We start from the raw sequence: 105,628 nt of genomic DNA on the forward strand, positions 1-105,628 counted from the left end.
CGCAGGTAATGCTCACGCAGCGCTTCTGGATACACCGTTTGGGTGTCTTTAGGCGCTGGGGAAGCGGCGGCTGTGCGTGCGGGCGTGGCGGCGGGCGGCGCGTTTTTGAGCAGGCCCGCGAAACTGCTGATGTGCCGCAGCGGCGTGTCAAGTGCTTGCATGGTGGACTGCACGAACAGTTCCAGCTCTTCGTTGAGTTCTTGGACTTGCACGGTGCGGGTCATGATCCGCGCTTCTAGAGTGTCATTGAGCGCCAAGATGGTGCTCTGCGCGGCTTTGAGGGCCGTGATGTCGGTGACGGCCAGCCGGATATCGCCGCCGCTGCTCAGCACAGCGTCGAGTTGGCCTTCGAGCGGCACCGTGTTTAATGCCCCAGTACCTGCTCCCCTAGCGCCCTGCGGCAGCAGCCTGAGTTCCAGCCGCCCGCTGGCCGCGCCGCTGCCCAGCCGCTTGAGGAGGGTGGCCAGCGAGGTGCGCGAGGATTCGTCCACAAACAGCAAGAAGCGCCGGCCCAGCAGGTGCTGGCGGCTGAGGCCGAGCTGGGCGCTGCCCGCCGCGTTGACTTCCACGATATGCCCGCCCTTGTCGAGCGAAAAATAGCCGACGGGGGCCATGTCGTAGAGTTCTTGGTACTTGTCGCGGGCAAGCTCTAAGGCCTGGTTGCTGCGCTGCAATTCTTCGTTTTGCAGCAGCAACTCCACCTGATGCACCTGAAGCTCGTGCTGCTGCGCTTCAAAGTCGTGCCGGAGGTGCTGAAAATTCGCTTCACTGTGCTGCGAGGGTTGAGCTTGCAACTGCTCTTCGGCTTGCCGCCGCAGGTCGTCAGAAGACCAAACTGGAGCGGGCGTACTTTGCTGATCGCTCATGGCTGTCTTCTCCCTCACCGACCACCTCAACTGCTTAAGTGCTCTTAAGATAGCGGCTGTGAAGTTTAGATACCCCGCCACGGCGAACACTGTAAATTTTGTTCTACCTTTCTCACGCCCATCAATACTGAAAAGGGGTTTGCACACCTCGCGCTTGTTCCCATTGGTGCGCGGGCGTGAAGCGGAAATGCAGCAGGGAAGTGCGGCAACTTTTGAAGCGCTGGCCCCGTAGACTGTAGGTATGAAACCGTGGACGCCCGCTCCCCACCTCGCCCTAATGCTCTCGGCACAAGCCGAAGCGCTCGGCGCGGATTACCTCAAGCTCATTTACGCCGACGGGGTGTTTCAGGGCGTCAGGCCCATCTCGGCTGAGCAGCTGATGCGCGGTGAGCGCGGGTACGCCCTGACGCCCAGCGCTTACGGCGGCGAGTGGAGCCTGACGCTGGGAGCCAGCGCTCAGCAAAAAGAACTCGCCGACAAAGTGCATCTGACTTTTGTCGGCAACACGGTGGCCCTCACGGAGAGCGGAGCCACCATCGGCAAGTTGATGGCCCGCCTCAGTTCAGCGGCGGCCAGCAGCTGCTTTCGTGTCGGCTCCGAGCGCCTACCCGCCCTCAAAAGTTGGGTGGAAAACAGCGTGAGGAGCGGAGCGCGGGCTGACCTCAACACCGAGCGCTCGTTCGGGCCGCTGCGGGTGCAGCTGCTGACCCATCGCGGGGGCGGGGGCGCTGAGGCTGCGCAGGACTTGGCCGAAGTGGACGTGCTGATGTCGCGCACCGGTCAGCCAGCAATGGGGGCCTGACTCGGCCCCACCGGAGGGTTCATTTCTGAAAAGCGGTCGGAGAGGGGAGGAGTTGGTCGGCTACGGCCTGCTCAACTCGCTTCCAGAGTTCGGCGCGGCCGCTCAGATTCTAGGATCGGAATCGAAAGGCCCCGAGTGAGGTTGGATTGGGCCGCATACCAGTATCCAGCCCATCACCACCCCGCCGCCCACATATGAGCCTCTGCTGACCCAAGTACAACCGGCAGGTGTATAACTGGGCAGCGTCGGCAGAGCCTGCGGCCCAGTCGGCACGCTTGCCGTTCCCGAGGAAGTACCCGGCTGCTCATCCACGACTAGAGCGCTGGAAATGACCGCACCGGACGCACTCATCATTTCTCTACAGGCCAACTGCCAGCCGTTCCTGTAGATCCAGCTACAACCGTCAGGCGGCGTCTGGTTTGGATACGTTGGCAGCGCCTGAATCGGCGGCGTGACGGGCCTGACGGGAGCGCCCGTGACCGGGACATTCCTGATGCTCTGCATCTGCTGAAGCGGCTGGGCCAAGGTTGCGGCGCGGGGCTGGGCGGAGGCGCTGCCGAGCGAGCTGGCGGCGAGGGCAGCGAGCAGCATCACCTGAACACCCCGGAACGCGCGGACAGTGAGCGGCTGAAGAATTTGGAGTTGGGTGACTTGGGGCTGAGCGGTCTGAGTCTGGACGGTCATCAACTTGGTCATGGCGTTTTCTCCTTGTCATGAAAAGGGGCGGCTCGGCGGGCGGTGGGTGGAAGCGGGGGGAGACTTTCGTTTGCTCTCCTCCTGCTCTGTGCCTACTGTGAACTTGCCCCCCTGAACGGGCCGTGAACAGCCATGAACGGTAACCCTTCAGGGACTTTTCCCCACTGCTCCGGTGATAAACTGCCCTCATGAAGCGCCTGACTCCAGAAGACGCCGCCCTGCTCGCCAAGGCTGAGCGCGGAGAGCGGCTTGACCACTCCGAAATCACCGCCCTCTACTCGCTGCCCCTCCCCGATGTGGCGGCGGTGGCCCACAGTCTGCGGCTCCAGCGCACCGACGCCGATACCGTGACCTTTTTGATTGACCGCAACATTAACTACACCAACATCTGCAACGTGGGCTGCAACTTCTGCGCCTTCTACCGCACCAAGCGTCAGAAAGACAGTTACACGCTCGATTTCCAGCAGATTTCAGACAAGATCGTAGAACTTGAAGCGGTGGGCGGCTCGCGCATCCTGATGCAGGGCGGAGTCAATCCCGAATTGCCGCTGGAGTATTACACCGATCTGCTGCGCCACATCAAAAAGCACCACCCCAGCATCCGCATCGAAGCGTTCAGCCCCGAAGAAGTGCTGTTTATGGAAAAGACGTTCGGCCTCGACCTCGATACCCTGCTCGATACCCTCATCGAAGCGGGTCTGGACGGCCTGCCGGGAGCGGGCGGCGAAATCTTGGAAGACGACATCCGCGCCAAAGCCGCGCCCGCCCGCATTCGCAGCAACGATTGGTTCCGCATCCTCGACGCCGCTCAGCGCAAGGGACTGTACACCATCTCGACGATGGTCATCGGCTTCGGCGAGAGCTACGCCCAGCGGGCCAACCATCTGCTTAAAATCCGCGATCAGCAGGACAAAGCGCTGCACGACTACGGCATCGGCTTTGCGGGGTTCGCCATGTGGAGCCTTCAGACTGAGCACACCCGCCTGCACGGCAAAGCGCCCGGCGCGTCGGCGCACGAATATTTGCAGCAACTGGCCATTGCCCGCATCGCCCTCGACAACCAGCCCAACATTCAGGCGTCGTGGCCCGCGCAGGGCTTCAAGGTCGCTCAGGCGGCGCTGTATTACGGCGCGTCGGATTTGGGCAGCACCATGCTGGAAGAAAACGTGGTGTCGGCGGCGGGCGGCGGCGGGCGGCACAAAGCCACCGTGCGCGAACTCGTCCGGATTGCCCACGACGCCGGATTTAAACCCGCCATTCGCAACAGCTACTTTCAGATTCTGCGCTACCCCGACGTGCGAGCGGCGCTGGACATCAATCAGGGAGCTGAGGCCGAAGAGGAGCGGGCGGTGGGGGCCGGAGCCTGAGCGTGCTGAGCAGCCGCGTGCCGCCTTACCGCGCAGGCTGGATTCACTACACCAACGTCGCCCCGATTCTGGACGATTTGATCTTGCCCGCTGGAGTCAGCGCTGTGACGGGTGTGCCCACCCAGATGAACGCGGCGCTGCTTTCGGGTGGAGTGGACATCGCCAATATCAGCGCGGTGGAGTTTATTCGCAACGCGGATCAGCTGGCCGCCCTGCCGGATTTCAGCGTGGCGGTGCTGGGTCCCGTCTACAGCGTCAATCTGTTTCACAGCGTTCCCTGGGAGAGCCTTAAGCGAGTAGCGCTGACCGCCCAGAGTGCCACCAGCGTAGCTTTACTTGAAGTGCTACTGCGGGAAAGTGGCCTCTCGCCCAGCTTGGAACGCGCCGAGGGCACGGCTCAGGAATTGCTGGCGGCAGGCTACGACGGCGTGCTCAGAATCGGTGACAGCGCCCTGCGCGAATGGTACGGCGTGGTCGGCCCGCTGACCGAGACCACCAGCATGACCGCCCTGCCGCACCACAAGGGCGGCGTGACCGTCACCGATCTGGCCCAGAAGTGGTTTGAGCTGACCGGCCATCCCTTCGTATTCGCGGTGTGGGCTTACCGCCAGAGTGCGCCGCCGCCCGCCGAGTTGCTTCAGGCCATGCGGGTGGCACGGCGTCACGGCATCGGACATCTGGCAGAAGTCGCCCAGCGCCACGCCCAGCTTCTGGGTTTGCCGGAGCGGGTGGTGCAGCACTACCTCTGGAATTTCCGCTACCACCTCGAAGCGCCAGACCGACTCGGCCTGAACGAATTTGCCGCCAAAGTCGCGCCGAATCACCCGCCGCTGGTGTTCGGGCCTGCGCTGCCGGGAAGCTGAGGCGGGAGCTGACCTCCAATTTGCAAAATGGGCGGCGGCGGCGCGGTGATCTCCAGCACCTCGCCGCTTACCGGATGCACGAAGCGCAGGCGGTGGGCGTGCAGCCAGTAGCCGCCGTCTCCGGGCAGCCCCGGCAAGTGGGGGAGAGGCAAGCCGCCGACGCCGTACAGCGGATCGCCCAGAAGCGGCAGCCCGATGCTGGCCAGATGAATCCGAATCTGGTGCGGGCGTCCGGTCAGGATGTCCACTTCAAAGAGAGTCTGGAGTTCAGCCGTTCCGCGTCTTTCCAAAACCCTTGCCAAGCTGCGGGAAGCTTTGCCCGCTGGACTGGCCGCGTAGACTTCGTCCAACAGGGGGTGCGGCACCGGCCCAATCGGGGTGCGGATGTCGTAGGCGTCTTGCCCGGCGTGGCCCGCTGAGAGAGCCAGATAGCGTTTGCCGATCTGCTGCTCCCGCCACGCGCGGCTCAAACTTGCGGCGGCAGCGGTGGTGCGGGCAAACAGCACCAAGCCCGACGTGCCGCGCCCCAGGCGGTGCAGCGGACTGGCCTGCGGAAACTCGGCGCGGACCAGATGAAGCAGGGTGTGTTCCAAAAATCCGCCACCCGGCAAGGTGGGCAGGCCGCTGGGCTTGGTGACGGCCAGCACGGCGGCGTCTTGATAAAGCACCTCGAAGTGCAGCGGCGCAGCGTCTTCCTGCCAGGGCGGGCGCTGCCAGATTAAGATTTGTCCAATCTGAAGTGTTTCTTCTCCGCTGGCGATCTGCCCGTCCAGTTGCACTTCGCCGCGCTCCAAGCGCTCTTGCCACTCTGCGGGTGTGGAATGCGGGTAGCGCCCTGCCAAATAACTCAGCAGGTTCTGGCCCTGCGCCCGCCCGCCGATCTGCTCGCGGTAAGCGTAACCGCTGTTGAGTGCCATCTGCCGAGTGTAGCGTTGACTGACCGCCGCTTCATTACCGCTCCGTCATCTGATCCAAGCTGACGTAAGCCTAAAGAGCACGCTCATGTGTTCCCGCTAGGATACGTTTCATGTTGAAGGCTTTTCGCCCCTCGGCCCTGTTGGCCGCCTCTTTGGTGCTGTCGCTTCCCCTCACTTCGCTGGCCGCCGCGCAGACTGCTGCGCCTGCCCCCGCCCCCGTTCCCGCGCCTGCTGCTCCCGCGACGCCCGCACCTGTGACTGCGCCTGCAACAACAGGCCCGGTGCGCCTGAGCGTGCCGAGCAACGCGGCCTCGGCGCTGGGCATTGAAGTCAGCGCCGTGGTGTCGGGCCGCTTGTTGGGCTGCCCCAAAGCCCTCAAACTCAGTGCCGGAGCGCTGTGCTTGTACGCCGCCAGCCCCGCCGCCACACTGCGCCCCAGCATCAAAGCCAAGCTCGGCAGCCGGGCAGGCGAGTGGAAACTGTCGGGCAAGGCCAGCAGTTTGGCCGTCAACACCGGCAAAACCTTAGCGCTGGTGCTGCTGGCCGAGATCTCAGCCAAGGAAACGCTGGTGGTGGTGGATACTCCCGCCGCCACCGCTGCAACCGCTCCCAGCACGGGCCGTCCCGCCATGCCCGCCGGAGCCGTCAAGGGCGAGCCGTACTTGCTCGGCAGCGATTTGAAGGGCTTGGTGAATATCACCTCGCTGGGCGCAGGTCAATTCAAATTGGAGCGCAGCGGCCAGAGCGCCCTGGTGGTTACGGCAGGTAAAGCGGCGGCCACCCTCGGCGGCGGCGCAGTGACGTTGCCGCTCGCGCCCGCCTCTGACGGCAAGAATCTGATTTTGCCCTTCTCGGCGCTGGGCGCTCTGGGCTGCACCTCCGCGCCCAACGGCAAAGTGCTGACCGTCTCGTGCGGTGCAAACAGCGTGGGCATCAAGCCGATTGTTTTTTGAGTTGAGGGCGCAGGGGAGCGTGAAGTCGGTTGAGGCTTTGCGCTCTTTATCTGTTGTGGGCGGCGGGGCTTGACGTGAAGTGGACTTCATGTGTGATGCTGGCTCCGGAGGTTCTATGACCGATATCCCGCTGCTCACCCTTGACACCATTGCCAAATACCTCAAAGAACGTGAGGTCAATTTTGATCTGAAAGAGCAGAATGATCAGCGCTTCTTGCGAACGGGCTGGCGCTTTGAAATGGGTGACGCCACCGTGTTGCTGAGTGTGAATGACAGCTCAAATCACACCTCGCGCTTGGAGATCACCTGCGTCACTCAAACCACTTACGCCGCCCACCAAGCAGAAGTTTTGGCCTTTCTCAACGCCCGCAACCGTGAGCTGGCCTTTAGCCGCAGTGTAGACGGCGACGGCAATGTTTGGCTGGAATATGTTGGGCTGTATCCAACCCTTACCGAGTGGCCCCAAGAGACCTTTGATACCCTCTTCGGCGGCGTGCTGTCGCATTTTCAGGAAGACTACGGTTTGCTCGAGCAGCGTTTCGGTGTGCTCCAAACTTAGGGCCGGGCGGTGAGGGGCCACGCTTTGCCGCGCAGCGCTGAGGCATTTGGACGGATGGTGACGACTTACCGCCGCCGCCTTACCCAAGACGCTCAATTTGCCGCTGTGCTGGAGGTGCTGTGCGGTTCGCCGCAGGCGGTACAGGCCTTTGCTCAGGCGTCCGGCGTTGGAATCTCGGCTTTTGCGGCGCTGGTCGAATTGCCCCCGTCGACGGTACGGCACTATCAGCGCTTGGGGCTGATTACGCCTTACGAGGTCAGCGGCAAGTTCCGTTTTTGGTTTCATAACATCGCGCAGGTGGAATCGGTGCGGCAGTGGCGCGATCTCGGCCTCAGCTTGGAAGAAATTCAGGCGCAGCGCACCTTCCAGCGGCTCGGCGGTCAAACGGCAACCTTCAATAAACCATCTGCCACCGGCCTGAGCGTATGGGTCACCAAGCAGGCTGTGACGGTCAGGGAGCTGTTGCCCGAGCAAAGCGGCGCTGCCCGTTCGCCGCTTAATCGCCTGAATTCCTATACCGTTTGGGTGCCAGTGGAAGAAGACCGTCAGCATGCACTGGCCAAAGAACTCTTTCAAGACGCCGACCCCAGCGGTATGCAGCGGCTGCTGAGTGAGGTGAGCGCCGCACGGCAACGGATTGAAGACCAACTCAGCGTCCTTCAAAGGCGGGTGCAGCGGGCACAACTGCTCGAAGCCGCGCTGCAACACCATACCAAAGAAAACTGAGAGACAAGCCCACTCCGCTCCTCAACTCATCTGATCCCGAATCACGTCCAGCGTTTCCAAAAATGAATCCAAAAACTCGTCTTCCAAGTCGAGGTCGCGGATCAGTTCGTCTTGGGCCGTTACCGACTGTGCCCGTGTCCAGCGCACGCGGGCGTTGCGGGCTTCATAGACGTTGCCCATTCCGGCGATGTGTCGGGCCGCGTGCCGCACCGCTTCGGCCGGATCGTCGGTGGGAGCGATGGTGCTGAGGTTACGCAGGCCGCCTTGATCGTTGACCAAGCTGGCAATCACTTCTACGCGCTGCCCCTTGCGGCTGAGAAACACCTGATCGACCCGCCACATGCTGGTGGCGCGAATCGGGTGTGGGCGCTCTTTGCCGAGTTTGCCCGGCTTGCGCGACGAGCGGGCCATCAGGCGGAGTCGGCTGCGCTGGCCGCGCCGGGAGGTGTCCAGTCTTGGGCGGTTTCTAGGCCCAGCAGCACCCGGCCCATTCCCTCGGCCAACGCTTCGAGTTCCAAGTCGCCGGGCAGCACCGTCAGCGGCGCGATCCATCCGATCTGGCGCTCGATGCGGTCCACCACGCTTTCCCAGCGGGCAATTCCGCCGGTAATCGCCACCGCGTGAGGGCGGGCGCTGAGAGCGGCGCTGTAGGCTCCGATATTCTTGGCGACCTGATAAGCGAAAGCGTCGGCGGCCAGCTTAACGCGGCTCTCGGTTTTCTCGCGGCGCTCGAGTTCGCGCAGATCCGCCGTTCCAGTGAGGCCCAAAAAGCCCGCTCCGCTGAGCAGCAGCTTTTCGGCGTCGCTGCGCGGGCGGCTGTAAGCGACGTCGAGCAGGGCGCGGATCGGCAGCGTTCCGGCGCGGCTGGGGGTAAACGGGCCTTCGTCGAGCCGCGCACCTGTCGTGTCGACGATCTTCGCGCCTTCAAAAGCGCTGACGCTGATGCTGCCGCCGAGGTGGGCCACCACCACGCGGGCGTCTTGGAAGCGCACCCCCTGTTCGTGGGCGGCGCGGCGGGCCACCAAGCGGGCGTTGAGGGTGTGCAGGCGGCTGAGGCGCTCCACCCCCGCCAGCCCCGACACGCGGGCCTCGGGGCGCAACTCGTCAACATCTGGCGGATCGACGACGTAGGCGGGCACGCCGCGCGACTCGGCCAAATGCAGCGCCAATGCCGCGCCGACATTGCTGGTGTATTCGCCGTGCGGGTGGGTCAGCAGCCACTCGGCCAGCTCGGGCGTCACCCGGTAAGCTCCGGCCTGCAAGTTCCCGATGAGTCCGCAGGCGGCCACCACCGCGTCGGGCTTGGGCCAATCGGCAGCGGCAGTCATTAGATCGGCCTGCAAATCGCTGAGTTCCAGCGGCCCAGACAGCAGCGCCGAGTGCATCACCTCGGTTTTGTCGAGCTTGAGGCGCAGCAGCGAAGGCAAAGCGGGATTATCGCCGCGCTCGATTTCGGCCAGGGCCAATTTGGTGCTGGTGGAGCCGGGGTTGATGACGTAGGCCAGCATTAGCCGTTAAGGTAGCAGATGGACATCTGTGAAGCTATACGGCCTGAGCATTTTATTAGGGACAGCCGCCTTTTTTGTAAAAAACCACACACCTTAGAGTGCTTTGACCCTCAGGCTCTCCGAAGGGAGGGAGGGCGGGCCAGCTTAGCGGTTTCCTCATGCGTTACGCGCCGCATTTTCACGGGGTCTGGTTCTAATAAGGGCATTATGGCCAACCGCACCAACACTGTCCTGATTACCGCCGCCGTGGCCGCTGCCCTTGGGATTGGTATCGGAGCCACCGTCGGGCGCGGCGTATTGCCGAGCGCCCAAGCGGTTCTCAATTCCGGCTCCCAAACGAACACCGCCCAGAACACGGTGGCGACCTCCACCACACCCTCTACCAGCGCCAGCACTGCGTCTCTGCCAAGTTCTGCCACCACTTCTACTGGCGACGCCACCCAGCCGCTGCGGGCCGAGGGCACCAAGCTGGTAAGCGAGGCCAACACTATCTCGATTATCAAGCAGTACGAGCCGGGGCTGGTGTATATCACCACCGAGTCTCCGGCCAATCCGGATGCGTTTGGGCAGATGGGCGGCGGGCAGTCCGGCGTCGGCTCCGGCTTTTTTGTGGACGACAGCGGCGATATTCTGACCAACTACCACGTTGTCACCGAGGGCGGGCAGGTGCAGGGAGCCACCATCAAAGTGCGGGTGCAAAACCAAAAAGTCCCGGTGGAAGCCGAGATCATCGGCCTCGCGCCGCAGTACGATCTGGCGCTGATTCGCCCCAAGAACATGCCCAAAGCCCTGATCAAGCCGATTCCTTTGGGCGATAGCAGCGCCCTCGAAGTCGGCCAAAAAACGGTGGCGATGGGCGCTCCCTTCGGCTTTGATTTCAGCGTCTCGGAGGGAATTGTCAGCAGCGTCGACCGCCAGATTCCGATTGGTTTCAATTCGGGCGGTGAGGGCATTACCCAAAACGCCATTCAAACCGACGCGGCCATCAACCCCGGCAACAGCGGAGGGCCGCTCCTCGACAGTACCGGGCGGGTCATCGGGATCAACACCCAGATCATCAGCCCTGCCGGGGCGCAAAGTGGCGTGGGCCAAAGCGCGGGCATCGGCTTTGCCATTCCCATCAACACCGCCAAAAACCTGCTGGAGCGCCTCAAAGCGGCGGGTGGCGGCTTGGTGCTGGCTCCCGCTATCGGCGTGAGGCCGGGTCTGCTGGCGTTTCAAACGACCGCTAACGGCAGGGTGGGCATTCCGGTTGATCTCAGCGCGGTGCCCAGCCAACTGCGCCAGCAATACAACTTGCCGCCGAGCGGATTTTTGATCGGGGAGGTGAGCGCCGGCACACCTGCGGCCAAAGCGGGCCTGCGCGGTGGGCAACTTCGCTCGGTGAGCGGCGGCCAAATCGCGGTGGGCGGCGACGTGATCGTGAGCGCCGACGGCAATCCAGTCAGCAGTATCGGGGATTTGCAAGCGGCATATATCGGCAAAAAAGCGGGCGACAGCGTGAAGTTGGAAGTGGAAAGCGGCGGCAAGACCCGCAGCGTCGAGGTTACGCTGGATCAAAGCTCGTTCACGACCTTACCGCCCAACTGAACACCGCCGAGTTGCTTCCCTCTGGGAAGTTGTGAAACCTTAAAGCCGTGTCAGATCACCTCCGCCCGCTTTTGCCCAAAACCCCGCCGCCCAGCTTGACGCCGGAGACTTTAGATGGGGCGGCGATGCTGCTGCGGGCTTGGCATTTGGAAGCGCTGGCGGTGCTGGACGGCGAACAGGTTTTGGGTGTGGTGACGCCCCGTGAACCAAACCGGATTCAGGCCACGCCCATATTGGACAGTTCGGCCCGCTTGGACGAAGCCCGCGCCGCGTTGCAGTCCTTTCCCGCGCTTGTCGTTACTCACGCCAGAAGGTTCGCCGCTGTGCTGCTGCCTGCCGACCTCGCTCCGCCCGCTGCGCCGGAATTGGCCGAGCGGGTTTGGTCGGCTCTCAGCGCCGCTGACCGGGAGCTGCTTACGGCGCTGAGCATTCAAGTTTCCAGCGGGCAAGTTTCGGGTGGCAGGCTGGCTCTCGTCGGCGGGGCGGTCAGGGACGCTCTGCTGGGCCTTGCGCCAATTGACCTCGATATCGTGCTGGTAGGCGGCGATGTGGAAAGCTTGGCCCGTCAATCCGGCTTGCCGTTTTTGTTTCATCCGGCGTATCAAAATGCCACCCTGACGTTGCCGGATGGCCGCGCCGCCGATCTGGTCAGCGCCCGCATCGAGTGCTATGGGCAGGCGGGCGCTTCGCCGCTGCCGCATTCCGGCACCCTCAGCCAAGATGTTCTGCGCCGCGACTTTTCGCTGAATGCTTTGGCGCTGGTGATAGGCGAGGCGGCGGGAGGGCAAACCAAGCCCGAACTGCACGATCCGGCGGGCGGCCTGGCAGATCTGCTTAACCGGGAACTGCGCCCGCTGTACCCCGACTCGCTGACCGACGACGCCTCACGGCTGATTCGCGGCGCACGCCTCTCGGCACGGCTCAAGCTCAGCGCCTCGCCGCAGTTGCTCGCCCAAGTGTCTTCAGCCCTCGCGGTGGCTGCCCAGACGCCCCGCTTAGACGCCGAGCTGCGCTTGATGCTCTCGGAGCCGCGCCCGAGTCAGGTGATAAAGCGGCTGGAAAGCTGGGGCGCGGCTGCCCTGCTGCCCGCTGGAGCGCCCGCAGTTCTCGCCGCGCTGGACGCCCTGCCACAGCGCCCCGGTGACGCGGTCTACGCAGCTGGCTTTTTGTCCAGCATGGCCGATCAACACGTGGCCGATCAACACGTGGTTGGGCAACACACTTGGCAAGACCGTTTGGCCCTGGGGCCACGTCCGGCAGCGCTGCTAAGGCGGGCACTGGATCACGAATATGTTTCTCCAGACAGCGCCGAGGCGACTTTGCGCGGCGTGCTGCGGCCTGACGCGTATATTCCGCTGACCGGCAAAGACGTGCTGGGCCTCGGCGTTCCTGCCGGGCCACAGGTGGGAAAGGCGCTGGCCCACCTCAGCGGCTTGCGCCGAGCGGGGCGGGTAAGCAGCCGAGAAGCAGAGGAAGCCGAGCTGCTCCACTACCTTGCCACCTTGCCGAAATGACGGGCCTCGTCACACCCGCAGCTTACGATGCGGTCAGTGACCTAAGCGCTTTGGCCTCCGCTTTGCTCGCCTGCTTTTCCTGCTTTTCTCTGGGTGGTTTTTGCGCTGTACCTGTTCCCGCTTTGCCAGCGCTGAGGGCCAAGCCCAGCTTGCGGGTCAGGCTGGACAGTTGGGCCAACTCGTCTCTACTCAGGGAGTCAAACACGCCCACAACGCCTCTCACGTGCGGCGGCAGCACCTGCACGATCAGTTCGCGCCCGGCTGGGGTAAGAGACACGATCATTACCCGCCGATCTTGCTGGCTGCGTTCACGGCGCACCAATTGGGTTTTTTCGAGGTTGTCGATCACCATGGTCAGGTTGCCACTGGAGCGCAAAATCTTCTTGGCCAGCGCTTGCTGGCTCAGCGGGCCGAGATGATAAACCGCTTCCAGCACCCCAAATTGGCTGGTAGTCAAATCAAAGCGGGCGAGGTGGCGGTTGGCCTGCATCTCCACCAAATGCGCCGCTCGCCAGAGTTTGATGTAGGCGTCGAGGGCAGCCCGTTCTTGGTCGCCTCCGGCGTATTTTGTGGGCATAAGCTCCATGCTGGGTCAGCGGGCGGCAAAGTGCAAGCGGCAGCACTCAACACTGAACTGAGCCAAAATTTGGGCCGAGTCGAAATCGGGCCAGAGGATTACTTGATGTGCAGTCCCAAATCCAGCCACAGCAACGCGGCGTCACCCAGAAACGGCGGCTTGAAGCTCACCGCAGCCGCTTGCTGAGCAAATTCCGGCAGCGGCCCCCGGTTGGGCGGGGTGGCCGTCCAGACGGGAGCGCCGTAACTCAGACCGGCCAATTCCGCCGCCCGCTGAAAGCCGGTGGCGAGGTCGCCGAGTTCGTCGACGAGGCCCGCGCCGAGGGCGTCTGCGCCGCTCCAGACCCGCCCGCGCCCCAGCTTGTCCACCTGCTCCACGCTGATCTTGCGCCCCTGGGCCACGCGGCCAATGAAGCGTTGGTACACCTCGCCGATGCTGCGCTCAAGTTCGGTGCGCTCAGTGTCAGAAAAAGGTTGGGCAGACGAATAGATCAGGGCGTTGTCTTGGCGCTCCACCCGCTCGGGCGTAAAACCTTGCCGCTGGTTAAACTCGCGCAGCACCGGCTTGCCCGTGACCACGCCGATGCTGCCGGTGATGGTGTAGGGAGAGGCGATCACATGTTTGGCGGCGGCCAGCACGTAATAGCCGCCCGACGCCGCCACCGCGCCCATCACCGCCACCACCGGCTTTTCGCTGGTCGCCACTTCGCGCCAAATCAAATCGGAGGCCAGCGCCGAGCCGCCGCCGGAATCCACATACAACACGATGGCTTTGGTGTGTTTGTCTTCTTTGGCCCGCTTGAGAGCGGCCACCACCGAATCTGAACCGGCCATCGCGCCGCCGAGGAGTGGTAGCGGCAGCGGGTTGTTGCGCGACTTGCCGGTGACGATGTTGCCCACCACCGGCACCAAAGCGATGCGGCCTTCACCGCGCTTGCTGCGCTCCGGCATCAGCAAATCGAGCACCGCCGAAAGGGGCCGCGCCGCCGGGCCGATCAGTTCATCTTCGTAGGCCACGCTGCTGAGAATGCCGAGTTCATGGGCCCGCGCCGCGCTCGAAACACCTTCGCTGAGCCACTGGCGCACCGCACCTTCGCTGACTCCCCGCGCCTCGGCCAGGTCGGCGGCCCAGGCGTCTTCCATGCCCCGCAGCAACTCGGCCGTTTGGTGGCGCTGGGCGTCGTCCATGTAATCTTGCGAAAAACGGGTCAGGGCGCTTTTGAATTCGCCGATCCGCAAATTTTCAAAGTCGATGCCGTGCTTTTTCAGGAATGCGCCGAGGTAGGTAATCTCGGCTCCGAACCCCTGCAGCATGAATTCCGCCGATTCGGGGGCCACTACTTCGCCTGCGCCCGAAGCGGCCAGCAAACTGGCTTTGGTGACGGTGGGCAAGTAGCTGACGGTGCGTTTGTGATCCGACAAGCGCCGCAGCATGGCCCGCAAGGCGTGGGCGCCGGCAAGGTCGGCTTCAAAAGAGCCGAAGCGCAGGAGGACGCCGTGGAGCCACTCGGCTTTGCTGAGTTTTTCAAACTTGGCAGCCAAAGATTCCAGCGTTTCGCTGCGGTTGAGCAGCGCGGCAATCGGGTTGCTCGGCTGGCGGGCAGGCAGCGGCCCGCTGATGTCCACCACCACCCAGGTGGGTTTGGTCACGCCGTCCGGCAAGGCTGCGCCGCTCTGTTTGGGGCTAAAAGGAATGTTCATAGTCTCTAAGGTACGCGGCCTGAGTGAAAAGCGTCCCTGCCCAGGCTAAAGGCAGGCCCAAGCCTGGCTCGCCCAACAAAGAGGCCCGCACGTTCACGGGAAACGTGCGGGACCTTAAGACTGAGTTTAGACGACGCAGCGAGCGTTGTCGCTCACTCCACTTACGATTTTCATACGGCCCAGTTCAATACGGCTCTTTTTTCTGTGCTGAGCTTTTCTCTGCTGTGTAGCTCACTTTGAACGCTCAGACCGGAAAAAGGCCACTGGGCGCGTGCTTACTGCGAAGGTACCTTGATCGCGCCGCTGATGATTTTGGCTTTGATGGCTTCTACTTTGGCGACCTGGGCGCTGGAAATCAGCGCTCTGTTGAATTCGTCGACCGAGTAGCCCACGCCGCCGTCCTTGAGGCCAAAGACGCGCGAGCCGCCTTTGAACTTGTCGGTCTTGACGTCCATGATCAGGGCGTACACGGCGTTGTCTACCCGCTTGGTCATGCTGGTCAGGCCGTGGTTGAGCGTTTTGGGGTTGCCGTCAAAATCGCCGAGGTAGTTTTGATTGCTGTCCACGCCGATAAAGAACATCGGACGGGTGTTGCCCGCGCAGGCCGAGGTGTAAGAGGCAGCTTTGGGCACCGCTTTGAAGTTATCGGACTGGAAGGTGACGCCCTTGGGCAACTGAGCGGCCTTGAGGCACTGCTGCTGCTTGATGTAGTCTTGCAGGCCCTTGCCTGAAGCTCCGGCAGCGGCGAAGATAATATCTGCGCCCTTGGCCCGCATGCTGGCCGCGATTTCTTTGGCCTTGCCGGGGTTGTTCCAAGCGTCGGGGGTGGTGCCGACGTACTGGCTGACGATTTTAATTTTAGGGTTGGCGGCTTTGGCTCCGGCGATGTAGCCGGCTTCAAATTTGTGAATCAGCGGCACGTCTTGACCACCGATAAAGCCCAGCACGCTGGTCGAGCTGTTGAGGCCGGCGAGGTAGCCCACCAAGAAGCTGCCTTCCTGCTCTTTGAAGGTCATGCTCTGAACGTTTTTGGCGTCCGATACGTCGTCCACCAAGCCGAAAGCGAGGTCGGGGTTTTCTTTGGCGACCTGGGTGATGCTGGCGTTGTTGGCAAAGCCCACCGCGATGGTCAGGTCAAAGCCGTCTTTGGCAAAGCCGCGAATGCCCTGCACGGTCTGGCTGGGATCGGAAGGCTCGAAATCCTTGACCGAGACGCCGCCCGCTTTCACGGCACGCTGCGAGCCTTCGTAGGCCGACTGGTTAAAGCTCTTGTCGAATTTGCCGCCCGCGTCGTAAGCCAGACCGACACGGATACCGCTTTGGGCGGCGGCCATGCTGCCAATCGAGAGGCTGCTGAGGGCGAGCAGGGAAAGGGTCAAGGCCGTTCTGGATAAATTCATCGGTAGTCCTCCTGATGGGTACGCTTGTCCGGTTTTGAGTGGCCGTCAAGCGGAGCGTGTTCTTGAACAGAAAGTATACGCGAAAGTCGGCAGAGCTAAAGGAAGCCTTAATCACGCAGTGGGGGGAGCACCGGGAAGCGGAGCGTGAAGCAGGGCAAAGCGCGGAATGCTAAGGTTGGGCCATGAGCGCTGAAAGGCAAACACCCCCGCAAGATTTGTCACAGGACAGAAAATCGCCGCACAAGAACTTGGAGGATGACCCGACCTTACCGTCTGAACGTTACCTGTGGCTGATGGAGGAACTGGCCCGCCACAACCGCCTTTATCACGAGCAGGACGCGCCCGAAATTGCCGACCATGACTATGACGCCCTGACCCGTGAGGCCCGCGCCCTGGAAGCCGAGCATCCCGATTGGTTGACTGAAGCGCCCTCGCCTGCCCAAGCCGTCGGCGGACTGCCCAGCAGCGCCTTTCAACCCGTTAACCACCCGACCCCGATGACCAGTCTGGACAATGTCTTCGACGACGCGGAGTTGCGCGGCTTTCAAGACAAGCTCTCCCGCTCGCTCAATATCACGCCGGAAGCCGCCGACTTCGCGTATACCTGCGAACTCAAAATTGATGGCCTGAGCGTCAATTTGTACTACCTTGACGGCGAACTTCAGTGGGCCGCCACGCGTGGCAACGGTGTGACCGGCGAAATCGTCACTGCGCAGGTCTTGACCATCGCGGGTTTGCCGCAGAAATTAGAAGGCCTGACCGGCGAACTGGAAGTGCGCGGCGAAGTGTACCTCAGCCGCGAGGAGTTCGCCGCATTCAACGAGCGGGCCGAGGAATTGGGCACGCAGCCGCTCAAAAATCCCCGCAACGGAGCCGCCGGAGCGCTGCGCCAAAAAGACCCGAGCGTAACCCGTTCGCGCAATCTCAGCGCTATTTTGTACGCGCTGGGCAAGCGTGACGGCGTGCCAGCCAAGACCCAGTGGGAGGTGCTGGAATGGCTCAGGGCGCGTGGCTTTCCGGTCAGCGAGTATTCAAAGCAGGTTCGGGGCATCGAAGAAGCGGTGCAGTACCACGCCGATTTGCTGGCGGTGCGCGGCGACTTGCCGTTCGATGTGGACGGCACCGTCATCAAGCTCGATGACCTGCATTTGCAGTCTGAATCCGGCTTCACCAGTCGGGCACCCAAATGGGCCATCGCTTATAAGTTTCCAGTAGAAGAAGCCCAGACCATTTTGGAAAGTGTCAGCATCAATGTGGGACGCACTGGCAAACTGGCTCCGCTGGCCCACCTTTCGCCGCGCCTCTTGGAAGGCAGCACCGTCAGCAAAGCCACGCTGCACAACGAAGATTTTATCCGTGACCTCGATTTGCACATTGGCGACACGGTGCTGGTTCGCAAAGCGGGCGGCGTCATTCCCGAGATCGTGCGGGTGCTGCCAGAGCTGCGCCCGGAGGGAGCTGTGCCGTTCGTGTTTCCGGATGAGTGCCCCATCTGCACCTTTCCCGCCGTGCGTGAGGAAGGCGACGCCAACCGCTACTGCACCAACCCCGAGTGCCCGGCCAAGCTGTATGAGGGGCTGCGCTACTTCGTCTCGCGCGGTGCGCTGGACATTCGCGGCATCGGCGAAAAGCTGACCCGCCAGCTCCTAGACACTGGACTGGTCAAAGACGCCGCCGACTTTTATGCGCTCACCGCCGAGCAACTTTCCGGCCTGGAGCGCGGCGGCGACAAAAAAGCCGCCAACGTACTGGCGCAGCTCGCGGAAAGCAAAGCCAAACCCCTGTGGCGCTTAATCAACGCGCTGGGCATGGCGGGCGTCGGAGACCGCAACGCCAAAGCGCTGGCCCGCGCCTTCGGTTCGCTGGCCGCGCTGGAAGCCGCCGCGCCCGAGCACATCGAAGCGGTGCCCGGACTCGGCGGCGTGCTGGCCCAGCGGGTCAGCGCCGAACTGGCTTCCGAGCGGTTGCAACGCTTGATCGCCAAACTCCGCGCCGCCGGACTGGGCCAGCAAGTCAGTGAAACCGAAAGCCGCACGGCGGAACTCACCGGCTTGAACTTCGTGCTGACTGGCAGTCTCAGTCGCCCGCGCGACGTGCTGAAAGCCGCCCTCGAAGCGCGGGGCGCTCGCGTGACCGGCAGCGTGACCGGCAAAACCAGTTACTTGGTGGCGGGGGAGGATGCCGGAAGCAAACTCAGCCGCGCTCAGGAACTTGAGATTCCGGTGCTGGACGAAGCGGGCCTCGCGGCGCTGCTGGAGGAAAAGGGAGCGGCAGGGCTGGAGTGAGCCGTTTGCTCAAAAGCCTTGAATCAGCCGCAGACCGTCTTCGACGCGCCGCAGCAACTCTGCGGGCAGTTGCCCAATCCGCGAATCCAGAAAGCTCCGGTCTACCGGAATCACTTGGGTGATATTGATCACGCTGTCTTGGGACAGCCCCGCCGCGAGCGCGGGGACGGCCACGTTGCTCGGCAGGTCGGCCAGCGCCAGATTGGTCGTGACCGACACGGCCAGCAGCGTTGCCAGCCGTGAGCGGTTCCTCAGCGTGCTGAAGTCTCTGTCAGGTTTATTTCCTTGAGCTAAACTAATCAGCAACTTGGAAGCCGTGAGCGCTTCCGCGCCGCATAACAATTCGCCGCCCCGCGCACGACTGGGAGAAGTATGGAACTTGAAATCAGCAAAAACGTCCTGACCGACATCGCCACCTCGACCCTGGAGCGCATCGAGGGCCTGAGCATCGCCGTCGCCACGCCGCGCCCCGGCAAATTGGGCGAGGCGTTGAGCGAGTCGCTCAGTGGTTCGCTGGGCAGCCTCGGCGCAGGGGAAATGCCGTCTTCGCGCCGTCCCAGAGCGCTTAAAATCACCCGCGACGGCCAGAGCGTGAGCCTAGAGGTCGGCGTCAATATCGAGTACGGCAAGAACCTGCACAAACTGGCGCAGCAAGCCCAAAATGCCCTGCAAGAAAACATCGAACTGATGACGGGCCTCAAAGTCAAAGCGGTCAATGTCACGGTGCAAAATCTGAGTTTGCCGGTGCCGAGCGCGGCTGCTCCCTCAGCGGGTAACGCGTGACCCGCCGCGAACGCGCCGCTGCTCAGCCGGTGGGCACCCGCCGCGCCGCCCGCGAATTTGCCTTCCGGGTGCTGTTCGAAGCTGGACAGGGCGGCTTAGACCTCCAGCAAGTTTTCACCCGCAGCGAGGGCGCGATGCTCTCGGGCGACGACACCTACGTGCATCTCAACCCCGAAGCGCTTTCCTTTGCCCACGAGTTGACCTTCGGCTACCAAGCCAGCGCCGCCGAGATCAACGACTTGCTCCAGCGCACCATTCGCGGTTGGAGCTTCGAGCAGATGGCCCAGACCGACCTCAACGTGCTGCGGCTGGCGGTGTTCGAAATGCAGCACACGGCCGAAGCCCACCCGCCGATCATCGAGAGCGCCGTGCGGATTGCCCGCAAGTTCGGCGGCGACGATTCGGGCCGCTTTGTCAACGGCGTTCTGGGCGGCATGTCGCGCAGCATGGAAGCCCAGCCCAGCGGCGAACCACAACATTGAGCGCCATGATTTTGGCTGGCCCGCCCGCTGCCCAAGCGCTGCTAGACGAAGCCCGGACGCGGGCCGCAGCTTTGCCGCGCCGCCCCGAACTGCACGTCATCCGGCTGGGCGAAGACCCCGCCAGCGTGAGTTATGTCAGTCTCAAGGAAAAAAAGGCGCTGGAAGTCGGACTGGGCAGCACCGTTCACGCCCTGCCGAGCGCCACCAGCCAAGCCGAGCTCCTCTCTCTGATCGAGCGGCTGAATGCCGATCCCGCCGTCAGCGGCTTACTCGTTCAGCTGCCGCTGCCCGCTTCGATTGACAGTGAGCGTGTCCTGAATGCCATCAGCCCCGAAAAAGACGTGGACGGCTTTCACCCGGTCAATGTGGGGCGGCTCTGGACAGGCGCAGCCGCCTTGCCGCCCTGCACCCCCGCTGGGGTGGTGCGCTTGCTCGATTACTACGGCCTGCCGGTAGCTGGGCAGCGGGTGGTGATCGTGGGGCGCAGCAACATCGTGGGCAAACCGCTGGCGGCCCTGCTGCTGGCCCGCGACGCCACCGTGACCATCGCCCACTCGCGCACCCCTGATCTGGCGGCCCTGACCCGCGAAGCCGACATGGTGGTGGCGGCCGCCGGCAGCCCGCACCTGATCACCGCCGAGATGATCCGCCCCGGCGCAGTCGTTATCGATGTGGGGGTCAACCGGGTGGGGCAGACCAAGAGCGGCAAAGCCAAGCTCGCCGGAGACGTTCACCCCGAGGTCGCCGAGGTCGCCGCCGCGCTGACGCCCGTACCCGGCGGCGTCGGCCCGATGACGGTGGCCCACCTGATCATGAACACCGTTTTGGCCGCCGAGCGCCTGCAAGCTGGGGAGCAGCCGAGCGAGCCAGTTGAGGTGGAGCTTTTAGCATGAAGCTCGGAGCAAGTAGGCGAGTAGGCTTTCTCAGTTTTCGCCGCTAAACTCAGTGCCAACTGTGACGCCTTCTTGTAGAGCTGCCCCATGAATTCGCTTGCTGAGCTGCTGAGCAACCGCTGGCTGTGGACTGCCGTGTTTTCGAGTACCGGAGCGCAAATCGTCAAGGTGCTGCTGATTTTGCTCTTCGAGCGGCGTTGGCGTCCCGAAAAAGCCTTGGAGACCGGCGGAATGCCCAGCAGCCACAGCGCCATGGTGTCGGCCTTGACCACCGGCGTGGCTCTTACCGAAGGGCTGGGCAGCCCGCTCTTCGCGGTGGTGACCACCTTTGCCCTGATCGTGATGTACGACGCCACTGGCGTGCGCCACAGCAGCGGCCAGCAAGCCCGCCTGATCAACGAACTGGTGGCCGAGCTGCGGGCAGTGGTGCGCGAAGGCTTTGCGCCCAAGCCGCTGAAGGTGCTGCTGGGCCACACTTACCTGGAAGTGCTGGTGGGCGGCATCATCGGCGTGGTGGCAGCGTTTCTGGCTTTCCGCTGGCTGTGAGCCGCAGGGTCAAGGTGTGAGCCTGCTTGGTGTATTGGCCGCGCAACTAAGCGGAGCCCCAGCTCAGCTCCACCGTCAACGTTCGCTCTAACCCTTGACGAGATCGGCCGTGAGCGTTGATGGGGACACGATTCCGCCCATGGCTGTATCTGCCACTCCCTCCGCAAATTCACGCGCACGCAGCGGCCCTCCCGCTTTGTACCAGCGGTAAGTCCAGTTGACGGCCCCCAGCAAAATATTGGCAGTCATCTGCGCCGAGACCGGCGAGGTCAGCACGCCTTCGTCCAGCCCGCGCTGCACCACGCTGAGCAGAGTCTGCTCGTAGTGCTCTCTCTCCTGACGCATCGGGCCGCTGACGGCGGGCGGCAATTCCAGTTCTTCTTCATAAAAGACCCGCAGCAGACGTTGACGGGTAATGGTGTAGAGCACGCGCTGCACCAAGACTTCGCGCAGTGTTTCGGCGGCGCTGAGGCCGAGGTCGATCACTGCCTGCATGATGGCGGTGTTTTCGGCGATGACCTCGGTATAAAGCAGCGTCAGGAGTTCTTCTTTGCTCTGGACATAGTGATACAAACTGGCCTTGCTCATGCCCAGCGCGGCGGCGAGTTCGCGCATCGACGCGGCGCGGTAGCCTTGCGTACTGAACAGTTCGGCGGCGGCGGCGTAGATCTCCCGCCGGCGGGCCTGCACTTTTTGCTGCACTTTCAGACTCTCTGATCGCCTTTGCCGCACACTCATCACCTGACCCTAGCGCCCGCGCACCGCGCCGTGTTAAGCTCGGACTATTAAAAATCCAACCGAGCGGTTGAACTTTACAGGATTCAAAGGTTGGCCGCGTGTTCGAGGAGCATTCATGAGTTCGCCCACTGTCCGTTCACAGCGTTACCGAAGCGCTCTGTTTGCTCCCGCCAATCAACTCGAAGTCCTCAAAAAACTGCCGCGCTCACGGCCTGACTTGGCCATTTTGGACTTGGAAGACGCCGTGCCGGACAGCGCGGAGGCCAAGCAGCAGGCCAGACAGGTGGCGAAGGAAGCCCAAGTCTGGTTGGCTGCCCACCATCCCGAGCAGGCAGTTTATCTGCGCCTGAATGCCGTTCAGTCGCCTTATTTCGCCGACGACTTGGACGCTTTGACGCCTACGCTGGCGGGTGTGGTGCTGCCCAAACTCGAACGCGCCTCAGACTTGGAAGAAGCGGTCGAGCAGTTCGGGGCGCGTGGCCTGGCCCACCTCCAGATCATGGCCGGACTGGAAACGGTGGCCGGAGTGGAAAACGCAGGCGAGCTGCTGCAAGGCTCAGATAAAGGCGCAGTCAGAGCGGCAGTCACCTCGGCTTATTTCGGCGCTGAAGATTACGTGGCCGATCTGGGCGGCGTGCGAACCGCAGCGGGCTTGGAAGTGCTGTACCCACGCTCACGGGTAGCGATGCTGGCGCGGCTCTTTGGCGTGGCGGCCTTCGACATCGTGGTGACCAAACTGCGCGACGACGCCGCTTTTCTGGAAGATGCCAGGGTGGGCCGCTCGCTCGGCTACGGCGGCAAGCTGTGCATCCATCCGGCGCAGGTGGCGCTGGCGCATGAAGTGTTTAGCCCTTCACCGGAAGAAATCAAGCGGGCTTGGGCGCTGCTGGCCGCTTACGAGCAGGGTCAGCAGCAGGGGCGCGGCGTGATTGCCTTCGAGGGTCAGATGGTTGACGCGCCGATGCTGGTGCGGGCGCGGGCAGTTCTGGCGAGCGCGGAGGTGGAAGCGTGAGCCAGCCATCCGGCACCTCCCGTCCACCCGGTAAATACTTTGAAGAACTGCCGGTCGGCACGGTGATTCGGCACTACGTGACCCGCACCCTCACCGAGGCCGACAACGTGCTGTTTACGACCATGACCATGAATCCCCAGCCGCTGCACCTCGACGCCGAGTACGCTGCCCAGACCGAGTTTGGGGAGCGATTGGTCAATTCCATGCTGACGCTGAGTTTGCTCGTCGGCCTGAGCGTCTACGAACTGACCTTGGGCACGCTGGTCGCCAATCTGGGCTTTTCGGAGATCAGCTTTCCCAAGCCGGTCAAGCACGGCGACACCCTGCGTGCCGAGAGTGAAGTGGTGGCCCGCCGGGAATCTGGCTCACGCCCGGAAGCCGGAATCGTCACCTTCGAGCACCGCGCCTTTAATCAGCGCGGCGAACTGGTGGCGCAGTGTAAGCGCAGCGCCCTGATGCAAAAACAACCAGCGCAAAAACAACCCGTACAGAAGGAATCCTCATGACCCAGACCACCACCAGCTTATGGGCTGACGCCCTGACCCGCCTCGACACCGACGCCGCCCAAGTCCGACTTGGCGGCGGCCCCAAGGCCCAGCAGCGCCAGCACGATAAAAACCGGCTGACCGCCCGCGAACGCATCAGCCGCCTGGTGGACGAGGGGACGCCGTTTGACGAGCTGATGACCTTCGCCGGTTGGGAAATGTACACCGATGTGGGCGGCTGCCCCAGCGGCGGTACGGTGACGGGCATCGGCATGGTTCACGGGCGGCCCTGGATGATGATCGCCAATGACGCCACCGTCAAGGCGGGCGCATTCTTTCCGATCACTGCCAAGAAAGTCATTCGGGCGCAGACCATCGCCTTTGAAAACCACTTGCCGGTGATGTACCTCGTCGACTCGGCGGGCGTGTACTTGCCGATGCAAGATGAGATTTTCCCCGATCAGGACGACTTCGGGCGGGTCTTTTACCTGAATGCCCGCATGAGCGCCGCCGGCATTCCGCAGCTCGCGGCCATCATGGGCAACTGCGTGGCGGGCGGAGCTTACTTACCGGTGATGTGCGACACGCTGATCATGACTGAGGGGAGCGGGTTGTATCTGGCTGGCCCGGCGCTGGTCAAAGCCGCGATTGGGCAAACCGTGGACTCCGAAGACCTCGGCGGCGCGGCCATGCATGCCCAGATTGCTGGAACGGTGGACTACCGTGAGCCCGACGACGACGCGGCCATCAAGCGCCTGCGTTCGCTGGCCGACCTCTACGCTGAGGGCGACGTGGCGGGCTGGGCCAAGCGCAGAAGGGAAGTCTTGCCGCCGTCCAACTCGGATCTGACCGATTTGGTGGCTTTCGATTCGGCCAAGCCCTACGACGTGCGCGACCTCATCGCCGCCATCAGCGACATGACGCCGGAAGGGGAGAGCAGCTTTCAGGAGTTCAAGGCCGAGTACGGCGAGACGCTGGTGTGCGGCTTTGCGCGGCTGGGCGGCTATCCGGTGGCGTACGTGGCCAACCAGCGCACCGTCATCAAGAAAAAGCTCAAGGCGGGCGGCGAGCCGGGCCTGCGAACCCGCATCGAGGTCGGCGGCGTCATCTACGGCGACAGCGCCGACAAAGCCGCCCGCTTCATTCTGGATGCCAACCAAGCCGGAACGCCCCTCATCTTCGTGTCGGACGTGACCGGCTTTATGGTGGGCCGCGACTCGGAGCAAGAAGGCATCATCCGGCGCGGGGCCAAGCTGGTCAACGCCGTGAGCAACTCGGTGGTGCCCAAGCTCACGCTGATCACGGGCGGCAGCTTTGGGGCGGGCAATTACGCCATGAACGGCAAAGCCTTCGGCCCACGTTTCCTGTTCGCTTGGCCCAGCGCCAAATACGCGGTGATGAGCGGCAACGCGGCGGCCAAAACCCTGCTGGATATTCAACTGGCCGCTCTCAAACGCGCCGGACACCAGCCGGACGATGAAGAACTTTTGCGCCTCTACAACGAGGTCAAGGGCAAGTACGACACCGAACTCGACCCCCGTTACGCCGCCTCGCGGTTGTGGGTCGACGAGATCATCAAACCCGGCGACACCCGCGAGCGCCTGATCCGCGCCTTGGAAGTCTGCGCGGGGCAGGCTAAGTTGGAGGAATTCAAGGTGGGAGTGTTCCAGGTGTGAGCATGGCGGACTTGTTTTTCCCACGGGCCACCCAGCACAAATGCGGTTTTCAAGGAGCCTTATGAGCACCCAGCCCCCCCTGCTCGACCAGCCTCTGATCCCTCCCAGCGACGCTCTGCGGCGTCAGGCTCCGGTGACGCCGCAGGAAGCCGAGCGTCTGAAAGCCTTGCCGCCCACCGAATACTGGGCTGAAATGGCGAGCGAACTGGAATGGGACGAGCGCTGGACGAAAATCCTAGACGGTGAGCTGGGCGACTTCCGCTACTTCGTGGGCGCGAAGGGCAATGTCAGCGTCAACTGCTTGGACCGCCACGCCGAGAAAACGCCCGACAAAGTGGCTCTGCACTACGAGCGCGAGGACGGACTGACCGAAACGTGGACATATCAGCAACTCACCACCGAAACCGCCCGCTTTGCCGCCGTGCTGGAAGACATGGGTGTGCAAAAGGGCGATAGGGTGTCGCTGCTGCTCTCCAATATCCCCGAAGCCTTCATCGCCATTCACGCCTGCTACCGCATCGGCGCGGTCTACTCGGTGATTTTTGCGGGCTTCTCGGCGGCGGCGGTGCGTGACCGCTTAGAGGACGCCCGTCCCAAAGTGGTCATCGTGGCAGACGGCACGTTGCGGCGCGGCAAAGTGGTGGCGCTCAAGTCGGTGCTGACTGAGGCGCGGCGTGGCATCGACAGCATCGAGCACGTGATCGTCATCAACCGCCTGAACTCGGACGTGACTCAACAGCCGGACGAACAAGGCTGCAACGAACATGATTGGGCCGATCTGATGGCCCGCACCCGCCGCCTCGCCGCGCCTGTAATGCTGGAGGCCAACGAACCCGGCTTCATCATCTACACCTCCGGCACCACCAGCAAACCCAAGGGGCTGGTGCATTCGGGCCTCGGCTTTCTGGTCGGCACTTACGCCAACGTCAAATGGTCGCTCAACCTGCGCCCAGAAGACAACTACTGGTGTACGGCGGATGTCGGCTGGCTGACCTCGCCGATCTTCGCGCTGGTCGGCGGGATGGCCCACGGCGTCACGCAGGTGCTCTACGAGGGCAGCATCGACACGCCCAGCCCCAGCCGCCCATATGAGCTGGTGGAGAAGTACGGCGTCAACAAGATTTTTACCGCCCCCACCGCTCTGCGGATGCTGCGCCGCGCCGGACAAAGTGCTTTGGCAGGCCGCGACCTGAGCAAAGTGGAACTCATCTCGCTGGTGGGCGAGCCGCTCGACCCCGAAACGTGGCACTGGACAGCGGACACTTTTGGGGCTTTTGTCAACAACACCTACGGCCAAACCGAAACCGGCACCGCCTGGGCCTCGGCCATCGTCGGCGCGACCGATACCAAGGCCGGTTCGTGCGGCGAAGCGCTGCCCGGCTACCGCGCCGAGGTCGTGGGCGAAGACGGCCAGCCGGTGGCCGCCGGTCAACTCGGTGTCCTGACGCTGACCGAGCCGTTTCCCTGCCTCGCCCGCACGGTCTGGGGCAGCTCGGAGCGCTACCATGAGACCTATTTCAGCGAGTTTCCGGGCCGCTACGCCAGCGCCGACGCCGCCATGCTCGACGAAGATGGCCAGCTCTGGGTGACGGGCCGGATAGACGACGTGATGAACGTGTCGGGCCACCGCATCGGCACCATGGAGCTGGAAGCCGCCCTGATCACCCACCCGGCGGTCAGCGAGGCGGCGGTGGTGGCGCAGTCCGACGAGCTGCGCGGCGCGGTGCCGGTGGCCTTCGTGGTGCCGCGTGCGGGAGCGTGGGAGGGCAGGCAACTCAGCGAAGAACTGGCCGAAGCCATCGTGGCTGGCGTGGGCAAATACGCCCGCCCCGCCGCCGTCTACGTGGTGCCGACACTGCCACGTACCCGCAGCGGCAAGATCATGCGCCGCTTGCTGCGCGACCTCTTGGAACACGGCGAAGTGCGCGGCGATATGAGCAGCTTAGAAAACCCCGACGCGCTGGAGGTGGTGCTTGGGCATATCCGAATGTGAACAGTTTGCTGGCCCTCACCACCCGCCCGCCCCATACTTCACGATCCCATATCCACAAGGAGAACCAAAATGACGACCCTTCCCCACGATTTGACCGACGACCAGCGCACCATTCTCAGCGCCCTCACCGCCTTCCTCAAAAAAGAAGTGGCTCCCGGCTCGGCAGAGCGCGACCAGACCGGCGAATTTCCGATGCAGATCGTCAAAAGTCTGGGCGAAATGGGCATCATGGGTGCTCAGACGCCCGCAGAGTACGGCGGCTCGGAGTTGGACACCCCCACATTCGCGATGATTATCGAAGAAATCGCGGTTTACGACGGCTCGCTGTGCTTGACCGTCGCCTCGCACAACTCGCTGTGCCAGGGCCATATCTTGATCGGCGGCACCGAAGCGCAAAAGCAGAAGTTCTTGCCCGATCTCGCCGCCGCCATCAAGCTGGGCGCGTGGGGCCTGACCGAACCCGGCAGCGGCTCAGACAGCGGCGGCCTCGCCACCCGCGCCGTGGAGCAGCCGGACGGAAGCTGGATTCTCAACGGCTCCAAGAACTTCATCACGCAGGGCAGCGTGGCCGGAACCTACGTCGTCTTGGCCCGCACCGACGCGCCGAGAGCCGGCAAAGGCAAAAACGACGGCATCAGCGCGTTTGTCTTTAACCGGGATGAAGTGGAGGGCTTTAGCGTGGGCCGCAAGGAAGACAAGCTGGGCCTGCGCAGCAGCGACACCGCCCAACTGGTTTTCGAGAATATTCACCTGTCCGCCGACGCCCTGCTGGGCGCACGCGGTCAAGCGTTCAAAGACGTGATGAAGGTGCTGGACGGCGGACGCATCGGCATCGGCTCGATGGGGCTGGGACTGGGCCGCGCCGCGCTTGAGTTTGCCACCAAGTACGGCATGGAACGCGAGCAGTTCGGCAAGCCGATTGCGCTCAATCAGGCGCTGAGCTTCCGCCTGGCCGACATGGACACCGAGCTGGAAGCGGCAAGACTCCTGATCCGCAAGGCCGCCGATCTCAAAGACGCCGGACGCGATTTCACGGTCGCGGCGTCGCGGGCCAAGTTGTTTGCCACCGAAAAGGGACTGGCCGCCTGTGACAGTGCCATTCAGATGCTGGGCGGCTACGGCTACATCAAGGAGTACCCCGTCGAGCGCTTCTGGCGCGACAACCGCCTGACCACCATCGGCGAGGGCACCAGCGAGGTGCAACGCATGATTATCAGCCGGGCAGTGACGGCCAAGTTCGCGGCGGAGATGGTCACAGCTTAAGCGGGTTGGGTGTGAGGCAAGGGTTTTTTGTCTTGGCAGACGGCCCACCCACACCCCCCAACCCCCTAGCCCCTTGGAGGGGCCAGGGGGAGCTGTTGGAGGCGGCTTTGTCCGTTTTTCTCTGCCACGCCATTACAGGTTCTCAGCGGTTCAGTGTTCATCCAATTAGTCATACAAGCAAGTAAGGCCCGCTTTCCTTTCGGACGGCGGGCCTTACCTGTGGGTTGTGGTGGTGTTGCGGAGATGGAGGTGGGCGGTGAGGAGGGGAAGGGCAATCGCTTCACTTACTCACCCCCTCCCAACCTCCCCCCTCAAGCGGGAGGGGCTAAAGCGAAGTCAACCTTCGCCTTCCCACTTCACTGACTGGCCCAGTCTTAAACGCGGCGGCCAGAACGCTACCGAAGGCCCAGCCGTGGAGAACGCCGGAGGAAGGAGGCAATAGAAACGCCGCGAAGACACAGTGCCGAGCGCAGCGACTAGCTCCCTCGCCCCATCGGGGAGGGGCGGGGGGAGGGGGAGCCGACGCATTAGCCTAAAAGCTCAAGCCCAAAACGCCTTCCAACTCAAGCGTTATAGGTGCTGCTGGATGTACTTCCGCCCCGTCCCGTCCAGTTGGTATGGAAGAACTCGCCGCGCGGCTTGTCCACCCGCTCGTAGGTGTGCGCCCCGAAGTAATCCCGCTGGGCCTGCAAAATATTGGCGCTGAGGCGCTCACTGCGGTAGCCGTCGTAATAAGCCAGAGCGCTGGAAAAAGCCGGGGCCCACACCCCGCGCAGGGCGGCGGCCGCCACCACTTGCCGCCAGGCTCCCTGAGCACTTCCCACCGCGTCCGTGAAATAGCTGTCCAGCAGCAAGTTGGGCAGTTCGCCGTTCTGGTCGAAGGCGGCTTTGATCTTGTCCAAAAAGGCGGCGCGGATGATGCAGCCGCCGCGCCACATCTGAGCGACGCTGCCGAAGTTCAGTTTCCAGCCGTACTCGGCGGCCGCCAACTCCATCATTTGAAAGCCCTGTGCATACGAGCAGATTTTGGAGGCGTAGAGGGCTTGCCGGACTTGCTCCACGAAGATGTCTTTGTCGGGGGACTCCACCGCGTCGGGGCCGCGCAGCACTTTGCTGGCGGCCACCCGCTGGTCTTTAAGTGCACTCAGGATGCGGGCGAACACTGCCTCGGCAATGGTGTTGGCCGGTGCGCCCACGTCGAGCGCGGTGACCGAAGTCCATTTCCCGGTGCCTTTTTGTCCGGCGGTGTCCAGAATCACGTCCACCATCGGCTTGCCGGTTTCGTCATCTACTTTCCGCAAAATTTCGGCGGTAATTTCAATCAAGTAACTGTCGAGTTCGCCTTTATTCCACTCGTCAAAAATTTGGCCGATCTCAGGGGCTGATAAGCCCAGTGCGCTGCTGAGCAGGCTGTACGCCTCAGAAATCATCTGCATGTCGGCGTACTCGATGCCGTTGTGCACCATCTTGACAAAGTGCCCCGCGCCGCCTTCGCCCACCCAGTCGCAGCAGGGCTGGCCGCCGACCTGCGCGGCAATTTTTTGGAAGATCGGCCCCACCTCCGGCCAAGCCTTGGCGTTACCGCCCGGCATGATGCTGGGGCCGGTCAGCGCCCCTTCCTCACCGCCGGAAACGCCCGCGCCGACAAACAAAATGTTTTTTTCGGCCAGCGCTTTCTCGCGCCGCACCGTGTCGGGAAAGTGGGTGTTGCCGCCATCGATGATGATGTCGCCTTCGTCCAGCAGGGGCGCGATCATGTCAATAAAAGCGTCCACGGCGGGGCCAGCTTTGACCATCAGCATCACTTTGCGCGGCTTTTTGAGCAAGCTGATGAAGGTCGGGAGGTCGTCCGCGCCCAAAATGCTCAGGCCTTTGGCGCGGCCCACCACGAAGTCGTCCACCTTGCTGGTGGTGCGGTTAAAAGCCGCCACCATAAAACCTTTGGAAGCCATGTTGAGAATCAGATTCTCGCCCATAACTGCCAGCCCAATCACGCCGATGTCGGCGCTGGCCTCCGCGACGGGCGCGTAAATGAGTTGGTTGCCGCTCACCGCCTCGGAATGAACGGCGTGGGCGTTGGCTACAGGCGTAGGATTCTTGTCATCCGGTTTGGTCATGGGTGCAGCTCCTTTGGGGGTGGAAGGAAGGTGAACGGCGGGTAAGATTTGCTGTTTTTAATATAGGCTCAGCGCAGATGAGGCGCTCAAGCGGGAAGCCGGTTACCACAAAGGAGGCGCAGCCCAGCGGCCCGCCTCCTTTGCTCAAGCGTGAGAGTGAAGTCGTTTAGCCTTCCATCGAGGCCAGTCCGCCGCGCTGTTCTCCGCCCGGTCCCTCGCCTTTGCGGGGCAGCCTCAGGTTGGGCATCGGCAGGGTGGTCAGGAACGCCAGCAGCGCCACGAAAATCGCGATCAGGTAGATGCGGCTGACGGTGTTGGCAAAGCCCACCTTGAAAGCCCGGCTGGACAGGTTGTAGGTCGTCTTGGCGTCGGCCAGGGTGCTGGCCTGAACGGTGTCGAGCTGCGCCTTGATTCGCGCCAGCACTTGCGCTTTGCCCTGCGGAGTCTGAAGAGCCGCCGGGGGAATCTGGCCCAAGCCGTTTCTGAGACCCTCGGGCAGCAGTTGATTCTGGGTGACAGCGCTCAGGTTGCCGCTCTCCACGGCGGTCTGCACGCTGCCGAAGGTCTTGGCAAAGCCGTCGTTGATCTTGGCGTTGATAGAGTCCAGCGTCGGGGCGCTGCCGCCTCCCTGAGAAGCGCTGGCTTTAGAGGCGCTCGCGGCGGCTGTTTCGAGCTGCGCGGCAATAGCCGGCTTCTGGTTCGTCGCGGCGACGCGGAGCTGAGCCGGGAGCTGGGTCGCCAGGGTGCTGGTCAGCACTGCGCCGAAAACGGCGGTGCCGATGGTGCTGCCCATCTGCTGAAAGAACTGGCCGCTGGAGGTTGCCACGCCGATTTCCCAGCGCTGCACCGAACTCTGAATCGCCAAGTTGTAAAGCGGCAAAGCCGGCCCGATCCCCAGTCCCAGCACCACCATGAACACGATAACGGTCCAGTAAGGTGTATCGGCGGTGAGGGTGGAGAGCAGGTAAAAGCCGCCGACCATCAGGGCCAGGCCCCCCAGGATCAGCGGCTTGTAGATGCCGAGCCGGGAAGCGATCTGGCCGCTGACGATGGAGCCGAAGATCAGGCCCATGGTCAGCGGAATGGTGGCGGTACCCGCCTTGGTCGCGCTCACGCCCTGCACGTTGACGAGGTAGAGGCTCAAAAACAAGATCGCGCCGAGGAAAGCCGCGCCCAGAAAGAAGCGGGCGGTGACGCCCCAAGCAAACGTCGGGTTCTTGAACAGCGAGAGTGGCAGAATCGGGCTTTCGTGGCGCGACTCGACGAACAAAAACAAGATCAGTGAAACGACCGAAGCAGCGAACAGCGCCAGCACGGTGGAATTGGTCCAGCCGTAGTTGGCTTCCGCGCCGAAGGTCAGCGCCAGCAGCAGCGGCACCGAGAAGGTCAGCACCAAGAGTGCGCCCACATAATCGATCTTGGGTTTAAGGCCGCTGGCCAGAATCGGCATTTTGCTGGTAATAAAGGCAATGGCAATCAGGCCGACGGGCAAATTGACGTAAAAGACCCAGCGCCAGGAGATGTTGTCGGTCAGGAAGCCGCCGAGGAGGGGGCCAATCACGCTGGAGATGCCGAAGACGGCTCCGAACAGGCCCTGATACTTGGCACGCTCGGCGGGCGCGAAAATGTCGGCGATAATGGAAAAGGCCACCGAGGTCAGCGCCGCCGCCCCGAAGCCTTGCAGCCCCCGGAAGACGATCAGCTGCATCATGCCGCTGCCAAATAAATTGCCGAACCAGGGCTCACCAGCCATGCCGCACAGCGCCGAGCCGATCAAAAAGACCACGATGCCGAACAGCAGAATTGGCTTGCGTCCGTAGATGTCCGAGAGTTTGCCGTAGATCGGCACCATCGCGGTGCTGGCCAGCAGGTAGGCCGTCGTGACCCACGCGTAGAGGTTGAGGCCGTTGAGATCGGCGATGATGCGCGGCAGTGAGGTCGAGACGATGGTCTGGTCGAGCGCTGCCAAGAACAGTCCCAGCAAAGTGCCGATCAAAATCAGGACTTTGGTGCTCTGCGGCAGCACTTCGGCGTAATTGATGCGGTCTTCTAAGCGGGTCGTTTGGGTGGGTGGAGCGGGCTGGGTCATCGGTTCTCCTGAAGGGCGGGGCGCGAGAGGGCTTGGAGGGTTTGGGCTTCTTGAATGAGGGCGGTGATGGCCTGCTCGGCGCGAATTAAGATGACCGGATCGACTTGTCCGAAAACTTCGCTGTAAGTGCCCATTAAGCTGCGTTCTTTCATGCTCAGAAATTGCTGGCCTTTGCTGCTCAGCGCCAGTAACTTTTCACGCCGGTTGTCGGGGTTCTCGCTGCGTTCCATCAAGCCGCGCCGCACCAATTCCTGAATCAGTTGGCTGGTGGCGGGCAAGCTCACATGAAGGTGTTCGGCCAGTGCGGTGACGCTCAGCGGCATAAACGCCCGAACTTTGTAAAGGGCCGTCATCTGGGTGAGGCTGACATCTTCTTCTTGAAGCTCGCCTTGCAAATGCCCCATCAAGCGGTCGGCGACGAGGCGGTGGAGCCTCTGCATGCAGCGCAGCAGCCGCTCGGTGGGGTCGTCCGAGTCGGCGTCAGCGGCGCAGCGCGGCGGGTCGAGATTGGTGGTCATGGTGTAGCCGTCACACTAAAAACATTCACGCTTAAGATCATGAAACTATTAGGCAGGAAAAAAAGTCATCTATCCTACATGATGCGACTAGCCGAAAGGTATAAGCCTATAAGCATTTTGGCTTATGTGTTCCAACGCTATCTGAACCAAAGCCGGCCCTTAAATTGAGTGGGCTAAGCCGTCAGCGGTTTGCGGCGGCGCTGATTTATTCAAGGCTTACCGGGTCAATGCTCACCCAGCGGGCCGCTAGAATGCCGCTATGGGCCTTCTTTCGCTGCTGACCACCAATCCTACTGCTTTTGTCATTATCGCTTTGGCGCTGACGTTATCGCTCACGGCTCACGAATTTGCCCACGCCTACACGGCTGACCGCTTGGGCGACCCGACACCCCGGCGGATGGGCCGCGTCACGCTCAATCCGCTGGCGCACCTCGATCCGTTCGGCGTCATTTTGCTGCTGGTGGCAGGCTTCGGTTTTGCCCGTCCAGTGCCGGTCAACTTCAACAATCTGGGACGCTGGGGCATGGTGGCGGTGGCAGCGGCGGGGCCGATCAGCAACATCTTGATCGCCCTGTTGTGCGTGCTGCTGCTCAAGGTCTTGCCTGGAAGCAATCTGGGCGACACCATTTTGGGCATCGTGGCCAGCGTCAATGTCGTGCTGGCGGTGTTCAACCTGATTCCTATTCCGCTGCTCGACGGCTCGCGCATTTTGGCAGGCATTTTCCCCAATACGCTGGGCCGCAGCTTGATGGAGTTCGAGAGGCTGCCCTACGCTTTCCTGATCGTGATGGGCTTTATTTTGCTGGCGCGTGGGCCGCTGAGCAACATCATCGGCACGGTGCAGGGCTGGCTGTTTGGGCTGGCAGGGGTCTAGCGTTTCAAGTTGAAGGAAAGAGACCCGTTATGCGGTCTGCCCTCTTCTCATTGTCTAGCGCAGCGTAAACATCATCGCCACGTGTGCTCCGGTGCCGCCCAGCACGAACAGGTGCCAGATTTCATGAAAGCCGAAGACGCCGGGGCGCGGGTTCCAGCGTTTGGTGCCGTAGATGACCGCGCCGACGCTGTAGAGCACCCCGCCAGCCGCCAGCCAAAACAGGGCCGCGCCGCTGAGGCTGCGGGCGAGCTGCGGCAAAAAAGCTAAGGCTGTCCAACCCATGACAATGTAAAGCAGGGTGCTGATCCACCTCGGCAGGCGCATGGTCAGCAGTTTGAGCAAAATGCCTGCCAGCGCTATGCCCCAGATGATCCACAGCACCAAGCTCTGCCAAATGCCGCTCAGGCCAAAGTAAGCCACCGGGGTATAACTTCCGGCGATCAGCAAAAAAATGGCGCTGTGGTCGAGTTTTCTGAGGCGCAGCAGGGCGCGTTCACCGACCCGGAACGAATGGTAAGACGCCGAGGCCGTATACAAAAACACCATGCTCAGGCCGTACACCACGAACGGCCAGAGGCTGAGCTGATGCGCGGCGGCGTACCCCAGCATTCCCGCCAGCGCCACGAGGGCCAAGGCCGCGCCTGCCCAGTGCGTCAAGCTGTTCCACGGTTCGCGCAGCGAGGAATAGAAGGCGGCAAAAGCTGTTTTCATACCGTGAGTCTACTCTTTTTCGATGCTAATTGACAAATTGTCAGTAGTGAATTCAGTGGGCCCGAATCAAGTGACAAAGTTCTCAAATACCGTCCCTGAGCGGCTCGGGCGCTTTGCGTCCTCATCCGAAGAGCGGATTAAGCTTTTATGATGACATAGCGATGAAACTCACTCTTCTGTCAACCACCCTTCTGGCCGTGTGCTTGGCGGGAGATTTTGCTTCGGCGCTCAGTTCTTCAGCGGCCAGTTATACCGTTCAGCCGGGCGACACCCTCTATCAACTTTCCCGCCGTGCAGGCATCGACGCAGCGACTTTGCTCAAACTCAACGGTCTGAGCAGCTCCACGCTCAAAGTCGGTCAGCAGTTGCGGCTCCCTACTGGCGGCGCGGCGCAGAAAAAAGCGCAGCCGCTCCAAGGAGCCATCAAGCCCAGCGCTATTCCGGCCCGGCCTGCTCTGCCGCCGGGTCTGCCCAAAGTGCAGGTCTCCGGCCCTGTCGGCGGCCCCCTCATCTGGAAAAATGAACCGGCGGCCACCGTTGCCAGTTTCGTCGGCTGGTCGCCGGTCATCAACGTCGCTTCGTTCGGGGACGCCTTGCCGCTCAGAACTTACCTGAGAGGGCTGGCCTTTGACTTCCAGACCTACAACAACTGCGGCCCCAGCGCTCTCTCGGCAGTGCTGGGCTTTTATAAAGTGCGGCTGAGCCAAGCCGTCGTTCAGCAGACCACTCGGCAGGGCGGCGAATATATGCAGGTCAGCGCGATTGCCCCGGAACTCGCCAAGTTTGGCCTGAGAACCCGCACCATTCGCGGCGGCAGCCTCCGGCAAGTCAAAAAACTGCTGGCGCTGGGCATTCCGGTGATCGTGTTGCAGTGGTATGACCGCCCCGGCCATATCAACCACTTCCGGGTGGTGCGCGGCTACGACGATCAGGCTGGAGTGATGTGGGTCAGTGACAGCATGGTGGGGCCGGTGTCGTATCTCAGCTACCGCGACTTCGACGCCCTCTGGAACACCCAGGGCCGCCAGATGTTTCCGGTGTATCCGGCGGGCTACGAAGCGCAGGTCAAGACCTTTTTGTGAGTCTGAAAGAGGGCGGGGCCGAGTATCAATCACGCTCGGCCCCGCCCTCTTTCATATGTAATTACTGGCTGTAATTCGGGGCTTCTTGCGTAATCGTCACGCCGTGCGGGTGGCTCTCGATCAAGCTGGCAGAGCTGATTCGCACGAACTGAGCGTCCCGGCGCAGGCTCTCCAAGTCGGGTGCGCCGCAGTAGCCCATGCTGCTTCTGAGGCCGCCAACAAATTGGTACACCACTTCGCCCGCCGTGCCCCGGTAGGCCACAATTCCCTCGATGCCCTCGGGAACGAACTTCTTGCTACCCTTCTCTTGACTGTTTTTATCCTGAAAATAGCGGTCCGCGCTGCCCTGATCCATTGCGCCCAAGCTGCCCATGCCCCGGTAGCTTTTGTAGCGCCTGCCGTCGCGCAAGACCACTTCGCCCGGCGCTTCGTCGGTGCCGGCGAGCATACTGCCCATCATCACGGCGCTCGCTCCGGCGGCAATGGCTTTGGCCGCGTCGCCAGTTTGCTTGATGCCGCCGTCGGCGATTACCGGGATGCCTGCTTCGCGGGCGGCCTCGGCGGCCTCAAAAATAGCGGTGATCTGCGGCACGCCCACGCCGGTGACGATGCGGGTGGTACAGATTGACCCCGGCCCAATCCCGGCCTTGACTGCGTCCGCTCCGGCGTCGATCAAGGCCTTGGTGCCTTCCTTGGTGGCAATATTGCCCGCGATCACGTCCACGTCAAAGCGGGTTTTGATTTGCTCTAAGGCGCTGAGAATGCCTTGCGAGTGGCCGTGGGCGCTGTCGAGCACCAGCACGTCGGCTCCGGCCCCCACCAGCGCGGCGGCCCGGTCCATCAAGTCGGCACTGACCCCGATGGCGGCGGCGACCCGCAGGCGGCCCAAGTCGTCTTTGGCTGCAACAGGGTACTTGACGGTTTTCTCGATGTCCTTGATGGTGATCAGGCCGCGCAGATACTCGCCCTCAGTGACCAGCAATTTCTCGATGCGGTTGCGTTTGAACAGTTCGCGGGCTTCTTCGAGGTCGGTGCCCACCGCCACCGTCACCAGGTTTTCACGGGTCATCACGTTGCCGATTGGCTGGTCGAGGTTGTCTATAAAGCGCATGTCGCGGTTGGTGATGATGCCCAGCAGCTTGCCCTCGGTGTCGGTGATCGGCACGCCGCTGATCTTGTATTCGGCCATCATCCGGTCGGCCTCGCGCACGCTGGCGGTGGGCGGCAGGGTGATCGGGTCGACGATCATGCCGCTTTCGCTGCGTTTGACTTTGCGGACCATCTCGGCCTGCGCGTCAATCGGCATGTTTTTGTGAATCACGCCGATCCCGCCCTCGCGGGCCATTGCTATGGCCATCGCCGTTTCGGTGACGGTATCCATCGCTGCCGACAAAAAGGGAATGTTGAGGCGGATACGGCGGGTGAGCTGGGTCTGCACACTCACGTCGCGCGGCAACACCAGCGAGTGCCGGGGCAGCAGCAGCACGTCGTCGAAGGTGATGCCTTCTCGGCCAAATTTATAAGCGAAGCGGTCTTCCATCAAAAAAGCTTACACCTATCGTTTGTCTTTGAGAGTGACTCTCGGCCTGGGCAAAAGAGAACGTCTTTGCTTCCCGCCCCCTTGCGCCCTTGTTAGGGCCGTGCTAGGCTCTTTTTCGCCTTGAGCAACACTGGGCAGCCGTGGGGCCATAGCTCAGCTGGGAGAGCGCGTCGTTCGCAATGACGAGGTCAGCAGTTCGATCCTGCTTGGCTCCACCACAAAGAGCGTACGCCGACGACCTCGAAGTCGATCGGCGTTTTTGATTTTTCGCTTCGATTATATAATACAAATGATGTAAACTAGGCCGAATATTGCTATTATTAGACCTATGAGTATAGCGAGATTTTTTAAAGCATTTACAATTGCACCATAAAACACCTCTCTCAAAGGTGTTTCGTTCTTTAAAACAAGATGTTTATCCGTCGGTGTCGATCGTCTATAACTTAAAGAATTTTCATACACACTTTCGCCCTGTGAATCTCCCTTGGTATGCACAGTGTGTGACGCAAAACCGTAGTCGAATATATTTCCTTTTACAACGGTCCGGCTGTACAAATCAGCGGAGCTTCCAGAAAAATGGAAAGGCATATAGGATTTAAGTCCAAGTCTTTTTCGATTTTCCATATACTCTGAGCCAGTCTTAGTGCTTTTGCTCAAATTGCAGGAGGTACACGAAATAACGACGTTTGAAATGTGATTTCTCCCACCCTTACTTAAAGGAATATAATGCTCAACAATAGCTTTGTGGTCTGCCCTGTGGTTTCTTGTGTACCAGCTTAGCTTTCTCCCGCAATAATAGCACTTGCCGTTTTGCTGCACTAATCTTGATTTGGCTTCAATAATCTTAAATTCACCAGCAATTCCTAGGGATAGACTTCTAGTGTTTGTGGTTTTTTCCCGGCTGACATCCCTACTTACTCGTTTGGAATAATATCTATTATATGATTGTTTTCTATAAGGCATTTCTCTCTCCTGAAAATCGGGAACTAGTTTACGAGGAGAATTCTCTTTTCGCATAGCTATTTGGACTTGTATGAATACTATACTCGTATTACCGCGTTTTAGTGACTTTACTCAGCAGCGGCGGCGCGTCGGGGTTCAGGCCTTTGTGCAGCGCCAGATGTCCGGCGAAAAGGTAAAAGGCCAGCGCACTCGCCACCGGATCGGTTAGGGCGTGGCCGGTTTGCGGCGTGCTGAGATCGCTGCCCGCAGACGGCCCGATGGTTCGCAAGTCGGCCCCGCTGGCGACCAGGGCGGCGTAGGCTTCCAAAGTGGCGCTCCGGGCCGCGTCGGCGGAGGAAAAGCCGAGCAGCGGCAGCCCCTCTGCCAAGAGTCTCTTGGGGCCGTGGCTGAATTCGGCGGCGCTGTAGGCTTCGGCGTGAATGCCGCAGGTTTCCTTGAGCTTGAGCGCCGCTTCCTGCGCCACCCCGAAATGCAGGCCGCGTGCCAACACCAACAAATTGTCGGCAAAGCGGTAGCGCTCGGCGAGGTCGCTGGCTTCTTGTTCGAGGTTCAGGGTCCGGGTGAGCACTTCGGGCAAGCGATCCAGCGCATTCTTGAGGCTCTGATCGGGGTGCAATTCGGCGATGACTGGCAAAAAAGCGGTCAGGCTGGCGAGGTAACTTTTGGTGGCGGCCACTGCCTTTTCTTCGCCGCAGCACAGCGGCAACACGAACTCCGCTTCGTGGGCCAGTTCGCTGCTCTCTGCATTGACCAGCGCCACCGTCATCGCGCCGCCTGCGCGGGCCATTTTGACATTCTCCACCACGTCTGGGCTGGCCCCCGACTGCGAGACGGCAATCAGGAGCGCCCCGCGCAAGTCCAGCTTGGTGCCGTATAAAGTGTGAACGCTCGGCCCCAGCGAGGCCACCGGCAAGGAGAGTTGCGTTTCCAGCGCGTATTTCAGCACGGTGCAGGCGTGGTCGGAACTGCCCCGCGCCACTGTCACGGCGTAGGGCGGGAGGCGCTCACGCAGGGCGGCGGCGAGGTGCTGAGCCGCCTGAGCGTTTTGGCGTTGCTGGCGCTCAATGACTTGCGGCGCTTGGCGGGCTTCTTGCAGCATCAGGGGGTCGGGGGCAGTTTGAAGTGACATGACGGCTCCTTTGAGGCGCTTGGCGTGCAGGTTGTGACGTGTGCGGAAGGAGGGGATTTAGCTTGCGGGGGCCAACTCTATCTGCTCACCGCCTACATACACTTCTTGTACTTCAAACCGCTCATTCATGACCACCAGATCGGCCCGCAGACCCACTTCCAAGCGGCCACGGTCGGTCAGGCCGAGCGAATCGGCGGGGGCGGCGCTGAGCATTCGGCTGACCTGCGGCAAGCTCAGGCCCGTTGCCAGCGCGTTTTTGAGGGCCACATCCAAGGTCAAGACGCTGCCCGCGATGCTGCGCCCGTCTTTGAGCACCGCTTTACCGCTTTTGACGATGACTGTTTGCCCGCCGAGTTCGCTTTCTCCGTCACCGAGTCCGGCGGCCCGCATGGCGTCGGTAATCAGCATGACCCGCTCGGCGGCGGCGGCGTGGGCCAGCAAAAAACTGGTGGGATGCACGTGAACCCCGTCCAGAATGATTTCCAGCCAAGTCTGCGAATCGGCAAGTAAAGCTCCGGCTGGCCCCGGCACGCGCCCTTCGATGCCGCCCATCGCGTTGAATAAATGGGTGGCGGCGGTTCGTCCACCTGCTGCCTGCACCGCGCTCAGAAAAGCCGTGACCGTTTCGGCGTCGGCGGTGGTGTGACCCACACCCACCCGCACGCCCGCCGCCGCGAAAGTCAGCGCCGCCTCTGTCGCGCCCGGCAACTCCGGCGCAAGGGTCACGGCGCGGATGACGCCAGACGAGAGCACCTGCGCCACCAGATCGGGGGTGGGCAGCAAGGTTTGCGGCGGCTGCGCTCCCAGCTTATTTGGGCTGATGAAGGGGCCTTCGAGGTGTGCGCCCAGAATATCCGCGCCGCCGGGGACGCCGCGTTCCACCGTTTGGCGCACTGCTTCCAGTGCGGCCAGCACTCTGGGAAGTGGGTTGGTCATGGTGGTGGCCAGCAGCGAAGTGGTGCCGTGCTGAGCGTGAAAGCGGGCCAGCGTGCTGATCCCTTCCGCGCCGTCCATGGTGTCGCCGCCACCGCCGCCGTGAACGTGGGTGTCGATAAATCCCGCCAGAATGTAGCGCGGCTGGGCCTGTTGAGTGTCTTTCAATTCGAGTGTTTCAATCTGCCGGCCAAAAGTGACGCGCCCTGCCTGGACGCCGCTGGGCTGCACCAACAAGCCGCTGAGCTGGGTCATGCGTTGGGAGCCGGACGGTGAGGGAAGGGGAGAGTTGGGCTATTCATGGGTGGCCTCCGGCAGGTAAAGCGAAGAGAAAGCAGAAAGACAGTGAGCGAACCTTAGCCTACGACTTGAAAATTATTTTTGTCAAATCGGCAGAAGTGAAGAGAAATTTTAGATCCTGCAAGAGCTGGAGGGCTGGCGCTTTGAAGTTCCTCCTATCTGCTGACCTTAACCTGCTCGCTGATGCTGACCCGCTTTCGTCAACCCCAGTCCCAGGCGCTGCTGCCCGCTCCGGCGTTTCAGGGTCGGCCCGCCTGCCCCGCGCCAAACGCCGAAGTGCGCTGGCAGTGGCATCAGCAGTTTGGGTACAACCCCTCCTCGCTGGGAGCGCTGAGCGCCGAAATTTTTGAGCAGTTAGGAATTGCGGGCGGCTTGCCGTATCACGCCGCGGGGCGGGTCTGGATCGGCACAGGTGATCCGCTGTGTGAGCCCGAAGAGCAAACGGAGCTGCTCAGGGCCTTCGTGGCGCAGGCGCGGCGAGCGGGTAAGGTGGCGATTTTGCTGCCGGTCACGGCGCGGCTGGCGGCGGTGGCTGCGCCGCTGGGGTTCACGGCGGTCTGCCTTGGGGCCACGCCTTACCTCGAGTTGCAAAGCTGGTCGCCGGCGGGCAACAGCGGCAAAATGCTGCGCGGCAACCTCAACGCGGCGCGGCGGCTGGGTGTTAAGTTGGAGAGCGCTCCCTTAGACGGCACTGAACTGACGCCCGCTTTCCGCGCCGAGTGCGCCGCCCTGATGGGGGCCTGGCAAACCAGCCGGCGTGCCGGAACACCGCTGAGCTGGGTGTTTGAACTCGATCCATTCGGGTGGTCGGCGGGCAAGCGCTACTTTCTGGCGCGGGACGCCGGCGGGCAAGCGGTGGTTTTCTTAGCGGCCAGTCCGCTGCCGGCGCGGGGCGGCTGGTATCTGGAAGACCTCATTCGCCACCCCAACGCGCCCAGCGGCGCGGCAGCGGCCTTGACGGCTTACGCTTTGGCCCAACTCCGGGAAAGCGGCGCGTCCCTCGCTACGCTGGGAGCCGTGCCGCTGTGCTTGCCGCGCCGCCCGGAACCGCAGGCCGCTTCCTCTGCCGTTTTGGAAACGCTGCTCTATGCTGCCCGCCCGCTGCTCTCGCGCTGGTATAACTTCGACGGCCTGCGCCAATTCAAAAACCAGTTTCGGCCTAGCTTCTGGGAAAATGAATATCTGCTGCTGCCCAGCAAGTCGGCCCTGCCCAGCGCGGCGCTCGGCTTGCTGCGGGCCACCTTGCCGGGCGGCCTGAGAACTTTGGGATAAGTGGCTCCGGCCCCGCGTCTATACATGGCTGCTCTAGAGTTTGCCCACCGCCACATTCGTCAAATCAAATTCCGATTTTGGGTACTGCGGGTTCATGTCTTCCAGCGTTTCAAGCAGCAGTTGCGAGATGACCCGGTTGCGGTACCACTTTTGGTCGGCGGGAATGACGTACCACGGCGCGGCGTCCGTACTGGTGGCGCTCAGGGCGTCCTCGTAGGCGGCGGTGTAATCGTCCCACAGCGCCCGCTCCTTGAGGTCGCCGGGGTTAAATTTCCAGTTCTTGCGGGGATCGTCTAAGCGGGCCTGTAGCCGCTGACGCTGCTCTTCGGGGCTGATGTGGAGGTACAGCTTGAGAATGCGGGTGCCCCTGCTGCCCAGTAGCGCTTCAAAATGCCGGATATGTTCGAAGCGCTGCTGGGCGGTTTTGTCGTCGATGAGCTTATGAACCCGCGTCACCAACACGTCTTCGTAGTGCGAGCGGTTGAACACGGCGATCATGCCAGCGGAGGGCGTGTGCGGGTGAATACGCCACAAAAAGTCGTGCTTGAGGTCTTCTTCGTTGGGCACCTTGAAACTGGTGACGATGATGCCCTGCGGATTGACCGGCTCGAAGACGTGCTTGACGGTGCCGTCTTTGCCGCCTGCGTCCCGTGCTTGCAGCACCACCAAGAGGCTTTGCTGGCTCTCGGCATACAAGCGGTCTTGCAGGCCGGTGAGCTGTGCGCCGATGTCGGCTGTTTCCTGCTCGATTTTGCCCCGGTCCAGTTTCTTGGTTTCGTCAGTCGGCAGGTCGCTGAGCTTGAGTTTTTTGCCGTCTACCCGGTAGCGTGAAATATCCATGCCAGATGCTAGGCCAAGAACGCGGTGCATGGCACCAAGCCGCAAGAAAAAGCGAAGGCGCTCCCCTGCCTTTTGACTGACGCTACTCCCTGACCGACCAACCGAGTTGGCGCATGGCGTCGAGTTCTTCCAGCTCACGCAGGGTGCTCAGCGTGTCGCCGCCGCGCCCGTGAATGCCGCAGCCGCCGATGTTGGCACGCGGAATGCACATCACCTCTAGGCTCCGGCTGAGGCCGCCGCTGATGAGCTTGACATTTTTCAGCACGATCACTTCGCCGAGTTGCGGCAGGGCTTCCACCACCCGCAACGCTTCCTCGCCGCCCAGCAGTTCGCCTTCGATCAGCACCCCCTGAACGAGCAAGGTGACTTTGGCCGCCGTTTTGGTCATGGGAAAAGTTTAGCGGAAGATAATTTTATTCAGCCCCGCGCAGGCGGTGTCGGGCGCTTGCTTGGGGTTTTGCAGAAACTGAGTGACGATGCCGTAGCCGCACGCTGTGGTTAGGCCGGAACCGTGCGCCGCGCCGCTGATCACTACCGAATATGACCGCGTGAACTTGGCTGAAGCGGCGGGCAACCACTCGGGCGGCGTCACCGGGTCAAACTCGCCGGCCAGCAGCAAAATCGGCACGTTGGAAGTGACCGCTTCGTTTTCCAACGCGGCGGGTGCGGTCAGCTTCCACTTCTGGCAGACAGTGAAGATGTCCTGGCTGCTGACGCCGGCCACCAGGCCCAGCGCTTTGGCAAACTCCGGCGCAGCGTTGAGGCCTGTCCGCAACTTGGCGGGCGTGCTGTAAGCCACTTCCCCGCTGCATTCGTTACTGTAGAAAGCTCCCCACGCCAAGCTGTCGCTGAGCCCTTCAGAGAGTTTGACGGCAAAGGAAGCCTTGATGATCTCGGTGTCCCCGTCCCTGGCTGCCACGATCAAACTGGGAATTTCGCTAAGACCCTGCGGAAAATACATCGAACCCAGTATCAGACCTTGCAGAGCAAAGCTGTCCAACTCGCCGCCATCTTTCATCTTGATCATCAGCGGTTTAGCGTCAAGTTGCTTGAGAGTGGCGCGGTAAGTGGCTTCAAGGTTGGGATATTTGGCGTTGCAGTCCGCGTCCAGCGCACAGGCCTTCAGCACCCTTTTGAAGGCGGTTTGAACTGCCAGCGGAGTCTGGGCGGGCCGGTCAATCGTCGGCGCAATCACGCTGTCGAGGATCACTGCCCGCAGGTGCCCTGGAGCGCGGCGCAGCAGTTCTTGGGCCAGCCGCGTGCCATACGACGCGCCGTAAACATTGATCTGGTCGTAACCCAGCGCTCGGCGCACCCAGTCAATATCTAAAGCCGCTTGGGTGGTGTTGAAGTTCTCGAGGGCTACTCTGTCAGCGCGGAGTTTCTGGCCGCAAGTGATGGTCGCGCTCAAGTACAGCGCGGTAGCTTGGCTGGATTTGAGATCGTCGCGGCTGCTCAGGGCGTTGATCTGAGGGCAATTGAGGGCGGGCAAACTGCGGCCCACACCGCGCTGGTCGATGCCCACCAGATCGCGGTTTTTGAAGGCGGCACCGAGGGCAGGTACCGAATCGCTGCTCGAACCACCCGGGCCACCTTCCAGATAAAACAGTGGATCGGGAACAGCTTTGAGCGTTGTACCACTCACGTTGGCCCGGCTCACCGCCACGAACAGTTCGATCTGTTTTCCGCGCGGCTGAGCGTGGTCGAGTGGCATCTTGACATACCCGCAGCGGTCGGCAGGCAACGCCGCGCCGCAGGGCACTTCCCGGAAGGTGGGCTTGGCGGGAGGCGCACCCGCACCGCCTGCCAATGCTGAAGAGATCAGGGTCAGCGCCAAATTCGTCGTGATCAGGCGAACAATCATGCTCGGACTGTAGCAAGCGGGAAGTCGGGTAGGTGTCATGGATTCCGGAGTACTCATTTATATCCATTCCAAGGAGAGTTTGTTGACCATGCGTCTACGCTGAGTAGCCCCGCCCCAAGAAATCGCCGAGTCATTACCGCTCGGTGGGCAGTTGGCAGAGTAAGGGGCAGTTCCGGTAGCAGATAAAAAACATTTAACAAACTTTTGACATCCAGAGGTCTACACTCATAAACATGACGAATCTTGCGCTGCCCAGTCGGAGTCGTGTTATCCGCCGTCTGCTCCTGAGTGCTTTGCTGGCCTTGCCAGCGGCCTCGGCCCAGACGCTGATTCTCAACGGTAAGGTGTCGAGTGAAAAGACTGTGGTGGTGGGCGGCAAGATCTACGTGCCGCTGAGCGCCCTGCCCAGCCTCGGCGTTCAGGTCAGCAGCGGCAGCGGCGTCACCAGTTTGACGGGTGGCAAAGTGGTGGCCGCTGCGCCCAGCACCGGCACGCCAGCAGCCAACAACGGGTCTGGAGGCGTCAATCAGAAGGCCAGTGTGTCGGGCTGTATCAACGAATGGCTTTTCAATGGTGTGTGGCGAATGCGCGTCACTAAAGTTATGCCCATTAAGGACGAGGCCGGTTACAGCTATGGAAGCGGCTGGGGTATTGCGGTGGAGATAAGAAACGGCACCACTCAGACGATAAAGCTCTCTGATACGGGGATTATTTATAATGGATCTATGAATCTGGCGTTCGCTGACGGCGACAGCTGGGCCAAAGATACACGTGAGGGCTGGCAAGATAAAACTTACGCCAAGTTACCTCAGGGTGCAGGCTTTCTCTATACGTTCCGCATGTACCCGGAAGCCAAAATGGCAGACGCCGATGTGCTGGCCAAACCACCGCAAAAATTCTTGCTGGAAAACCTGAAAAAGATAGACCCGGATCTAAAGAATGTCGGCTTTACTGTGCCCGACCCGAGCTTCCGGGTGGATCTGACGTGCAAGAAGTGAGCATCTGAAATTGGATGGGCGGTAGAGGTTGCACCTGACCTGTTTCGATGACGCCGTGTATAAAGCGGTCTTTCCGGGAGCCAAATTGATCGGCGCAGCAGCTTCGTGATGAGTGTCAAACAGCAGTTGCCATAAAAAAGCGCCCCCAGCCATGTTCGGTTGGGGGCGCTTCTTGTTGTTTTGCTTACTTCCGCATATTGGGTTCGAGAATCTTCTTGCGAAGGCGGATGCTCTTGGGCGTAATTTCCACCAGTTCGTCGTCGCCGATGTATTCCAGGGCGTCTTCGAGCGTCAGCTTCTTGATGGGCGTCAGGCTGAGAGCGTCATCCGCGCCGCTGGAGCGCACGTTGGTCAGCTTCTTGTTCTTGGTGACGTTGACGTCCATGTCTTTCTCACGGGCGTTTTCACCGACGATCATACCTACGTAGACTTCGGTGGCGGGCACGATAAAGAAGTTGCCACGGTCTTGCAGTTTCCAGATCGAGTAGGCAAAGGCGTTGCCCGCTTCCATCGCCACCAGTGAACCGTTCTGGCGGGTCTTGAGTTCACCGGCCCACGGCGCGTAGCCGTCGAAGATGTGGCTCATGATGCCCTCGCCCTGGGTCATGCTCAGGAACTGGGTGCGGAAGCCGAACAGGGCGCGGCTGGGAATCTTGAACTCCACGCGGGTCCGGTTGCCCTGCGGCTCCATATTGACCAGTTGCCCTTTGCGGCTGGTGATCGCGCCGATGACGGTGCTGGAGTGATACTCAGGCACGTCCACGACCAGATGCTCAATCGGCTCGGACTTCTCACCGTCGACCATCCGGGTGATCACCTGCGGTGCACCGACCTGAAGCTCGTAGCCCTCGCGGCGCATGGTTTCGAGCAGAATCGAGAGGTGCAGCTCGCCGCGCCCGCTGACTACGAATTCGTCGGGGCGCAGTTCCTCGACCTTGAGCGACACGTTGGTCATGACTTCCTTTTTCAGGCGGTCATTCAGGTGGCGCGAGGTGACGTACTTGCCCTCGCGCCCGGCAAACGGGCCGTTGTTGGGCTGGAAGGTCATGCTGACGGTGGGTTCGTCCACGGTGATGATCGGCAGGGCCACGGGATCGGCCAGATCGGCCACCGTTTCACCGATCTGGGCGTCCTCCAGGCCGGAGAGCGCCACGATGTCGCCCGCGCCCACCACGTCAGCCTCGATGCGGTTGAGGCCGAAGTGGGTAAACGGCTGGATGATTTTGCACTTGGTCATGGTGCCGTCTTTGTGCATCAACTGCACGTACTCACCCTTCTTGACCTGTCCGCGCTGTACCCGGCCCAGCACGATGCGGCCCAGGTACTCGGAGTAATCGAGGTTGGTCACCAGCATCTGGAACGGCTCGTCGAGCTCGACGGGTGGTGGGGGAATGTACTCCAGCACCATCTCGAACAGTTCGTGCATGTCTTCTTGGGGGCTGTCGAGGTCTTTGTAGGCCTTGCCGTCACGGGCCACGGCGTACAAAATCGGGAAGTCGAGCTGATCGTCGCTCGCGCCGAGTTCAGCCATCAAGTCAAACGTCAGGTTGACGACTTCTTCGATGCGGGCGTCCTGGCGGTCGATCTTGTTGATGACCACCACGATCTTCAGGCCCAGCTCAATGGCCTTGCGCAGCACGAAGCGGGTCTGGGGCATCGGGCCTTCGGCAGCGTCGACCAGCACCAGTGCGCCGTCGACCATGCCGAGGACACGCTCGACCTCACCGCCGAAATCGGCGTGTCCGGGGGTGTCCACGATGTTGATCTTGACGCCTTTGTACTCGACGGCGGTGTTCTTGGCCAGAATAGTAATGCCGCGCTCTTTTTCAAGGTCGTTGGAGTCCATCGCCCGCTCGGCAATTTCTTCGCCGTGCTTGAGCTTGAGTGTTTGCTTGAGCAGGCCGTCCACGAGGGTGGTCTTGCCGTGATCGACGTGCGCGATAATCGCGATGTTGCGGTATTCCATGTTCCTTCTCCTTAACGGCGGCCCTCCTTCGCTCGCCGGTCTCGGAAAAGCCGGTGTAAGGAAGAAGGCCACAAAAACGCCCGCGCTCCGGCCACTTACTCGCCGGGGCGGGCACCCAACCGTGAATACTAACAGATTCTGGCGCGGCTGAGTCAGGGCAAAGTCACGGTTCGGGGGACACAGCGCCGGGAGCGGGTTGCTCAATTCTTGAGCTTCGCTTCATTTCTATGTGCTGGACGTGGCCAGAACGCAGCGGCGGTATACCCTAGACCTTATGACGCTTCCAACTCCGCAGAGTTTGTTCGGCTTGCAGTTTCCCTCTGACCCGCAGCTTTCGCCGGACGGCCAGATGGCCGCTTACGTGCTGAGCCGGGTGGAAGACGAAAATCAATCGGAACAAGCGAGCGGTGCCACAACCAAATTGGATGACCCCAAACCCCGTTACTTCAGCCAGATCGTGCTGGCGAGCGCCGAGAGCAGCCGTACCCTGACCACCGGCAAAGGGCGTGACACGGCCCCGCGTTGGTCGCCGGACGGTCAAGGTTTGGCCTTTTTGTCTGACCGTGATGGCAAAAATCAGCTCTATTTATTGCCGCTCGGCGGCGGCGAGGCGCGGGCGCTGACCACCAAGGCCCAGTTTCCGCAGGGCGTTTCGGCGGCCCAGTGGAGTCCAGATGGGCGCAAGCTGGCCTTTTTGGCCCCAGAAGGTGAAGCTGACAAGCGTGACGAGCGCGGCGAGGCCCGCGTGATTACCCGGCTCAAGTACCGCGCCAATGGATCCGACTTTTTGTCGGACGTTGCGGCGGCGCTGTGGCAGCTTGACGTGGAGAGCGGCCACATCACGCGCTGGCTCGCGCCTCAGCAGGCCATCAGCGAGTTCGCTTGGTGGCCCGATTCGCGGGGCGTGCTGTTTGTCAGCAGTGAGGACGAGGTGTCGGGCGCGATGTGGCAGCAAGAAGCCTACAACCTGCCGCTGGAGGGACAGCCGCGCCGCCTGACCGACTGGGCCTCGCTGATCTCGAACCTGTCGCCCCACCCGGACGGCCTGCGCTTCGTGGCCCAAGCTCGCCTGCGCACCGAGCGCAACGACAGCGACTCGCATGTGTATTTGTTTGAGCCGGCGGGGGAGAGCGGGTCAGAGCCTTACAGCGCCCAGCGCCTGGATCACCACGACTTTCCGGCAGGCAATATCGTGGCGGGCGATTTGCATGTGGGCTCTTTTCCCGACAAGCCGCGCTGGTTGAGCAGAGACCGGTTGCTGTTTTTGGCGACTCAGGGCGGTGCCTCCGGGCTGTTCGAGGTGTCGTTGGGCGACTCGGCTCCTCAGCCGCATACCTTTGATCCTGAGCGGGTGGTGGTCGGTTTTACGGCCAACGCGGGCGGCGCAGTCTGGATTTCGGAAAGTGCCACCGAAGTGACTCAGGTGATGCTCAACGGTGTGCAGGTCAGCCACTGCCCCGCGCCGGACTTTGCACTCAGCACGCCCAAGCGCATTGCCTTCACAAACGAATTGGGCGAGGGCGAAGGCTGGGTGCTGATGCCTGCTGGAACGCAGAGCGCCCCGGCACTGCTCAACATTCACGGCGGGCCGCACACCGCTTACGGTCACGGCTTCATGCACGAGTTTCAATTGATGGCCGCCCGTGGATACGCCGTGTGCTACAGCAATCCGCGCGGCTCGGTGGGCTACGGTCAGGCGTGGACCTCCGACATTTTCGGGCGCTGGGGCGGCATAGACGCCGAGGACGTGCTGAACTTCTTCGACCGCTGCCTCGCCGAGTTGCCGCTCGACAGCAGCCGCACCGCCGTGATGGGCGGCAGCTACGGCGGCTTCATGACCAACTGGCTGACCTCGCACACCCCGCGTTTTCAGGCCGCCGTCACCGACCGCTGCATTTGCAATTTGATTTCGTTCGGCGGCACCTCCGACATCGGCATGCGCTTCTGGGACGACGAGCTGGGCGGTAATTTTCACCGCAGCGCCGATACCGACAAGTTGTGGGCCATGAGCCCGCTGAAATACGTGGAGGAGGTCAAAACCCCCACCCTGATCATTCACAGCGTCCTCGATCACCGCTGTCCCATCGAGCAGGCCGAGCAGTGGTTCACGGCCTTGCGGCTTCAGGGCGTCGAAACCCGCTTCGTGCGCTTTCCTGAAGAAAACCACGAACTGAGCCGCTCCGGCCGCCCAGACCGAAGGGCCGTGCGTTTGGAAGAGTATTTGGCTTGGCTGGATCGGCATCTGGGCATGTAAAGCGGGCTGCCTTTTGCACTCGCCGCTCAGCGCAAAAACAGCTCCCCGACTTTGCGAATAAAGTGGTCGCGGCGCTGCAACTCTTCGGGGCTGTAGCGCTCGGCCAGCAAGCGGTCTTTGAAGCCGCTCACCGTTTCGCCGTCCGGCACGGTCCAGCTTTCCAGCGGGATGCAGGCCAGCGTCATGTCCTCGCCCCACTGCCAAGCGGCATTGACCGGCAAGCCCACTTCAGCGGCCCGCATCGGCCAGGTGGCGTCCACCTTCATCTGGCCCTGCGGAGTATCCACCACCAAATAATTGTGAATGTCCACCACACTCTGCCCGCCCGACAGCGCCCGCAGTGCGGGATCGGCGTCGTCCGGCAGCTTGATTTCCTGGGTGCAGGCGACGATGGCGCTCTCCAAGCCGTGTTCGGCCAGCAGCGCCGCCAGCAACTCGTGCTTGGTGCTACAGGTGCCGCGCCACTCCCCGATGATGCCCGCAGGCTCATGGGTGCTGGCGCGGGCGTAAGGCATGTCGCGCACCAAAGCGAAGGCGACTTCGGGCGTCAGGCTGGGCGCGTCTGTGGGCAAGATTCCGCGCTGCACGGCGGCTTCCCGGAGTTGTTCATTCAGTTGCTGAGAAAGGGAAGGGGCGTGAGAGTTAAGCATGGCCGCATCTTGCCACGCTGCTGCTCAGGCCAAATGAGGTGAGCGCCATCAAGCGCTGCGGCTCGCCTCCTCCCCTAGAATGCCCGCATGATGTTTTTATCGTTCCTGCTGCTGGCACTGGCTTTTTTGATCGGCAGCTTGCCGCTGGGCCACTGGCTGCTGGGCCGCAGGGGCCATGACAGCCGCTTATACAGCGCTTACAACTTGGGCGTGGAAAATGTGGTGCGGCGCGTCGGCCTCGGCCCAGCCATCGGCAGTGCGGCGCTAGACGCCCTCAAGGGCTTTGTGGCGGTGCTGGCCGCTTCGGCTTTGGGGCAGCCGGAACTGTGTGTGCTGGCGGGTCTGGCCGCTTATTTGGGCCACCTCAACCCGCTGAAGGTGCTCTACGGCCCGACGCCGCCGCGTGGACGGGGCAACTTGGTGCTGCTGGGCGTGTTTGCTGCGCTCAGCGTAGCGGGCCACCTCAGCTTGTGGCTGACCGTCACGCCGTTGGTTGTTTACGCCGCCGTGCTGGGCCTCAGCGGTTACGTCAGCTTGGCGACGATTTTGGGCTTGGTGGTGTTCGCTGCTTTGGTGGCCTTCTCACCGCTGGACGTTCCGGCCAAGCTCGGCGCGGCGGCCTTGCTGCTCGCCTCGGCGTGGCGCTTCAAGGAAAATCTAGGCCGCGTTCTCGACGGCACCGAGCCGCACCTCGGCGACGACGTGCCGATGGCGGGCAAACGCGACGACGAGGTGGTGGCCGCTTTCATGATTCACCCGCTGACCCTCGAGGATTTCTGGCAAACCCGCCGCTTTGCTTGGATGCGCCCGCTGATGGAGCGCGGCGTGCTGAGCGAAGCCAGTGTGCGGAGCGTGGCCAGCAGCCTGCGCCCCATGAAAGTGGGCGAATTGCACGGCATCAAGACCACCGATGGCAAGCGGATTCGGGCGTACTTGCTCAGCAGCCCGCTCCTGCCCGACGTGTTCCGGGACGATCCCGAACTGGCCACCCGGCGGGCCATCGAGGGCGCGAAATTGGCCCGCGAACTCGGCGCGGAGGTGTTTGGCCTCGGCGCATTCTGGAGCGTGGTCGGCAACAAAGGCCTTGACGTGCAGGCGGCGGTGCCGGAGATCACCGTGACCAACGGCGGGGCCTACACCTCCGGCACCATCAAAGCGGCGATTCCCGGCATCTTGACGCATTTTGCGAGTGAGGGCCGCGACCTCTCGCAGGCGGTGGCGGCGGTGGTGGGCGCAAACGGCGTGGTGGCTTTCGGCATTGCCCGCACCATTGCGCCGCAAGTTCGCAAAGTCATTATGGTGGGCCGCGACCTCGGGCGCTTGGAGCGCAGCGCCGCCACCCTCAGGCGGGCCAACAAGAGCACCGAAATCGTGATTACCACCGAGTACAGCGCCCTGCTGGAAGCTGACCTGATCTTCACCGCCACCAGCGATCCCAATCCGGTGATCTTTGCGCAGCACGTCAAGCCCGGCACCTGGATTTTTGACGAGGGCCGCCCCGCCGACGTGGACGACTCGGTGGCGGCTTTGCCGGGCGTGCGGGTTATTCCCGGCGGCGTGGTGCGTCCCCCCGGCGGGATGACGAGCAGCGTGGACTTGCACTTCGGTGAGGGCGCGGTACCTGCCTGCCTTGCCGAAACCCTGATTCTCACCGCGACGGGCGAGCATCACCGCAAGAGCTTAGGGCCACAGACGCTGAGCGAAAATATCAATTTTTTCGTGGAGCAGGCCGAGATCCTGGGCTTTGAAGTGGTGGACTGAGCGAGTGCTGAAGAGAGATTCCTCAGTCGGCCAAATCGTCCAGCCACGCCAGGACTCGCTCGGCAGATTCCGCAGGTGTCAACCCGCTGACGTTCAAGGTCAGTCCTGGCCAGTAATCAGCCTCACGCCCGTGCCAGCGCTCCCAACGCATCGCGGGCCAGCCGCCGCTCATCAGCACGTTGGGCCGCCAATCAGGCATGACCTGATGGACACGCAGCCAAGCTGCCCAATTCAGCGTCTCTTGGGTGACCTGATCATCTCCACGCGTCATTAAGCGGCGAATGCGCTCCACATCGCTTAGGTCAACCAGTAGGTGGCGGATACCCTCTAAACGGGGGGCATCCGGCGCGGCCAGCACCTCGCCGAGCGGACACTGGCCGAGCAGGCCGAACGCCCTGCCGTGTTCCAGCGCCGTTTCAATCCAGCGCTGTGTCAATTCCTGACGCTCCACTCTGCCGCCGCCCGTCCAGCGTTCATCAAAGTCTTGCCAGGCGACTTCGGGACGCGCCTGACGCAAAAAGGGCAGTAAAGTGGTCTTACCCGAACCTGCTGCGCCGCTAATGACGTAGAACATGGTTTCAGTCTGGAGGCTGGGCCTCGCTCAGTCATCCGCCATCTGACTTAGGCCCATCACGCCCCTCAGTTCGCTACAATCTCCAAACGTGAACAACTCAAATCCGCAAGCGGGGAAACACCCCATTCATTCGGTTGATGTCGGCGGCGTCAAGCGCGATCTCCCCATCGTGGAGGTGGCTCCCGGCGTCAGCGTGGCGCTCTTTAACATGTTGGGCGACACCGAAGTCACTGAGGCAGCGGGCAAGGCGCTCGCGGCCCTGCTCCCGGCCAACATCGACGTGCTGGTCACGCCGGAGGTTAAGGCGCTGAGTTTGGCGCACGTCATCAGCCGCGAATCGGGCTTGCCGTACGTGGTGATCCGCAAAACCGTCAAGCCTTACATGGTCGAGCCGATTGCCCGCGACGTGATCAGCATTACCACCGGCAAGCCGCAACTGCTCGTCCTCGACGGCTTCGATGTCGCCAAAATCAAGGGTCAAAAAGTCGCCATCGTGGATGATGTGGTTTCCAGCGGCGGCACCTTGGCCAGCCTGCGCCAGATCATCGAGGAAGTCGGCGGCGAAGTGGCGGCGGTGGTGGCAGTGTTTACCGAAGGCCAAGAACGAGAGGAAGTCACGGCGTTGGGGCATTTGCCGCTGTTTACTTAACGCCACTGCTGAATCGGTGGGAAAAAGGCGCGAAAAACGAAGCTTCCAGACATTCTCTTTGCTTTTATTTATTTCAAACTGTCCACTTCGCGCAAATCCAGTTGCCGCAGGAGCGTGCCTCCGTAGAGCAGCAGCGCTTTGTAATCGGCTTGGGCAGGAGCTTTTAAATTAAACTCAGCGCTGCGGCCCGCCGCGTCAAGGTAGCGGCTATCGCGGCCCAGTTCCTTGTCTCCGGCGAACCACACCACGCTGAGGTAATCGCCTTGGACGGGGCCGTCTACCCTCGCCCTGACCACCAGATTCTCGCCCCGGCGCTCGAGGGTGGCTTTGGTGATGCGCAGCGGTAGCACCACTGGCAGCGGCGCAGGAATCACCGGAATAAAGTTGTACCGGCAACTGCCGAGCAGCCCAGCGCTAAGCAGGCAAGCAAAAACCAAGGAAAATCGGGCCATGTCGTGCCCAGCATAGCGGCTACGCGTGAGGACTCAAGCTGGCAGAGCTCGGCAAGCGGCTACAAAGGTCAACAGTGGAAGTGTGAAATTTCCGACTTTGTGAACAAAAAAAGTCAAAGATTACACAGAAGTAAGTGGCGTGTAAGATGTCAACTTGTTTGATGAAGGCAAGATGATTACGGCTGAACTGACTCCTATCCGAAGCGACCGCTTTTGGTTGCCCCTGCCCAGTCGTCCCGCCCTCTACCGGCTGTCAACCGACCACTACCCCTGGAGTGAAGTGCGCGGCGACCTCGAGGCCCGGCCCATGCTTAGTGCGGTGCTGGAAGCCGAGCAACAGGGCCGGCGCGGACGGCTGCTGTGGAACGCTGGCGCGGCACTCGGCGGTTTTGACGACACCCGAGATCTCGGCGTCAATGAGTTGATGTCGGTCTTTCCACGCGCCACTGTGCAGGTGACTTTGGTGGATCCGGCGGTAGCAGGTCTGGCTTGGCAATGCCGCAGCGCCCAGCCGGAAGCCCTCAGCGCGGCTTGGCCGCAGGCCCAAAGCCAATTGGTGACCAGCAACTTTTCGGGAGCGCTGCTGGGCGGTGAAGGCGGCGAGGTCATCAGCTTTTGGCAATCGGGCAGGCCGGTGGCGGGCAGCTTGCCGGTCAGCGGCCAAGTGCGGCAGCTCAGCGCTCCGCAGCCGCTTGGCGGCCAAGCATTGGTTGAATTTTGGTCGAAGGTCTTGCTGCTGGCCTCATCGCAGGCGGGCAATATCGCCGAGATTTGGCGCAGCTCGGCTGCCGACCTCGCCGACGATCACCCCTGCCTCGATCCGTTTGCCCGCGAAGTCTGGCTTGAAAAATTGTCGGTGCAGGCTGTGCCGGATCTCAGCGCCACCGAACTGCGTGACGCTCTCTTGGCCGTATTTGACGCCACCCTGCGGCGGCTGCGGCTGCGGCTGCGGAATCTGGCCGTAGCCGAGTTGCAGGCCTCGCCGATGTGGAGCGTGTCCGGCGCTGGAGACTTGATATGACTTTGAATTGGCCCAGTGGGGTGACCGATCAAACGCCACTGCCTTACAGCTTATGGCGCGTTCTCGACGCTTTGGCGTTGGGGCTGACCTCGGGTCAGGGCGGCCTTCCCAGCGACAGCAAAGTGCAAGAAGCCTTGGCCCTCGCTGAGCAGTACGCGGGCCGCGCCCAGCGCCAAGAGCAGGCGCTCAGTGGGGAGCTGATCGATCAGGTCAGCGCCGCACTGATGGCCTGCGTGGGGCCAATCGGCCAGATTATCATCGAAGACGCCCTCGATGAGTTGCCTGAACCGGCGCGGCTTTCAGCGCTGCTCAGGGCCATCGGCGCAGAATTGGAAGACACGCAGCGCCAGATGTTTGGCAGTCAACTGCGGACGCGGGGCATCGTATGAGCCGCCAACCGTCCGTTTTGGGTGATTTGGCTTTTCTGCCGCGCTCGACCTTGCCCCAGCAGATGCTCGCGCCGCAGGGCCGCAGCGCTTTACTTGCCAGCCGTTTAGTTGCCCGTGTTTTATTTTTCACCGTTTCACCCGTTTCAGGAGAAGCCTTATGAAGTACACCGTCGTTATCGAGCAGGCTGTGCCGGAAGACGCCTTGCCGCAGCTCCAACAGCTCCTTTCCGAGCGTTTTCACCTTTCTGCCGATCAAGCCCGCAAGCTCGCTTCACGCCGGAGCGGACGCCTGATGAAGCCGACCGGCAAAGAGCGGGCCAGCGTGCTGCTGGGTATTTTTCAGGAAGTCAGCGCCAAGGTGCGCCTCGAACAAGTGGCCGACACCGATGAAGCGGCGCTGCCGACTGCTCCAATCCGCAGCGCTCCCGTGGTGATGCCGCTGGAAAACCGCAGGAGCGATCTTCACGCCACAGAGTTCGGACAGGTGGTGGCGCGTGAGCAAAGCGTGGCCACTTTAGACGTACCGGTGATGACGGCCAGTGCGCCGAGCAACCCGGTCAACCCACCGGCTGTTCTTCCTCCTGCGCCCGCAGGCGACGATTTCTGGAATGAACTCTCAGCTCCCGTGCTTAAGGCTGATGAGCAAGGCGGCGTGCCTATGGCAGCTTCAACCTCCAGTGGTCTTATGGGCGGCAGCACAGATGATGGCTTGTTTTTGCCGGATGTCGGCAGCTTGCCGCCCACACCCAGCGCTCCTCGACTGACCAAAGCGCCTGCTCCGTCAGATGACGACCTGTTCGCGCCGGAAGGGCTAAAGAAACCAGGCCGCCCAGCGTCTGCTGTGGGAGCGCAGGGTGGCGTGTCCAGCGATACCGACAGTTGGTCGGATTTTGCTGGATCGCTGACCATGACCGACGTGGTGACGGCCCCCAAAACGGCCCAAGCCGTCCCGGAACTGATTTTGACGCCGGAACCGGAGCGCCAGGTGGGCCGCCGCCAGCCGCTCTCGCGCCGCCTAACGATCGCTTCGGTGACGCCGCTGGCGGTCTACACCCTACTGACGCTGACCACGCTGGGCTTGGTGCTCAACGCTTCCCAGCGCTCACTGATCTCCAACAGCGCCGCGACCATCGCCGCCGCCGTGGGTTCGGTGCTCAACACCACCGATCAAAACACCGTCAACCAGCAGCTCGGCACCTTGCTCAACCGCGAATCGGTGGGCTTCGTGCAAGTGGAATTGCCCGACGGCACCACCTTTTTCCGCAGCCAAGCGCCGGGCCTAGATGCGGTGTTGGGTGAACGGGTCGGGACCTGGGTCAAGTCCAATCCCAGCAGCGGCGTGTTTGTGCAAAGTCAAACCCCCGCTCAGCTTTACAACGACCAGCTTCAGCAGCTCGTCAGCGTGGGCGCTCAGGACTCCGAACCCGCCGCCGCCCTCAAGCGGGCCATTGCCAGTTCCGAGAACCAAAGCATTGTCAACCGCAACTTTCAAGTCGAGCGTATCGGGGTGTACGCCCGCCCAGACGGCACCCGTGAAACCAAATCGGCCACTGCCAAGATCACTGGCACCAACACCTTGCTTTACCGCATCGCTGTCGGCGTGCCGATTGACGCGGCCAACGCTCAACTCCGCAACACCTTGCTGGCGCTGCTGCTGGCGGGCTTAGCTGCCATGCTGATCGGCGCGGCTCTGGCTGCCCGCGCCGCACGCCGCATCGTCGAGCCGATTGAGCGCCTCGTGAAGGCGGCAGACGCCATCAGCCTCGGCGATCTCAGCCAGTCGGTGAAAGCTGAGGCCAATGACGAGGTGGGCGACCTCGCGCAGGCCCTCGAACGGATGCGCCTGAGCCTCGACGCGGCGATGGAGCGTCTCCGCAAGCGCCGTAAGGTGTAAACCGATACTCAAAAACGGGAAGTAGGCCGAGTTGAAGCCTGCTTCCCGTTTTGTCTGTATTTGCAGCAAAATAAGCCCAGCAAGTACGCAAATACCTTACCTGGGTGCGCTAGAATGACTTCATGACGCCCCCGCCCGACACCGCCGTGCTGATCGACGGGCACGCCCTCGCCTTTCGCTCGTACTTTGCATTGCCGCCGCTGACCAGTAAAAGCGGCGAGCCGACCCACGCCATTTTAGGCTTTATGCGCCAGATCACCCGCTTGATGCGGCAAAAGAGCAACCAGGTCATCGTGGTCTTCGATCCGCCGGTCAAGACGTTTCGCCACGAGCAATACGAAGATTACAAAGCGGGCCGCGCCGAAATTCCTGCCGATTTGCCTGCCCAGATCAACCGTATTCGGGCCATCGTGGACGCCATCGGCTTGCCGCGTCTAGAGGTTGGCGGCTACGAAGCCGACGACGTGATCGGCACATTGGCTAAAAAAGCCGAGGCCCACGGCATGAACGCGGTGATCGTCACCTCTGACCGCGACAGCTACCAGTTGCTGACCGAGCGCGTCAAAGTGCTGACCAGCGATTTCAAGTTGTTTGGCCCCAAGGATGTGCTGGAAAAATACGGCGTCAGCGTCGAGCAGTGGGTGGATTACCGCTCGCTGACGGGCGACGCCAGCGACAATATTCCCGGCGCAAAAGGCATCGGCCCCAAGACAGCGGCCAAGTTGCTGCAAGAACACGGCAGCCTCGATGAGGTGATCGCCCGTGCCCAGGACGGCAGCTTAGAGCCTAAAGGCACCCGCGAAAAGATTTTATCGAGTTTGGAGAACGTCTATAAAAGCCGCGATCTGTCGTGTATGGTCACGGATTTGCCGCTTGAGATCGAAATGGCGACTCACGTGGGGGCGGGTGATCCGGCGGCCCTAGACGCGCTGCTGAGCGAACTCGATCTGGGCAGTGTCCGCAAAGACCTTGGAGCGCTGCGCGGGCCCAGCGGAGTCGCCGCCGAGCCGGAACCCGAACCCGAAAGTCTGGCCCGCGAAGTGCCGAGCGGCGAGTGGCGCACCCCGGCGGCGGGTGTGATGTGGGGCTACTTGCTCTCGCGCGAAGATGACTTGACAGCGGAGTTGCTGGGAGCCGCCACCGCCGACGGCGAAATCACCCGCACCGCGCCGCTGGAGTTCGAGCCGGTCGAAGAGCAAGCACCTGAAGCCAGTTCGCCGCCCGAAGAAGCGCTTTTTGAGGAAGCGGCCAGCGGGAAGAAAACCAAATCGAAAGCCAAGCCCAAGCCAAAACCCGAACCGCTGGGTCACGTCGATGAATCGCAGTTCGTGGGCCAGCGTGAGGTCAAGGCGGCGGGGGCCAAAGCCTTAGCCACCCACCTGCAAGTGCGCGGCCTTAAGGTCGAACCCGGCGATGATCCGCTGCTGCTGGCTTACCTGCTCGACCCCAACAACACCGCCATGCCCGCCGTGACCCAGCGTTACCTGCATGCGCTGTGGCCCAGCGACGCGGCCAACCGGGCTTCGCTGAGTGACCAGCTCTGGGACTTGCTGTTGCCGCAGCTCGACGAGGCACGCCTCAAGCTGTATCACGACATCGAAAAGCCGCTGGCACGGGTGCTGGCCCGCATGGAAGTGCGCGGCGTCAAGCTCGACAGCGCTTACCTGCGCGGGCTCAGCGAGGCAATGGGCGCACGCATTCAAACCCTAGAGGCCGAGATTCACCAGCACGCGGGACGGGTCTTCTCGGTGAGCAGCCGCGACCAGCTCGAAGCGGTGCTGTACGACGAGCTTCAGCTCAGTACGGGCCGCAAGACCAAGCTGACCGGCAAGCGCTCCACCGCCGTCGCCGCGCTTGAGCCGCTGATCGACGAACACCCGATTATTCCAGCGCTGCTCGAATACCGCGAACTCTCCAAGCTGCGCGGCACTTACCTCGACCCGCTGCCGAACCTGGTCAATCCGCGCACTGGGCGGCTGCACACCACCTTTGCCCAGACCATCGCGGCCACCGGCAGGCTCAGCAGCCTCAATCCCAACCTCCAGAACATCCCGATTCGCTCGGCGGTGGGGCGCGAAATCCGCAAGGGTTTCATTGCCGATCAGGGCTTTACCTTGCTCAGCGCCGATTACTCGCAGATCGAGCTGCGCTTGCTGGCGCACATGTCCGGTGATTTGCTGATGCAGGAAGCCTTCAACACCGGGGCCGACATTCACCGCCGCACCGCTTCGCAGGTGCTGGGCGTGGACGAAAACAACGTCAGTGCCGATCAGCGCCGCGCCGCCAAAACGGTGAATTTCGGAGTGCTCTACGGCATGAGTGCCCACCGCCTCAGCCGAGACATGAATATTCCGTATGCCGATGCCAGCGGCTTTATCGAGCGCTATTTTGAAACGTATCCGGGTATTCGTGGCTACATCGACCGCACCCTTGCTGATGGCCGCGAGAAGGGCTATGTGGAAACCCTGTATGGGCGGCGGCGCTACGTGCCAGAACTGCTGAGCAGCAACCGCAATGTGCGTGAGGCGGGCGAGCGGCTGGCCTACAACATGCCGATTCAGGGCACCGCCGCCGATATCATCAAAATCGCCATGATCGAACTCGACCCGCCGCTGATGGAGGTGGGAGCGCGGATGCTGCTGCAAGTTCATGATGAACTGCTGGTCGAAGCGCCGATTGACAAGGCTGACGAAATCGCCGAGCTGATCAGGCGCACTATGATGAACGCCGCCAGTCTCAGCGTGCCGCTGAACGTGGAAGTCGGCAGAGGGCCGGACTGGTTCGATACCAAGTAGGCGTGAGCTGAGGCCCAACGCAAACCCCCGCCGAATTAGGAGCGGGGGCAGTGCTGGCAGCCACAAGCGGGACGGAGCCAGCACCATCAAAGTGTGCTGTTGGGATGGGCTGGCTTGGCTCTTCCCTCAGCCCTTGTACAAAATTCGCCCGCACGAGGGGCACTTCACTGGAGGCAGTTTGCCGCCAGCGGCCCGCTGCTGGATGTTGACCGGCAGTTGCACGTTGCAGCCCTGGCAGCGGCCTGCCGTGTACGACACGATGCCGATGCCTTTTTTACCTTTGCGAATCAGTTCGTATTCCTTAACGAGGCGCGGCTCGGTGCGGCCCACGATCTCGGCCCGCTCGGCCCGCATGCCCTCGCCCTGAGCGCGTAAGTCTTCGACGCGGGCGTCGTCGGTTTCTTCCAAGCTGCTCAGGTTGGGGCGCATGGCCCTGAGTTCGCCGCGCAGGCCGCTGGCTTTTTCGCGCAAACTGGTTTGCTGAATCTGCACAGGCTCTAGGGCTTCCTCGTAGTCCGAGACCCGCTCCGAGAGCTGCAAAATGACGCTTTCAAACTGTGATTGCAATTTGGCGTTGGTGGCGTTGCGGTCTTGCTCGGCTCTGTTGCGGGCCACTTGCTCGCGGCTGCTGGCCAGATCAAGCTCAAGTTGTCTGGCCTGACGGTCTACTTTTTCCAGCTCGATTTCAGTGTCTTCGAGTTGGTTGTTGATCTTGGCTTGCTCCAGGCGTGCGGCCCGCAAGTCGTCTGAAATACTGCCTTCCTCAAGGCGCAGGCGGTCGAGTTCGAGGTCAAGGCCCTGCACACGGTAAAGCTGTTCCAGTTGTCCGCTTTCGCTCATCGCCTTCAGTCTAACCCCATGTGAGCCGCTTGGGGGCTTGGTCAGCGGCGCAGTGCTCAGCCGCTGCTCTCCACGCCCAGCCGTGGACACAAGCTCAGCAGCGTGCAGGACGAGCAAAGGGGTCTGCGGGCCAGGCAGACGCGCCGCCCGTGCAAAATCAGGGCGTGATGCAAAAAGATCCACGAATCTTGCGGGAAGAGTGCCTGAAGGTCGAGCTCCACTTTGTCTGGGTTGGTCTGTTCGCTCAGGCCCAGCCGCCGCGCGAGCCGCCCCACGTGGGTGTCTACCGCGATGGCCGCCATCCCGTAGGCGTTGCTCAGCACCACATTGGCAGTTTTGCGTCCCGCGCCCGGCAAAGTCACCACCGCCGCGAAATCGTTGGGTACCTCTCCGCCGTGCCGCTCCAGAAGGAGGCCAGAGAGGGCCACCAGATTCTTGGCTTTGTTGCGGTAAAGGCCAATGCTTTTAATCAGGGCTTCCACCGCTTCCACGGATGCGGCGCTCATGGCCTGCGCGTCGGGGTAAGCGGCAAAGAGGGCGGGTGTGGCGGCGTTCACGCTTTTGTCGGTGGCCTGCGCCGAGAGCACGGTGGCGATGAGGAGTTCAAAGGGGCTTTGGTATTCAAGTTCGGTGCGGGCGTCGGGGTAGGTGGCCCGCAGGCCACTGAGGATGCCCTCGGCACGGCGTTTGAGGGCGGCGGGCGGGCGCGGACGAGAAGCTTTGGCGGGCGTTTTGGCAGCGGGAGACACGCCCCTAGCTTAGCCAACTTCACGCTTTACTTACCCATTACTTAAATGCACTAAGCTGACCGGCGACATGGACTGGCTTTATAGCGTCATTCTCGGCATCGTCGAAGGTCTCACCGAATTCCTTCCCGTTTCTTCTACCGGCCACCTGATCGTGGCGGGCGACCTCCTGCGCGTGCCTTGGCAAAAAAATGTACTCGACACCTTTGAAGTGGTGATTCAGGGCGGAGCGATTTTGGCGGTGGTGGTGTATTACTGGCGCGACCTGGTGCGGCAGGCCAGCACCATCAACAAAGACGCGGGCGTGCAGCGCTTGTGGCTGGGTATCGTGGTGGCCTGCATTCCCGCCGTGATTTTGGGCGCACTCTTCGGCAGCAAAATCAAGGCGCTGCTGTTTACCCCCACCGTCGTGGCGTGGGCGCTGATCGTCGGCGGCGTGCTGATGTACCTCATCGAGATGCGCCCGCGCCCCGCGACCACCCACAAGCTGGAGAGCATCAGCTTGCCGCAGGCCATTACCGTGGGCTTGGTGCAGTGCTTGGCGCTGCTGTGGCCGGGCTTTTCGCGCTCGGCCAGCAGCATTCTCGGCGGGATGCTGACCGGTTTAGACCGCCCCACCGCCACCAAGTTCAGCTTCTACCTCGGCATTCCGGTGCTGGGCGGCGCGACCTTGCTGGATTTCGTCAAGCATAAAGATGACCTCGGCACGGCGGGCCTGACCAATGTGGGCATCGGTTTTGTGGTCAGCTTTATCGTGGCGTATTTCGTGATCGGCTGGCTGCTGCGCTTTGTCAGCACCCACGATTTCAAAGGTTTTGCCGTTTACCGCATCATCATCGGCGTCGTTATTTTGGTGCTGATCTACTCGGGCGTCATCAGCAATTTGAACAGAGCTTGACCGGGGCGTAACGCGCCAGCTTAAGCCAGAGGCTTTTTCTTCCCGCTCCCACCGTCCCTCACCCTTACCAGCAACCAACATGGCCCCCTGCTGCTCGAAAAGTCGAGTGCTAGCGCGGGCCATTGCTGTATTAGGACGGCGTTTGGGGGAGTAAACCAGTGACCATGTGGGCGGCGCTGCACCACTTGGCCGCCCCAGCTGATACAGGATTTTGGCGGCTTCAGGACTTGGGACAGCCAAACCTTGGTCAAGGCTGCGCTGAACTTGCCGCTGCACTTTAACCCAGAACAGCCTTACGCCTATGCGCTCAGCAGAGTTTGAGCACGGCTGGATTACGTTTGCTGTTTGCTGGCCGAATCGGAGGGCCACACAGCAGGCAGTGGGGCGGGGGAGCGCTATCCTAGGCGGCATGTTTGGCAGATTTCCATTTGTGTCGTGGGCCGCTTCGGGCGCTTTGGCCTTGACGCTGATGTTGGGAGCTTGCTCACCGGCTGGCAAGGCCCAAACTTCTGGCGCAGCGTCTAACAAGACTCAAACCACGACAAAAACTCAATTTCAGTCTGGCGCAACTCAAGCCCAGCCGACCCGCTCAGGGCGCGATCCCCAAAGCGGACTTCTCTTGATGGCCCGATCGGCACTGCCGGCGGAAGGTCAGCGCACCCTCAGCTTAATCGGGCAAGGCGGGCCCGTGCCTCCGCAACATTGGCCGTACCAAAAAGACGGCGTGGTTTTTTCTAACCGCGAGCGCATTTTGCCCAAGCAGTCCAGCGGCTATTACCACGAATACACCGTGCCCACGCCCCAGTCGGCGGACCGGGGAGCGCGGCGCATCGTCTGCGGCCCGCCGCGAAGCTTGGCTGCCGAGTGTTATTACACCGCCGATCATTACGCCAGCTTCAAAAGGATTGCCCCATGAGCATTTTCGAGTCGCCGCCCGAAGGAATCCAGCCCGCACCCGCCGAGCCGCGTATGGTGGCGGCGGGAGCGCAAGTCCGGCTGCGCGAAGTAAACCTCGGCAACGTCTCGGACAAAGACGACTTGATGCTGGCTTTTGCCAACGACTTGACCCTGACTCCCAATTTTGGCCGCAACTGGGACGCCCTCTACGACGTGCTGAGCGACCCCGAACAAGTCCCCGAGCGCTTGGCACTGGTGCTGTGTAGTTATCCCGATTTTGAGCGTCAACACCCTAAACTCGCCGCACAACTCACAAGCGTGTTGCTGGACGCCCAAACGGCGCTGGCGGCGCGGGGAAAAGCGCTGTGGCTGCTCTCGGACGTGCCGGAAAGCGAAGGGTAAAGCTCTCAGGGCGGGCGGCCCCGTCACACTTTGTATCCAGACACGCTAGACTGCCGCCATGTTGCGGGGCAGTCTTTCTGAATTTCCTCTTCTGAACGTGTTACAGATGTTGACCAACAGTGGAGCGAGCGGCAAACTTCACGTTTCTCATCTGCGCGGCGGTGACTTGTGGTTGCAAGGCGGCGAAGTGGTTCACGCCTCGGCGCTGCTGCGTGAAGGCGACGACGCCCTTGATCTGCTGTCCTCGGTGGGCGGCGGTGATTTCACCTTTGAACCGGGCCAAGCTGCGCCCAAGCAGAGCGTCGACACCCGCCGCACCGCTTTGCTGCGCCAACTCAGCGTCAGCAGCGACGCTTGGCAAGAGTTGCTGCGCCTCTTTCCGCACTGGGACAGGCCGCTGACCTTCACATCGCGTTGGACGGATCAGCAGCCGGTGACCCGCGCCCAATTTCGCACCCTCAATTTGGTGGGCCGGGTGCCGCTGGGAGACTTGGTGGCCCAAAGCGACCTCTCTCCCCGCGCCACTTTAGAAGTGCTGCGCCCCTTCGTCCAGTCGGGCCTGGTGGATTCGGGAGCGCAGCTCTAGGTTGAGTTGTGGGAACTAGATCGCCGAACGTGGGCAAAGCGCTGAGAGAACAGGGGAGACGTGAACCTTATCCTTCTCTTTTGCGCTTAGCACGTTGAGCGGTTAGCCTTCAACCGCTCCCACACGCCTCTTTCAGGTGCTATTCAAACAAGGTGCTGACGCTTTCTCCGGTGTGAATGTTGCTGATGGCGTTGGCAAACAGCGGAGCCACGTCCAAAATGGCCAACTTGCCGCCCGCGTTTCGCATTTTCTCTTCGGACACCAGTACGGTGTTGGTGCTGGCCACTTCCACCGCGTCGAGGGCCGCGATCCGCTCAATGGCAGGGCCGGTGTAGACCCCGTGCGAGACGGCTACATAGACTTCTTTCGCGCCCATGTTTTTAGAAAAGTTGACGGCTTCAACCAGCGAACCGGCGGTGCTGATCTCGTCGTCAACGATAAAGACTGTTTTGCCGGTCACGTCACCGATCAGGGCGCGGGGGTCGACGTTGGTGTCTGAGACGCGCTGCTTGTCGATGAAGGCCAGACCCGAGTCGAGGCGGCGGGCAATTGCCGAGGCCCGTTTGATGCTGCCCGCGTCGGGTGCCAGCACCACGCCTTCGTTGGCGTTGGGCACGCGGGATTTGAGGTACTGGCTGATCACCACGTCGGCAGACAGGTGATCGACCGGCACTTTGAAAAAGCCGTGAACCTGCGCCGAGTGCAGCGACATGGTGAGAACCCGGTCAGCGCCCGCTTCCTGAATAAGGTCGGCCATCAAGCGCCCGGCGATGCTGATGCGCGGCGCGTCTTTTTTGTCGCTGCGGGCGTAGCTGTAATAAGGAATCACAGCGGTCACGCGCCCTGCCGAGGCACTCTTGGCGGCGTCGATCATCAAAAAAAGTTCCAGAATAGAGTCGCTGACCGGATGACTAAAACTCTGAACAATGAACACGTCACCTTCGCGCAGCGAGTCTTCAAAATGCACGATGATGTTTTCGTTGGTAAACTGCTCAGTTTTGCTGTGCCCGAGCGGAATGCCCAGATTGTCGCAGATGGACTGCGCGAGGGGGCGGTTGCTTTGTCCAGAAAACACCATCAGGGGGCCGCGATTAACAGGCATAGGAAAAGACCTCCGGGAAAGCGGGAATGAGCGGCTGCCAAGAAAGCACGCCGCGTAGCGCAGGGAAACGTAGCCAGCATAGCGAAATGCTGGCAGTGGCGTGACGCGTTACCCCGTCAGGAACACCCGTGCCCTACTCGGCCACCCGGCTCAGCCGATTTCTTTTGGCCCCTTTAGACCGCTTTTGCCTTCACGTTCCTCCAGTACGCGGGCCACGTCGCCGGGCGTCACGCCGACTTCGGCCAGCGCGAAGAAAGTGTGAAACAGCAGATCGGCGGTTTCGGTGGCCAGCTCGGCTTTGTCGCCGTTTTTGGCGGCCAGCAGCACTTCTCCGGCTTCCTCGCTGATTTTTTTGAGCACCCGGTCAAGCCCCCCGGCGTGCAGCCGCGCCACATAACTTTGTTCGGGTAAGGTTCGCAACCGCTCGGTGATGGTGGCGTAGACCCGCTCCAGCGTGTCGCCTAGCGACTGTGGATTGAGAGCTTGTGGATTGAGTATCTCATCCGTTTGCAGTAACAGCGGTCGGTAAAAGCAGCTGTACTCGCCGGTATGACAAGCCGGGCCACTCTGCTGCACGCGGTACAGCACGCTGTCGCCGTCGCAGTCGAGGTGAATACTCTCGATGTGCTGGACATGCCCGCTGGTCAGGCCTTTGATCCACTGCTGGCTCCGTGAACGCGAAAAGTAAGTGCCTTGACGGGTCGTCAGGGCGTGTTCAATCGCGGCTCGGTCTGCGTAAGCCTGCATCAGCACTGCGCCGGTTTGGGCGTCCTGCACCACCACCGGTACCAAACCGTCTGGGCCGAAGTGGATGTCGTCCACTTTCACGTTGTCTCTGCTCACCTTAATTGGACTGCTCATGCCAAGACCCCGGTATCGTGCCATTCGGGGCGCACCGCGACGCCCTGAGCGTGCAAGTAAGCCTTGACCTGCGGCACGCTGAGGTCGCCGAAGTGAAAGACGCTGGCGGCCAGCGCGGCGTCGGCTTGTCCGCCGGTTGCGCCGCCGCTGAGCACCTCGGCAAAGTCTTCGAGTTTGCCTGCGCCGCCGGAAGCGATCACGGGGATATCCAGTGCCTGCGCCACGGCGCGGGTTGCCGCCAGATCAAAGCCGGCCCGCGTGCCGTCGGCGTCCATGATGTTCAGGCAAATTTCGCCCGCGCCGAGGTGCTGGCCTTCTTCGGCCCAGCGCAGCAAATCCAGGCCGGTGTCCACCCGCCCACCGCCTACGTAGACATTCCAGCCCTCGCCGCTGGGATGCCCGCCGGGTCGGCGTTTGGCGTCGATGCTGAGCATCACGCACTGCGAGCCGTGGTGGTCGCTGGCCGCCCGTATCAGCTGGGGCGTGCGGACGGCGGAACTGTTGACGCTGATCTTGTCGGCCCCGGCCAGCAGCAGCGCCCGGAAATCGGCGAGGTCGCTCACGCCGCCGCCCACCGTCAGCGGCATCATGACCTGCTCGGCGACGCGGGCCGCCACGTCGAGCATCAGTTTGCGGCCTTCGTGAGAAGCGGTGATGTCGTAAAACACCAGTTCGTCGGCTTGCTGGGCTTCGTAGCGCTGGGCCAGCACCAGCGGGTCGCCCGCGTCGCGGTGATCTTCAAAAAAGCGGACGTTCTTGACCACCCGGCCATTTTGAACGTCCAAGCAGGGAATGATGCGTTTGGCAAGCATGAACCGAGTCTAGAGCGCGGCGCGGCCCAGCAGGGTGGCGGCTGTCTACTTTTTTTGTTGGCTTTCTTACTGGGGGCGGGCGATCTATACAAGTGGTCAGCAGCGTTGCAGCGCTCCTTCCGGTCATTTTTGCTGGGCCTGGATGCCCCCCGGCCTCTCACACCCATACAAATGTCCCTTTTCAAAGTTAAAGACCAGCTAAACTTAAGGGGAGATAAAGACCGGGGTAGTTTGGGGTATTCGCTGAGCACCATTTGGGGGGGCAAGATGCAGGGGCATGGACGAATTTTGTTGGTGGACGACAATCCCAACGATTTGGAGTTGGCGCTGGTCGCCTTCGAGAAATCGGGCCGTGCTCCTGAAGTGACGGTGGCCCGCAGCGGTCAGGAAGCCATGCGGCTGCTGACGCGGGCAGTCAAGCCGGCTGTCCGCGCTGAGCAGACCGTAACCCACTTGCCGGATGTGGTGCTGCTCGACCTCAACATGCCGCAAATGGACGGCTTGGCCGTGCTGGAAGCGATTCGGGCGCAGCCGGGTTTGGAAGGCTTGCCGGTGGTGATCTTATCGACCAGCCGCGAGGAGCGTGATATTCGGGCCTGCTACAAGAGAGGCGCGAGCGCTTACGTCGTCAAGCCGGTTGAATTTGAGCAGTTTCTGACCACGCTCAGTGCCACCTCCGACTTCTGGACGCGCCTCAACGAGCATCCGCAGCCGATCAAACAACCCGAGAGCGCCGAGGCACCGGGCAGCAATTGAGGCTCGCTGAAATGAGGCGCAGCGGGTTTTAGGCCTTTAGAATACAACTTCATGCTCGCTTCTCCGCTCTCCACTGCCCGCTTTCCGCTGCTGGCCATCGACATCGGCAACACCAGCACGGTGCTGGGCCTCGCCGACCAAGACTTGGAGCTCCGCCAAACCTGGCGCGTCCGCACCAACCGCGACCTCTTGCCAGACGATCTGGCGCTGCAACTCAGCGGCCTCTTCCATCTCAGCGGCCTTGAACCGCCGCATAGCGCCGTGCTGAGCAGCGTGGCTCCGCCAGTGGGCCAGAATTATCTGCTGGCGCTGCGGCAACACTTTGGGATTAAGGCCTTTGAAGTCAACACCCAAAATCTGCCGGACGTTCATGTGGAACTGAGCCAGCCCAGCAACGTGGGTGCAGACCGCCTGTGCAATTTGTTCGGCGCTGAAAAGTACCTCAGCGGTGAGGGCCGCTCCAGTTACGAGTATGCCGTCGTCGTAGATTTCGGCACCAGCACCAATTTCGACGTGATCGGCAAGGGGCGGCGCTTTATCGGCGGCGTGCTGGCCACCGGAGCGCAGGTGTCTGCCGACGCGTTGTTTGCCCGCGCCGCCAAGTTGCCGCGCATCAGCTTGCAAGCGCCGGTGAGCGCCATCGGCAAAGACACGGTTCACGCGCTGCAATCTGGCTTGGTGTTTGGCTACGCCGAGATGGTGGACGGCCTGCTGCGCCGCATCCGCGCCGAGTTGCCCGCGCCCGCCGTAACGGTGGCAACAGGCGGCTTTGCCCGCACGGTGGAAGGCATCTGCCGCGAGATTGAGTATTACGACGACACCCTGACCCTGCGCGGCTTGGTGGAGTTGTGGGCCAGCCGCTGAAGTTTGGGCGCAGTCAACAGCCAGTAAAAAGAAAGGCAGGAGAGGAATTGATTTTCCCCTTCTGCCCCGTTGTAAAAGCTGATTAAACGCTCGTTAGAGTCCGAACTCGCTCGGTTGGAGCTTCAGCGCGTAAATAATATCGCGCATGATCATCTGCTCTTTTTCGTCGAAGTTGCCATCGGCATTGGCGATCACCACCGCCAGTTGAACGACGGCCCGCGCTTCTTCCTGCTTCTTGGCCGCCTTGCCGACGACTTGAATCAATTCAATTTTGCCGAAATCAAAGTCGTTGGTGACTTTATCGCAGTAAGCGTCGTATTTGTCGCGCAATTTGCCCACGTCAAAAGACTTGAGTTTGTCGCTGCTGGTGATGAAAGCGGCGGTGCGGCTGCGCTCCTGGGTGTCGATTTTGCCGTCAGCGGCGGCGATCAGGGCGCAGGCGGCCATGCTGGCGTCGGCGAAAGTGGCGTTGTTGAAACGCGAAAAGCCTTCTTGCGTGGCGGCAACGCCTTGGTTGGCCAGCGTTTTGAGTTGATCCAGAAATCCCATGTTGTCTCCTTTGACTCGGTTGCTTGATCCTCAGGGTAAGCGGGCGCGGTCTGGGAGTGCCAAGTTTGCCGCCCGATGTTCTGGTCAATCCTTAATCTTAGTTTTCGAGCTCGGTGCGTGCTCGCTCCCAATCGCTGACCTGCGAAATCTCGGCCAGGTCTTTGTCGCTCAGTTGGAGGCTGACCGTGCCCAGCAATTCTTTAAGCTGCGCCACGCTGTTGGCCCCGATGATCGGCGCGGTCATAGCGGGCTGCGCCAGAAGCCAAGCCAAAGCGACTTGGGCGGGCACGGCGTTGTGAGCCTCTGCCACCGCTTTGAGTGTGTCGATGGTGTCGAAATTGGCGTCACTGAAGCGCCGACGCGCGTTCTCATCGGCCCGTACGCTTCCAGGGAGCGCCGCGCCGCGCTGATATTTGCCGGTCAGCATTCCGCCGCCCAAGGGGCTCCAAGGAATCACCCCGACGCCGTATTCCACCGCTACTTTTTGGATTTCACGCTCGAAGTTGGCGCGGGTGGGCGACAGCAAGCTGTATTCCGGCTGGATGCTCACAAAGGCTTCCAAATTCTTTTTGTCGCTGGTCCAAAGGGCCTGCATCAGCCGCCAAGCGCTGTAATTGGAGCAGCCGATATAGCGCACGTAGCCGCGCTTGACCAGTTCAGTGAGGGCCGACAGCGTTTCTTCAATCGGGGTGAGTGGATCGATGAAATGCGTTTGGTAGAGGTCGATGTGATCGACTTGGAGGCGCTTGAGGCTGTCTTCGCAGGCCTTGAGAATCCAGCGCCTCGATAAGCCTTCACGCTGACGCACGGTGTTGCGGCCCTGCGAAAAGCCTTCGCCCATCGCGCCCCGCACTTTGGTGGCAATGACTATGTCGTCCCGGTTGCCCCGCGCCTTGACCCAGCGCCCGACGATTTCCTCCGAGATGCCGCCGGGGTTGCCTTTGGCCCAGGCCGTATACACGTCGGCGGTGTCGATAAAATTGCCGCCTGCCGCGTAGTAGGCGTCCATGATTTCAAAAGCGGCGTCTTCGCCCGCGCTCCAGCCAAACTGCATGGTGCCGAGGCCCAGCGGAAACAGGTGCAGGCCGCTTTTTCCCAATCTGCGGTAAGTCGTCATGTGTACTCCCTCTTTAAGTTTCTCGTAAACGCCCACAAGTCTGGCGGCCTGTTGGCGCAGGCTTGGGAAGCTGGGCGGGTTTGTGGAGGCTTGGACAAGGCTGCGTTCTGCGCACAGTTACGGCGTCGCCAACTTGAAACTGACCCCCACCGCGATACTGCTCGCGCCTCCAGCGTAATTGACCCCGAAATCGTGCGGGTTGAATTTGAATTGGGTCGCCACCGTGATGGTGTTGCCCTGGCGCGTCAGCTTGACCGGAGCGTTGAGCGTTTTACTGACGCCTCTGAGGCTAAACTGCCCAGTCACAGTGCTGCTGACGGGTTGGCCTTCGGGCAAACTGCCCAGCCCCTGAACGCCGGTCAAGGTAAACACGGCGTCTGGAAACTGCGCTGCGCCCAGCGCTCCGCGCATGTGTTCGTCGCGCAAGCTGTTGCCGGTTTTAAGCGAGGCGACATTGACCTTCAGCGTGCCGCCGACACTCGCTAGGTCATCAGGATTAATCTCAAGTGCTGCACTGACTTGGCCCGTCTCGCCGTGTACTGGAATGATAATCACCCGGTAATCAAAGGCGGCCTGACCGCCGCTGGCCTTGTACGGCGCGGCGCTTGCCAAACTACTCAGGAGAAATAACCCGCCGAGCATCCAGCTTCTGACTTGTGTATTCATGCTTTAGTTTGTCAAGCGGTTGTGAGATTAAATCCTCTATCGCCCGCACCAGCTTACAGTGCTGAGCATGTTTGCTGATATCACTGATCCCTCATCCAATCTTGGTTTCTCTTACCTTTACATTAGCGTTTCTGACATGGCGTCACTGTTGGATTCAGACTGACGCCAAGCTCTCCGCTTCGCCAAACTGACCGAGTGCCAACCACCGTGACTTGGGAAGGAATCGTCAATGCCCGTGACCTCGCTGGACTGCCCACTCCGAGCGGCCCGGTGCGGCCCAGCCGCCTGATTCGCAGCGGCAACCTCTCGCGGCTGACTGAGCAGGGCAAAGCTGAAGTGCGCGGGGCGGGCGTCTCGCGCATCGTGGACGTGCGCTGCGCCGAGGAACGCTCGATTGACCCCGCTCCTTTCCTGGGTGAGGCAATGTATCTGAATGTTCTGGCCCTGCCACACGGCAACTTCAAGCTCAACGAAGCCAGCGCCGCCGCTCAAACCAACGCTGACCATTACCGCGCCATGCTGAAACACGCCGCCCCCAATCTGACCCTGATCTTGCAGCAGATCGTGGACGCTCCGCCCGGCGCAGTATTGGTTCATTGCCACATCGGTAAAGACCGCACCGGCCTCGTCACCGCGCTGGCTCTTTTCGTGGCGGGTGTACCGGACGCCGAGATTGCCGCCGACTATGCCCAGACCGATCAGCATGTTCAGCCGCTTTATGCTGCCAGCTTGGCCCGCCAAACTGACCCGGCCAAACGCGCTGAGCTGGCCCGCTTTCTGGTGAGTCATCCAGCCGACATGCTCTCAGCCATAGACTTTTTGCGCGAACTCGGTGGGTTGGATTACCTGACTCGGCGCGGCTTCGGGCCTGATTTGCAAGCGGCGCTGCGGGGGCGGCTCACCCGTCCCTGACCAACAAAAAACCCCCGCCAGCAGCAGAGGTTTTTTTTTCTACGAGCTACAAACCAATCTCTACAATCCTACTTACCACTTCCCGCCCATCAGTCCCCAGGCGGCGGCAGTGGCCAGCGCCGTGATCATCCAAAAGCGCACCGTGACCTGAGTCTCTTTCCAGCCGCTGAGTTCAAAATGGTGCTGAATCGGACTCATCTTAAAGACGCGCTTGCCGGTGGTCTTGAACGAGGCCACCTGAATGATGACGCTCAGCACCGCGACCACCGGAATAATCGCGGCAATCGGCAGCAGCCAGGCGTCGGCGTAAAGAACATAGACGCCCGCCGCCACCGCGCCGATGGCGTGGCTGCCCATGTCGCCCATGAAGACGCGGGCCGGGTGGGCGTTGTACCACATGAAGCCGGTGACCGCGCCGACAAGCAGCAGTGCCGCCGCTGAAACGCTCAGGAATGGCAGCAGCACGATTAAGCTCACCCCGCCCAGCAACCCGTCTAGGCCATCGGTGAAGTTAAAGGCGTTGACGGCGGCCACCATCACCAAGGTAATCAGCACGGTGTCCCAGATGGGGCCGAAACTCTGCACCAGCAAGTGAGATGAGAGCGGCGCGGCGAAGTAAGCGAACACTGCCCCGACGATGAGTTGCAGCGGGAACTTCTCGCGGGCCAGCAGCTCTTTTTTGCCGCCCACCATCCGCGAGCGAATTTTGAGGAAGTCGTCGGCAAGTCCGATCAGGCCCATTCCGATGGCCGCTGCCACGATCATGATTTCACGCTCGGCGCTAAAATTGGCTGCCCGCGCTCCACTGAAAAAATACACCAGCCACATCGCCGCGAAGGCCAGCACAAAGGCCACGCCGCCCGCTGTGGGCGTGCCTTCCTTTTGTAAATGGGTCTGCGGGCCTTCTTTGCGAACCGGCTGACCCCAGCCGCGCAATTTGGAGACGTGAATAAACAAACCGAGTAAAAACCACGACAGCAGTGCCGTGAGAATCATCGCGGGCCTGAGTGTGTACGGCCAAAGGTATGGGAAAGTTTTGGAAGATTAAGCACAATAGCGCCAGAGTACCATGAAGCCATTTGGGCTTGACTTGGCTTAGGATTGCTGGCGAAAGGAGCCGATTTAGAGCATTTGGGAGGATGGATAGCTGAGCGTGCTTTTGGCTCAGCTATCCATCCTCCCAAATGCTCTCTTTATTTCACTCCCGTTGGTTCTTGGGCAGAGCGGCACCCTTATGGGGCCTGCCCGCTCGGTCAAAAAAGAGCTTCTTTTTTGACAAATGCTCTATTAGGGCCGCACTTCCCGCAAGTCCGGCAAAAAAACCCGAATCTGCCCCGCCGCGCTGAGCGTCACAATTCGCCCGCCCACTGCGCCGATTAGTCCGGGGCCGTGCGGCACACTGGCGACGGGCTGATCGCCGCTGCCTAAGCGCTCCAAAGCGCTGCCGGTGAGTCGGTACAGGCCCTGTCCGGTTTGAACGCTGGGCAGACTGCTGACCGCCACGCCGCGCCCCGGCAAGCGGTAGACGTAAGCGGGAGCGTCCGTCCCCAGCCGTGCAGGGCTGAGTAAGCTGGCGGGGCTGCCAGGACGGTACAAGTTGCCGCCCACCAAAGCGTATTCTTCGCCGTCGCCGCCAGTCAGCACGGCGCTGGGCGTGCCGAGAACGCCGCCCGCCGCGCCGCCGGAATAATTGAGGGCGGTGCCGTCCTGCAAATAAATGCGCTGCTGGCTGAGCTTGGCAACCCGCCCGACCACCCGCGTCTCCGGCGGGCCGTCTAAAGTCACGATCAGTCCGGCACTCGGCAGCGCCCCCCACGCCACGTTGCCCACCCAGGCGGCGGCCACAGCGGGCGCGGGCAGCGGCGCGAGCTGCGCCCTGAGGCTGGGAGCGCGGGCCACGAAGGCTTGCCCGCCCGACACCCAAGTCACGCCCACGTCGCTGAAATCAGCTTGAAAGGGGAGAGGAGCGCTCGGTTGCCGATGGGTCTGAACAGGGGCGCAGGCGGTCAGCACAGCCAGGAAAGGGGCGGCCAAGAAAGGGACAGCCAGCCAGCGCTTCACTTTTTCTCCTCCTGAACTGGACTGGCCCGCAGTTCCAGTAGAGCGTCCACCACACTGTCTAGGCCCACGCCTTCCGCCAGCCGCTTTTCCGGCGTCCACGAGATGCCCCGGCTGGCCTTGACCAAAATCACGTCGCCATCCCTGACTTCGGCTCTCAGGGCTTCCAATAGGGGCGGCACGCTGGCAAAGGCCCGCTCGCCCAGCAGCTCGGCAAACGGGCCGACGCCGTAAGTCAAATCAGCGTGCTGGCGGGACAGCGTTCCGACTTCGGCGTGCATGGCCCGCTCATCCTCGCCAAGTTCCAGCATTTGGCCCAGCACGCTGATTTTGCGGCCCCCAAATGTGCTCAGCGCTTCCAGCGCGGCTTTCATACTCAGCGGCGAGGCGTTGTAGGTGTCGTCAATGACGGTAAAGCGTCCCGCCAGCACGCGGTAGCGGCCCCCCGGCACGCTGACCACGCTCAGGCGCTCGGCGGCCCGTCTGAGGTCTAGGCCCGCTTGCTCGGCCAGCGCTAGGCCCAGCACGGCAGCTTCGGCCTGCACTTTGGAAGCGTGGGGCAAGTTCACGGCCACGTCTCCGAAAGTAAAAGAAGCTCCCTCGGCATTGACCGTCAGGTGCTGGCCTGCGAAACTCGCGCCCTCAAAGCCGTAGGTGTCCACGCCTGCGAACCACTCGGCGGCCTGCTGCGAGACGAGTCGGCGGGCCGCTTCCAAGATCACGCCTTTTTCCCTTGCCACGCCCGCCACGCTGCCCAGCGCTTCCAAGTGCGCCGCACCGATGCTGGTAATCACGCCCACGTCCGGTCGTACCAAGTCCACCAGTTCGCGCATTTCACCGGGGCGGTCAATGCCCATTTCCACCACCAGAGGAGACCCGGAGCGCCCAAATTCCAGCAAAAAGCAGGCGATAGCAGGCAGGGTATTGAAAACCGGCATAAAGTGCGCGTCCAGCGCGGCGGCGGCGTAACTTTTGGCGGTGGTTTTGCCCACGCTGCCGGTGATGCCGACGACCAGCGAGTTGTGCCGACGCTCGGCCGTGGCCCAAGCAAACAGGGCGTCGCGGGCGTCGGGAACCCGCACGGCGCGGGGCACGTTCAAGTCGGTGAGCACAAAGGGTGCGCCGCGCTCTAGAGCCTGATTTACGAAGGCATTGCCGTGCATCTGTTCGCCCGGCAGCGCCACAAACGCCGTCTCGGGGCCAGCTTGGCGCGAGTCCCAGGTCAGGCGGGCGGCGGGCCGCGCCTGCGGGTGAATCTCGGCGGCAAAAGGCAAATCGGTGAGGGAAAGCATGGAAAAGAGTATAGGCAGGGCGCTTGAGCCTCAGGCTAGCGCTTTCTGAGTTCCTCTCGCTACACCCCCCAAATTCAGGGAATCACCACGTCCACCTGCGCTCCAGCTTCCAGCGAGAGCAGCAGCTTCAGCGGAGTGTCGCCGTGCTTGAGGAGGTAGGTCAAGAAATTCATCTCGCGCTCTTGGAGGTGTCCAGCGGGCAGCAGGTGTTTTTTGAGCCGGGTCAGTTGGCCGCTCTTGTCGTCCTCAGCGCGGGCGAGGGCCGAGTAGGCTTGCTGGCGGTGGCGCTCCAAGCGGCTCATGGTGCGGTTCTTACTGCGCTCCACGCTGCTTTTCAGGGTCGGATCGAGCGCCGAGAGTTCGTTCATCAGGGCGCTGAACTCGCCTTCCAAGTGATTGATCCGCTCCTGACTCAGCGCGGCGGCTTGTTGCTGACTTGCCAGCGCCTTGCCCAGCGTGCCTTCAGGGTCACGCTGAAACTGCGCCGCCGTGACGCCGAAACGCTCCAGCAGTCGGGCCACATTCGGCTCCAGCCAGGTCACGCTCAGGCGCGGCCACAGAACCGGCTGCTCTAAGCCGTGAAGCCCGTAGACCCCGCGCAGCTCGGCGGCGTAGGCCAGTTCACCCGGCCCCACCACGAAGGCGGCGGTGGGCAGCAAGTAATCTTGGATGATGGGGCGCAGCCCAGCGGCGGGGGTAATCCGGCTGGGGTCACTGTCCAGTAGCGAGAGCAACTCGGCTTTGGTGTAGCCCTCAAACGCCTTGCCGCCCTGCTGCGAAACGCGCAGCAAGGTGCGCTGGCCGCTTTCTTCTTCCACAAACAAGTTCGTCGATCCGGGTGGGCGGCGAAGCTGGGCGGCGTAGCCCTGCGCTTCAAGTTGCTCGGCGGCAGCTTCGATGCGCTGCGGGCCTTCGAGGGGACGCTCGATTTCGGCAGCCAGCGCCGGGGCCATCAAGCGGGCCAGCGCTGGATGCAGCGGGTCGAGCACGATCAGGCCGTGCTCGCCCAGCAGGGTGTACATCAAGCGGGCGAACACGTCGGCGTACGTCCGGCCCTTGAAGGCGAAATCCAGACGTGAGCGCACCGCCGCTTTGTGCGCTTCGGGGGCGTCAAATTCGCCGATCAGTTCCAGCAGTTGCGCTGACCACTCGGCCCGCCAAGCGATGCGGCCCACCGGCACGCCGCGCGGCAAGTCGAGGCGCGGCTCAAATTCGCGCTCCGAAAAGTCGAGCAGATGGGTGGAGGCCACTTCGTCGGCGTCGTGGTCTTGGCTGGCGATCCAAAACACCGGCAAGACCGGGCGCTCCTCGGTGCTGAGCTGACGGGCCAGCAAAATGGCGTCGGCGGCTTTGTGGACGCTGTAGGCCGGGCCGCCCAGCAGTCCGGCTTGTTGTCCGGCCACCACCACCCGCGCTTCTGGGTGCGAGAGCTTTTCGAGTTGCGCGGCGAGCATTTTGGCGGCTGGGTCGGCTTTTTTGGCTGTGCCGTCCGGCAAACCCACATCAAGGTGGTAAGCCCGCAACGCGGCGGCCAGAGCGGGGCGATCAAGGACGCGCTGCGCCTGCAAAAAGGCGGGCAAGTCGGCGGGCGTGCGAGCAAAAAACTCGCTCAGGTGGCCCGCTCGGTAAGCGTCGAGCAGGGGCAGGCGGGCGGGCGCGGAAGTCATGCGGGTATCATCATGCACCCTGCGGCGCACGGTTTGTGTTCATGGCTTCCAAACGCTGGCCCGCTGACGGTGCTCAGGCTCCCAGCGGTTGCCGAGCGGCCTTTTCTAAGCCGCCTCTGTCCATCACCACGATGCGGCGGTAGCCCAAATCCAGCAGCCCACGCGAGCGGAACTCGCCGAGCAGCTTGGTGATGGTTTCGCGGGTGCTGCCCACCGCGTGCGCCAAATCCTGATGCGAGATGCGCCCGCGCAGAGCCACTTGCTGATCGTGGTTCTCGCCGCTTTCGTTGGCCAGCTCCAAAAGGGCCAGCGCCAGCCGCTGCGAGACCTCCAAAAAGACCAGTTGCGAGAGCCGGTCTTGCAGGCCACGTGTTTGGCGCACCACCTGGGTGCTGAGCGCCACGCTGAGGTCGGGCGAGCGGCTCATCAAGTCGCGCAGGGCCTCGCCGCCGATCATCAGCGCGGAGAGGTCGTCCATCGCTTCGGCGTAGAGGCCGTATTTGCCGTTGTCGAGCAGGGCGGTCAGGCCCAAGAGGTCACCGGGGCCATGCACGTTGACCGTCACTTCGCGGGCACTTGCGCCCAGCCGGTAGAGCCGGGCGTGGCCGCTTTGCAGCATGTACAGCGTTTCAGCCGGGTCATCGGCGTGCAGCACAATGCTGCCGCGACTCCAGTGGTGTTGGCGAGTGGTGGAGAGGAGCGAAACGCGGGCCGCTTCGGGAAGGGCCGCAAGGAAGCCGGGCAACATGCTTCATAGTATTTTCATGTATTGCCGAACCAAAGGGAAGGTAAAGCACATTAGCGGGTACCAGTCAAACGAGGCGCTGGATCAGTCCCCGTGCTAAACTGCGGCCCACAAGGACTTAGCCCCCGCCTATGAGCCGATACCTATGACCAAACACCTATGACCCGTCCCCGCCTGACGCTGCTCGATTTGCCTCTCGACCCCGTCACCCTCGACCAAGCGCTCGAGCGCCTCAGCGTCTGGGTGCAGCCGGGTCAGCGCTCAGCGCACACGGTGGTCACGCTCAATCCTGAATTCATCATGCAGGCGCGGGCCGAAGACGCCCAAACCGCAATGACTCAGGCTGCAACAAATCAGGCCGCAGCGCCCAGCGCCTTTACGCAGGCCATGCAGCAAGCTGACCTCGTCACCGCCGACGGGGTGGGGATTGTCTGGGCCGCCCGTAAACTGCTGGGCCAAGAAGTGCCGCGTGCGCCGGGCTTTGATTTGACCAGCGGCCTGATGGCCAAGCACGGCAGCGCCCTGCGCGTCTTTTTTCTCGGCTCCAAGCCGGGCGTGGCTGAAGCGGCGGCGGCGGCGGCGGTCAGCCGTTACGGCATTCAGGTGGCGGGCGTGCATCACGGCTACTTCGACACCAGCGAAGATCAGCGGGTGGCCGAACTCATTCGCGCCAGCGGCGCAGATCTGCTGCTGACCGGCATGGGCGCGGGGCGGCAAGAAACATTCAACGAATACTGGCGCGGCGTGCTGGGCGTACCGGTGATGATCGGCTGCGGCGGCGTCCTGGACGTGCTGGCGGGCAGCGCTCAACTGGCCCCGGTCTGGACACGCAAGCTGGGCGTCGAGTGGATCTGGCGTGTGGTCGGCGACCGCAAGCGCTGGGGCCGCGCTCCCAGATTGGCCCGTTTCGTGCTGCTGGTCAACCGGCAGGCCAAAGCTACAGGCCACCGCGCCAAGCCCTGAACCGGACACCAAAAAAGTTGAGCTGAGCCTGGAAATCCAAAAATGCCCAGCCCAAGCGCCTTGCCTCTCACCCCCGCTCATTTCTGACAGTAGACTAGGAAAGCGCAAACCACGTTCTACATTCACTGTGCTCGAACTTCCTGTGTTCTGGTTGCTGAGGGGGACTTATGAAACCACGCGTGTTGGGTATGATTCTCGCCGGTGGTCAAGGCTCACGGCTCTCGCCGCTGACTTTGCGCCGCTCCAAGCCTGCCGTGCCGTTTGGCAGCAAATACCGAATTATTGATTTTGCCATCAACAATTTCATCAACTCCGGCTTTTTCAGTATCTACGTGATGACCCAGTACAAAGCCCAAAGCCTCACCGAGCACATCCAGCGCGGCTGGCGCTTCGGCACCTTCCTGAGCGATTACTTCATCACTTTGGTTCCGGCCCAGATGTACCGCTTCGAGGAACTCGGCCCGGTCTGGTACAGAGGCACCGCCGACGCCGTGTACCAAAACCTGCACCTGGTCGACAACCACAACTCCGATTACGTGGCGATTTTTTCCGGCGATCACATCTACAAAATGAACGTCGAACACATGCTCCAGCAGCACATCGATTCGCGGGCGGATGTGAGCATTGCCGCTTACCCGATGCCCCAGAGCCAGGCGCACCAGTTCGGCATCATGCACGTCGACGAAAAGTGGAAAGTCACCGACTTTTTGGAAAAACCCGCCAACCCGCCGAGCATTCCCGGCCAGCCTGGCACCAGCCTAACCAGCATGGGCAATTACATCTTTTCGCGCCGCGCCCTCGATGAACTGCTCGAAACCAGCATGTCGAACGGCGAGGAGGGTTTTGATTTCGGTAAAGACGTGATTCCGCGTGCGCTTTCAGACGGCTACAACGTGATGGCCTACGACTTTCACAAAAACCCGATTCCTGGCCAGGACCGTCCCAACTTGTACTGGCGCGACGTGGGCACGCTCGACGCTTACTTTGAAGCCAACATGGATCTGGTGACGGTCAATCCAGAATTCGACATCTACAACGCCGATTGGCCGCTGCGAACCAGCAGCGAGTTTTCACCGCCGGCCAAGTTCGTCCACGAATCCGAAGGGCGGCGCGGGCAAGCCTTTAACAGCATCATGGCGGGGGGCACCATTATTTCCGGCGGCACTGTCCGCGACAGCGTGTTGGGCCGCGCCGTGCACAGCCACTCGCATTCGCTGGTGGAAAGCTCGGTGCTGTTTGACAACGTGCAAATTGGCCGCCACAGCCAGATTCGCCGCACCATCATCGACAAAGACGTGATCGTCCCGCCTGGCACCCGCATCGGCTACAACGCCGAGGAAGACCGTGCCAGAGGCTTTACCGTCACTGAAGCGGGCGTGGTGGTGGTGCCCAAGAGTTACACCTTCTAAGTTATCTTCCAGATTCAAAAAGTACAGAGCTGACATTCAGCGCCGGATAAATAAGTTCATCCGGCGCTGTCTCTAATCTGGAAGCGTTGCTCAAGGGCAGGCTGTTCTTCCAATGCTTCAAACTCCACGTCTTGGCCTAGCGCGGGGCGCAGGAGTCCGGCGTATTCGGCGGGCGTGATCTCGTACGTGCCGAACTGCTCGAGGTGCGGATTTTGCATCTGGGCGTCCAGAAAGCTGTAGCCTCTGCGGGTCAGGTGCTGCGACAAGCGCACCAGCGCCACCTTGCTGGCGTGTGTGACGGCGTGAAACATGGTTTCGCCGACGAACGCGCCGCCCAGCGCCAAGCCCAGCACGCCGCCTGCCAGTTGACCACCACGCCACGTTTCAAAGCTGTGAAGGAGGCCAGTTTCGTTGAGGTGCAGGTAAATACCGGCCAGCTCAGGGCTGATCCACGTTTCTTCGCGGGCCATGCAGCCGGCTAGCACGCCGGGAAAGTCGGCATTGATCCGCACCTCGAACCTGCTGAGGTGCTTGCTTAAGCTGCGCGGGATGTGGAGCGCCTCGCCCAGCGGCACCAGAGCGCGGCGGGTGCTGGAATACCATTCCAAGCCTTCACCGTTGTCCATCAAAAAGCCGCCGCCCGCATAGCCTCTGGCGATTTCACGGGTCAGCGGATCAGGATGGTTGAGCATCGACATGGCGGTTGGCACTTCACTAAAGTAGCGGGTTTTGGGCGTTACTGGGTAGCCCCCGCCGCTTTTTGTACCCCCGAAGTCCTAAGAAAAATGTCACATTGCCGCCCTCAGCTTTAGCGCGGATACAAAACAGCTTGGGTGCAGCGGAAGAGCGCCAGCGTTTTGCCTGCGGCGCTCACCTGCGCGTCCCAGACTTGGGTGGTGCGTCCGGCATGAATCAGCTTGGCTTCCACCTCGATCTGGCCGCTGCGGGCAGTCGAGAGAAAATTGCTTTTGAGTTCGATGGTCGTAAAATTGTGCGCTCCAGCGGGAAGTGCCAAGATGGTGCCGTACCCGCAAGCCGTGTCGGCCAGCCCGATGACGGTGGCGGCGTGCAAAAAGCCGTTGGGGGCCAGCACTTCTTCGCGGATGTCGAGGTGCGCCCGCATCAGGCCCCGTTCGGCGTGGGTAAAAATGATGCCGAGCAGTCCCGGTAACCTTCCTTGACTGCGGGCGTTGATTTCGCTCAACTCTGGCGCGGCGGAGAGGGGTTTTTGCTGCTCGGTCATGCGGGGAGTGTAGCTCAGCGGCGCGGGCCAACGCCCAGCAGCAACCCTTTACCCTTTTCATGCGGCCTGCTCTTAGGGTAAAGCTGTGAATAGACTGTCTTCCAAGGGCCAGCGCCGCAGCCGAATGGGTTTCGCGGCGGTGCTGGCGCTCCTGAGTACCCTCAGCGCCGCGTCTGCGCCCTCGCCGCCCGCATCGATGACGTATGTGGCCCTCGGAGACTCGCTGACGGCGGGCTTTCAATCCGGCGGCCTGACGGCTGAAGATCAGCGGGAAGCGTATCCGGCAGTGATCGCCCAGCTTGCCCGCATTCCTTTCGGCGTTCCGGCGGGCGGCGGGCCGGGTTGTCCGCCGCCGCTGGGCGCAGCGGGCCTGAGCGCGGCGTCTTGTCTGCGGCTTGACCCGGCAGTGCGCGGCTCTAATTTCGCGGTGCCCGGCGCAAAGGTGGCCGACTTGCTGAGCCGTAGCGCCAAGAACGCGGGCGACGACCTGACCCGCCGCCTGTATACGCTGATTCTGGGCCCGGATCAAACCCAGGTGCAGGCGGCTCTCAAATCCAAGCCGCGTTTTGTCTCGCTCTGGATCGGCAGCAACGATGTTCTGAACGCTGCGGCGTCCGGCGACTTGAGTCAGGCCACGTCGCCGCATGACTTTGAAGCGGCTTACCGCCAACTGCTCAGCGCACTGGCTCCTGCCAAGGCCCAACTGCTGCTGCTGACGGTGCCGGACGTGACCACCGCGCCGGTGTTGGTCGCGGGCCAGCTGCTTTACGGGTACGGCCTCGCCGACGCTTCGTGCCAGCACAGCCCCAACAAAGTTGCCGCCACTTGGGTGATCACTCACGCGCCGGTCAGTTGTGGCGCTCCGTATGCCCTGACGCCGGCCAAGCTCTCGGCCTTGCAGCAGATTGTCGCCGCCTACAACGCCAGCATTCACCGCTTGGCGCAGGAACGCGGCCTGCCGGTCTTTGATGTGGCTCCGCTGCTTGCAGGGTTGCAGCGCCCCGACCCCAACCCGGCAAGCCCCCAGCCGTTCGGCCCCGATTTCTCGCAGGACGGCGTGCATCCCTCGGCACAGACCCAAGCCAAACTGGCCCGCGCCATCGTGACCTTCGGGAACGCTGAACTCAAGCTGGGTGTGGCGCTGCCCTAATCAAACCAAGACAGCAAGAAACGGGGGCCAGATTCAATGTCTGGCCCCCGCTGCTGTGACTAAAGTGCTTAGTTGCGTCCGCCGCCGCTGAAGATACGCAGCAAAAAGAGGAACATGTTGATGAAGTTCAGGTACAAGGAGAGTGCGCCGTAGATCGCGCCTTTCTCGGCGTTGTCGCCCTCGACGCCGCTCAGGGCGATGTTACGCAGGCGCTGGGTGTCGTAGACGGTCAGGCCTGCGAACAGCAGCACGCCCACGCCGCTGATCATCAAGTTGAGTACGGTACCGCCGATCCAGATGTTGACGACCATCGCCACCACGAGGCCGATCAGCGCGAACAGGAAAAAGCGGCCCATGCCCGACAGATCACGCTTGATGACGTAACCCAGCACGCTCATGGCTCCGAAGGTCAGCGCGGCGGTGCCGAAAGCCGAATAAACCGCTTGGGTGGAGTAAACCATCAGCAGGCCCGAAAAGGTCAGGCCGGTGATGGCGGCGTAGACCATAAAAAGGATGCCCGCCACCGCCGCGTTGATGCGGGGCAGCAAAAAGCTCATGCCGAAGACCACGCCGAGTTGAACGATCAGCAGCGGAAAGCGGATGCTCATGACTTGGTAGGCCAGTTGCTGATTGGACGCGGTAATGTAGGCGATAGCGGCAGTCAGTACCAGCCCGGCAGCCATCCAGGAGTAGGTGCGGTTCATGAACGAACGCACGACAGATTCAGTGCGAGTGGCAGTCATTTGCATACATCAATGATACGTCAGCCACCTGAAAAAGGTTCCCGACTTGTCCCCCGCCGGCCTGATCTGGTCTTTACCTTCTCAGGTCTGCGTACGCTGAACCCTTTGTCACTCTGCTTCTATGGTTTTGTTCACCTTCTCGAAGCGTACGCTCAGCACGCCGCTGACCAAACTGGCCTCGCCGCTTTGGGCCACCACCGGCTCCGGAAAACTGAGGCGGCGGCTAAAACGTCCGGTGCGGCGCTCACGGTGCAGGCTTTCCTGATCTTCCGGCACCGCGCCGCGCTCGCCGCTGAGCGTCACCGCCTCGCCGTCGTCCTCTAGGGCCAAGCTTTCGGGAGCGCAGCCCGGCACATCCACCATTAAGGTCAGGTGGGTACCGGAGCTGAGCCAATCGGCGTCGGGAGCAAACGGGCCGCCGCTGGCGAGCGTTTCGACTTCCTCGCGCAGTTGCATCACTTTTTGAAGGCGGGCGAGTACAGGCTTATCCATCGGCCCAGCGTAGCAAAGGAGCGGACAGGATAAGCAGCTTTACACGCCGCTGGCCGCCAAAGCCCCCAAGAGGGCCAGCGGCGCGGTTTCGGCCCGCAGAATACGGGGGCCAAGCGTAATCGGCGCGGCTCCGAGGCGGCTGAGCTGGGCCAAATCTTCCGGCGCAAAGCCGCCTTCAGGGCCGCTGATAAGGGTCAGGGCGCTTGTCCACGTCACCTGCTCCAGCAACTTGCCGGGGCTGCCGGGGTGGGCATAAAAGCACTGGCCCGCTGCGCTCAAGGCCGAGAGCGGCAGCGGAGCCAGTACACCCGGCACCACCGCCCGCTGAGACTGCTTGGCGGCTTCCTCGGCCACCCGGCGCAGGCGAATCAGCTTATTGTCCCCAATGTCGGGCACGTCGGCGTAACGGGTGCGGAGCAGTTGGAAGGTGCTGACGCCCAGCTCGGTTCCGGCCCGCACCACGTCGCTGAGTTTGTCGCCCTTGAGCAGCGCAATCGCCAGCGTCACGGGTTGTGGGTACTCGGCGGCGCTGTCTTGGCGGCTCAGCAAACGCAGAGCAGCGCTAAAGGCGTCAAGGTGAATCAGCTCGGCCTCGCCCGCTTCACCGCTCCCGTCAAACACTTCCACGCTGTCGCCCACGCTCAGGCGCATCACCGCCAGGTGCTTGAACTCGGCGGCGCTCAGCTCCATCTGCTCGCTGAGGGCAGCGACTTTGACGCGGTGGCGGTGACGGGCCATTAGAGGGGGGCCATCAGCTTGAAAGGGCCGTCACCAGGGCCCACTCGCCGTCGAGTATTTCGGTGATGTCGCTAAAGGCTTCGCGTTCTAAGGCGGCGCGAACCATCGGTAGCCTGTCCTCCAGAATGCCGGTCAGAATCAGCGGCGAACCCGGCTGCAAAGCAGTGCGGTACGCTCCGGCCAGCAGATCGTGCAGCTCGGCAAAGAGATTGGCCACCAGCAAGGTATAAATCGGTTCGTCGTCGAGCAGATCGGGATCTAAGCTGCCTTCCTCGAATCTCAGCGTGCCGCCTTCAATCTGCACCACGCCGTCTTTAACGCTCAGCCCGTTGAGTTCAGCGTTCTCATAAGCCGCCGGAATAGTGATGGGGTCGATGTCGAGGCCCAGCACCTCAGCCGCGCCGCCGAGGGCCGCTGCCAGCGCCAGCACGCCGCTGCCGGTGCCGACGTCCAGCACCGTGCGGCCCGTCAAGTCCAGTTGACCGATGGCTTCCACGGCCAGCCGGGTGGTGGCGTGGTGGCCAGTGCCAAAGGCCATGCCGGGGTCGATCAGCAGCGGAATCTGGCCGGGCGGAACCTCGTGCGCCAGCCACGAGGGCGCGATGGTGAAGCGGCCCGCCGTCACGGGGGTCAGGCCTTTTTTCCAATCGGCTTGCCAGTCCTGGTCGGGTTCGTTCGTCCACTCGCCGTTTAAGGCCAGCGGCACCTTGGCGTCAAAATACGCCCGCAAGTGGCCGCCGCGCTCCTCCAGGCCGGTTGCGCCGGCTTCCCACAGGGCGTCGAGGTCGACTTCACGGCTCTCCAAAGTTCCGGGCAAGATATACACCAACATGCCGAGTATGGTAGCAAGCGGCGCGGCCCATGATTTAGGGCCTTCTCTGAGCGCCCGTATACTGCCCAGCATGAAACTGGCCATCGTAGGTGTGGGGAAACTGGGTTTAGCGATTTTGGAAGGGGTCTTGTCACGCGGTCTGCTGCAACCCGCAGACATCGGCATCATGGACACCAACGCGGCGCGGCTTTCCATGATCGCCGAGCGGCTCGGCACGCCCATTTTGCCGGTGGGCGAGCTGGGCGGCGCGGAGCGGGTGCTGATCAGCTTGCAGCCCCGCGTCTTTCCGGAGGCCAGCGAGTGGCTGCGGCAACCCGGTACTGGCTACATCAGCACCATGGCGGGCGTCAGCGTAGCGACCCTCTCCAAACGCCTCCTCACCGAGCGGGTGGTGCGGGTGATGCCGAATCTGGGGGCCACCATCGGGCAGTCGCAAACTGCCATTACGGGTCTGGACGAAGCCCAGCAGAGCGGCGACATGCAGTATGCCCACGAGGTCTTCGGCTCGGTTGGACAGGTTTATGACCTCGCCGAGCATTTATTCAACGCCTTTACCGGCATGGTCGGTTCCGGCCCCGGTTATCTGGCGGTCATTGCCGACGCGCTGGCCGACGGCGGCGTGCGAATGGGCCTGCCCCGCGCTCTGGCCCACGAACTGGCCGCCCGGCTGTTCAGTACCAGTGGCGGGTTGCTGCTTCAGCGGGCGCATCCGGCCATGCTCAAAGACGAAGTCTCTAGTCCCGGCGGAACCACCATCGCGGGCCTAGAAGTGCTGGAAAGCAGCGGCGTGCGCGGCGCGATCATCAGCACGGTGGTGGCCGCCACACTCAGAAGCGCCGAGTTGGGACGCGATCAGGAGTAACACGGATTTTGGCCCCTTTTGTGCATCTCAAGTCAGAGTGGCTCAGCTACAGTGGAAGGCATGAAACGCGGCCTTCTGCTCGCCCCTCTCCTGGCCTCGCTGCTCTCCAGCACGGTGCTGGCGGCGGGGAATTATTTTCCCAATGCGCCCTCGACGATTTGGCGCTACAGCAGCGGCGAAACGCAAGTGATCGGCCAGCCCGCCATCGTCAACGGTGTGAGCGTCATTCCCACTGCCCACCAGATCGGCGGCACCACCGTCTCCGAAGATTTGCTGGAATACCGGGGCGGCGGCGTGTACCTGCGCGGCGTCAGAATTGGCAAGCAAGTCATTTGGTACACCCCGCCGCTGACGGTCTACCCGTCCTCACCGCTGAGCTTGGGCCAGCGCTGGGAGAGCAGCAGTGGGGGGATCAAGCTCAGCAGCCGGGTAATGGGCAACGAGCCACTCAGCCTGCCTGCCGGAAACTTCAACGCCCTGCTGATTCGCAGCGACGTGAGCAGCGGCAAAAGCACCTCCACCCAGTACAGCTACTTTGTGCCGGGATTGGGAGTGGTGCGCTATCAGGCGGCAGGCGGGCAAGTGGTGGACTTGGTGAAGTGAGGAGTGGCGTCTTGTAAGGCGTCCGTTCACGACGATGAGAGGAGTTGGCGTCGCTGGATGCAGCCAGCTCAACACCTCTCAGCCGCCCTTCTCGGCCTTTTTCTTGCGGCGCTTGAAGCCGAACAAGTCGATATACATTTTGGTGCGGTAACGCGCTCCCTTCCAAAAGCCACGCTTTTTTTCTTTCATGACCTGCTTGAGATTGGGGAGTTCGACGTAGTCCCACTTGATGTGCTGCTCTTTGAGGGCCGCCGTGATCGCCGGTTCGGGCCACCGCTCCGCGCCGAGGTGCGGCACCGAAAGCAGCCACGCCCGCGCACAAGCCCGCTGTCCACTGAGGTGCGGCGTGAGCTTGTTGCCGAGGTCGGTGATCAGGCCTCCGCCGTCAAAAATGCCGATGCTCATGCCGAGTTTGCCGGACAGCACTGGACTCAGCAAAATGTCGAGGTGTTCGCGCTTGAGGCCCACCAAGTCGGCGTCGAGCATCACCACATAGTCGGCAGTGGTAGCCTGAAGCGCGGCTTTGAGAGCTGGCCCTTTGCCCGCATTGTGCGGCAGCTCGACCACCTGAGCGCCCGCCGCCCGCGCGACTTCGGCGGTGTTGTCGGTGCTGCCGTCGGAGGCCACCACCACGTCGCCGGTTAAGCTCAGCGCCGCCTGAATCACGTCTGTTACGGTTTCAGCTTCGTTGAAGGCGGGGATGACGACGGCGACACTTGGCACACGGTCATGGTACACGCAAACCGCACGGCTGGGGCCGTAGCCTTCAGCACAAAAAACAGAGAACAGCGCGGTGCCATTCTCTGATTTTGCTCTGTCTAAAGCGGGGGTTTAGTTGGTTTTGGTGTCTTTGCCAGCGTCAGTTTTGCCAGTCTCGGCACTCTGCGTATCCACTTTGGTTTCCGGTGGAGTCGTGGGTGCAGGAGTCGCCGGTGCCGCCGCCGGAGCGTCGGGAGCCACCGAAGCGCCCGCTGCGCTGCCAGTGGCCTGAGACGGCTTGGGCGAGGGTGCGGCGGCGGCGGGGGCATGGTTGACGTCTTCCATGCGCTCCAGCCAAGCCGTGCCGATCAAATTGCGGACGCTGCGGCCCGCGCCGCGCAGCCAATCCTCGGCTCCGGGGCTCACCGCTCCCACCGCGTTCAGGATGCCCTGACGCGCCGCCGGAATGCGGGCCAGCGCCACCCCGCCGCCGACCAGGAACAACACCGGCATCACGGCGCTGCTGCGGCGGCGCTTCTTGAGACCGGCCTTCTTGAGCTGCTTGTCCGTGGTTTTGGCCAGCTCTTTATTGAGAAGCTGAATGTGTTTTTCGTACTTCTTGAGCTGCTTGCCGCCGCCTTTTTTCAAGTCCTTGAACTGGGCCTCGGCTGCTTTGAGGGCGTCCGCTTTGGCCGACTGCACCTTATTGTGCACGGTGTCTTGGGCGTCGTCGGCAAACGACAGCCAAGCGCGGCGGCCTTGCTCGGCGGTCTTGGCGGCCTGCTTGGTCACTTTTTTACCTTGCTGTTTGATTTGTTTTTTGGCTTTCTTCCGTACATCTTTTTGAACGCCTTTCAGCTTTTTCTGAGCGGCTCCGCGCACGTCCTGAACTTCATCTTGAGCGGTGTCGAGGAGGCCCAGCCAAGTCTTCTTGGCATCTTTTTGGGTGTTGACGGCGGCTTTTTGTGTTCTCTGAGCCACTTTTTGAGCAGTCGCATGAGCAGTCTCTGCCGCGCCGCCGAGTTTGTGACTCAACGTGTCCTGAACGTCGCTGGCGCTGTCCAGCAAGGCGTCCCGGCGTTTGGCAGCTTCCTGCTGCACGTCTGAGAAGCGGTCTTGCACGCTGCTCTGGACAGTGGAAGCCGTTTTGGCGGCGGCAGCAGCAGCCTCAGCGGCGCGGTGGGCGATGTCGCCGCGCAAATCCGAAGTGCTGTCAAAGAGCTGCTGGCCGCGCACGGCGGCTTGCTCGCGCACGTCGGCCAACAGACCGGGCAAATGGTCTTGGGCGTTCGCAGCGACTTTTTTGGCTTCCTCGGTGAGTTCGCCGGCCCTCACTGCGACCGTATGAGCCGCTTGCTGAGCGGCGGGGGCCACCGTTTCGTCGAGCAAGGTATAAGCGCCCGAGGCCGCGTCCTGTACGAGTCCGGCGATTTTGGCGCGGGCCGAGGGGCTGGCCAGCAGCGCCGTTAAGCCGCCGAGCAGCAGCAAGCTACTCTTGGAAATACCGCTTTGAGGTTGGGGCATGTGTTTCTCCTTTGGGGGGGTGGTCATCTGGCTTTTTTGTGCTGAGCCGCTCCTGTTGGCGGGTAGACTCAGCGCTCCATCCCACCATTGTGGGGGCAAAGATGAGAAATGAAGCTCCATTTTTCTTAGGATCGGCTTAAGAACTCAGCGAGTGGAGAATGGGAAAAAGGAGAGAGGGCATTGACCTTTCCCCTCTCCCGGCGCGGAACTGGCCTCAAGAAAAATCTTGAGCCAACCCTCGTTCCCTTAACTCAGTCCTGCTCACTCAAACGGCTTTCGATGGCGCGGGCGTGGGCTTCCAAGCCTTCGGCGCGGGCCAGCACGGTGGCGGCGGGGCCGATTTGCGCCAGTTCGACGGCGTTGACGCCCACCACGCTAATAATCGTTTGAAAATCGCGGACGTTGACCGGACTCATGAAGCGGGCGGTGCCGCCAGTCGGCATGACGTGGCTGGGGCCAGCCACATAATCGCCCAGCGCTTCCATGCTGGCCTCGCCCACAAAGACGCCGCCCGCACGCCGCACCCCGCCGAGCAAACTCCACGGATCGCGGGTCAGCAGGCAGAGGTGTTCGGGCGCGTAGAGGTTGGAGAGTTCCAGCGCTTCAGTGAGGTCACTCGCCAGCACGATTTTCATGCGGCCCTGAATGCTGTCACGCGCCCAACTTCTATTGGGTTCCGGTAAGGCTTCGAGCTGCCCGCCGATTTCGGCTTGCACCTGGGTCAGCAGTTCGCGGCTGGTACTCACCAGTACCGGCTCAGCGCCCAGGTGCTCGGCTTGGGCCAGCAGATCGGCGGCCACGTAGCGCGGCGAAGCGGTGTCGTCGGCGATCACCAGCGTTTCGGTGGGGCCAGCCAGACTTTCGATGCCGACTTGCCCGAACACCAGTTTCTTGGCGATCACCACGAACAAATTGCCGGGGCCGGCCACTTTGTCCACCCTCGGAATACTCTGGGTACCGTAGGCCAGCGCAGCAATCGCCTGCGCTCCGCCGACCCGGAACAGCTGCGAGATGCCGAGTTCACGCGCCGCCACCACGATGGCCGGGTGAATCTGGCCCTCGCGGTTAGGCGGGGTGGTCACGATAATCTCGGGCACGCCTGCGACCAGCGCGGGCACGGCGGTGTGAATCAGGGTGCTGATCAGCGGTGCGAGGCCCCCCGGCACATATACGCCCACCCGTGAGAGGGGGCGCACCAATTGGCCCAGCGCTCCGCCCGGCCCGTGATCGATCCAGCCGTGGGCAGGCTGCTTTTGGTAAAAATCGGTGACGCGCCGGATAGCCAGCCGAATGGCGGCGTGCAGTTCGGGGTCGATCTCGGCGGCGGCGATGTCCTCGGCGCTGACTTTCAGGGTGGGCCGGAAGCCGTCGACCTTCTGCGTCCAGTCGAGCAGGGCCTCGTCGCCGCGCACTTTGACGTCGGCCAGAATGCGCTCCACGACCTGTTCGGGCGTCAGGCGCTCACCGTAAAGCTGTTCGTTACGCGCCAGGACGCTTTCTGGCACGGGGATTTCGCTGAAGTTGCGGCTGAGTGCGTGCCTTGCGGCGTCGCCCTGAAGAATTTGCATCGGGTACGTCTCCTTGCGGGGTGGGGGAGGGGTGAAGTCAGCTTTGAGCCCATTGAGAAAGGCTGGGCAGCACCGGCTTCTAAGATAGCGGCGGCTGAAGTCGTCACAGCTTGGATGGTCTTTGCTGGCGCTTCTTCACAGAATCTTCACAACCGCTTCTCCTCCTCTTCACGCCCGACCCGTACTGTCGCGCTATGCCGCTTTGTGCCCAGATCTCCCCCCAATACCACCGCCGCCAGCGCTTGACAAAACAATGGTAAGTGAGTCCATACTTACTTATGGCCCGACCACGCACCATCAGCGATCAGCAAATTGTGGACGCGGCCCGTGAAGTCTTTTTGGAACATGGTTTTTCGGCCACGACCGCTGAAATCGCTCGCCGCGCCGGCGTTTCGGAAGGCACGCTTTTTAAGCGCTTTGCCACCAAGGAGGAACTCTTCGCCCAAACTGTCGGCCTGCATCACGTTCACGACTGGCACAAAGAGATGCGGGCGCTGATCGGTAGGGGCGATATGCGCTCCAACTTGGAGCAAGTTTCTTTGCTGATCGTCACGATGGCCCGTCAGGTGTTGCCGCAACTGATGATGATGTGGTCGCGCGGCCAAGTCCCGCCGGTTCATTTCAAGGGAGGCCACGACCCGGTCAGCGCCGACACGGCCGTGATCGCTCAGTATTTGCGGGCGGAAGTCGGGCTGGGGCGGCTGCGCCCAGTGGACTGCGAAGTGGTGGCTGACGCCCTGATGGGAGCGCTGACCAATCGCATCCACCGCGAACTCCTACAGGGCAGTGGGATCGACGCCGAGTACTTTGTCAAGACGATGCTGGATTTCTGGTGGCCGGGCTTGGCACCGCCGGCACCCCAAGATCCTTCATCCAAAAGTGAGTAGACACACGCTAGACCAAACCGTTAGAACAAATTGCTGCGCCCGAACTGCCTTCCCGCCCTCCTTCTTTGTTTTGACTGCTCCGCCGAGGTGAATGCGCTTGAACGCTCTCCCACGAACTTCCCCGCTTGTCCGGAGCCGCACGGCCAACCAGAGCACCGTGACACTGAGTGCCGCGCTGCTGTGCGCGTCGCTGCTCGGTTCGGCTCTGTTCGGCTCTGCGCTGGCCCAAACGGCTCCGTTGGCTGCGCCGCCCGTGACGGCCACCCCCGCCGCCGCGCCCACACCGCCCGCCGCGCTGGTCAATCCGGTGCTGAACTTTGACCAAGTGCAGCAGGCCATCAAGACCTCTCCCGGCTGGCGCAGCGCCGAGGAAAATTACCGCGCCGCACAGTACAACCTCGACGCCGCCCGCGCCCGCACCGGACTCAGCCTCAGTGTGGGAGCCAGCGCGACGGCAGGCAAAACCCCGCTGGACGGCGGCGATTACAAGGCCGCCGCCACCCTGACCGGCCAAGTCGGGGCCGCCGTATTGCCGTGGGGCAGCGCCTTTGATCCGCTTCGCGCCGCTGAGCGTGCGCTGAGCCGCGCCGCCTTTGACTTGCAGGAGAGCCGCCAAACGCTGCTGCTCACTGCCCTGCAAAATTATCTGGCCGCCCAGAGCGCTGCCACGCAGGAAACGCTTACCGCTGCTCAAGCGGCGCTGGCCGCCAAGCAGCTCGACGCCGCCCAAGTTCAGCGCCAGAACAACTTGCTGAGCTTGGAGGGCCTGCTCGACCGACAGGGCAATTTGGAAAACGCCCAAGCCAGCGCCATTGCCGCGCAGGCCAACCGCGAAATCACCCAGCGGCAACTGCTCAGCGACTTGGGGCTGGACGTGGGCCTGAACCTCAAGTTAGTGCTGCCCAGTCGGGCGGCCTTGCCCGACGCGCCCGCACCTGTCGAAGACTTGCTTGCCCAGGCTTTGCAGGGCCGCAGCGAGGTTCAAAAAGCCGCCTCGCAACTCGAAGACGCCCGCGCCACCGTGGTGAGCGCCCAGCGCGACCGGTTGCCGGGGTTGTCGGCCAATCTCAATTACGGCGAACTCGGCGGCACAGGTGGGCGCAGCGTGAGCGGCAGCCTCGACTTCAAGACCGGCGTGACGGGCGCTCAAATCAGCTTTCCGCTCAAGGCCAGTGAAACGCCGATTCCCACTTCGCTTTCGCTGGGCCTGAGTGGCAGCTTTAACGTGCTGGGCAGTGCGGCGAGCGCGGCGATTGCCAGTGCCCAGAGCAGCCAGCGCAGCGCCGAGCTGGCCCTGCAAAGCGCCCGCACCAGCGTCGAGCTCGACGTGCGGCGCAAAGACAACGACGCGCTGAGCACCCGCCGTTTGGTGGAAGTGCAGCAGACCGCGCTGACCCGCGCCCAGACCGCGCTGGCCTCGGCCCGCGCCCGCTTGGAGGCTGGACTTGGTACCGCGCTTGACGTGCAGGTCGCCGATGTGGCGGTGCAAAACGCCCAAGCCAGTTTTGACCAAGCCGTCAGCAACGCCTACCTCGCCAAATTGCAACTCGACAAAGCCGCCGCCCGCTTCAACGCCGCCCTCATTCTCACCGCCGGAGCCAAACCATGACCCCACACACCCCAGTCCGTCACGCTGCCAACCGTCCCCGTCCGTTTGCCCTCAACACCCTGGCGCTTCTGGCCACCCTCAGCCTCGCGGCGCAGGCGACGGCGCAGACGAGCGCCGTTACGCTCGACCTCGCCAGCGCCGTGACCCGCGCCATTGCCAACGGGCCGGACGTGAACACCAGCCGCGCCAACTTGCAAAAAGCGCAGGCCAACAGCAAAGCCGTGCAGGCCGATCCGACCAGCATCATCACCGATCAGCTGGCCGCTCAGCAGACGCTGCAAAGCGCCACGGTGGGCATTGCCAACACCAAACTCAGCGTGATGCAAACGGTGATCTCGCAGTACCTCGGCATTTACGAAGCCGACCAGCGCACCAGCCTCAACGCCGCGCAGGTCAACTTTTACAGCCGCAGCCTGCAAATTGCCCAGGCCCGGCTTGCCGCCAAAGTCGCCACCCAACTCGACGTGACCAAGGCCCAAAACAGCCTCAGCAGCAACCAGCAAGAGCTGGCTGACGCCAAAGCCCAGCGCCCGATTGCCGCCGCTCAGCTCACCAAAACCTTGGGCCTGGGCCAGACCGCCGTGACGGTCAAAGACCCGGCTGCGCCGCCTGCGCTCAGCTCCACTCTGGCCTCGCTGCAAACTGGCCTCGATGACCGCTTGCCGTCGCTGGTGCAGGCGGCCAACGCGGTGCAGACCGCCCAACTTCAGGTCAAGGTTTCCGACAATGACTACACCCCGGCCCGCACCCTGCAAGACGCCCAAACCGCGCTCAGCAATGCCCAGCGCGACCTCGACAGTGGCCGCAAAGTCGCCCTGACCGCCCTGAACGACGCTTACCGCGCCGCCCAAAACGCCCGTGAACAAGTCGGCATCAGCGCGGCCAGCTTGGCGGCCCAGCAAACCAGCCTCAATCAGGCCCAAGCCCGCCTCAAAGCCGGAACAGCCGCCGCCATCGACGTGCAAAATGCCCAGGTTCTGTTGCTCTCGGCTCAGTTCGCGCTGACGCAGGCCCAAGACAACTCTTGGAAAGCGCTGGCCGCGCTCTCGGTGGCGGCGGGTAAAGATGTCACCGGCTTGGTGCAGTAATGCCTACGGCTAGCCGGTTTACCGCTGCCCCGCTCGCGTTGACCTTGCTCAGCGCTACCCTCCTGCTCGGGGCCTGCACCAAGCCCGCCGCCGACACACAAAAAGCGGACGCCAAGCCCAGCACCTCCAGCACCAATAATCTGGACGCCGCGCCGCCCAAGACCAATGCTCTCAAAGTCGGTGCCATCACGCCCAAGCAGGGCAAGCTGAACGTGAGCCGCACCTCCAGCGCCACCATCACCGCTGCCCAAGACAGCCAGGTGGCGGCCCTGACCGGCGGCGCGGTAACGCAGGTGCTGGCGGTGGCGGGCCAGAGCGTCAAAGCGGGCGACGTGGTGGTGCAACTCGATACCTCGGCCCTGCGCCAAACCTTGGAGAGCGCCCAGCTTCAGCTTCAAAGCGCCCAGATCAACCTGGCCCAAACCCAGCGCAACACCAATCAGGGCGATCCGCAGCTTCAATCGGCGCTGGCGGCGGCGCAGGCCAACGCCGACAAAGCCCAGCAAGACGTCACGGCCAACCGCAATTTGCTGAGCCTCGGCGGCATCAGCGCGGCTGATCTCAAAGCCAGTGAGGCCGCGCTGGCCCAAACCCAGTCGGCGCTCTCGCTGGCCAAAAACAACCTGACCCAAAACGGCCAGAGCGGCAGCGGCAGCTTGGCCCTGCTGCAAAATCAGGTCAAGAGCGCTCAGGTGTCGGTGGGGCAAGCGCAGGAAAATCTGGTGAAAGCCAGCGTCCGCGCTCCCTTTTCCGGCACCGTGGCCAGCGTCAGTGCCAAGCTCGGCGAATATGTCAACACCGGCACGGCCGTGTTTAGATTGGTGGACGGCAGCAGCCTGACCGCCGACTTCAACGTGTCGCCCAGCGACGCCGCCGCGTTGGTGGCCGGAAGCAAGCTCAACTTCGACTACGGCGGCAAAACCTACCTCGCCGTGATCAAGGAGGGAGACCGGGTGACAGGCAGTGACCGACTCGTGCCGCTGACCACCCGCTTGTTCGGCGCGAGCGCTAGCAACTTGCCAGTGGGCGGCGTGGGCCAGATGCGCTACCGCGTCTCGCTGGCGTCCGGGGCACTGCTGCCCAGCGGCGCGATTCAAAACGACAGCGGCGACAATGCCGTTTACTTGGTCAAAGGAGACGCAGCCCAGCGCCAGACCGTCAAAATTTTGGCTGAGTCGCAGGGCCAAGTGGCGGTCAGCGGCATACCGAGCGGAGCGCAAGTCATCTATCCGGTGCCGCCGAGCCTCCAAGACGGCGCGAGTATCAAGGTCGGTGAATAAAGTATGGCGGATCAGCCCAAAGGTGACGGCCCTTCAGAGAAGAGCAATTTAATCGGCAACATGCGCTCCAGGATGAAGGCCAGACAGGAGCAGAACGCGGCGACTCCCGTCAATCTGAGCAAGGGGGGTCAAGCCGCGCCGACGGACTCCCGTTCGTCTGGCTCACAGCCGCCTGGCCCGCACTCCTCCGAGCCGCTGCCCAAAATCAATCCGGCCATCAGTTTCAGCGTGTCGCGCTACGTCTTTTCAATTGGTGTGTTCGTGGCCGTGGTGCTGCTGGGCCTGCTCAACACCACCCGTCTCGGCGTGGAACTGCTCCCAAACTTTGAAGTGCCGATCTTGGCGGTGTCTACCAGTTACAGTGGCGCGACCCCTGACCAAGTCGACCGCGAGATTTCGCGCAAAATCGAAGACGCCATTAGCACCATCAGCGGCGTCTCGGACATTCGCTCGACCAGTACCAGCGGCCAGAGCGCCGTAATCATCACCTTTCAAGACGGCACCAATATCGATTCGGCGGCCAACAGCGTTTCTCAGTCGGTGGCGGCCATTCGCGGCACCTTGCCGAGTGACGCCAACGCGCCCATCGTGCAGAAATTTGATCCCAACGCCCAGCCGATTTTGACTTTGGCCCTTCAGGGCGGCACGGCGCGGGCCGCCGACGTGACCACCTACGCCAGTGACGTGTTGGTGCCGCGCCTTCAGCGGGTGGCAGGCGTGGCCGACATCACCGTATCGGGCGGGCCGACTCGCCAAATTCAGGTGCTGATCGACCCGGCCAAGTTGCAAAGCTACAACCTGACTCCGGCCCGGCTGACTCAGGCCATCAGCACCTCGGCCTTAGACCTTCCCGCCGGATCACTGACCCAAAACGGCAATTCCATCGGCTTTTCGACCCGCAACACACCCACCAGCGTGCAGGGCGTGGGGCGCATCATCGTCGATCCGCAAACCGGATTGACCGTCAGCGACGTGGCCACCGTGCGCGACACCTCGGCGGCGGCTACCAGTTACGCCCGCTTCAACGGCCAGCCCGCCGTGCTGCTGGGCGTGCGGAAGGCTTCGGGCACCAACTCGGTCTCGGTGGCCGACAGCGTGCGGGCCAGCATGGAAAGCGTCAAGTTGCCGCAGGGCTACAGCCTGTCCCTCTCCGAAGACTCGACCCGCACCACCCGCGCCACCGTCAACGACACCTTCAAGGAATTTTTGATCGGTATCGCGGCGGTGGGCGTGGTCGTGCTGCTGTTCTTGGGGCGGCTCAATACCGTCTTTGCGGTGGTGCTGGCCATTCCCATCTCGATCAGCGCCGCGCCGCTGCTCTATAACCTGTTCGGCTTTACCTTCAACCTGATTTCACTGCTGGCCATCATCGTGGCCATCGGCATCGTGGTCGACGATTCCATCGTGGTAGCCGAGAACGTGCAGCGTTACCGTGACCTCGGCTATGACCGACTCAAATCGGTACTCTACGGCGGCTCGGAAGTGTTTAGCGCCGTCACCGCTGCCAGCTTTTCTTTGCTGGCCGTGCTGGTGCCGCTGAGCTTTATGCCGGGTATTCTGGGGCAATTTTTCCGGCAATTCGCTATCGGCCTGATCGCCGCGATTGCCCTGAGTTGGCTGGAATCGCTGCTGTTCCTGACCGTCCGGATGGCGTACACCAGTGATCCCGACCCGATTGGCTGGCCGCAGTTTGGCCGCTTGCTGGGAAGGTTTCCCGAAATTATCAAGTGGGGCTTTGCCCGCCGCACGCTGGTGAGCGCTTGGGGCATCCTCGGCTTGGTGGTGTTCGGCATCGGGCTGGCCGTGATCTCGCGTCAGGCCGGAACCGGGCCGATCATCTTCGCGGCGCTGCTGCTCTATCCACTCATCATCGGCGTCGTCCGCTACGTCCTGATGGTGTTGCTGGGCCTCCTCGAAGCTGTCACCACCACGCTGCACGGCATCGTCAACGGCGCAGTTATCCGCCTCGCCCGCGCTTATGCCCGCAGCGTGGCATGGGCCTTGCCGCGCAATTTGCTGGTCATCTTGCTGGCGGTGGCGTTCTTGCTGACCATCGCCATTCCGATTGGCAAGGTGGGCTTTGCCTTCGTGCCCAAGAGTGACGGCGGCATTCTGACGGCCAGCTTGACGCTGCCGGTGGGCACCAGTCTGGATCAAACCAACCGCGCCGCCCGCAAGATGGAAAGCTATTTGCTGGCTCAAAGTGAAGTCAAACTGGTTTCGACCAGCGTGGGCAGCGGCTCGCTTCAAGGCACCGGGGCCAACGGCAGCGCCGTCACCGTCACCCTCATCGACAAAAAGCTGCGCCCCGGCATCGACGATCTGGTGGCCAAGTACCAAGTCGGCATCAAAAAAGCGCTGGTGGGCGTGCCGGTGGGTACCCTCAGCGTGGCCGCTCAGCAAAACGGCCCCGGCGGCTCGTCGGACATCAGCTTGGCGCTCAGCGCTCCCAATCAAAATATTCTGGAAGCCAAAAACCGTGAGCTGATGCGTCAGCTCGGCCAAGACGGCAACCTCAGCAGCGCGACCAGCAGCCTGAGCGCCACCCGTCAGGAGCGTAACTTCGTGCCGAATCAGGCGCAGCTGGTCGGTTCCGGTCTGACCACTTCGGACTTGGCGCAGGCGCTGAGAAGCTACAACGACGGCAGCAAAGCCGGGAGCCTGCGCGACGGCGACAACAGCGTGGACATCGTGGTCAAGCTCGATCCCAGCTTGCTGCAAACCGAGCAGTCGCTGCTCTCGCAGACGGTGTATTCCTCGGCGCTGTCGGCCAACGTGCCTCTCTCCAGCCTCGGCAGCTTCCGGCTCCAGCAAGCGCCCGCGACGCTCAACCGCTTCAACAAGGCTTACACCGCCACCATCGACATCAACCTCAAAAAGGGCGGCCCCAACGCTTTTTCTTATCAGCAAACCATCGTGAGTAACGCCACCAAAGCGGGCATTCTCGGAAACGGCGTGGCGCTGGGCAACGCATCGAGCTTCGGCTCGGCGGGCTTGACCGGCAACTTGGTGGTCTACGGCCCCGCCGTGCTGGTGCTGGCCATCCTCATGACCTACTTGGTGCTGGGTAGCCAGTTCAACTCGTTCCGTTACCCGCTTTACTTGCTCCTGCCGGTGCCGCTGGCTATCGTCGGCGCGGTCTGGACTCTCTTTTTCTTCAAGACCTCGCTGGACGTGATTACCATTCTGGGCATGGTGATTTTGCTGGGCCTCGCCACCAAAAACTCGATTTTGTACCTCGAATTCGTGGTGGAGCGCATGAAGCACTTGCCCATCAAGGAAGCGCTGATCGAAGCCGCTGAACTGCGTTTCCGGCCCATCATCATGACCACCATCACCGTATTGGTCATCTCCATTCCGCTGATCTTCGGCGGCGGCGAGGGCGCGGAATTTCGGCGCGGCTTGGGCATCGTGATCATGGGCGGTGTGATTACCGGCACGCTGCTGACCTTCTATGTGGTGCCGAGCGTGTTTTACCGCTTCGAGCGCAACAGACAACAGCCGCGTGAAGTGCAGGCCGAAGTTCTGCCGAGCGGAATCGCGCCCGCGACGGACTGAGCAAAAATCTTCTTGACAGCCTCCACCTGATGAGGGATGGAGGCTTTTTATTGACTGCCTCTCAATTGCCTGAGCGCACTGGCAAAGGTTCGAAGACTTTCTTGCTGACGCCGCCGAAATCGAGTTCACCAATAACGTTCAAGCTGTTATAAACGCGGTTGCTGCGGGCACGCACATTCAGCGGCAAGGTAAAGACGAGCTTGCTGCCCTCTCGCCGGAACTTTACATTCTCGCTTCCAGTTTGCCAGCCGTCTGCGCCGCCGAGTTTGAGCTTGCCTGCCTGTCCACTTTCACGGTATTCCAGTTCGTAGTTGAAACGGGCCGAGGTTGGAAAATTTCCATTGGGTACAGTGTCGATCACCAGATCGCATAGGTGCGCCCGGCCCGCTATCAGGCCCGTCCGAACGACTCCGCTCTCGGCGTCCCGGCAAGTCGTGAAGTACCACTGGGTAAATTTGGGGGCCGCTACGCCCGAACTGGACGTCTGGGGCATAGACCGAGCCGGGACAGCGCTGGTCGCTCCTCCGCAGCCGCGCACGCCACTCCAGGCCGTGTTAAATCCGGCAGCAGGAAACAAATAAGTCAGGGCCTGACCGCCGCTGGGCCTGTTGATCCGCACCGCTAGGCGCTTGCCACTTTGCAGGCCGCGCACCAGTTGGCCGACGACCGGGCCATAAAAACCCAGACTGCGGGTCTTGAGATTGTCCCTTTCATCCACCACGCTCACCAAATCGCTGTTGCGCAGGGTGATGGCTGGATCATTGCCCAAGCGGATGGTTACAGCAGGCTTTAAACCCTGATCAAGCTGACCTTCGGTGATTAGGTCGTTTTTGCTCCGCAGCACAGCCCATACATCAGGCTCCCCCCGGTTGGAACACTGCACCGTTAAGCGCGTGTCACCGTACTGGTCGTACTGTTCGTCTATGGCTACCACACTGGTATTGACGTCGCTGATCGGGTCAAGCGAGTACGAGTAGACGGTGTTGGTGCCAGCCACGCGGGTTGCGGCTAGAGTACCGGAAGTCAGTAAAAGAGCAAGGAGAGCAAGAGGTTTCATCTTGCTCTTATTTTATGTCTGAGTTGCTTACACCTTTATTCGTGCCGCTATCCTGAAGACCTATTGCCTGAAGATTAAGCTCACTCGCCTCTGGGCCACTCGCTGACCGGCACGAACTCCACGCCCTCAGCCTCGGTGCCGGTGATGCGGTACTTGTCGTCAAAATACACGGCGATTTCGCCCCGGTCAAAATGCTCGCTACTGACAATGCCTTTTCGCAGCACGTAGCCTTTGCCTTCCTCGGCCACGCCGATATGGGCCGCTTTGGTAAAGCGCAGCGTTACGGTATCGCCGTGCCGCAAAGTTCGCAGCCGCACGTTATAGACGCCGCCGCCCAAGTCTTTCACGTTGGGATTGGCGGGTGGTTTCTTGGCAAAAAGATTAAACATGGTTGCTCCTGAGTGACCAGCAGTTTAACCCGTAGAGGCTCTACACTTCGCGCAGCAGCGCCGTCAGCAGACGCACGTGGTCGGGCCAGCGGTCTAGGCGGATATGTTCGTGGGCCGCGTGTGCGCCGTCGCCGGGTGCGCCGAGGCCGTCGAGAGTGGGCACAAACGGCGCGGTGAAATTGCCGTCGCTGCCGCCGCCGACCACTTCCTCAGTCAAATCGAAGCCGAGGCCAGCCGCCAACTGTTTGGCCTGAGCAAAAAGCTTCATCGTGGCGGGGCTGCGTTCGAACGGTGGGCGGTTGAGCCCTCCCGAGACCTTGATCTCCACGCGGCTGTCGCGCGGCGTCAGGGCCTGCATGGCCTGAGTGATCCGCTCGCCTTCTTCCAGCGTGCTGACCCGCAGATCAATTTCAAAGCGGGCTTGGGCCGGAATCACGTTGACTGCTCCGCCGCCCGACACCGCGCCCACGCTGACCGTCGTGCCTTTTTCCGGGTCGGCCAGTGCCTGCACCGCCAAGATCTGGTGCGCCGCTTCGCTGATGGCGCTGGCTCCTTCGCGGGGCTTGTTGCCCGCGTGGGCCGCTACGCCGCGCAGTTCCACCAGAAAGTGTCCAACGCCTTTTCGCCCCGATTTGAGGGCGTGGCTGTCGGCCACCGGCGGCTCTATGACCAACACCACGCGGGCACGCTGAGCGGCCTGCTCGATCACGGCGCGGCTGTGGTGGCTGCCGATTTCCTCGTCGGGCGTCAGCAGCACCTCGATGCCGCCCGCCGGATAATTGCCTTCCAAGCTCCTCAGCGCGTAAAACAAGCCCACGATGCCGCCTTTCATGTCGTAGCTGCCGGGGCCGTAGACCCGCACCCCCTCAACTCGGAACGGCATGTCGCTGAGGCTGCCTTGCGGCCAGACCGTATCGGCGTGGGCCAGCACCAAAACACGCTTTTGCTGTGCCGCGCCGGTGTCTTCTGAAGTCCCGAACAAAAACTGCCGTGTGCCGCCGGGCAGCGCGTGGGTGTGGGCCTGTAGGTCTTTGGCCCACTGCTCCACCGCGTCCTGTACGGTGCAGACGGCCAGCATATTGGAGGTGGGCGATTCGAGCTTGACCAACTGCTCCAAGTCGCGCAGCAAGGAGACGAGCGGCTCGGCTTGAAGGTCGGGGACTGAGGGCTGAGCAGAAGAGGTCATGCCGGTAGCTTATCCGGTTTGCGTTCAATCTGTTCTCAAAATGGTGGGGTTTCATTTCGGGAGCGCCTTTCTCGGCCGCTTTTGGGCTTTCTTGCCGGCTGGGTCAGCAGGTTTTTCTTGGCGGATTGACCGGAATTCTCGTCTATTTTGGAGGGGGGAGAGGACGGCGCAGCCACACAAATACAAATCAGCCAAGCGCCGTGCGCCGAAGACCTTCATCCGACCTGCACCTACAAATGAAGACAGATCCGTGTGCCTTTGACCGACCATTATTAGTTTAGAGATTAAGCAGAAGTCTCAGACTGCGCCGCACTTTCGGTGAGAAGCTCCGACAAACGTGAGAGAGCGCGGCTGTATTTCTTTGCGTACCCTCCGTGCCGGTAATTGGAATCGAAGAGTTGGTTTAAGCCGACGCCCGTAAAGGCGGCGCTGAGGCCGAGATCGTAGAGTTTATCGACAAAATGCACGAAGCGCAGGGCCACGTTTTGATCCGGCATCGGCACCAAGCCGCGCACGCCCACCGCGCTGACGCCCGAGAGCAGCTTGGCGAAGCGCGAGGGATGCACTTCGAGCAGTAGGTGGCTGAGGTCGCGGTGCAGCAGCACAGCCAGCGTGGCCTGATCTTGCCGCTGCGCCCACGTTCCGAACTCGGCGTCGCTCATGACTTGGGCGGGCGCTGCGCCGCGCTGCCGAAAATCGGGGCCGTCTAAACCGAGGTTTTCAAAGCGTGAGGCGATGCCTTTGATCTGGCGCTCGAAGTCGCGGGCATTGAAGCGGCCCTGACCGAGTGCGCCGGGTTCGGTGTTGCTGGTGGCCACCACGCTCACGCCCTGCGGCATCAGTTGGCCGAGGAAAGTATTGGCCATGTGGGTGTTGCCGGGGTCGTCGAGTTCGAATTCGTCAATCAAGAGCAGATCATGGTCTTTGAACGTCTCCACCGCCCGCGTCATGCCCAGCGCTCCGATGAGGTACATCAGTTCCTGAAAGCTCATCAGCGCCCGCTTGCCGCTTGCTGCGTGATAAGTGCTGGCCAGCAGGTGCGTTTTGCCGACCCCGAAGCCGCCGTCCAGATAAAGGCCGCGCCCCTCAGGTTTGTGGCGCTTAAAGAGCCGAAAGCCGCTGGGTTTTTGTTTGGCCTCAGCCGCGAAAACGGCCAAAGCGTCTCTGGCCCGCGCCTGTGAGGCAAAGGCCGAATTGGGCTGGTAGTTCTCAAAGCGCACCCCCTCAAAGCGGGCGCTGGGGGCCAGCCCTTCGCTGAGCTGCTGCGGCGTGAGGCTGGGGCGGCGGGCGGTGAGGTCAAGCATGGGAGGCGGCTGGTGGGGTAAGCAGGGCGGCGGCGCTCACGGCGTCTCCTGTTCTGGCGGCAAACTGGAGCGCAGCAACTCCACGTCTTCGTCTAAGGCCCACAGCACGTAAGGGCCGGTGTGGGACGAAATCAGCACTGTCTCCAGGGCTGATAAGCGCAGCGTTTCATGGGCAGTTTCCAGTTCCAATTGCCCACTTTTGACCGTCAGGGCGTGGACACTCTGGCCGCGCGTGTGGCTCTCCAAGCGCTCCCCCGCTGCGATTTCGGCGACTTCCAAGCGGAAATAAGGGCACTCGGCCAGCGTCGCCGCTTCCGCCGATCCCAGCTTGGGTAGGGGCAGCACCTCGGCGCTGAGATCGGAGCGCGTCACCTTGAGTGCTTCCTCAAGGTGCAGGGTGCGCCCCTCACTGGCAGGCCGGTCCCAGTCGTAGACGCGGTAGGTGGTGTCGCTGCTCTGTTGAACTTCGTAAAGCAGCGTGCCCGGCCCCAGCGCGTGCAGAGTGCCCGCTGCGATGAATACCGTGTCGCCTGCTTGCACGGCTTGTTCGTCGGCCACCTCCAGCACACTGCCGCCGCGAATGGCCTGTGCCAGCGCTTCAGGCGTCGTGCCCGCTTTAACGCCCGCCAGAATCTTCGCTCCCCGGTCGGTTTTCAAAAAGTGCCACGCCTCGGTTTTGCCGAATTCGCTCCCGCCCACCAGCTCACGGGCCTGCTCGTCGTTGGGATGCACCTGCACGCTGAGCCACTCTTCGCAGTCGAGCAACTTGATCAGCAGCGGAAAGCGCCCGCCGAAGCGCCGAGAGACGCCCTGACCCAAAAAGGTGTCGCCCAATTCAGCCAGCACGTCTTTAACCGTTTGGCCGTCAAACGGCCCGCCCTCGACTTGATTGCCGTCAAACACCACCCAGGCTTCACCGATGGGCGTTTGTCCGTAGGGCACGCTTTTGAGGTGCTGGCCGCCCCACACGCGGGCGTGGTACTGGGGGCGCAGTTTGTAGAGAAAGGGCGGCAAGGCGGCGTGGTGGGTCATACTGAGCAGTCTAGAGCAGTTGTCCGCTTGCTGCGGCACCTGTCGGCGCTCCAAGCGGCTTATCATGACGCCATGAACCTACTCGCTCGAATCATTGGGATTGTCGGCGTGGTGCTGATCGTGGTGGCGCTGGCGCTGCTGTTCGGCAACGTGATCACCATCAACAAGCTCGACGCCGTCGCCTCGGCGCTGCGAACCAACGTGACTGTCAATCCGTCGCCCAGCGTCATGCTGACTTTTGGCCTCGGCACCATCGGCGGACTGCTGGCGGGCGCGGGCGGGGCGATGATGGTGCGGGGGCGGCGGGGGTAGGTCGAACTGGAATAGGTTGGAATGAAGGCTTGTACCCATACAAACCTACCCGAAAACAAGCCTGTCTTAATCCATGAGCGTGATTAGCTGGTTTGTTGGTTGGTACTGTCACTGAGATGCGAATGAGTTAGTAATTGTCCCCACGCTGTTTTTGAAAACCGACTCATTCTTTATTATATTTACGCTTAAAATATTTTACGAGGTGAACCAATGAGTGGAAAAATCGAATCCCTAACATTGACTGTCGGCCAGTTATTTAACGACAATTACACAGTTCCAATATACCAGAGAGAATATGTCTGGACGAAAAGCCAAGTCGAGCAACTCTTGGATGACATCTCAAATTCATTTGATATGGATGATTCGCCTGAGTATTTCGTCGGAAGTACAATAGTATGCAAAAATACTAAAAACCTGTATGATATAATTGACGGTCAACAAAGATTGACGACTTTGTACATAACCCTCTGTTGTCTCAGAGACGTTATCAAGGGATTTGCTGGTTCTGCTGTCGACTCAAATACCGATTTCATAAACAAGATGATCAGTGATAGTGACAATGACGATAAAGGAAACAACATTTATAGATATAGAATTAGTCTCCAGTATACGGATAGCAGGGACATTCTGGACAGATTGGCGAACGGAGATGGTGAAAAGGTCGGTTCGATTGGTTTGAGTAAGAGCATGGACAACATCTACAAAGCCTACACAAGTATAAAACAATTCATAGAAGATACATTTGGAGAAGATGGATTGGGGATTAGGGCATTTGCTGCTTATCTAAAAGATAAGGTAAATCTCATCAGAATTGAAACTAGAGATGTTAATCACGCATTGAGGATTTTCGAAACTATTAATTCAAGAGGCGTAAGCTTAAATCCAATGGATTTGCTCAAAAATCTGATATTTATGAGATCAAAAACTATTGACTTCGAAAAAATTAGCGTGAATTGGAAAGAAGCTATGGACAACATAGAAGCATCCAAAGAGCCGCCCGCTAGATTCCTTATTTATTTTGTAACAGCCTTTTATTCAGATAAGACGGTCAATGAGAACCAAATTTACGACTGGTTTCTCAAAAATCCTGAAAAATACGCTTATCCCCTCATATTCTCGAAAGATTTGCTCGAAGCTGCCAAAGCCTTTAAAAAGTATGTATCGGGGTTTAACCCTGACGGAACCGAGAACAAGTATTTGCAAAGTCTCAAACTGCAAAGCTCAAAATCAACTCGACACCTAATTTTATTACTTGCAGTGTCAAAGAAGAATACCGACTTCTCTAATGAAATCGCGAAGTTCCTGGAAAATTTGCTCTTCGTTTATATGATAACATCAACAAATACCAGAAAACTCGACACGAAATTCGTTGAGTGGGCAAGGGCAGTCAGCAAAATTAGTAAGTATCTGATTAGCGGCTTCCGGCGCTCCCGTCCAAGGACGAGGGTGCTGCTGTTAAGCTGTGGCGCATGGCTGGGACGCTGAGAGAACAGGATCTGCT

The 105,628-nt window shown here is 61.7% G+C and carries 101 protein-coding genes and 1 tRNA gene (1 of these 102 only partly in view); 50 read left to right on the forward strand and 52 right to left on the reverse strand.

What is annotated here, in order from left to right; translation table 11 throughout:
• Positions 1 to 866, reverse strand: the 5' portion of a protein-coding gene (locus tag FNU79_RS05100; RefSeq protein WP_143719807.1) for a sensor histidine kinase. 550 nt of this gene lie to the left of the window's left edge; only the first 866 of its 1,416 coding nucleotides appear in the window; it begins with the start codon at positions 864 to 866; its stop codon lies beyond the left edge, outside the window.
• A 241-nt stretch (positions 867 to 1,107) separates the two neighbouring features.
• Between FNU79_RS05100 and FNU79_RS05105 the strand changes: the two genes are divergently transcribed.
• Positions 1,108 to 1,668 carry a hypothetical protein gene (locus tag FNU79_RS05105; protein WP_143719808.1) on the forward strand — a complete coding sequence of 187 codons (561 nt, stop codon included), beginning with the start codon at positions 1,108 to 1,110 and terminating at the stop codon, positions 1,666 to 1,668.
• Positions 1,669 to 1,770: 102 nt separating this feature from the next.
• On the opposite strand, the gene FNU79_RS05110 is transcribed toward FNU79_RS05105, so the two are convergent.
• Positions 1,771 to 2,364: a hypothetical protein gene (locus FNU79_RS05110; protein ID WP_143719809.1), complete on the reverse strand. Its 594-nt coding sequence runs from the start codon at positions 2,362 to 2,364 to the stop codon at positions 1,771 to 1,773.
• A gap of 188 nt (positions 2,365 to 2,552) precedes the next feature.
• Between FNU79_RS05110 and FNU79_RS05115 the strand changes: the two genes are divergently transcribed.
• The gene (locus FNU79_RS05115; RefSeq protein WP_143719810.1) at positions 2,553 to 3,731 is read left to right on the forward strand and encodes a CofH family radical SAM protein; all 1,179 of its coding nucleotides are present in this window, start codon (positions 2,553 to 2,555) and stop codon (positions 3,729 to 3,731) included.
• A gap of 2 nt (positions 3,732 to 3,733) precedes the next feature.
• The gene (locus tag FNU79_RS05120) at positions 3,734 to 4,594 is read left to right on the forward strand and encodes a menaquinone biosynthetic enzyme MqnA/MqnD family protein (RefSeq protein ID WP_225429890.1); all 861 of its coding nucleotides are present in this window, start codon (positions 3,734 to 3,736) and stop codon (positions 4,592 to 4,594) included.
• Here FNU79_RS05120 and FNU79_RS05125 read toward each other — a convergent pair.
• Positions 4,552 to 5,511 (reverse strand): RluA family pseudouridine synthase, encoded by a 960-nt coding sequence (locus FNU79_RS05125; protein ID WP_143719812.1) that lies wholly within the window; start codon positions 5,509 to 5,511, stop codon positions 4,552 to 4,554. The genes FNU79_RS05120 and FNU79_RS05125 overlap by 43 nt on opposite strands.
• Positions 5,512 to 5,621: 110 nt before the next feature.
• Between FNU79_RS05125 and FNU79_RS05130 the strand changes: the two genes are divergently transcribed.
• From FNU79_RS05130 to FNU79_RS05140, 3 genes are all read left to right on the forward strand, one after another.
• A complete protein-coding gene (locus FNU79_RS05130) occupies positions 5,622 to 6,464 on the forward strand; it encodes a hypothetical protein (protein ID WP_143719813.1) in 843 nt (280 codons plus the stop codon).
• Between the two features lie 115 nt (positions 6,465 to 6,579).
• Positions 6,580 to 7,023, forward strand: a complete 444-nt coding sequence (locus FNU79_RS05135; protein ID WP_143719814.1) for a YbjN domain-containing protein — start codon at positions 6,580 to 6,582, stop codon at positions 7,021 to 7,023.
• Positions 7,024 to 7,047: 24 nt separating this feature from the next.
• Positions 7,048 to 7,749: a MerR family transcriptional regulator gene (locus FNU79_RS05140; protein ID WP_143719815.1), complete on the forward strand. Its 702-nt coding sequence runs from the start codon at positions 7,048 to 7,050 to the stop codon at positions 7,747 to 7,749.
• Between the two features lie 21 nt (positions 7,750 to 7,770).
• Here the strand turns inward: FNU79_RS05140 and FNU79_RS05145 are convergent, their stop codons facing one another.
• Both FNU79_RS05145 and FNU79_RS05150 read right to left on the reverse strand, forming a co-directional pair.
• Entirely contained in the window at positions 7,771 to 8,160 is a 390-nt protein-coding gene (locus FNU79_RS05145) for a hypothetical protein (protein ID WP_124872510.1), read from the reverse strand.
• On the reverse strand, positions 8,160 to 9,257 hold the full coding sequence (locus FNU79_RS05150) for a butyrate kinase (protein WP_143719816.1): 1,098 nt from the start codon (positions 9,255 to 9,257) through the stop codon (positions 8,160 to 8,162). The genes FNU79_RS05145 and FNU79_RS05150 overlap by 1 nt, the downstream gene beginning before the upstream one ends.
• A gap of 207 nt (positions 9,258 to 9,464) precedes the next feature.
• Between FNU79_RS05150 and FNU79_RS05155 the strand changes: the two genes are divergently transcribed.
• Together FNU79_RS05155 and FNU79_RS05160 are read left to right on the forward strand one after the other, a co-directional pair.
• Positions 9,465 to 10,847, forward strand: coding sequence for a S1C family serine protease (locus tag FNU79_RS05155; RefSeq protein ID WP_143719817.1), 1,383 nt, complete (start codon positions 9,465 to 9,467; stop codon positions 10,845 to 10,847).
• A gap of 47 nt (positions 10,848 to 10,894) precedes the next feature.
• On the forward strand, positions 10,895 to 12,361 hold the full coding sequence (locus FNU79_RS05160) for a tRNA nucleotidyltransferase/poly(A) polymerase family protein (RefSeq protein WP_225429891.1): 1,467 nt from the start codon (positions 10,895 to 10,897) through the stop codon (positions 12,359 to 12,361).
• A gap of 22 nt (positions 12,362 to 12,383) precedes the next feature.
• Here FNU79_RS05160 and FNU79_RS05165 read toward each other — a convergent pair whose 3' ends face one another.
• From FNU79_RS05165 to FNU79_RS05175, 3 genes are all read right to left on the reverse strand, one after another.
• Positions 12,384 to 12,938, reverse strand: a complete 555-nt coding sequence (locus FNU79_RS05165; RefSeq protein ID WP_143719818.1) for a MarR family winged helix-turn-helix transcriptional regulator — start codon at positions 12,936 to 12,938, stop codon at positions 12,384 to 12,386.
• Positions 12,939 to 13,036: 98 nt separating this feature from the next.
• On the reverse strand, positions 13,037 to 14,638 hold the full coding sequence (locus FNU79_RS05170) for a S49 family peptidase (RefSeq protein WP_143719819.1): 1,602 nt from the start codon (positions 14,636 to 14,638) through the stop codon (positions 13,037 to 13,039).
• Positions 14,639 to 14,913: 275 nt separating this feature from the next.
• Positions 14,914 to 16,038 (reverse strand): BMP family lipoprotein, encoded by a 1,125-nt coding sequence (locus tag FNU79_RS05175; RefSeq protein ID WP_143719820.1) that lies wholly within the window; start codon positions 16,036 to 16,038, stop codon positions 14,914 to 14,916.
• Positions 16,039 to 16,331: 293 nt separating this feature from the next.
• Between FNU79_RS05175 and ligA the strand changes: the two genes are divergently transcribed.
• Positions 16,332 to 18,323 (forward strand): NAD-dependent DNA ligase LigA, encoded by a 1,992-nt coding sequence (gene ligA / locus FNU79_RS05180; protein ID WP_225429899.1) that lies wholly within the window; start codon positions 16,332 to 16,334, stop codon positions 18,321 to 18,323.
• 9 nt (positions 18,324 to 18,332) lie between these two features.
• Here ligA and FNU79_RS05185 read toward each other — a convergent pair whose 3' ends face one another.
• The gene (locus FNU79_RS05185) at positions 18,333 to 18,665 is read right to left on the reverse strand and encodes a type II toxin-antitoxin system PemK/MazF family toxin (RefSeq protein WP_143719822.1); all 333 of its coding nucleotides are present in this window, start codon (positions 18,663 to 18,665) and stop codon (positions 18,333 to 18,335) included.
• Between the two features lie 30 nt (positions 18,666 to 18,695).
• Here FNU79_RS05185 and FNU79_RS05190 point away from each other — a divergent pair, with 30 nt between their 5' ends.
• The 4 genes from FNU79_RS05190 to FNU79_RS05205 all read left to right on the forward strand — a co-directional run bounded on the left by FNU79_RS05190 (position 18,696) and on the right by FNU79_RS05205 (position 21,027).
• Entirely contained in the window at positions 18,696 to 19,106 is a 411-nt protein-coding gene (locus FNU79_RS05190) for an Asp23/Gls24 family envelope stress response protein (RefSeq protein ID WP_124872526.1), read from the forward strand.
• Complete coding sequence (gene nusB, locus FNU79_RS05195; RefSeq protein WP_143719823.1) at positions 19,103 to 19,588, forward strand: transcription antitermination factor NusB; 486 nt, start codon at positions 19,103 to 19,105, stop codon at positions 19,586 to 19,588. Before FNU79_RS05190 ends, nusB begins: the two co-directional genes overlap by 4 nt.
• 5 nt (positions 19,589 to 19,593) lie before the next feature.
• Positions 19,594 to 20,481: a bifunctional 5,10-methylenetetrahydrofolate dehydrogenase/5,10-methenyltetrahydrofolate cyclohydrolase gene (locus FNU79_RS05200; RefSeq protein WP_143719824.1), complete on the forward strand. Its 888-nt coding sequence runs from the start codon at positions 19,594 to 19,596 to the stop codon at positions 20,479 to 20,481.
• A gap of 87 nt (positions 20,482 to 20,568) precedes the next feature.
• The gene (locus tag FNU79_RS05205; protein ID WP_143719825.1) at positions 20,569 to 21,027 is read left to right on the forward strand and encodes a divergent PAP2 family protein; all 459 of its coding nucleotides are present in this window, start codon (positions 20,569 to 20,571) and stop codon (positions 21,025 to 21,027) included.
• Between the two features lie 87 nt (positions 21,028 to 21,114).
• On the opposite strand, the gene FNU79_RS05210 is transcribed toward FNU79_RS05205, so the two are convergent.
• Positions 21,115 to 21,765 (reverse strand): TetR/AcrR family transcriptional regulator, encoded by a 651-nt coding sequence (locus tag FNU79_RS05210; RefSeq protein WP_143719826.1) that lies wholly within the window; start codon positions 21,763 to 21,765, stop codon positions 21,115 to 21,117.
• 115 nt (positions 21,766 to 21,880) lie between these two features.
• Between FNU79_RS05210 and FNU79_RS05215 the strand changes: the two genes are divergently transcribed.
• The 5 genes from FNU79_RS05215 to FNU79_RS05235 all read left to right on the forward strand — a co-directional run bounded on the left by FNU79_RS05215 (position 21,881) and on the right by FNU79_RS05235 (position 28,194).
• Positions 21,881 to 22,777, forward strand: coding sequence for an HpcH/HpaI aldolase/citrate lyase family protein (locus tag FNU79_RS05215; RefSeq protein ID WP_143719827.1), 897 nt, complete (start codon positions 21,881 to 21,883; stop codon positions 22,775 to 22,777).
• Positions 22,774 to 23,283 carry a MaoC family dehydratase gene (locus FNU79_RS05220; protein WP_143719828.1) on the forward strand — a complete coding sequence of 170 codons (510 nt, stop codon included), beginning with the start codon at positions 22,774 to 22,776 and terminating at the stop codon, positions 23,281 to 23,283. The genes FNU79_RS05215 and FNU79_RS05220 overlap by 4 nt, the downstream gene beginning before the upstream one ends.
• Positions 23,280 to 24,938, forward strand: coding sequence for an acyl-CoA carboxylase subunit beta (locus FNU79_RS05225; RefSeq protein WP_143719829.1), 1,659 nt, complete (start codon positions 23,280 to 23,282; stop codon positions 24,936 to 24,938). Before FNU79_RS05220 ends, FNU79_RS05225 begins: the two co-directional genes overlap by 4 nt.
• Positions 24,939 to 24,999: 61 nt before the next feature.
• A complete protein-coding gene (locus tag FNU79_RS05230; RefSeq protein ID WP_143719830.1) occupies positions 25,000 to 26,931 on the forward strand; it encodes an acetate--CoA ligase in 1,932 nt (643 codons plus the stop codon).
• 69 nt (positions 26,932 to 27,000) lie between these two features.
• Positions 27,001 to 28,194 carry an acyl-CoA dehydrogenase family protein gene (locus FNU79_RS05235; protein ID WP_143719831.1) on the forward strand — a complete coding sequence of 398 codons (1,194 nt, stop codon included), beginning with the start codon at positions 27,001 to 27,003 and terminating at the stop codon, positions 28,192 to 28,194.
• A 563-nt stretch (positions 28,195 to 28,757) separates the two neighbouring features.
• Here the strand turns inward: FNU79_RS05235 and gnd are convergent.
• From gnd to FNU79_RS05250, 3 genes are all read right to left on the reverse strand, one after another.
• Positions 28,758 to 30,311 carry a decarboxylating NADP(+)-dependent phosphogluconate dehydrogenase gene (gene gnd, locus FNU79_RS05240; RefSeq protein ID WP_143719832.1) on the reverse strand — a complete coding sequence of 518 codons (1,554 nt, stop codon included), beginning with the start codon at positions 30,309 to 30,311 and terminating at the stop codon, positions 28,758 to 28,760.
• Positions 30,312 to 30,477: 166 nt separating this feature from the next.
• Complete coding sequence (locus FNU79_RS05245) at positions 30,478 to 32,400, reverse strand: MDR family MFS transporter (RefSeq protein WP_143719833.1); 1,923 nt, start codon at positions 32,398 to 32,400, stop codon at positions 30,478 to 30,480.
• A complete protein-coding gene (locus FNU79_RS05250; protein WP_143719834.1) occupies positions 32,397 to 32,918 on the reverse strand; it encodes a MarR family winged helix-turn-helix transcriptional regulator in 522 nt (173 codons plus the stop codon). Before FNU79_RS05250 ends, FNU79_RS05245 begins: the two co-directional genes overlap by 4 nt.
• A 259-nt stretch (positions 32,919 to 33,177) precedes the next feature.
• Here FNU79_RS05250 and FNU79_RS05255 point away from each other — a divergent pair, with 259 nt between their 5' ends.
• A complete protein-coding gene (locus FNU79_RS05255) occupies positions 33,178 to 33,792 on the forward strand; it encodes a site-2 protease family protein (protein ID WP_143719835.1) in 615 nt (204 codons plus the stop codon).
• Between the two features lie 54 nt (positions 33,793 to 33,846).
• On the opposite strand, the gene trhA is transcribed toward FNU79_RS05255, so the two are convergent.
• Positions 33,847 to 34,503, reverse strand: coding sequence for a PAQR family membrane homeostasis protein TrhA (gene trhA / locus FNU79_RS05260; RefSeq protein WP_143719836.1), 657 nt, complete (start codon positions 34,501 to 34,503; stop codon positions 33,847 to 33,849).
• 161 nt (positions 34,504 to 34,664) lie between these two features.
• On the opposite strand from trhA, the gene FNU79_RS05265 reads away from it, so the two are divergent.
• A complete protein-coding gene (locus tag FNU79_RS05265) occupies positions 34,665 to 35,585 on the forward strand; it encodes a LysM peptidoglycan-binding domain-containing protein (RefSeq protein WP_143719837.1) in 921 nt (306 codons plus the stop codon).
• A 61-nt stretch (positions 35,586 to 35,646) separates the two neighbouring features.
• On the opposite strand, the gene guaB is transcribed toward FNU79_RS05265, so the two are convergent.
• On the reverse strand, positions 35,647 to 37,125 hold the full coding sequence (gene guaB, locus FNU79_RS05270) for an IMP dehydrogenase (protein ID WP_143719838.1): 1,479 nt from the start codon (positions 37,123 to 37,125) through the stop codon (positions 35,647 to 35,649).
• Positions 37,126 to 37,267: 142 nt separating this feature from the next.
• On the opposite strand from guaB, the gene FNU79_RS05275 reads away from it, so the two are divergent.
• Positions 37,268 to 37,343: transfer RNA gene (locus FNU79_RS05275), tRNA-Ala, on the forward strand.
• A gap of 58 nt (positions 37,344 to 37,401) precedes the next feature.
• On the opposite strand, the gene FNU79_RS05280 is transcribed toward FNU79_RS05275, so the two are convergent.
• From FNU79_RS05280 to nagA, 3 genes are all read right to left on the reverse strand, one after another.
• Positions 37,402 to 38,088 carry an HNH endonuclease gene (locus FNU79_RS05280; protein WP_185974605.1) on the reverse strand — a complete coding sequence of 229 codons (687 nt, stop codon included), beginning with the start codon at positions 38,086 to 38,088 and terminating at the stop codon, positions 37,402 to 37,404.
• 88 nt (positions 38,089 to 38,176) lie between these two features.
• Entirely contained in the window at positions 38,177 to 39,217 is a 1,041-nt protein-coding gene (locus tag FNU79_RS05285) for an SIS domain-containing protein (protein WP_143719840.1), read from the reverse strand.
• A 57-nt stretch (positions 39,218 to 39,274) separates the two neighbouring features.
• A complete protein-coding gene (nagA, locus tag FNU79_RS05290; protein WP_143719841.1) occupies positions 39,275 to 40,405 on the reverse strand; it encodes an N-acetylglucosamine-6-phosphate deacetylase in 1,131 nt (376 codons plus the stop codon).
• Between the two features lie 228 nt (positions 40,406 to 40,633).
• Here nagA and FNU79_RS05295 point away from each other — a divergent pair, with 228 nt between their 5' ends.
• Positions 40,634 to 41,722, forward strand: coding sequence for a phosphatidylglycerol lysyltransferase domain-containing protein (locus FNU79_RS05295; RefSeq protein ID WP_143719842.1), 1,089 nt, complete (start codon positions 40,634 to 40,636; stop codon positions 41,720 to 41,722).
• A 33-nt stretch (positions 41,723 to 41,755) separates the two neighbouring features.
• Here the strand turns inward: FNU79_RS05295 and FNU79_RS05300 are convergent, their stop codons facing one another.
• The 3 genes from FNU79_RS05300 to FNU79_RS05310 form a co-directional block, all read right to left on the reverse strand.
• Complete coding sequence (locus FNU79_RS05300) at positions 41,756 to 42,562, reverse strand: polyphosphate kinase 2 family protein (RefSeq protein WP_143719843.1); 807 nt, start codon at positions 42,560 to 42,562, stop codon at positions 41,756 to 41,758.
• A gap of 82 nt (positions 42,563 to 42,644) precedes the next feature.
• The gene (locus tag FNU79_RS05305; protein WP_143719844.1) at positions 42,645 to 42,950 is read right to left on the reverse strand and encodes a hypothetical protein; all 306 of its coding nucleotides are present in this window, start codon (positions 42,948 to 42,950) and stop codon (positions 42,645 to 42,647) included.
• 9 nt (positions 42,951 to 42,959) lie between these two features.
• Positions 42,960 to 44,426, reverse strand: a complete 1,467-nt coding sequence (locus FNU79_RS05310; RefSeq protein ID WP_185974606.1) for an alpha/beta fold hydrolase — start codon at positions 44,424 to 44,426, stop codon at positions 42,960 to 42,962.
• A 233-nt stretch (positions 44,427 to 44,659) separates the two neighbouring features.
• On the opposite strand from FNU79_RS05310, the gene FNU79_RS05315 reads away from it, so the two are divergent.
• Entirely contained in the window at positions 44,660 to 45,424 is a 765-nt protein-coding gene (locus tag FNU79_RS05315; protein WP_143719846.1) for a hypothetical protein, read from the forward strand.
• A gap of 184 nt (positions 45,425 to 45,608) precedes the next feature.
• On the opposite strand, the gene typA is transcribed toward FNU79_RS05315, so the two are convergent.
• A complete protein-coding gene (gene typA, locus FNU79_RS05320) occupies positions 45,609 to 47,390 on the reverse strand; it encodes a translational GTPase TypA (RefSeq protein WP_143719847.1) in 1,782 nt (593 codons plus the stop codon).
• A gap of 274 nt (positions 47,391 to 47,664) precedes the next feature.
• Here typA and FNU79_RS05325 point away from each other — a divergent pair, with 274 nt between their 5' ends.
• A complete protein-coding gene (locus FNU79_RS05325) occupies positions 47,665 to 49,644 on the forward strand; it encodes a S9 family peptidase (protein ID WP_143719848.1) in 1,980 nt (659 codons plus the stop codon).
• 26 nt (positions 49,645 to 49,670) lie between these two features.
• Here FNU79_RS05325 and FNU79_RS05330 read toward each other — a convergent pair whose 3' ends face one another.
• A complete protein-coding gene (locus tag FNU79_RS05330) occupies positions 49,671 to 50,294 on the reverse strand; it encodes a hypothetical protein (protein ID WP_143719849.1) in 624 nt (207 codons plus the stop codon).
• An 87-nt stretch (positions 50,295 to 50,381) separates the two neighbouring features.
• Between FNU79_RS05330 and FNU79_RS05335 the strand changes: the two genes are divergently transcribed.
• On the forward strand, positions 50,382 to 52,055 hold the full coding sequence (locus tag FNU79_RS05335) for a glycerol-3-phosphate acyltransferase (RefSeq protein WP_143719850.1): 1,674 nt from the start codon (positions 50,382 to 50,384) through the stop codon (positions 52,053 to 52,055).
• Positions 52,056 to 52,077: 22 nt separating this feature from the next.
• Here the strand turns inward: FNU79_RS05335 and FNU79_RS05340 are convergent, their stop codons facing one another.
• On the reverse strand, positions 52,078 to 52,629 hold the full coding sequence (locus FNU79_RS05340; protein WP_143719851.1) for a hypothetical protein: 552 nt from the start codon (positions 52,627 to 52,629) through the stop codon (positions 52,078 to 52,080).
• Positions 52,630 to 52,717: 88 nt separating this feature from the next.
• Here FNU79_RS05340 and FNU79_RS05345 point away from each other — a divergent pair, with 88 nt between their 5' ends.
• Positions 52,718 to 53,278, forward strand: coding sequence for a phosphoribosyltransferase family protein (locus tag FNU79_RS05345; protein WP_225429893.1), 561 nt, complete (start codon positions 52,718 to 52,720; stop codon positions 53,276 to 53,278).
• Between the two features lie 68 nt (positions 53,279 to 53,346).
• Here the strand turns inward: FNU79_RS05345 and FNU79_RS05350 are convergent, their stop codons facing one another.
• Positions 53,347 to 53,730: a hypothetical protein gene (locus FNU79_RS05350; RefSeq protein ID WP_143719852.1), complete on the reverse strand. Its 384-nt coding sequence runs from the start codon at positions 53,728 to 53,730 to the stop codon at positions 53,347 to 53,349.
• A 172-nt stretch (positions 53,731 to 53,902) separates the two neighbouring features.
• Here FNU79_RS05350 and FNU79_RS05355 point away from each other — a divergent pair, with 172 nt between their 5' ends.
• The 5 genes from FNU79_RS05355 (at position 53,903) to polA (ending at position 59,829) form a co-directional block, all read left to right on the forward strand.
• Positions 53,903 to 54,751, forward strand: coding sequence for a hypothetical protein (locus FNU79_RS05355; RefSeq protein WP_143719853.1), 849 nt, complete (start codon positions 53,903 to 53,905; stop codon positions 54,749 to 54,751).
• Positions 54,748 to 55,140 carry a phage virion morphogenesis protein gene (locus FNU79_RS05360; RefSeq protein WP_143719854.1) on the forward strand — a complete coding sequence of 131 codons (393 nt, stop codon included), beginning with the start codon at positions 54,748 to 54,750 and terminating at the stop codon, positions 55,138 to 55,140. Before FNU79_RS05355 ends, FNU79_RS05360 begins: the two co-directional genes overlap by 4 nt.
• A complete protein-coding gene (locus FNU79_RS19035; RefSeq protein WP_185974607.1) occupies positions 55,137 to 55,301 on the forward strand; it encodes a hypothetical protein in 165 nt (54 codons plus the stop codon). The genes FNU79_RS05360 and FNU79_RS19035 overlap by 4 nt, the downstream gene beginning before the upstream one ends.
• On the forward strand, positions 55,298 to 57,034 hold the full coding sequence (locus FNU79_RS05365) for a HAMP domain-containing protein (protein WP_143719855.1): 1,737 nt from the start codon (positions 55,298 to 55,300) through the stop codon (positions 57,032 to 57,034). The genes FNU79_RS19035 and FNU79_RS05365 overlap by 4 nt, the downstream gene beginning before the upstream one ends.
• A 122-nt stretch (positions 57,035 to 57,156) precedes the next feature.
• The gene (gene polA / locus FNU79_RS05370; RefSeq protein ID WP_143719856.1) at positions 57,157 to 59,829 is read left to right on the forward strand and encodes a DNA polymerase I; all 2,673 of its coding nucleotides are present in this window, start codon (positions 57,157 to 57,159) and stop codon (positions 59,827 to 59,829) included.
• A gap of 126 nt (positions 59,830 to 59,955) precedes the next feature.
• Here the strand turns inward: polA and FNU79_RS05375 are convergent, their stop codons facing one another.
• Both FNU79_RS05375 and nth read right to left on the reverse strand, forming a co-directional pair.
• Positions 59,956 to 60,669 (reverse strand): zinc ribbon domain-containing protein, encoded by a 714-nt coding sequence (locus FNU79_RS05375; RefSeq protein WP_124872608.1) that lies wholly within the window; start codon positions 60,667 to 60,669, stop codon positions 59,956 to 59,958.
• A 56-nt stretch (positions 60,670 to 60,725) separates the two neighbouring features.
• The gene (nth, locus tag FNU79_RS05380; protein ID WP_143719857.1) at positions 60,726 to 61,418 is read right to left on the reverse strand and encodes an endonuclease III; all 693 of its coding nucleotides are present in this window, start codon (positions 61,416 to 61,418) and stop codon (positions 60,726 to 60,728) included.
• A 67-nt stretch (positions 61,419 to 61,485) separates the two neighbouring features.
• Here nth and FNU79_RS05385 point away from each other — a divergent pair, with 67 nt between their 5' ends.
• The 4 genes from FNU79_RS05385 (at position 61,486) to FNU79_RS05400 (ending at position 64,198) form a co-directional block, all read left to right on the forward strand.
• Entirely contained in the window at positions 61,486 to 62,313 is an 828-nt protein-coding gene (locus FNU79_RS05385; protein WP_143719858.1) for an undecaprenyl-diphosphate phosphatase, read from the forward strand.
• Between the two features lie 622 nt (positions 62,314 to 62,935).
• The gene (locus FNU79_RS05390) at positions 62,936 to 63,229 is read left to right on the forward strand and encodes a ribonuclease domain-containing protein (RefSeq protein WP_225429901.1); all 294 of its coding nucleotides are present in this window, start codon (positions 62,936 to 62,938) and stop codon (positions 63,227 to 63,229) included.
• Positions 63,226 to 63,612 (forward strand): barstar family protein, encoded by a 387-nt coding sequence (locus FNU79_RS05395; RefSeq protein ID WP_143719859.1) that lies wholly within the window; start codon positions 63,226 to 63,228, stop codon positions 63,610 to 63,612. The genes FNU79_RS05390 and FNU79_RS05395 overlap by 4 nt, the downstream gene beginning before the upstream one ends.
• A gap of 58 nt (positions 63,613 to 63,670) precedes the next feature.
• The gene (locus FNU79_RS05400; protein WP_143719860.1) at positions 63,671 to 64,198 is read left to right on the forward strand and encodes a DUF4388 domain-containing protein; all 528 of its coding nucleotides are present in this window, start codon (positions 63,671 to 63,673) and stop codon (positions 64,196 to 64,198) included.
• A 139-nt stretch (positions 64,199 to 64,337) separates the two neighbouring features.
• Here FNU79_RS05400 and FNU79_RS05405 read toward each other — a convergent pair whose 3' ends face one another.
• From FNU79_RS05405 to hisF, 3 genes are all read right to left on the reverse strand, one after another.
• Positions 64,338 to 65,300 (reverse strand): ribose-phosphate diphosphokinase, encoded by a 963-nt coding sequence (locus FNU79_RS05405; protein ID WP_124872618.1) that lies wholly within the window; start codon positions 65,298 to 65,300, stop codon positions 64,338 to 64,340.
• Between the two features lie 150 nt (positions 65,301 to 65,450).
• Positions 65,451 to 66,161, reverse strand: coding sequence for a bifunctional phosphoribosyl-AMP cyclohydrolase/phosphoribosyl-ATP diphosphatase HisIE (gene hisIE / locus FNU79_RS05410; RefSeq protein ID WP_143719861.1), 711 nt, complete (start codon positions 66,159 to 66,161; stop codon positions 65,451 to 65,453).
• Positions 66,158 to 66,973: an imidazole glycerol phosphate synthase subunit HisF gene (gene hisF, locus FNU79_RS05415; RefSeq protein ID WP_143719862.1), complete on the reverse strand. Its 816-nt coding sequence runs from the start codon at positions 66,971 to 66,973 to the stop codon at positions 66,158 to 66,160. The genes hisIE and hisF overlap by 4 nt, the downstream gene beginning before the upstream one ends.
• A 171-nt stretch (positions 66,974 to 67,144) precedes the next feature.
• Between hisF and FNU79_RS05420 the strand changes: the two genes are divergently transcribed.
• Together FNU79_RS05420 and FNU79_RS05425 are read left to right on the forward strand one after the other, a co-directional pair.
• A complete protein-coding gene (locus FNU79_RS05420; RefSeq protein ID WP_318636129.1) occupies positions 67,145 to 67,729 on the forward strand; it encodes a response regulator in 585 nt (194 codons plus the stop codon).
• A gap of 51 nt (positions 67,730 to 67,780) precedes the next feature.
• Positions 67,781 to 68,593 carry a type III pantothenate kinase gene (locus FNU79_RS05425; protein ID WP_143719863.1) on the forward strand — a complete coding sequence of 271 codons (813 nt, stop codon included), beginning with the start codon at positions 67,781 to 67,783 and terminating at the stop codon, positions 68,591 to 68,593.
• A gap of 93 nt (positions 68,594 to 68,686) precedes the next feature.
• On the opposite strand, the gene FNU79_RS05430 is transcribed toward FNU79_RS05425, so the two are convergent.
• The 3 genes from FNU79_RS05430 to FNU79_RS05440 all read right to left on the reverse strand — a co-directional run bounded on the left by FNU79_RS05430 (position 68,687) and on the right by FNU79_RS05440 (position 70,925).
• Positions 68,687 to 69,142: a tellurite resistance TerB family protein gene (locus FNU79_RS05430; protein ID WP_143719864.1), complete on the reverse strand. Its 456-nt coding sequence runs from the start codon at positions 69,140 to 69,142 to the stop codon at positions 68,687 to 68,689.
• 97 nt (positions 69,143 to 69,239) lie between these two features.
• On the reverse strand, positions 69,240 to 70,259 hold the full coding sequence (locus tag FNU79_RS05435; RefSeq protein WP_143719865.1) for an aldo/keto reductase: 1,020 nt from the start codon (positions 70,257 to 70,259) through the stop codon (positions 69,240 to 69,242).
• A 117-nt stretch (positions 70,260 to 70,376) separates the two neighbouring features.
• Positions 70,377 to 70,925, reverse strand: a complete 549-nt coding sequence (locus FNU79_RS05440) for a YceI family protein (protein WP_143719866.1) — start codon at positions 70,923 to 70,925, stop codon at positions 70,377 to 70,379.
• 195 nt (positions 70,926 to 71,120) lie between these two features.
• Here FNU79_RS05440 and FNU79_RS05445 point away from each other — a divergent pair, with 195 nt between their 5' ends.
• Positions 71,121 to 71,837 carry a tyrosine-protein phosphatase gene (locus FNU79_RS05445; protein ID WP_185974608.1) on the forward strand — a complete coding sequence of 239 codons (717 nt, stop codon included), beginning with the start codon at positions 71,121 to 71,123 and terminating at the stop codon, positions 71,835 to 71,837.
• A 72-nt stretch (positions 71,838 to 71,909) separates the two neighbouring features.
• On the opposite strand, the gene FNU79_RS05450 is transcribed toward FNU79_RS05445, so the two are convergent.
• The 5 genes from FNU79_RS05450 to FNU79_RS05470 all read right to left on the reverse strand — a co-directional run bounded on the left by FNU79_RS05450 (position 71,910) and on the right by FNU79_RS05470 (position 77,602).
• Positions 71,910 to 72,833, reverse strand: coding sequence for a phospho-N-acetylmuramoyl-pentapeptide-transferase (locus FNU79_RS05450; RefSeq protein WP_143719868.1), 924 nt, complete (start codon positions 72,831 to 72,833; stop codon positions 71,910 to 71,912).
• Positions 72,834 to 73,124: 291 nt separating this feature from the next.
• Entirely contained in the window at positions 73,125 to 73,898 is a 774-nt protein-coding gene (locus FNU79_RS05455; protein ID WP_225429894.1) for a hypothetical protein, read from the reverse strand.
• Positions 73,895 to 75,187: a UDP-N-acetylmuramoyl-tripeptide--D-alanyl-D-alanine ligase gene (murF, locus tag FNU79_RS05460; RefSeq protein ID WP_143719869.1), complete on the reverse strand. Its 1,293-nt coding sequence runs from the start codon at positions 75,185 to 75,187 to the stop codon at positions 73,895 to 73,897. The genes FNU79_RS05455 and murF overlap by 4 nt, the downstream gene beginning before the upstream one ends.
• 74 nt (positions 75,188 to 75,261) lie before the next feature.
• Entirely contained in the window at positions 75,262 to 76,854 is a 1,593-nt protein-coding gene (gene bshC / locus FNU79_RS05465) for a bacillithiol biosynthesis cysteine-adding enzyme BshC (RefSeq protein ID WP_143719870.1), read from the reverse strand.
• 73 nt (positions 76,855 to 76,927) lie between these two features.
• Complete coding sequence (locus FNU79_RS05470; protein ID WP_143719871.1) at positions 76,928 to 77,602, reverse strand: Crp/Fnr family transcriptional regulator; 675 nt, start codon at positions 77,600 to 77,602, stop codon at positions 76,928 to 76,930.
• A gap of 156 nt (positions 77,603 to 77,758) precedes the next feature.
• Between FNU79_RS05470 and FNU79_RS05475 the strand changes: the two genes are divergently transcribed.
• Positions 77,759 to 78,562, forward strand: coding sequence for a WecB/TagA/CpsF family glycosyltransferase (locus FNU79_RS05475; RefSeq protein ID WP_143719872.1), 804 nt, complete (start codon positions 77,759 to 77,761; stop codon positions 78,560 to 78,562).
• Positions 78,563 to 78,729: 167 nt separating this feature from the next.
• Positions 78,730 to 79,971 carry a glucose-1-phosphate adenylyltransferase gene (glgC, locus tag FNU79_RS05480; protein WP_143719873.1) on the forward strand — a complete coding sequence of 414 codons (1,242 nt, stop codon included), beginning with the start codon at positions 78,730 to 78,732 and terminating at the stop codon, positions 79,969 to 79,971.
• Between the two features lie 56 nt (positions 79,972 to 80,027).
• On the opposite strand, the gene aat is transcribed toward glgC, so the two are convergent.
• Together aat and FNU79_RS05490 are read right to left on the reverse strand one after the other, a co-directional pair.
• Positions 80,028 to 80,681 (reverse strand): leucyl/phenylalanyl-tRNA--protein transferase, encoded by a 654-nt coding sequence (gene aat, locus FNU79_RS05485; RefSeq protein WP_143719874.1) that lies wholly within the window; start codon positions 80,679 to 80,681, stop codon positions 80,028 to 80,030.
• 98 nt (positions 80,682 to 80,779) lie between these two features.
• Positions 80,780 to 81,214, reverse strand: a complete 435-nt coding sequence (locus tag FNU79_RS05490; RefSeq protein ID WP_143719875.1) for a PaaI family thioesterase — start codon at positions 81,212 to 81,214, stop codon at positions 80,780 to 80,782.
• An 85-nt stretch (positions 81,215 to 81,299) separates the two neighbouring features.
• On the opposite strand from FNU79_RS05490, the gene FNU79_RS05495 reads away from it, so the two are divergent.
• Complete coding sequence (locus tag FNU79_RS05495; protein ID WP_143719876.1) at positions 81,300 to 82,364, forward strand: SGNH/GDSL hydrolase family protein; 1,065 nt, start codon at positions 81,300 to 81,302, stop codon at positions 82,362 to 82,364.
• Positions 82,365 to 82,432: 68 nt separating this feature from the next.
• Here the strand turns inward: FNU79_RS05495 and FNU79_RS05500 are convergent, their stop codons facing one another.
• The 4 genes from FNU79_RS05500 to FNU79_RS05515 all read right to left on the reverse strand — a co-directional run bounded on the left by FNU79_RS05500 (position 82,433) and on the right by FNU79_RS05515 (position 85,169).
• Positions 82,433 to 83,113 (reverse strand): Bax inhibitor-1/YccA family protein, encoded by a 681-nt coding sequence (locus tag FNU79_RS05500; RefSeq protein ID WP_143719877.1) that lies wholly within the window; start codon positions 83,111 to 83,113, stop codon positions 82,433 to 82,435.
• Between the two features lie 102 nt (positions 83,114 to 83,215).
• Complete coding sequence (locus FNU79_RS05505; protein ID WP_124867056.1) at positions 83,216 to 83,599, reverse strand: Hsp20/alpha crystallin family protein; 384 nt, start codon at positions 83,597 to 83,599, stop codon at positions 83,216 to 83,218.
• 39 nt (positions 83,600 to 83,638) lie between these two features.
• Entirely contained in the window at positions 83,639 to 84,337 is a 699-nt protein-coding gene (locus FNU79_RS05510) for a 16S rRNA (uracil(1498)-N(3))-methyltransferase (protein ID WP_143719878.1), read from the reverse strand.
• A gap of 13 nt (positions 84,338 to 84,350) precedes the next feature.
• Complete coding sequence (locus tag FNU79_RS05515) at positions 84,351 to 85,169, reverse strand: 50S ribosomal protein L11 methyltransferase (protein WP_143719879.1); 819 nt, start codon at positions 85,167 to 85,169, stop codon at positions 84,351 to 84,353.
• Between the two features lie 70 nt (positions 85,170 to 85,239).
• Between FNU79_RS05515 and proC the strand changes: the two genes are divergently transcribed.
• A complete protein-coding gene (gene proC, locus FNU79_RS05520) occupies positions 85,240 to 86,031 on the forward strand; it encodes a pyrroline-5-carboxylate reductase (RefSeq protein WP_143719880.1) in 792 nt (263 codons plus the stop codon).
• Positions 86,032 to 86,091: 60 nt separating this feature from the next.
• The gene (locus FNU79_RS05525) at positions 86,092 to 86,634 is read left to right on the forward strand and encodes a hypothetical protein (protein WP_143719881.1); all 543 of its coding nucleotides are present in this window, start codon (positions 86,092 to 86,094) and stop codon (positions 86,632 to 86,634) included.
• A 78-nt stretch (positions 86,635 to 86,712) separates the two neighbouring features.
• On the opposite strand, the gene FNU79_RS05530 is transcribed toward FNU79_RS05525, so the two are convergent.
• The 3 genes from FNU79_RS05530 to hisD all read right to left on the reverse strand — a co-directional run bounded on the left by FNU79_RS05530 (position 86,713) and on the right by hisD (position 90,425).
• Positions 86,713 to 87,357, reverse strand: coding sequence for a glycosyltransferase family 2 protein (locus FNU79_RS05530; protein WP_225429895.1), 645 nt, complete (start codon positions 87,355 to 87,357; stop codon positions 86,713 to 86,715).
• Between the two features lie 108 nt (positions 87,358 to 87,465).
• Complete coding sequence (locus FNU79_RS05535) at positions 87,466 to 88,857, reverse strand: hypothetical protein (RefSeq protein ID WP_143719882.1); 1,392 nt, start codon at positions 88,855 to 88,857, stop codon at positions 87,466 to 87,468.
• Between the two features lie 251 nt (positions 88,858 to 89,108).
• Positions 89,109 to 90,425: a histidinol dehydrogenase gene (gene hisD, locus FNU79_RS05540; RefSeq protein WP_143719883.1), complete on the reverse strand. Its 1,317-nt coding sequence runs from the start codon at positions 90,423 to 90,425 to the stop codon at positions 89,109 to 89,111.
• Between the two features lie 278 nt (positions 90,426 to 90,703).
• Between hisD and FNU79_RS05545 the strand changes: the two genes are divergently transcribed.
• The 5 genes from FNU79_RS05545 (at position 90,704) to FNU79_RS05565 (ending at position 98,847) form a co-directional block, all read left to right on the forward strand.
• Positions 90,704 to 91,312, forward strand: coding sequence for a TetR/AcrR family transcriptional regulator (locus FNU79_RS05545; protein WP_143719884.1), 609 nt, complete (start codon positions 90,704 to 90,706; stop codon positions 91,310 to 91,312).
• Between the two features lie 157 nt (positions 91,313 to 91,469).
• Positions 91,470 to 92,921, forward strand: coding sequence for a TolC family protein (locus FNU79_RS05550; protein ID WP_143719885.1), 1,452 nt, complete (start codon positions 91,470 to 91,472; stop codon positions 92,919 to 92,921).
• Positions 92,918 to 94,009 (forward strand): TolC family protein, encoded by a 1,092-nt coding sequence (locus FNU79_RS05555; RefSeq protein WP_143719886.1) that lies wholly within the window; start codon positions 92,918 to 92,920, stop codon positions 94,007 to 94,009. The genes FNU79_RS05550 and FNU79_RS05555 overlap by 4 nt, the downstream gene beginning before the upstream one ends.
• Positions 94,009 to 95,289 carry an efflux RND transporter periplasmic adaptor subunit gene (locus FNU79_RS05560; RefSeq protein ID WP_143719887.1) on the forward strand — a complete coding sequence of 427 codons (1,281 nt, stop codon included), beginning with the start codon at positions 94,009 to 94,011 and terminating at the stop codon, positions 95,287 to 95,289. The genes FNU79_RS05555 and FNU79_RS05560 overlap by 1 nt, the downstream gene beginning before the upstream one ends.
• 3 nt (positions 95,290 to 95,292) lie before the next feature.
• The gene (locus tag FNU79_RS05565; protein ID WP_225429896.1) at positions 95,293 to 98,847 is read left to right on the forward strand and encodes an efflux RND transporter permease subunit; all 3,555 of its coding nucleotides are present in this window, start codon (positions 95,293 to 95,295) and stop codon (positions 98,845 to 98,847) included.
• Between the two features lie 61 nt (positions 98,848 to 98,908).
• Here FNU79_RS05565 and FNU79_RS05570 read toward each other — a convergent pair whose 3' ends face one another.
• The 5 genes from FNU79_RS05570 to FNU79_RS05590 form a co-directional block, all read right to left on the reverse strand.
• Entirely contained in the window at positions 98,909 to 99,904 is a 996-nt protein-coding gene (locus tag FNU79_RS05570) for a hypothetical protein (protein ID WP_143719888.1), read from the reverse strand.
• Positions 99,905 to 99,984: 80 nt separating this feature from the next.
• A complete protein-coding gene (locus tag FNU79_RS05575; protein WP_124867069.1) occupies positions 99,985 to 100,293 on the reverse strand; it encodes a hypothetical protein in 309 nt (102 codons plus the stop codon).
• A gap of 40 nt (positions 100,294 to 100,333) precedes the next feature.
• Positions 100,334 to 101,479: a M20 family metallopeptidase gene (locus FNU79_RS05580; protein WP_143719889.1), complete on the reverse strand. Its 1,146-nt coding sequence runs from the start codon at positions 101,477 to 101,479 to the stop codon at positions 100,334 to 100,336.
• A 284-nt stretch (positions 101,480 to 101,763) separates the two neighbouring features.
• Positions 101,764 to 102,783, reverse strand: coding sequence for a cell division protein ZapE (zapE, locus tag FNU79_RS05585; protein ID WP_143719890.1), 1,020 nt, complete (start codon positions 102,781 to 102,783; stop codon positions 101,764 to 101,766).
• A gap of 36 nt (positions 102,784 to 102,819) precedes the next feature.
• The gene (locus FNU79_RS05590) at positions 102,820 to 103,815 is read right to left on the reverse strand and encodes a type I phosphomannose isomerase catalytic subunit (RefSeq protein WP_143719891.1); all 996 of its coding nucleotides are present in this window, start codon (positions 103,813 to 103,815) and stop codon (positions 102,820 to 102,822) included.
• Between the two features lie 72 nt (positions 103,816 to 103,887).
• Here FNU79_RS05590 and FNU79_RS05595 point away from each other — a divergent pair, with 72 nt between their 5' ends.
• Both FNU79_RS05595 and FNU79_RS05600 read left to right on the forward strand, forming a co-directional pair.
• On the forward strand, positions 103,888 to 104,127 hold the full coding sequence (locus FNU79_RS05595; RefSeq protein WP_143719892.1) for a hypothetical protein: 240 nt from the start codon (positions 103,888 to 103,890) through the stop codon (positions 104,125 to 104,127).
• Positions 104,128 to 104,337: 210 nt separating this feature from the next.
• Positions 104,338 to 105,612 (forward strand): DUF262 domain-containing protein, encoded by a 1,275-nt coding sequence (locus FNU79_RS05600; RefSeq protein WP_143719893.1) that lies wholly within the window; start codon positions 104,338 to 104,340, stop codon positions 105,610 to 105,612.
• Positions 105,613 to 105,628: the final 16 nt, after the last annotated feature.

Source organism: Deinococcus detaillensis (genome assembly GCF_007280555.1).
Classification (GTDB): domain Bacteria; phylum Deinococcota; class Deinococci; order Deinococcales; family Deinococcaceae; genus Deinococcus; species Deinococcus detaillensis.

Coding starts and splice junctions, on each gene's coding strand:
- FNU79_RS05105 (WP_143719808.1), top strand. CDS start 1,108: ATGAAACCGTGGACGCCCGCTCCCCACCTCGCCCTAATGCTCTCGGCA.
- FNU79_RS05110 (WP_143719809.1), bottom strand. CDS start 2,364: ATGACCAAGTTGATGACCGTCCAGACTCAGACCGCTCAGCCCCAAGTC.
- FNU79_RS05115 (WP_143719810.1), top strand. CDS start 2,553: ATGAAGCGCCTGACTCCAGAAGACGCCGCCCTGCTCGCCAAGGCTGAG.
- FNU79_RS05125 (WP_143719812.1), bottom strand. CDS start 5,511: ATGGCACTCAACAGCGGTTACGCTTACCGCGAGCAGATCGGCGGGCGG.
- FNU79_RS05130 (WP_143719813.1), top strand. CDS start 5,622: ATGTTGAAGGCTTTTCGCCCCTCGGCCCTGTTGGCCGCCTCTTTGGTG.
- FNU79_RS05135 (WP_143719814.1), top strand. CDS start 6,580: ATGACCGATATCCCGCTGCTCACCCTTGACACCATTGCCAAATACCTC.
- FNU79_RS05145 (WP_124872510.1), bottom strand. CDS start 8,160: ATGGCCCGCTCGTCGCGCAAGCCGGGCAAACTCGGCAAAGAGCGCCCA.
- FNU79_RS05150 (WP_143719816.1), bottom strand. CDS start 9,257: ATGCTGGCCTACGTCATCAACCCCGGCTCCACCAGCACCAAATTGGCC.
- FNU79_RS05155 (WP_143719817.1), top strand. CDS start 9,465: ATGGCCAACCGCACCAACACTGTCCTGATTACCGCCGCCGTGGCCGCT.
- FNU79_RS05165 (WP_143719818.1), bottom strand. CDS start 12,938: ATGCCCACAAAATACGCCGGAGGCGACCAAGAACGGGCTGCCCTCGAC.
- FNU79_RS05170 (WP_143719819.1), bottom strand. CDS start 14,638: ATGAACATTCCTTTTAGCCCCAAACAGAGCGGCGCAGCCTTGCCGGAC.
- FNU79_RS05175 (WP_143719820.1), bottom strand. CDS start 16,038: ATGAATTTATCCAGAACGGCCTTGACCCTTTCCCTGCTCGCCCTCAGC.
- ligA (WP_225429899.1), top strand. CDS start 16,332: ATGGAGGAACTGGCCCGCCACAACCGCCTTTATCACGAGCAGGACGCG.
- FNU79_RS05190 (WP_124872526.1), top strand. CDS start 18,696: ATGGAACTTGAAATCAGCAAAAACGTCCTGACCGACATCGCCACCTCG.
- FNU79_RS05200 (WP_143719824.1), top strand. CDS start 19,594: ATGATTTTGGCTGGCCCGCCCGCTGCCCAAGCGCTGCTAGACGAAGCC.
- FNU79_RS05205 (WP_143719825.1), top strand. CDS start 20,569: ATGAATTCGCTTGCTGAGCTGCTGAGCAACCGCTGGCTGTGGACTGCC.
- FNU79_RS05210 (WP_143719826.1), bottom strand. CDS start 21,765: ATGAGTGTGCGGCAAAGGCGATCAGAGAGTCTGAAAGTGCAGCAAAAA.
- FNU79_RS05215 (WP_143719827.1), top strand. CDS start 21,881: ATGAGTTCGCCCACTGTCCGTTCACAGCGTTACCGAAGCGCTCTGTTT.
- FNU79_RS05225 (WP_143719829.1), top strand. CDS start 23,280: ATGACCCAGACCACCACCAGCTTATGGGCTGACGCCCTGACCCGCCTC.
- FNU79_RS05230 (WP_143719830.1), top strand. CDS start 25,000: ATGAGCACCCAGCCCCCCCTGCTCGACCAGCCTCTGATCCCTCCCAGC.
- FNU79_RS05235 (WP_143719831.1), top strand. CDS start 27,001: ATGACGACCCTTCCCCACGATTTGACCGACGACCAGCGCACCATTCTC.
- gnd (WP_143719832.1), bottom strand. CDS start 30,311: ATGACCAAACCGGATGACAAGAATCCTACGCCTGTAGCCAACGCCCAC.
- FNU79_RS05245 (WP_143719833.1), bottom strand. CDS start 32,400: ATGACCCAGCCCGCTCCACCCACCCAAACGACCCGCTTAGAAGACCGC.
- FNU79_RS05250 (WP_143719834.1), bottom strand. CDS start 32,918: ATGACCACCAATCTCGACCCGCCGCGCTGCGCCGCTGACGCCGACTCG.
- FNU79_RS05255 (WP_143719835.1), top strand. CDS start 33,178: ATGGGCCTTCTTTCGCTGCTGACCACCAATCCTACTGCTTTTGTCATT.
- trhA (WP_143719836.1), bottom strand. CDS start 34,503: ATGAAAACAGCTTTTGCCGCCTTCTATTCCTCGCTGCGCGAACCGTGG.
- FNU79_RS05265 (WP_143719837.1), top strand. CDS start 34,665: ATGAAACTCACTCTTCTGTCAACCACCCTTCTGGCCGTGTGCTTGGCG.
- guaB (WP_143719838.1), bottom strand. CDS start 37,125: ATGGAAGACCGCTTCGCTTATAAATTTGGCCGAGAAGGCATCACCTTC.
- FNU79_RS05280 (WP_185974605.1), bottom strand. CDS start 38,088: ATGCCTTATAGAAAACAATCATATAATAGATATTATTCCAAACGAGTA.
- FNU79_RS05285 (WP_143719840.1), bottom strand. CDS start 39,217: ATGTCACTTCAAACTGCCCCCGACCCCCTGATGCTGCAAGAAGCCCGC.
- nagA (WP_143719841.1), bottom strand. CDS start 40,405: ATGACCCAGCTCAGCGGCTTGTTGGTGCAGCCCAGCGGCGTCCAGGCA.
- FNU79_RS05295 (WP_143719842.1), top strand. CDS start 40,634: ATGCTGACCCGCTTTCGTCAACCCCAGTCCCAGGCGCTGCTGCCCGCT.
- FNU79_RS05300 (WP_143719843.1), bottom strand. CDS start 42,562: ATGGATATTTCACGCTACCGGGTAGACGGCAAAAAACTCAAGCTCAGC.
- FNU79_RS05305 (WP_143719844.1), bottom strand. CDS start 42,950: ATGACCAAAACGGCGGCCAAAGTCACCTTGCTCGTTCAGGGGGTGCTG.
- FNU79_RS05310 (WP_185974606.1), bottom strand. CDS start 44,426: ATGATTGTTCGCCTGATCACGACGAATTTGGCGCTGACCCTGATCTCT.
- FNU79_RS05315 (WP_143719846.1), top strand. CDS start 44,660: ATGACGAATCTTGCGCTGCCCAGTCGGAGTCGTGTTATCCGCCGTCTG.
- typA (WP_143719847.1), bottom strand. CDS start 47,390: ATGGAATACCGCAACATCGCGATTATCGCGCACGTCGATCACGGCAAG.
- FNU79_RS05325 (WP_143719848.1), top strand. CDS start 47,665: ATGACGCTTCCAACTCCGCAGAGTTTGTTCGGCTTGCAGTTTCCCTCT.
- FNU79_RS05330 (WP_143719849.1), bottom strand. CDS start 50,294: ATGCTTAACTCTCACGCCCCTTCCCTTTCTCAGCAACTGAATGAACAA.
- FNU79_RS05335 (WP_143719850.1), top strand. CDS start 50,382: ATGATGTTTTTATCGTTCCTGCTGCTGGCACTGGCTTTTTTGATCGGC.
- FNU79_RS05340 (WP_143719851.1), bottom strand. CDS start 52,629: ATGTTCTACGTCATTAGCGGCGCAGCAGGTTCGGGTAAGACCACTTTA.
- FNU79_RS05350 (WP_143719852.1), bottom strand. CDS start 53,730: ATGGCCCGATTTTCCTTGGTTTTTGCTTGCCTGCTTAGCGCTGGGCTG.
- FNU79_RS05355 (WP_143719853.1), top strand. CDS start 53,903: ATGATTACGGCTGAACTGACTCCTATCCGAAGCGACCGCTTTTGGTTG.
- FNU79_RS05360 (WP_143719854.1), top strand. CDS start 54,748: ATGACTTTGAATTGGCCCAGTGGGGTGACCGATCAAACGCCACTGCCT.
- FNU79_RS19035 (WP_185974607.1), top strand. CDS start 55,137: ATGAGCCGCCAACCGTCCGTTTTGGGTGATTTGGCTTTTCTGCCGCGC.
- FNU79_RS05365 (WP_143719855.1), top strand. CDS start 55,298: ATGAAGTACACCGTCGTTATCGAGCAGGCTGTGCCGGAAGACGCCTTG.
- polA (WP_143719856.1), top strand. CDS start 57,157: ATGACGCCCCCGCCCGACACCGCCGTGCTGATCGACGGGCACGCCCTC.
- FNU79_RS05375 (WP_124872608.1), bottom strand. CDS start 60,669: ATGAGCGAAAGCGGACAACTGGAACAGCTTTACCGTGTGCAGGGCCTT.
- FNU79_RS05385 (WP_143719858.1), top strand. CDS start 61,486: ATGGACTGGCTTTATAGCGTCATTCTCGGCATCGTCGAAGGTCTCACC.
- FNU79_RS05390 (WP_225429901.1), top strand. CDS start 62,936: ATGGCCCGATCGGCACTGCCGGCGGAAGGTCAGCGCACCCTCAGCTTA.
- FNU79_RS05395 (WP_143719859.1), top strand. CDS start 63,226: ATGAGCATTTTCGAGTCGCCGCCCGAAGGAATCCAGCCCGCACCCGCC.
- FNU79_RS05400 (WP_143719860.1), top strand. CDS start 63,671: ATGTTGCGGGGCAGTCTTTCTGAATTTCCTCTTCTGAACGTGTTACAG.
- FNU79_RS05405 (WP_124872618.1), bottom strand. CDS start 65,300: ATGCCTGTTAATCGCGGCCCCCTGATGGTGTTTTCTGGACAAAGCAAC.
- hisIE (WP_143719861.1), bottom strand. CDS start 66,161: ATGAGCAGTCCAATTAAGGTGAGCAGAGACAACGTGAAAGTGGACGAC.
- hisF (WP_143719862.1), bottom strand. CDS start 66,973: ATGCTTGCCAAACGCATCATTCCCTGCTTGGACGTTCAAAATGGCCGG.
- FNU79_RS05420 (WP_318636129.1), top strand. CDS start 67,145: ATGTCCCTTTTCAAAGTTAAAGACCAGCTAAACTTAAGGGGAGATAAA.
- FNU79_RS05425 (WP_143719863.1), top strand. CDS start 67,781: ATGCTCGCTTCTCCGCTCTCCACTGCCCGCTTTCCGCTGCTGGCCATC.
- FNU79_RS05430 (WP_143719864.1), bottom strand. CDS start 69,142: ATGGGATTTCTGGATCAACTCAAAACGCTGGCCAACCAAGGCGTTGCC.
- FNU79_RS05435 (WP_143719865.1), bottom strand. CDS start 70,259: ATGACGACTTACCGCAGATTGGGAAAAAGCGGCCTGCACCTGTTTCCG.
- FNU79_RS05440 (WP_143719866.1), bottom strand. CDS start 70,925: ATGAATACACAAGTCAGAAGCTGGATGCTCGGCGGGTTATTTCTCCTG.
- FNU79_RS05450 (WP_143719868.1), bottom strand. CDS start 72,833: ATGATTCTCACGGCACTGCTGTCGTGGTTTTTACTCGGTTTGTTTATT.
- murF (WP_143719869.1), bottom strand. CDS start 75,187: ATGCTTTCCCTCACCGATTTGCCTTTTGCCGCCGAGATTCACCCGCAG.
- bshC (WP_143719870.1), bottom strand. CDS start 76,854: ATGACTTCCGCGCCCGCCCGCCTGCCCCTGCTCGACGCTTACCGAGCG.
- FNU79_RS05470 (WP_143719871.1), bottom strand. CDS start 77,602: ATGTTGCCCGGCTTCCTTGCGGCCCTTCCCGAAGCGGCCCGCGTTTCG.
- FNU79_RS05475 (WP_143719872.1), top strand. CDS start 77,759: ATGACCCGTCCCCGCCTGACGCTGCTCGATTTGCCTCTCGACCCCGTC.
- glgC (WP_143719873.1), top strand. CDS start 78,730: ATGAAACCACGCGTGTTGGGTATGATTCTCGCCGGTGGTCAAGGCTCA.
- FNU79_RS05490 (WP_143719875.1), bottom strand. CDS start 81,214: ATGACCGAGCAGCAAAAACCCCTCTCCGCCGCGCCAGAGTTGAGCGAA.
- FNU79_RS05500 (WP_143719877.1), bottom strand. CDS start 83,113: ATGCAAATGACTGCCACTCGCACTGAATCTGTCGTGCGTTCGTTCATG.
- FNU79_RS05505 (WP_124867056.1), bottom strand. CDS start 83,599: ATGGATAAGCCTGTACTCGCCCGCCTTCAAAAAGTGATGCAACTGCGC.
- FNU79_RS05510 (WP_143719878.1), bottom strand. CDS start 84,337: ATGGCCCGTCACCGCCACCGCGTCAAAGTCGCTGCCCTCAGCGAGCAG.
- FNU79_RS05515 (WP_143719879.1), bottom strand. CDS start 85,169: ATGTTGGTGTATATCTTGCCCGGAACTTTGGAGAGCCGTGAAGTCGAC.
- proC (WP_143719880.1), top strand. CDS start 85,240: ATGAAACTGGCCATCGTAGGTGTGGGGAAACTGGGTTTAGCGATTTTG.
- FNU79_RS05525 (WP_143719881.1), top strand. CDS start 86,092: ATGAAACGCGGCCTTCTGCTCGCCCCTCTCCTGGCCTCGCTGCTCTCC.
- FNU79_RS05535 (WP_143719882.1), bottom strand. CDS start 88,857: ATGCCCCAACCTCAAAGCGGTATTTCCAAGAGTAGCTTGCTGCTGCTC.
- hisD (WP_143719883.1), bottom strand. CDS start 90,425: ATGCAAATTCTTCAGGGCGACGCCGCAAGGCACGCACTCAGCCGCAAC.
- FNU79_RS05545 (WP_143719884.1), top strand. CDS start 90,704: ATGGCCCGACCACGCACCATCAGCGATCAGCAAATTGTGGACGCGGCC.
- FNU79_RS05555 (WP_143719886.1), top strand. CDS start 92,918: ATGACCCCACACACCCCAGTCCGTCACGCTGCCAACCGTCCCCGTCCG.
- FNU79_RS05560 (WP_143719887.1), top strand. CDS start 94,009: ATGCCTACGGCTAGCCGGTTTACCGCTGCCCCGCTCGCGTTGACCTTG.
- FNU79_RS05565 (WP_225429896.1), top strand. CDS start 95,293: ATGGCGGATCAGCCCAAAGGTGACGGCCCTTCAGAGAAGAGCAATTTA.
- FNU79_RS05570 (WP_143719888.1), bottom strand. CDS start 99,904: ATGAAACCTCTTGCTCTCCTTGCTCTTTTACTGACTTCCGGTACTCTA.
- FNU79_RS05575 (WP_124867069.1), bottom strand. CDS start 100,293: ATGTTTAATCTTTTTGCCAAGAAACCACCCGCCAATCCCAACGTGAAA.
- FNU79_RS05580 (WP_143719889.1), bottom strand. CDS start 101,479: ATGACCTCTTCTGCTCAGCCCTCAGTCCCCGACCTTCAAGCCGAGCCG.
- zapE (WP_143719890.1), bottom strand. CDS start 102,783: ATGCTTGACCTCACCGCCCGCCGCCCCAGCCTCACGCCGCAGCAGCTC.
- FNU79_RS05590 (WP_143719891.1), bottom strand. CDS start 103,815: ATGACCCACCACGCCGCCTTGCCGCCCTTTCTCTACAAACTGCGCCCC.
- FNU79_RS05595 (WP_143719892.1), top strand. CDS start 103,888: ATGAACCTACTCGCTCGAATCATTGGGATTGTCGGCGTGGTGCTGATC.
- FNU79_RS05600 (WP_143719893.1), top strand. CDS start 104,338: ATGAGTGGAAAAATCGAATCCCTAACATTGACTGTCGGCCAGTTATTT.